The following is a 115,343-nucleotide window of genomic DNA, read 5'->3' on the forward strand; positions in this document are numbered from 1 at the left end:
ACAGAACCCCTGATCCGCGTGATGGCGGAAGGTCAAGACCCGGCCTTGGTCGAGGAAGTCGTGGATGATATCGTGGCTGCGGTGGTCGAGGTCTCATGAACGGGCGCGTCTTAATTATTGCCGGTTCGGACAGTGGCGGCGGGGCTGGCATTCAGGCAGATTTAAAAACGGTGACGTGTCTTGGCGGGTATGCCATGACAGCTATTACGGCCCTTACAGCGCAAAATACCGAAGGTGTAACAGCCATCCATGATGTCCCTGTTGATTTTATCAAAGAACAAATCCGTGTGGTTTTAAGCGATATCGGGGCAGACTGCCTGAAAACGGGGATGTTGAGCCAACCGGGCGCAATCCATGCGATTTGTGATGTGCTGGATGAGTTGGCGCTGGATCTTCCGATGATCGTGGATCCGGTCATGGTGGCAAAGGGTGGGGCATCATTATTGGCGGATCAGGCGCTTGAAGCTCTGACAACCCGACTTATCCCACGCGCAACGGTTTTGACCCCCAATGTGTCGGAGGCTGAAAAACTAAGCGGGCTGTCTATCCAGACCCCGGATGATATGAAAGCAGCGGCAGATATTTTATTTACGCTGGGACCAAAGGCCGTTTTGATGAAAGGCGGTCATCTTGATGAAACAAGCGAGATGGTGACGGATTATCTTTATCTGAATGATGGTCAATGCCATGTTTACGAAGGCGAACGTTTGTTAACCCGTCATACGCATGGCACAGGCTGTACAACCGCCTCCGCCATTGCTTGCGGACTTGCGCAGGGCATGACGTTGCAACAGGCTGTGAAGCGTGCGAAATCATATGTTTTTGAAGCCATTCGCACCGCGCCGCGCTATGGTCGCGGGCATGGACCGCTTAATCATGGGCATACTGTAAAACAGGATGAATATCCGTAATTTATTGCGGGTTTTTGATCATCGTCATTTGGGCTATTCTGTTATGGGTATAAGCATGTCCGCACCAACAGAGAAAAAGAGCCCTCACCCATGAAGGATGCCTTCGGTCGAACGATTACTTATCTACGCGTTTCCGTCACGGACCGCTGCGATTTTCGTTGTACCTATTGTATGTCGGAAGATATGTCGTTTTTACCACGACAGGAGATTCTATCCTTTGAAGAAATGGATCGGATCTGTACGGCCTTTATTCGACGCGGCGTGACCAAAATCCGTTTGACGGGCGGGGAACCGCTGGTTCGTCACGGCATTATCAATCTGATTGAAAAACTTTCACGTCATTTAAAAACAGGTGATTTGAAAGAACTGACCTTGACCACCAACGGGTCGCAGTTGACGAAATATGCCGATAAACTGGTGGAACTTGGTGTGCGCCGGATCAATGTCTCGCTGGATACCTTAGACAGTGATCGTTTTACAGAAATTACGCGGTTCGGTAAATTGGACAAGGTGCTTGCCGGATTGCAGGCTGCAAAAAATGCGGGCCTTAAGGTCAAGCTGAATACAGTTGCCTTGAAAGGGCAAACAGATCAGGAATTGGACGATCTGTTGACGTTTGTGGCTGATAACGGGTTTGACCTGACCTTTATTGAAACCATGCCGTTGGGGGAAATTGGCGGATCACGTGTGGATCATTACTTGCCGTTGAGCGAGGTGCGCGACCGGATTTCCCAACGTTGGACCCTTTCTGATACCGATTATGCCACAGGTGGCCCGGCGCGTTATGTCGATGTTAAAGAAACGGGCAACCGGATTGGTTTTATTACGCCCATGAGCCACGGTTTTTGTGAAAGCTGCAATCGCATGCGCCTGACCTGCAAAGGGGTGCTGTATATGTGTTTGGGTCAGGATAATAATCTGGACCTGCGCGAAGTGGTGCGTGCGAGTGAAAGTAACGAGCCATTGCAACATGCCATTGATACGGCCCTTAACCTGAAACCCAAGGGCCATGAGTTTATTATTGATGAAAGTGAAGACGGTCCTGCGCTTAATCGTCATATGAGCGTGACAGGCGGTTGATCCTGAGTCTATAGTGTGCGCAAAGCTGAATGGGGTTTTGCAAATGTCCGATCCGAAAATAGCCTTCGTTGCCGGTAAATCCGATAGCGCACAGGATGCCATGTCCCGCCTGTGTGGGAAATATGACCATGTGCGCCCGGACAAGGCCGATGTTATCGTCGCCTTGGGCGGGGACGGGTTTATGTTGCGCACCCTTCATAAATATCTGCATTTGAACAAACCTGTTTTTGGGATGAACCGGGGATCGGTCGGTTTTTTGATGAATGAATATCGTGAAAACGACCTGATGGGACGCATTCGACGCATGGAAGCCTTTGAACTGCACCCTTTGCGTATGGAAGCGGTTTGCAAAGGCGGCAAAGTCAAAGAAGCGATTGCGTTTAACGAAGTCTCCCTGTTTCGTGAAACAGGGCAGGCTGCGCATATCCGTGTCAGTGTGGATGGTGTTGTCCGTCTGGATGAAATGGTCTGTGATGGATTGTTGATTTCCACACCTGCCGGATCGACAGCTTATAACATGTCGGCATATGGTCCGATCCTGCCGTTGGGGGCGGGGGTATTGGCTTTAACGGCTATTTCCGCCTATCGCCCAAGACGTTGGCGCGGGGCAATCCTGCCGCAAAGTGCAACGGTTGATTTCGAAATTCTAAGCGAGGACAAACGTCCGGTCGGCGCGTCTGCCGATTTTAATGAATTTCGTGATGTGGTGAAGGTCAAGGTCTATGAAGATCGCAGCCACTTTTCCAATGTCCTTTATGATCCCGAGCATAATCTGGAAGAACGGATTTTGCAGGAACAGTTCATTGGATAATTTTTAGTATTCCAAGGAATGCAATGTACTGATAACAGTGATTTTTTCTTCGCTGAACTGGGCCTTGATAGCTTCCCAATCGGGTTTGCCATTTTCAACTGTTCGCCGGATCATGCGGTTGACAGCATCCCCCAGCGGGCTGGAAGAGGCAAGCGCGACAACCCTGTAATCTATAGACCGTTTCAGGTTTTTCGGCAAAATTAAACGCCAGCCGATCAGGCCTTTCTGTAATTCAGGTTGCAGCAGGCTTTCGCGGTCAGCCATCAGAAGGTGCCCGTCTTCAATGCGCTGGGCATAGGCCCACATATAAGCCGGGGCACCGACATTATTGATGGTGATTTCAAGGGCGCATAGACCGTCCAGGGGGCTGGCGGGAAAAGCATTCCCATCTCGCGATAACGGGATGATATTTGGTTCTGTGCAGCCTTTGTCATCGTTTGCACGTAATTCGGATATACCGATTTTTAAACTGCCGGAACGCAAGGCGATGATATTGTCCTCAAATTGCAGATAAAGCCCGGTGAATAAAGCGATGATACAGACAACAAGGGCGATGATCTTCGCCATGCGATGATCTTTGATCGGTTCCGGTGCATTCAGGTCTGGCTTGTAAAGGTCGATTTCTTCACCCTCGTCAACATCATCCCCCGCATCTTCAGCCGCAGCGGCTTTTTCTTCTTCGAGTTTGGTATAGACATCTTCCAGATCGAAACGATTAAGAATCCGTTTCACGGTGATGATAGATTCAAGGCGCAACATATCGCCATCGATGTTCATACGTTCCAGAAAATCATCATCGGGAACAAGCCCGGCCCCACCGGGAATGAAGCAAAAAACGCGCACGTCCTCTGCGCGCAGGCGTTCAAATAAATCTTTGGAGGCCAGTAGCTTTTCCTCGATATGATCGACGGGGCGGACATTTAAATCCCGGTCGACTTCGCCGCTGAGCCAAATGGCATTGAGCACTTTATCCTCAGACGAGGCCAGTTGGTTTTCCTGAAACAGGGCATGGGCGACAAAGGCACCAAGTTGCCAGCTGTTGCCGTCTGTAATCGGTTTGTCCACATCCATGCGAAAGGCGCAATGTAGGTAGGAACGTTGAATAATGCCGGTGGGTTCTTTGACAAAACTGTCATAGGCGCGCGAAATCGGCAAGGCCTTGGCTGTACCATCCAGACAGATAACGCTGCGCACGTTCGGGTCCTCACGCGTGATGCGTTGAACTTCAACCGGGCCTTCCGTTGTGGCTATGTAAATTCTAATCGACATTACCGCAGAATGACGTCAACTTTCGGTTTACGCAAGGCTTTGACGATATCATCTTGCACAGACAATAAAATCTGCGCTTCCCCGTCATAAAAATCCTCAATAACAAGGCGATGGAAGGGGCCGTTTTCTTCCTCAACAAACAAAAGAGAGGGAGAATCGTCACGGTCTTCGCTGTGAATTAACAGATAAATTTGATTTTTGTCAGCCTGTGAAGGGCGCAATGTAATGACGAAACCATCGCCCTCGCGGCGCTCAATTTGACCAGAGCTTGCCGCAGCCGCGCGCATCATTGTTGCAATGGATTGTTTGTTAAGCAGTCGTTTCAGATCCCGGCGCATTTTCAGGCTTGAAGACAAAGCTTCCTTTAGCGCGGGGGTGGGAACATGATCGCCCTGCGTGGCATAGGCATATAGTTCGCTGAACCCGATGATGTTATGGGATGTATCGGTTTTTTGCATCAGACTATCGAAATGATCAAGCATGTGAAAAATGGTTTCGGCATGTTTGGGGATGGTGTCTGTCATGGTCAGCCTCTCGCATAGATTTTGTCGAACTGTCCGCAAAAAACGGCGAGATCGTGTGAAAATTGTTTCTGCCAATTGCCTTCGCTTAGATTGGTCTGATCAAGACGTTCGAGAAAGGCCTCGATATCGCGCGCGACATCCAGCAGAAGAGCGGCCCCCAAGGAGAAGGCCTGAACCAGATCGGGAGATTGAGACACATCATCCTTAAAGCCTTTGCGCGATAATCCGCTATAGGCTTTTTGTGCATTTTGCATAAGCTGGGCGATATCCTGGCCAACATTTTCGCTTTTTTGTACCAGTTCGATGAAATGATCGGCAATCCGTCTGGAATGGAGTTGCACGACATTGTCCTGATCCGGGGTTGTATCCAGTCCCAAATGTTCAGATAAGGGGGAAAAATCGATGCGGGGGTCCAGTTTCAGCATGACGGAAATCGTTTCGTGCGAGCGTGCCAGAGCCAGGGCATGCAGGCTGGCATAGATGCTGCGTTCAATATGATGACTTAGGTTTTGGTAAGTGATTTGACGATCCTGATAGGTTTCTTCCGGTCCTTGCGCGATGATCTCTTTTAATTGCAGGGAGCCTTGTTGTTTGCGCAAGGCTTGTGTCAATCTGGCTTGAGTTTTGGTAAAAATGTTGGCGCGTAAAATCGATAAAGGTAAGCGTAATGCCAATTCACCTGCCCCTAAAAGGTTTTCAAGGTGGGATGTTTCCTGTTTGTTGAGGAATTTGACCTGATCGACCGGGGGGGAGCTTAATTGCATCAACGGCGATATGGTTTCTGAAACACTGTCCAATGTTTCAGACAGAATATCCGGGTCGATTTCGCCTGCCTCACGATTAGATCCGATGGTGCAGGCATAGTTCAGTGCCATAAGACTGCGGGCACTTTCCACTGCCTGAATGGCACGGATGAAGGTGGATAAAACACTATCAAATGTCTTGAAATCGACGCCTTTATCCTCATCGACGGAGGCCTCTTGCCAGAATTCTAAAATCATAGGGTCGTCAATCGCATCCACATCATCGGCGCAAAAGGCGAGAATTTTACGAAATTTGCGTTGTGATTGGGCGGTGGGCAGATGTTCGCGCAAATAGGCATAGACAAGACGCGATAGGGCATTGGCGGCTTCGGACACGGATTTGCGACTTAAATCACCGACGAGCATGGTTTGAAAAATATCATCAATATCGCAATATCCCAACGCGGTGAGTAAAAATTCCATCATGGCCGACAAGACAGGCATGCGGCTGAACTGAATGGCAAAACCACCGTCACTATATTGAATTTGCAGACCATTGGTGTCGATGGTCAGCCGACCCCCGTCATAGCTTTGCAGGGCGCAATGGCAATACTGGCGGAAATTGGTGCTATGGGCGGCTCCGCTATCCCAAAACAGGAATTCATAACGACCTTTTTGCGGGGAAAGATCATGGGCGCAGACAATCAGGTGGCACAATTCCATGATCGGTGTGGCGTAGGTGCGACAGACCACCATCTTGCCCAACTCGCGGCATACATTGGGGGGGAACTTGGGCTCGCCGTTGATTTCACTTTCCGATATTGTATGTAAAACAGCACTCAGTTCACTGCTTTTGCCTGATTCCAGCAATAATTCTTCTGATCCCATAACGGTCCGTTCCTTGAATGTCTTTTCGCTATTGTAGTGAAAAACATGCCTTGGTCTAGGTCTGGTCGTATTTTTAAGAATACTATGAAAGGATTAGGGCGATTTTTTATTCGCACTCAACAGATTGCGTCCATTTCCCTTGACATGGTAAAGCGCGCACCCCGCACAGTGAAGAAGATTCATCCATGTTTTTACCAGCTTTGACCATTGCGGGGTCCAAAATCATCAAGGGATCGGTCTGCGGGATTGCCGCGTAGATCATCGGATAAATTTTCCCACTTGCCTTGTCCTTGTCTGCGACCACGTTCGATCGGTTGTCTCGGCCAGTCAGGTTGCAGGTCGGAATCAAAATCGGGTTGACGGTCCCAGCGGTTAGAGATCAGATACCAAGGGATGTTGCGTTCACGACAGGCAATTGCGGTTCCATTGTACCAGTCTGAATTGACCATGACACTGTGACGAAACCGCCGACAATCGCGGTCCCGGCGATCACGGACATCACCGGTGGGGCGAATGCGGGCACTGACACCTGCGTACCACCTTGTCGTTAAACCGTTTTCAGAAAAGAACAGGGCTTTTTCTATTTCGCTATTCATTTTTACTTCGTCACGGACATCAAGATCCAGACCGGCCTCAGAAGACAGAATAGATCCGATATCGCTGCCCATAACTTCGCCGGGACGTAAAGGGCCGGTCGTTTGACAGGCGCTGAGAAAAGCGACTGCTAAAAAGGGGAGAACAAGTTTTTTAATCATCTTACAGACCTCGTCTTTGATATAGGCTTTTCGCATAGCTACGCATCCCAGCTTGCGAAGGTTTTGGTGTCTTTGCTGACGCGACTTAAATAGGTTTTGGTTTCTGCATAGGGCAGATTTTCTTGCAGGTATTGATAAATTTGTTGGGCGTTCATTGTGTTTATTTTTTGAATGGCCGGTTTTAATTTCATTTTTCCGGTAAAGGCCTTTGCCACATTGCCGGGTCCGGTGTTGTAGGCGGAAATCACAAGATATTGCCGGGCGAGGTCGTCTTTGACTTTGCCGAAATAACGGGTGTTGAGTAAATGCAGATAGGTGGCCCCCAACATAATATTTTTGTCCGGGTCATAAAGAACCTCCACGCTGGGAATGACCTGCTTGCCTTTTAAGTAGCTATAGGCCTCTTTCCCGCCACTGGTGGCGACCAGTTGCATCAAACCAAAGGCATTGGCAGGCGAACGTGCGCGCGGGTTAAAAGCACTTTCATTTTTGATGACGGATAAAATCAACGAACGGGGCAATCCATATTTGGTTGCGACCTCTTCCACAGGATCCTGCAAGGCTTGCGCACTTAAACGATCTCTGTCTGTGCGTAGGGGAAGGGTCAGTCGGGCGAGACTTGCCCGTTTTCCTTGGGGTAGGGCCAGTTCACGCGTCATAAATTTGGGTTGCGTGCGCGGTGCAATTATTTTGGATAGTTCGTAGCTGCGCTTACGCTCAGACTGTTGGGTCTGTGAAGGTTTATCCGCCTGCCATTGACGTTCAGGTCTATGTCGTGGGCGTTCTATGCGTTTGCGTGGTGTTTGTGTTGGCCAGTCGTCGCGAAAGGCAGATGTTTTTTCAATCAACTTGCGGCGAAGGGCAGCGCGTTCATTCAGTTGCTCGCTATCTTCCAATAAAAGATCCTGAAAGTCCCGCATCAGATCATTTTGAGTACGTTCAAACCCCTCAATCGACATTTCGCCTTTATCATAGTCAACGATAATGCGGGTTTTTCGGTCTTGACTATAGCCGACCCAAACTTTTGCATCGGGGAGTTGACGACTTTCCCCCCAGATATCAGCAAGTTCCTGATCGAGTTCTGCGACACCTTCGCGTACAGCCCGGTCAAAGGCTTGATCTGTCTTTTCAAATATTTCTTCGTATTGGTTATCGATTTTATCCAGCCAGTCGTCTTGTGCACACAGTTGCTGGGACATCAGGAAACTTGCGGCACAACCGATAAACAACAGGCGATATGAAACAGACTGAACCATCGGCTTAATCCAGTGCAACGATCAGGTGGCCTTGTTTCAAAGCGTCCAAGGCGTTGATTTTTTGACCATCGGCTTCAGAAAGAACAATTCGATTATCAGGGGAGACACCAACGGCTTTGATGATTAACGGGTTTGACCCGCTGACGGACATTTTTTTTGCTTTGGCAATATCTTTGGCATAATGGATCAAACCGGTATGGGCGGTAATCTCAGCATCAACACTGTCTTGCGAATAGATCGTTTTGTCTTTTTCGTCGATAATTTCCGGGGCAAGGGCGGGAAGATAAAGCGCCTGTTCCAAATCAATGATGACGGAGGTGGTTTCATTGTTGGAAGAAACCGGTTTTGAAGACGGATTTGTTTTTTGGGGTAAGTTGAGAGTAGCACCCGTCAGGTTTTGCGTGGTGGCCTGACAGGTTGGTGTGATGCAAACACGTAAAGTGACTTCGGCCAGAACGGTTTCACCCCGGCGGGATGTTTTGTCTTCATGCCACGAGACCTGTTCGGCAATTTGACGCGCACCGCGCAAGGTACCTTTAATCCGGGTGGCTGCCCGTGTATCGCCCCGGCCCAAGGTGGCGATGGTGGTCAGTCCCGTCAGGCGAATCCCCTTGATGATTTCCAGCAGGCGGGCTTGTGCGGTTGTTCGCGCTGCCTGTTTGGCCATCAGTTCTTCCTGCACACGGTTTCCCATGTAACGTGATGTGCCTTGCCCGGTGGCTTCGACATAACCGTTTGTCCAATCCGTCAGGCCGTCAGGTGTCGCTTCTTGCCAACCGTCCTGCGCATGGGCAGTCGTATAAATTCCCAAGCAGAGGATTGCTGTAATTAGAAAAGATACTTTCAAGATCTCGCCCTCATTTTTATATGTATGTTCGGTCTATGAAAGGGGGTGAACGGTTTTGTGAAGACGGTCATAAATTATAAAAAATGACCGCCTTGCTAAAGAACGCTACCACTTATCGCCATCGTTGTAGTAACGGCTGCGGCGTTTGTTCACTTTGGAAATGGTGAACTCTTTCCCCTGATAGGTCACACGGCCCGGCATGCCGAGATACTCAAGCGCACGCACGAGATTGCGTTTGAGTTTTCCGGTATGAAGACGGGTTTTATAGACATATTCGTGGGTTCGACCGAACGTAGCCGCCGGGCGGTGGTCGATATAACAGGAGAACTTGGCAAGAATGACATCTTCCATATCCAGCATTTCCTGTTCGGTGAAATTGCGGAAATTCATAAAGACATCCTGTGCGCGCCCCCGGCAACCATCATTGCCTGCACGGCGGGCAACCGGTGTGCCACCATTTTGTGAGGCCTTATCGTCTGTGGCAAAATCATCATCTTGGTCGTTGTAACCGTAATCAACTTCGTCCCCGAGTTTTTGAACCAGAACATCAGCGACATCACGGGCCAGCAGGCGGGCATTATTGCCGACGGTTTCCAGAATGCATTCCCGGTTACAGTTGACCGGTGCGCGAAAATTGCGGGGAGACGCAATTTCAAAATTTCCGAGGCGGCGACCGGAATGAACATCTAGAAGGCGACCAGACAGACGGGTGCGGACCTTGGTGGTGTAATCCAGCCGTTCTGCGCTGGCGTAAATTTCAAATAAGACGACAATATCAATGGGCGGGCGTTTTACAGCGCGCGCGATATCAATCAGTTCCGCGTCACTGCGCCGGGAGCGGCCTTGTGCAAAATCATCCAATGTAATGGCTGTTTCGTCATAGACGTCGAAACCGTCCATATTCATGGTTTCACTGAGTTCATTTAAAACACGACGAAAGACGCGGCTGTCGCGTGGCACAGCGTCCATATCGCCATCTTCACCCATAATCATCAAGTAGGGAAGTTCGGCGGCTTGTGCAGCAGGTAAGCGCATGCCAAAAAGAGTGAAGATAGCCAATGCCATCATTAAAAGTGGTTGTGTGAAACGTGTCATGTTTATCCCCTGAACATACAGATAAATTATTCAAACATCGGGTCGTTAAAACGATAGGTCAGTTGCCGGTTTCGGACTTTGAAATCGAAAGGGATATCGCGATTATGTAAAAGGGCGGATATCTCTGTATTCAAGGCACCGGGTTTTAATAAAGACCAATAGGAAAGGCTGAGAGCATTTTTTTTCTGATAAGTGACTTTATGGCGAACATAACCGTTTAAATTGGTTAAATCGGTTGCCAGAAATTCTATGAGTTTGGGATCGAAGCGTTGAAAACTGATCCGGTAATCCTGACCATCGTCATAGACTTCTTTTTGAAGGACATCGACAAGGGTGGCCCCGATTTGGGCGCTGGGGCCGTAAATATGTTCTCTGGCCTGCAAAATAATGGCATTTCGATCGTTTTGGGTGTCTCTGGTCCAATCGGTCATTGCAAAGTCGGTTTCGCGTTTGTCGATGGAACGACCATTGGCAACATCCACGCTTTCAAGGCGCAGGGTATAAGGCGCCTTTTGCCCTTTTAGCAATTCTACGAAAATAATAAAATCGGCACCGGATTTTTTGGCCCGTTTGAGATTGTTTTTACGATCTGTAAAACGATAGGTGTTGCGATCTTGAAGGCGGATGGCTTCACTGTCGAGAATCTGGAAACGGAAATCATCGCGTAATGTGGTTTCCACCGCTTCGCTTAAAATACGAAACTCATCGCTCAGGCTTGAAATCGCATCAAAATCATCATCTTGGGCTGCCACCAAAACACGCGGATGAGATGCCATTTTCATTAAGGTTGCAAGGGCTGTTGCGCTGTCTTCAATGTTCTGCTCATCGATTGTCGCATCAATTGTGATGTTGAACATCCCTTGTGCGGTGCTGTCTTCTTTTAGAATTTTGTAGCTGCTTACAAAACCACGCGTATGTGTCAGGATTTGCTGGCGCACGATCTGGAAATTTTCAACCAGCGTATTGCTTTGCAGATTTGTTCCCAAACTCATCTCAACAGCTTGGCGCAAAGCGTTGTTTAACGCTTGTCGCTTGTTAATCCCTTGGGCACTGACTTCAACGCCGTGTGCAATCTGAGGGGATAGAAAAAGTAAAAAGCTGATGAGGGAGAGAGAAAAAAGAAAATCACGCATTGTATAGAAACCTGTCTTCATTGTGCTGTCTTACATCGCGTGTTGTTTTATGGAAAGGCTAGAAAGAAAAAATACTTACGGACATTATCATTTATATATACACGTTTAAAGCTATCTTTACTGTCTTTTGATTGTTTTGTTGCGCCTCAATTCGGAATAATAAAAAAAGCCGTAAAGGTAAATCCCTTTACGGCTTTTTGATCAAAAAAACGCAAATAAGGCGTTTGATGGCTTACATGTTTGCTTTCAAGTAAGCGATCACGTCTTTGCGGTCTTGTTCTTTTTTCAGTTTGAAAGTCATTTTGGATTTAACTTTCTCACCGGCTTTGTCAGACAGGTATTTGGACGGGTCCAAGAGGTATTCCATCAGGGCCGCATCGTCCCAAGACAGTTGGCCAGCCGCAGCCAAGTAACCTTTGGAGTATTTGTAACCTTCAGCAGCGCCGCCGGCACGGCCGAATGCACCAAACAGGTTTGGACCTACTTTATGTTTGCCGCCTTGTTCGATGGTGTGGCAAGACTTGCATTTTTTAAATACTTGCTCGCCTTTTTCTGCGTCGCCGTCTGCCAGTGCAGAACCGCTTGCAAAAGCCACCATGCCGGCAACGGCCAGAGCCAGAACTTTACGCATACTTAATTCTCCTAAGCTTAGAATTCTGTGAATCGATCGGCGATATATTATCAATCCGTTCGGGTTTGGCAATAGTTTAAAAACGTCCAACTTGAAGTTTTTATAAAAATAACAAAGAGGATGTGGAGATCTCTAACTGATTGTTTATAAAAGATTCCAGTGAACCGTTTCTGCTCTCTTCAGGGTTATGGAGAGAGCAGAGCATCATTTTGAATGAAAAAATGCAAAAAAACGGTTTTTTTGCACTTACTGCAAAAAGAAGATATTGGATTCGTTTCCTTTCCTTTATCGCGGTCTTGGCGGTGTTTAAAAATCAGAGGGATCATCTTTTAGCTGGCTCATTTCCTGCCATGTCTTCCTGTTTTTCAAAAAGATATTCAGGCTTTCCCAGACTTCCAGAACGCTTTGATCTTTTCTGACTTCTTCTGCCAGAACCTGTTCCCATGCTTGTTTAAGCGGGTCCAATATATAGCTGGGCATACGTTTGAGTCTGACGTCTTGTTTGATAAGGTCGCTTAAGCCTTTGAATTGTTCTTGCGGGGCTTTTGCCAGTTCAATCGCGCTCCGTTGATCACAAGATGTTTTCAAAAGGGATTGACGTTCCTGATCCAATTGTTTCCAGGCACGGGTATTGATCAACAATAAGAGGGGTTGCCCCTGATTTTGCCAACCGGGGAAATAATAGTTTTTGGCGTAGCGGCTGTAGCCCGATTTCGCATCTTGTGACGGGGCGGAAAAAATGGCCCCGTCCAGTTGCCCCTGATCGAAAGCGTTCGGGACTTCTTCGGCCGAGATTGCGTTTACTTTTGCACCGGCCTTTGCCCAGACTTTTGCGCCCAAACCTGTGACACGGATGCGTAGCTCTTTGATTTGTTCTGCATTGTGCAATTCGTTGACAAACCAGCCTGAGGCCTCAGGCGGAAGGTACCCGCAGACGAGAGCTGTCACATTGTGCTTGGCGAAAATGTTTTTAAGCTTGAGGGTGCCGTTTCCGACCTGCAACCAGGCCATCATATCGGCAGCATTCGGGCCGAAGGGAAGTGCTGAAAACAGTGAAAGGGCGGGTTCTTTATCGGCGGCAATCTCTGCGGTGGAAAACAGGGCGTCAATCCGGCCTGATGCAATGGCGTTAAACAACCGGTCTGCGCCAATGACATCTTTGGCGGGCAGGATCGGTAAAATCATCTTATCACCGGACAGCAGGGCCAGTTGTTTAGAGAACTTTTGTGCCTGTGCACTTACATTGGGATGATCAGATGGAAACGGCGGGGCAGAGCGCCAGTGGATTGCATCCCCGTCTTGCAAGGCGGATAAGACAACGGGAGCTTCTTTGTTATCCCCGGTCAGTTCACGGTCTTTCAAAACGGCCTTGGAGGCCGTGTGGCTTTTAATTTGGGGTGTCAGAACCGTTACGCCGAGAATGACGCCAACGACCAGACCGATAACAAGACCGATGACTATGTGACGCATTTCCCTCATCCACTTTATGCGTTGGTGAAACCCGTATCGGGAATCTAGGGTTAAGAAACTAGTTCAAACAATAAAAAACAGCAAGCACTTGCAATTTTCATCACTTGTACCAAACTGCTGTTAGAGTGGTTCTAATTTATTAAATAGCTTTTATATTTTATGGAGAATGCCATGTTTCGTTTCGCACTTTCCTTGATCTTGGGCATGTTTGCCTTGTCAACAGCACAGGCAAAAGTCATTGGTCAGGATGTTAAATATTGGGTCGATGGTCAGGAAATGACCGGCTATCTTGCTTACGATGATTCTGTAACCGGTGCACGCCCCGGCGTTTTGGTGGTGCATGAATGGTGGGGACATAATCCATATGCCCGCAAACGTGCAGAGATGCTGGCAAGTTTGGGTTATACCGCACTCGCACTGGATATGTATGGGACAGGTAAACTGGCAGACCATCCCAAAGATGCTAAAACGTTTATGATGGAAACCATGTCCAACATTGCCGTGGCTGAAAAACGCTTTGATGCCGCCCATGCCCTGTTGAAAAGTCAGCCGGAAGTGGACGGGGGGAAAACGGCGGCGATTGGGTATTGTTTTGGCGGTGGTGTTGTCCTGCATGCAGCCCGCACGGGGCGTGATCTGGATGGCGTAATCAGTTATCACGGTTCGTTAAAACCGATGACAAAGGCCGAGAAAGGCGTGATCAAGGCACAGGTGCGTGCCTTTAACGGTGCGGATGATCCGTTTGTTAAGCCGGAAGAAATTGCAGCTATTAAACAGGAAATGCAGGATGCAGATGTCGATTTTCGCTTTGTCAATTATCCCGGGGCAGTTCATAGCTTCACCAACCCGGATGCCGATGATTTTGCGAAACGTTTTAAAATGCCGGTGGGATATAATGCCGCCGCCGATGCCGATAGCTGGGCACAAACACGTGCGTTCCTGCGTGATATTTTTGCGCGTTAGTGTATCCTGAAACCTTCGTACAATTATCTCTCCCTTGCCGGATTTCGATTGCCCGCCTATCTTTGAAGCCACTTATAATATAAGGATAAAAATAAAGTGGCTTCTTCACCGCGCCTCATGGATCGTCCTAAAAGTAAAAATTTTCATGTCCTGATCCGGCTTTTTTCCTTTCTTGCGCCCTATAAACCCCGCGTGTTGCTGGCTTTTGTTGCCCTGATTACAACCGTGGGGGCGACACTGGGGCTGGGGCAGGGGCTTAAGCAACTGATTGATGCCGGCTTTACGGCGCAAAACCCGCAGGCACTTGATAATGCGCTTGTGTTTTTGTTGATCTTGGCGGTTGTGATGGCGGCTGGGACGTTCTTGCGATTTTTCATGGTTTCCTGGATTGGGGAACGGGTTGTCGCCGATATTCGCCAAGCGGTCTTTCAACGTATTCTTTCCTTACATAGTGCGTTTTTTGAAGTCACCCGCACGGGGGAGATACTGTCGCGTCTGACAACAGATACCACGTTGTTGCAGTCGGTCATTGGTTCCAGTGCCTCAATGGCCTTGCGCAATTTCCTGAATTTGCTGGGTGGTGTGGCCATGTTGTTTATTACCAACGCCAAATTGACAGGGATTGTTTTATTGGTTGTGCCGTTGGTAGTGGCCCCGATTGTCATTTACGGGCGCAAGGTACGTACGCTTTCCAAGGAAAGTCAGGACCGTGTAGCCGATGTCGGGGCCTTTGCTGAAGAAACCATCAACGCCATCCATACGGTGCAGGCCTTTACCCATGAACGCGAAGATGAACGTCGTTTTCTGGGGGAAGTCTCCGGTGCCTTTCAGGCGGCGGTGAAACGGATACAGGCGCGCAGTATTTTAAGTGCAAGCGTGATTTTGCTCGTGTTTGGGGCGATTGCGGTTGTCATGTGGATTGGTGGGCGTGATGTTATGAACGGGGCGATTACAGGGGGCGAACTTGCCGCCTTTTTGTTTTATGCCACAATGGTTGCCTTTAATGTCGGTATCATCAGTGAAGTGATGGGCGAATTGCAACGCGCCGCCGGTGCAACCGAACGATTGGTCGAGCTGCTGGATAGCGAAAGCGAGATCAAGGCCCCGCTTAACCCGCTTATCTTGCCGGAAAAACCGGTCGGTCATGTACGGTTCGATCAGGTTGATTTTCGTTATCCATCCCGCCCGGATGAATTGGCGCTCAAAGATATTTCACTGGATATTGCTGCCGGGGAAACGGTTGCGTTGGTTGGCCCCAGCGGGGCGGGGAAAACGACCATGATGCAAATCCTGTTGCGTTTCTTTGATGTGGAACGTGGTTCGGTTTCTATTGACGGGGTTGATATTGCGTTGGCGGACCCGGAAGAAGTGCGCAAACGTATGGCATTGGTGCCGCAAGATCCGGTTATCTTTTCCGCAAATGCATGGGAAAATATCCGTTATGGACGACCGGATGCCACCAATGACGAGGTCCGAAAGGCAGCCGATGCCGCACAGGCAACGGAATTTCTGGAAAAACTGCCTGATGGTTTTGATAGTTTTCTGGGGGAAAAGGGCATGCGTTTGTCCGGTGGACAGCGTCAACGTCTGTCGATTGCCCGCGCGTTGTTGCGCGACCCGAGTATTCTTTTACTGGATGAAGCGACAAGTGCGCTGGATGCGGAAAATGAACGTGTCGTGCAAGCCGCCCTTGAACGTTTGATGGTTGGACGCACGACTTTGATCATTGCCCATCGACTGGCAACGGTGGTGAATGCAGATCGAATTTGTGTCATTGATCAAGGGCGCATCCAAGCAATAGGTACGCACCATCAGTTGATGGAATCTAGTAAGTTATACAACCATTTGGCAAAGTTGCAGTTTTCTGCCGATGTGCCACAATAGGAAAGGATAAAAAAAGAAAGGCCGACCCATGAGATTGTTGTTGATACTGTTCGTTTTGCTGTGGTCGTACAATGCACAGGCGGAAACGCAACGTTTAACCCTGAACGGTTTGGTGGATCATTTCATGGCGGTGGTGTTTGTACATGAACATGGCAAGACGGGGCGCGAGGCCAAACCCTTGATCAAATGGAGCGGACCGATCATTTATTCGCCGTCCGGTACCTTAACCCGCGAACAGGTGACCAATTTTTTTAATTTAATGCAACAAATTCAGCGATTGACCAAGCTGGATATGCGTATGGCGCAAAAAAGTGATAAGCCGAATTTAATTATCAATTTTATGCCGCAAAAAGTTCTCGCCAAACAGGTGGCAAAGGGGATCAATTGTTATGGCAAGATATCGGCCAAGAAAACCTATGAAATAACAAGGGGTAGGGCCTATATCCCGTCTGATCGACCGGATAAGACCGATCACTGCCTGATTGAAGAAACGGTGCAGTTGTTTGGTTTGACCAACGACAGCCCGATTATTGCGGATTCTATGTTCAACGAAGAGTCAAAAAGAACAACCCTGTCGATTTCAGATCAAATTTTGTTAAAGGCGCTCTATGATCCACGCCTGAAAGTGGGCATGACGAAGGCTGAGGCCGAACCGATTGTGCGTCAGGTCATCAGCGATATTGTTAAAAAAGCGCAAAGCCGAAAGAAGTAACCCGACATGAAAGATATGCTGAAGCAGGCATTTGAGGCGGCGGTTGCTGCGGCTGATCCCGATGTTGTGCTGGAACGATATTTACCAAATGATCGTCAGGCCAAAGTGACGGTTATCGGCGCCGGTAAAAGTGCGGCAAAAATGGCGGCGGCCTTTGAACGTGCGTGGCAAGGTCCGGTGCAGGGGTTGGTTATGACCCGCTATGGTCATAAAGTGCCCACCCGGTTTATCGAGGTTGTCGAAGCGTCCCACCCTGTCCCGGATGACGCCGGATTGCAGGCGGCGCAGCGCATATTGGATATGGTGTCGGAACTGGGCGAAGACGATTTGGTTGTGGTCTTGATTTCCGGTGGCGGCTCAGCCCTGTTGTCGTTACCTGCCAAGGGTGTCAGTATCGCGCAAAAACAGGCAGTGAATAAAGCTTTGTTGCACAGTGGCGCGACGATTGATCAGATGAACTGTGTTCGTAAACACTTATCAGCCATTAAAGGCGGGCGGCTGGCAAAAGCCTGTTTCCCGGCCCAGCTTTTAAGTCTTGCGATTTCCGATGTACCGGGGGATGACCCATCTGTTATTGCGTCTGGTCCAACGGTGGGGGATGTGACGACATGCACGGATGCCCGTGAAATTTTAGACCGTTATGGGATAAATGGATACGATGATCTGTTGGTTGAAAGTGTCAAGCCGGATGATCCTTGTTTTGCCAGAAGTACTTATAAATTGATTGCGACCCCGCAAAGATCATTGCAGGCCGCATGTGATTTTTTGGCAAATAAGGGGATTGCTTCTCTGATACTAAGTGATCGTATCGAGGGCGAGGCACGTGAAATTGCCAAAATGCATGGGGCGATTGCACAGCAGATTGTGACCTATGGGCAGCCGGTTTCCGCACCTTGTGTATTACTGAGTGGTGGGGAAACAACGGTGAGTATTCGCAACCCGGAAGGGGCAGGTGGGCCGAATGCGGAATTTTTACTCAGTCTTTTAGATCATATGGACGGGATCGAAATGGTCTATGCCTTGGCGGCAGATACCGACGGGATCGACGGGTCCGAAGATAACGCCGGGGCGTGGATTGATCCGACATCGCGCCAACGGGCCAAGGACAAGGGATTGAAAATAAGAGACTATCTGGACAGCAATCAATCCTATCGTTTCTTTTTCGAAATGGGTGATCTTTTCGCACCCGGTCCGACTTTGACGAATGTGAACGATTTTCGGGCCATTTATATTGAATGACATAAACGTGACATCAACTTGTAGGCACATTTTTCCTATTGCCAGAATCTGCAACTGCATATAGAGTTAAGGCATAAAAACGGTTCAGAATGAACCTGCGATTTTGAGGGATTTATTACAACTGACGGACAGAATGTCGAAGGAGTTGTCACATGCCTGTTACCCAACAAATACCCCCGTATTATGGGGATAATCCCGGTGTTATGATCGGTCTTGATGAAATGCCCAAGTACATGGAATTTCTGATGAAATTGCATGTTAAAAGCTCAGGCTCAGATCGTGTGAAGCCTGTTTCCAAGGCTCCGTAAAAAACGCCTCCCCAAGGGATATACACTTCAGGATTTGTTTTCTTATCAACCTGTGGCTTGCATTTCTTGAGCGGTGGTCTGGGAAAAAGCACAAGACATAACAAGGTATAGGGAATCCTGAACCTGATTGTGATTGGATAAACTTCTGTTAAGCGACCGTGTTTTCTTGTAGGTATAACGTGATATCCTGACGGGAAAATGAGTGGTCTATGAAGCGTCTTTGGAATTGGCTCTGGCACGTGGCGCCCCGCCCTCTGTTGGTTGGCCTTATTGTTGGTTTGTGCGTGGTGGTCGTCGGCGGTTACCACGGTTTTATGGATTATACCAACCGGACCGAATTTTGTATTTCCTGCCATGAAATGAAGGATAATTCTTATGCCGAATATAAGGATTCCATCCATTTCCATAATAGTTCCGGTGTGCGTGCGGGTTGTGCCGATTGTCATGTTCCCAAAAAATTTGTGCCAAAGGTTATTCGCAAAATTTTTGCAGCAAAGGATGTTTGGCATACTCTGCTAGGAACCATTGATACGCCGGAAAAGTTTGAAAATCATCGTCTTGTGATGGCGCAAGACGTGTGGGCCTATATGCGCGAAAGTGGGTCGCGTGAATGTAAGACCTGTCATTCCTATGATGCCATGCATGCGGTGAAACAAGGCCCACGGGCGCAACGGGTTATGGGGGTGGCGGCAAAGACCGATCAGTCCTGTATTGATTGTCACAAAGGCATAGCCCATAAGTTGCCGCGATTTGATAAAATCTATGCGGGTTGGATGCAGGCGTTCCATGAGGGGCTAAATAAGGATATCAAGCCTTCGCAAACCGTTTATAGTGCCGGTGTGGTTGTGGCGCATGCGGCGGCGAATAGCGATAGTGCGGTATTGGCAAACCTGCCTCCTTTGATGAAACTGGATATCAAAGCGCAAGAAAAAGACTGGGTACAGGTTGATTTGCCGGATCAAAAAACAGGATGGATTTCCTTGGGGGAACCCTTGAGTGTGGAAAAACAACCGATTGAGGAGATGGCCCGTAAATTATGGCAAACCGATTGCCAAATTTGCCATGCGCGGCCCAAGATTGAGGATTATAACGCAACCCAATGGGAAGAACATCTTAAGGCGATGGCAAAGTTTACTTATTTGAACGTAGAGCAACAGAAACTTGTTTTGAGGTTTTTGCAAAGTCAGGTGACACCGTAAGAGAAATCCTTTGCCTTTGTTGTAACTGATTGCTTAAATGCTGCAAGGCAAGAGGTCGGGAATAGGGTGCGTCATATGAAATATATTTTTATCTTTCTTATCAGTCTCTTGGTTAGTGCGCCTGTTTATGCGCAGGCTGTTCATGTTGCGGTGGCTGCAAATTTCAGTGTGCCGTTAAAGGAAATTGCACAGGCCTTTCAGGTGAAAACCGGGCATGAAGCGCTGGTCAGTGTCGGATCAACAGGAAAGCTTTATACCCAAATCGCCAATGGGGCACCGTTTGATGTATTTTTGGCCGCAGACCAGAAACGCCCCCGTCTGGCAGAAGAAAAGGGACTGGCCGTAATGGGCAGCCGTTTCACCTATGCAATGGGAAAACTGGCGCTTTATCCGGCCTCTTCCCCCGATGTGCTCACACAGGGGGATTTGGTGCGTCTGGCTGTTGCAAACCCCAAAACAGCGCCTTACGGGCAAGCGGCGGTGGAAACATTGCAAAGCTTGAAACTGTATGTCCCTTTAAAAGACAAGCTGGTTTATGGTGAAAATATCGCGCAGACCTATCAATTTGTTGCCACACAGAATGTTGATGTCGGGTTCGTCGCACTGTCGCAGGTGGTTGATAAGCCGGACAAATGGATTGTTCCGGCGCATTATTATCAACCGATTGCACAGGATTGTGTTTTGGTGAAAGATAGCCCCGCAGCGCGTGCCTTTGTTGATTTTCTGAAAGGCGAAACCGCACGTGCCATAATAACACGGTATGGATATGGGGGATGATTGAACCGATCCTTCTGACCTTGAAACTGGCGGGCCTGACCACCTTGATCCTGATGGTTTTGGGGACGCCGCTTGCATGGTGGCTGGCACGTTCACAGGCATGGTGGAAGGAAGCAATCGGGGCCATTGTTGCCTTGCCGCTGGTTTTGCCGCCAACGGTTTTGGGGTTTTATCTGTTGATTGCACTGGGACCGAACAGCCCGTTGGGACAATTGGCGATATCAATCTTCGGTCATAGCTTACCTTTTAGTTTTACCGGATTGGTAATCGGTTCTGTTATTTATTCGCTGCCCTTTGTTGTTCAGCCTGTGCGCAATGCGTTTGAGGCAATGGGCCATAAACCGTTGGAGGCTGCGGCAACGCTGCGGGCTTCTCCCTTGGACAGCTTTTTCAATGTGGCCTTACCTTTGGCGCGTCCCGGTTTGTTGACGGGGGCGGTTTTGGGTTTTGCCCATACGGTCGGGGAATTTGGCGTTGTCCTGATGATTGGTGGCAATATTCCCGGTAAAACCAAGGTTTTGTCCATTGCGATTTATGACCATGTGGAAAGTCTGGAATGGACGCAGGCCCATATTTTATCTGCCGGGATGCTGGTGTTTAGCTTTTGCGTGATCCTGATTATGATGGTCAGTGAGAAACGTATGAGAAAGAGGCGGTAGGTAAATGAGCAATATTTCCGTTCGTTTTTCCGGTAAACTGGATAAATTTGACCTGGATGTCGCCTTCGATATTCCGGGGCAAGGGGTAACAGCACTTTTTGGGCAGTCCGGCTGCGGTAAAACCACGGTTTTGCGCTGCCTTGCGGGTCTTGAGCGTGTCCAAAACGGCTATTTATGCGTAGGGCGGCATATTTGGCAGGATAAACACACATTTGTACCTGCCCATAAACGTGCGGTTGGCTACGTCTTTCAGGAGGCAAATCTGTTTGATCATTTGTCGGTAAAAGGCAATTTGCAGTTTGCCTTGAAACGCCGCAACAAAGGCACAGGGGCAAATTTTGATGATGTGGTGAATTTGCTGGGCTTATCCGGTTTGCTGGATCGGTATCCTGAAAATCTTTCGGGCGGGGAGCGTCAGCGCGTTGCGATTGCGCGCGCCTTGCTGAGTGCCCCGGAAATTTTGTTGATGGATGAACCGTTAAGTGCACTGGACCGTTTCAGTAAAGACGAAATTATACCTTATTTAGAAAGGCTTAGTGATGTTTTGTCCATACCTGTTGTGTTTATCAGCCATGACACGGATGAGGTCGAACGTCTTGCTGATCATATGGTTTTGATGGAACAAGGGCGTATCCGGGCCAATGGTCCATTGCTGGACGTTTTATCTGATCCGACCTTGTTTATTGCCAAAAGTGCCAAAACCGCAAGCGTTCTGGAAGGTCGTATATCCGCCTTTGATCAGGAGGATCAGTTGAGTACGCTGGATATGGGCGGGGCGGATTTGTTTGTGCCGGGATATGTCGGTCAGATAGGTGATGTTCGCCGTTTGCGCATTGCCGCCACCGATGTCAGTCTGGCAGTGGATGAACCGTCCAAAACAACGATTCTGAACGTGTTGGCGACCCGGATTACGGACATTCATGTGATTGACGGGGCACGGGTTAACATTGTGTTGTCGATTGGGGATCGTAGTCAAAGCCGTCTGATTGCCCGTATCACCATGCGGTCGTTAAAATCGTTTGATTTTCAGATCGGGCAATTGGTCTATGCGCAGGTTAAAGGGGTGTCGATGGTGGAACGGCGAAAAGGGAAACGGCGATGAAGATCGGATGTGTCGTGCTGGCCGGTGGATTGGCGCGCCGCATGGGCGGCGGGGATAAAGGTTTGCGTGAAGTCCAAGGAAAACCGATGATTAAACGCGTGCTGGAAACGGTCGCGCCGCAAGTGGATCATCTGGTGATTAATGCCAATGGCGACCCGGCGCGTTTTGCTTCCCTTGGGTATGAAATCATCGGCGATAGTATCGAAGGTTTTGTTGGCCCCTTGGCAGGTGTTTTGGCAGGGATGGATGCGTTACAAGGATATGATTATATTTTAAGCGTGCCAACGGATACGCCGTTTCTACCAAATGATCTGGTGGAAAAATTGATAAAACCGATCATGTCGGACGGGATGGAAATCGTTATGGCCCGTTCAGGCGGCTATGATCATCCCGTGGTCGCGCTTTGGTCGATGGCCTTAAAGGAAGACCTGCGCCATGCGTTGATTGAGGAAGACGTGCGCAAACTTAAAATGTGGGTATCGCGCTATCGTTACACCTGTGTGGAATGGGCGTGTGATCCGCAGGACCCGTTCTTTAATGCCAATCGACCCGAAGACCTTGTTGGTCTGTAGCAAATTTATTTCACCGCTTTTCTTTGGCGTTTTTCATCTTTTTTTAGATAGCGTTCGAGGCGTTGTTGCGAAACATTTTGGCGCATTTCTTCGCGTTCCAGATCGCGCATGACATCTTGAACATAGGCCAAATGCGCCTTCGCGGCTTTGCGGGCTTCGTCTGGATCCCCGGACATGACGGGTTCATAAATCGCACGGTGTTGTTTAAGCAAAAGATCACGTGCACCACGCCGGGTGTAAAGCTGCATCCGGTTATAAAAAACACCTTCGCGCAAGACATTGACCATTGCCCGCATGATGTGCAGCAGGACAACGTTGTGAGATGCCTCGGCAATGGCAAGGTGGAAGTCCGCATCAATGTCGGCTTCTTCATGCGGGTCGTCTTCCTGATGGGCGCGTTCCATTGCCTCAAAACAATTTTTCAGGATTGCACGATCAGCATCGGTGGAGCGTAGCGCCGCAAAATAAGCCGCGTTACCTTCAATGATGGATCGAAATTCGACAAAATCGCTGGCGGTGTCGGGATGCGTTTGAAACATTTGCATTAAAGGGTCGGTCAAGGAAGGCCCCAAGAAATTTTTCACAAAAGTGCCGCCGCCTTGCCGGGTTTCCACGAGTCCCTGCTTTTCCAATTGACCAATTGCGTTGCGCAGACTCGGTCTGGAAACGGCCATTTGGACGGCAAGATCACGTTCTGCCGGTAAACGGTCACCGGGGATCCACAAACCCTGAAGGATATTATTCTCCAGTTGTTTGGCAACAACATCAGCGATTTTTTCTTGTTTGACTTTTTCGTAAGGCATTGATCTTTCGTCGCTTTCATAAGGAACGCAGGAGGAACGTGGCCACTAGCATAAGCCTTATAGCAGAAAAAAGCACTATACCTAAAATTACTTACGCAAGCTCTAAGTGATAATTGGTAAAATAAATTTACCTGTTTACATAATTGGTAAAAAAATGTAACCAATTAATCAGATCAAGCTTTCGACCCAGTGGTGCGAAACGCCAATAATAAATAAAAACCAGCCTTTTAAATTGTTCTAATCGGTCATTCTTTTTGACCAAAGCATAACCGTGGGAGGTTATATTTTATGCGTAAATTTATGTTTGCAACCGCTGCTGCTGCAGCTTTGACATTGAGTGCTGCGACACCTGCATTGGCGGGCAAAGTTCTATTGAAAACGCCGGTCGCGTTTGGGACGCATCTGCCGGGTCTGGGGTCTCCGATTGTCCGTGTGGCCGAGGAACTGAACAAGGTTTCCGGCGGCACGATTAAAATGAAAGTCTATGAGCCGGGTAAACTGGTTGCGCCGTTTGAAATTCTGGATTCCGTTGCAACGGGTAAAGTGAATTCCGGTTATGCGACAGCTGGTTACTGGACAGGTAAAATGGCGGCTGCACCGTTGTTTTCAGCCGTCCCGTTTGGTCCGGAAGCCGGTGAATATATGGCGTGGCTGTATTATGGCAACGGTATGAAGTTGTATCAGGAAATGTATGATAACGGCGGCTATAATGTCAAAGTTCTGCCGTGCGCGATCATTGCGCCTGAAACATCCGGCTGGTTCTCCAAGCCGATTGAAAAGCCGGAAGATCTGCAAGGTTTGAAGATGCGTTTCTTTGGTCTGGGTGGTAAAGTGATGCAGAAACTGGGTGTGTCGACATCCCTGTTGCCCGGTGGTGAGATTTTCCCGGCACTTGAGAAAAAAGCCATTGATGCGACAGAATTTTCCATGCCGGCGATTGATAAGAAACTCGGTTTCCACAAGCTTGTGAAATACAACTACTTCCCGGGCTGGCACCAGCAGGCAACCGTATTTGAATTGCTGGTAAATGGCGATACATGGAAGAAAATGGATGAAACCCAGCAAGCTGCTGTTGAAAACGTCTGTAAGGCTTCTATGGCGCATTCCTTTGCCGAAGGGGAAGCTCTTCAGTTTGAAGCCATGAAAGAAAATATTGAGAAAAACGGCGTACAAATCATGCGTTGGAACGACACCATGCTGACAACATTCAAGAAAACATGGGATGACGTGGCGGCTGAAGAGGCTGCTAACGATGCCGGTTTCAAGAAAGTTTATGATGATCTGAGCACCTTCCGTGCGGGCTACGCGATCTGGAAAGAGAACGCGTTCTTGCCTCGTAAGTAAGATACACCTCCCTAACGTATCGAGCTTATTGACTGGGGCGCGTGGACTTAACCCGTACATCGCGCCCCCTTTTTTTTAAGAATTTCGCCCCGATCCGCGTTTTACCCTTATCGCGTTTGATTAAGTCCGGGGCATTAAGTTGGAGGACCCCGTATTATGGGCACGCCGAGTGATCTTCCCCCGCATCCTCATGTCGCCGAGAAGGTGGACGAGATCAAGATGCACGAGGACGAAAAACACGTTCTCATCCCCGATCTAATCGATAAATTTGTCCGTGGCGTCGGTCATGCCGTATGTGGTGTGAATGCCTTGTTGATTGCTGCCATTATCGGCAACGTTGCCTTGCGTTACGGGTTTTCCAATGGCCAAATCTGGCTGGAAGAACTGCAATGGCATCTTTACGCCATCGGCGTGATGATGGGCTTGTCCTACGCACAGGTCAACGATAGTCATATTCGGGTGGATATTTTGCATGCCCGTTTTTCCGACCGGACCAAACGTATTATCGAAATTATTGGTATTTTGCTATTTGTCCTGCCCTTTATCTGGGTGATCTTCTCTCATTCCCTTGATTTTGTTGCTGACTCTTTCCGTACCGATGAACGTTCCGATGCACCGCTTGGTTTGCCTTATCGTTGGGCGATCAAGGCGGTTATTCCGCTGTCGTTCGGGCTTCTCGGCCTCTCCATTTTCTCGCGCTTGTTCCGCGATGCCTATTTGATCGTGAAAGGACGCTAAGATGTTGGAAAATGAAATCATGGTCGCGGCGATGTTCGTCACCTTTATTGTCTTTTTGTTTACGGGTATTCCGGTTGCCTATGTTTTGGGTGGTGTCGGTGTTCTGTTTGCCGGTGTCGGTTATTTGGCCGATATGTATTTTGACACCATGACCGGGCTGGATTTTCTGACCCTTGGTCTTGTCGTCAACCGTGTCTTCAAAATCATGGACAACTGGGTTCTTGTCGCATTGCCTATGTTTATCTTTATGGGCTTGATGCTGGATGAGTCCGGGATTGCCGAACGCCTGATGAAATCCATGCAGGAACTATTTGGCAAGGTCCGTGGCGGTTTGGCCATTACGGTGACTTGTATCGGGATTATTCTGGCGGCTTCCACCGGGATTATCGGGGCCTCTGTTGTTCTGTTGGGGCTGTTGTCCCTGCAACCGATGTTGCAGCAAGGTTATAACAAACAATTGGCGGTCGGCACGGTTGCGGCATCCGGTTGTTTGGGGATTTTGATCCCGCCCAGTATTATGCTGGTGATTATGGCGGACCAACTGGCCCTGTCTGTGGGTGACCTGTTTATGGGGGCGGTGTTCCCCGGGTTGCTGCTGGGTGCGCTTTATATTATCTACATTCTGATTTACGGTTTGATCAATCCGAAGGCAACGCCTTTGTCTGATGATCGTCGCGAACTGGAATGGCACGTGATCTGGGATGTTGCCAAGGCGGTCATGCCCGCAATCTTCCTGATCTTTGCCGTGCTCGGATCAATCTTTGCCGGTATGGCAACTCCGACCGAAGCTTCCGGTGTTGGGGCATTGGGTGCAACCTTGTTGGCGGCCTTTTATCGCAACCTGAATTTCAAGGTTTTCTTCGAAGTTCTTAAGGCAACATTCAATACCACGGCCTACATCTTTGCCATTTTCCTGGGCGCAACCTGCTTTGCCTTGGTTCTGCGGGAATTGGGCGGGGATCAAATTATCGAAAGTTTGCTGACAGGACTGCCGTTTGGCCCTTATGGGATTATTCTGGTGATCCTTGGTTTTGTCTTCTTGTTGGGCTTCATTCTGGACTGGATCGAAATCACTTTGATTATGTTGCCGTTGCTGGCCCCGGTTGTATCTGCCTTGGGGTTGGGTGTTCCGGGCTTTGGTGTGATCGATAATCCTGATCTGGTCTGGTTCGTTATGTTGGTGGCAATGACCTTGCAAACCAGCTTTTTGACCCCGCCTGTCGGATTTGCCCTGTTCTACCTGAAAGGGGTCTGCCCGCCGGAAATTAAGTTGATGGATATTTATAAAGGCGTTGTGCCTTTCATCATCCTGCAACTGATCGGTCTGACGATTGTTGCCCTGTGGCCCAATATCGTCACATGGTTACCATCGGTGGCATATAATTAAGGAGTGTGTCGCATGAGCCGTACGCCTATTGAAAAGCCAAAAAGCGTCTATTTCTTTGGCACCTGTCTTGTGGATTTATTCTATCCAGAGGCCGGTGTCGCCGGGATCGAATTGATCAAACGCGAAGGGGTGGAAGTGATCTTCCCTCAAGCACAAAGCTGTTGCGGACAACCGGCCTTTAATTCCGGTCAACGTGACAAGGCACGCGATGTGGCGCGTGCTCAGCTTGATCTGTTCACCAAGGATATTCCTGTTGTTTTGCCTTCTGGATCCTGTGCAGGGATGATGTTTAAACATTACCCTGAACTGTTTGAAGGGGACGTGGATTATAACAAGGCGTGTGCTTTGGCAAACCGGGTGTACGAGCTTAGCGACTTTCTTCTGAATGTTTTGAAAATAAAACTGACGGACAAAGGGGAACCGATGCGGGTGACATGGCATGGATCGTGTCATTCCCAACGCGAGATGGGCGTGCGTTCCCAGCCCAAAGACCTGATCAATCAGCTTGAAAATGTTGAACTGGTGGAATTGAAACGCGAAACGGAATGTTGCGGATTTGGGGGCACTTTTGCCGTTCGCCAACCTGAAATTTCTGCGGCGATGGTATCGGATAAAGCCGATGATGTTGAAGCCACACAGGCGCAAAAACTGGTATCGGGTGATTGCGGATGCATGATGAATATCACCGGGCATCTTGATTATCGAAAATCGGATGTCCAAGGGCTGCATTTGGCTGAATTCCTGTGGGAGCGTACAAATGACCCTCGTTAACGGCAAAGATTTTAAAGGTCGGGTTCACAAGGCCTTAAAAGATGAGGAACTGCGCGCCAACTTCCGCCGGGCAATGGATGGGTTGATGGGGAAACGCGCCATGCAGTTTACGGATGGGGATGAATGGACACGTTTGCGCAATCTGGGGGAAAGTATCAAAAAACGTGCCCTGTCCAAATTGCCGGAATTGCTGGAACGTCTGGAAGAAAATTGTACAAAAAACGGAATTAAAGTGCATTGGGCGCGTACGGTTGACGAGGCCAATTCGATCATTCTGGAAATCCTGAAATCCCATGACGTGAAAACCGTGGTCAAGGGCAAGTCGATGGTGTCAGAGGAAATGGAGTTGAACCATTTTCTCGGTGATCATGGCATTCGGGCGCTTGAAGCTGATCTGGGGGAATATATTGTGCAGATGGCAGGACAAATGCCGTCTCATATCGTCATGCCCGCCATTCATATGAACAAAGGGCAAATTGCCAAACTGTTTCAGGATAACTTGCCCGATACTCCCTACAGCGAAGACGCTGCCGAATTGACGGCGATTGCGCGTAAAGAACTCCGTCGTGAATTTATGGAGGCAGGCGCAGGCCTGTCCGGCGTAAATTTTGCGGTGGCCGAGACCGGAACGCTTTGTCTTGTTGAAAACGAAGGCAACGGGCGGATGGTGACGACAGTTCCCCCTGTCCATATCGCCGTCACCGGGATCGAGAAAGTGGTGGAAAACTTAAGTGATGTCCCCGCACTCTTAAGCCTGTTGACCCGATCAGCGACGGGTCAACCCATCACGACTTATTTCAATATGATCTCCAGCCCGCGCAAAGAAGGGGAAAAAGACGGCCCGAAAGAGGTTCATCTTGTCTTGCTGGATAATGGACGATCAAAGGTGTACCGCGATACTGAGACACGCGACACCTTGCAATGCATTCGATGCGGGGCCTGCATGAACCATTGCCCGGTTTATACCCGTATTGGCGGTCATGCTTATGGTGGGGTTTATCCCGGTCCGATCGGTAAAATCCTGACACCGCAGCTGGAAGGGCTGGATGAATATCCAGAACATGCCAGTGCCTCGACCTTGTGCAATGCCTGTGTGGAAGTCTGTCCGGTTAAAATCCCGATTGCCAAGATGTTGGTCCGTCTGCGCGATGAAAATTCAGGGAACTGTCCGCATGGGGAACACCCGCTAAAAGGGCGGGGAGCCAAGTCATCCACGATAGAAAATGCAGGGTGGTCGGGATGGGCCGCCATGAATGCCAGCCCGGCGACTTATAAGGTTGCAACCACGGCCATGAGTAGAATCGGTAACTTGTTACCGCAGTCCGCCCCGATGTTGAAGGAATGGACAAGCGTGCGGGTGAAGCCGAAATTTGCCAAAAAAACACTTCATCAGATGGCAAAAGAAATGGGTTTGAAAGATGAATAAGATTGCAAAACAGGAAATTTTAGACAATTTGCGCAATGCATCCCCTTCAAAAGGTGATTTTGTCACAGATAATTCAGTTATCTACGATAAAAAGTGGACGCAAGAACAAAAGATTGAGCGTTTCTGCCAAGTCACCTCGGCAGTAAACACCCAGATTAAACAAACGACATTGCATGATGCCCAACGCGATTTAATTGATTTGTTGACAGAAAAAGGGGTGCGCCACCTTATGCAGGGGTCACCTTCACCGATTGCGAAAGAAATAACGGACAATTGGACGGCGATGGATACGGGAGTGAAACTGCGCAGCTTTGATCAAAAAATCGAAGCCTGCAAAGAAGAGTTATTCAGCGTGGATGCAAGTCTGACCACAACCCTGGGCGCGATTGCAGAAACGGGAAGCCTTATTTTATGGCCAACGCGCGAAGAACCGCGTCTGTTGTCGCTTGTTCCCCCTATTCATGTCGCCCTTGTCTATGAAGACCGTTTTTTCAATACGTTTCTGGAGGCGATTGAACAGGAACAATGGACAACCCACATGCCAACTAATGCATTACTCATCTCTGGCCCCAGTAAGACTTCGGATATCGAACAGGAACTTTGTTACGGTGTTCACGGTCCCAAAGAACTGGTCGTGATGATTATCAGAAATAACTAACCAGCATAAAAATAACGTGGGTTTCCTTTAAGCAAATTAAAGTAAGGCAAATTTAATTATGATCACACGTCCGAACAAAATTCGTCGTCTCTTGGCCGCTAACCGTGGTGAAATTGCCATTCGTATTTGTCGCGCGGCAAGCGAATTGGGAATTGAAACGGTTGCCATTTATTCAAACGAAGATCGTTTTGCATTGCACCGTTTTAAGGCCGATGAATCTTACTTGATCGGGGAAGGCAAAGGCCCGGTTGAGGCTTATCTCGATATTGAAACCATTATTCGTGTTGCCAAGGATGCCAATGTGGATGCGGTCCACCCCGGATATGGTTTTTTGTCGGAGAACCCAGCCTTCGCAAGACGATGTGAAGAAGAAGGCATTATCTTTATCGGCCCGCGTCCCGAGGTGATGGAAGGATTGGGCAACAAGGTATCTGCGCGTGAATTGGCGGTTCGTGCCGGTGCACCGGTGGTGCCGGCCACCAATGCCTTACCTGATGATGCGGATGTGATTAAGGCCGAAGCCGCAAAAGTCGGCTATCCCATGATTACCAAGGCATCGTGGGGCGGCGGTGGTCGCGGGATGCGTGAAATTGAAACCGAAGCTGATTTGCTGCGCGAAGTTGATGCGGCAAAACGCGAGGCCAAAGCCGCCTTTGGCAATGATGAACTTTATCTGGAAAAACTGGTGCGTCGTGCCCGCCACGTCGAAGTTCAAATTATGGGCGATACGCATGGTAATGTGGTCCATTTGTTTGAACGCGATTGTTCGGTTCAACGGCGCAATCAAAAAGTGGTGGAACGCGCCCCGGCCCCTTATTTAACAGAGGCAAAACGCGCAGAACTTTGTGAAGCCGCCTTAAAAATTGCCCGTACCGCAAACTATAGTTGCGCGGGTACGGTTGAGTTTTTGATGGATGTGGACACAGAAGAATTTTACTTCATCGAGGTAAACCCCCGTGTTCAGGTCGAACATACGGTCACCGAAGTGGTCACCGGGATTGATATCGTTCAGGCACAAATCCGTATTTGTGAAGGGGCCATGATTGGGCGTGATGATAGCGGTGTACCCAATCAAGAGGACATTTTCCTGAACGGTCATGCCATTCAGTGCCGGGTAACAACCGAAGACCCTGATAATAATTTTATTCCGGATTATGGTAAAATTCTGGCCTATCGTGGGGCAACCGGGTTTGGCATTCGTCTGGATGGCGGAACGGCCTTTAGTGGTGCGCTGGTGACGCGTTATTATGATAGCTTGCTGGAAAAAGTTACGGCATGGGGTAAAAGCCCGAACGAAGCGGTTGCGCGCATGGACCGGGCATTACGTGAATTTCGTATTCGTGGGGTGGCAACCAACCTTGTCTTCCTTGAAAATGTGCTCTCCCATGAAAAGTTCCTCAGCGGGGCTTATACCACCAAGTTTATCGATACAACCCCAGAACTGTTTGCCATGCCCAAACGTCAGGACCGGGCCAGCAAACTGTTGAAGTTTATGGGCGAGGTCATGGTCAATGGGAATCCAGAGGTCGCAGGACGTAAAAAACCAAACCATATTCATCACCCATTGGCCCCGAACCTTGCGGTGCCAATCGGGGGCGGTTTAAAACAAAAATTGGCAAAGGACGGGGCGAAGGCAGTTGCCGACTGGATGCTGGCTCAAGACCGTCTGTTGTTAACCGATACCACCATGCGCGATGCCCATCAGTCTTTGCTGGCAACCCGTGTGCGCACTGACGATCTGGTGAAAATTGCACCAACCTATGCCGCGCGTTTACCGGAACTGTTTTCGGTTGAATGCTGGGGCGGGGCGACATTTGATGTGGCGATGCGGTTTTTAAAAGAATGTCCGTGGGACCGTCTGGAACGTTTGTCTGCTGCCATGCCGAACCATTTGACTCAAATGTTGCTACGGGCTTCAAACGGGGTGGGCTATACCAACTATCCCGATAATGCGGTGAAATATCTGGTGGATCGATCTGCGGCGGCCGGAATGGATGTCTTTCGTGTATTTGACAGCCTGAACTGGGTTGAAAATATGCGTGTGGCGATGGATGCCGTTTTGGATACGGGCAAAATCTGCGAAGCTGCGGTTTGTTATACGGGTGATATTCTGGACCCGAACCGATCCAAATATGATTTGAAATATTATGTGAATATGGCGAAAGAACTGGAAAAATCCGGTGCGCATATTCTGGGCCTGAAAGACATGGCGGGCTTATTGAAGCCGGCTGCTGCGACGGCTTTGGTTAAGGCATTGAAAGACGAAATTTCCATTCCGATCCATTTCCATACCCATGATACAAGCGGAATTGCCGCAGCCTCGATCCTCGCGGCAAGTGAGGCCGGTGTCGATGCGGTGGATGGGGCGCTGGATGCCATGAGTGGTTTGACTTCACAAGCAAACCTCGGTTCCATTGTGGCGGCTTTGCGCAACACCCCGCGCGACACCGGACTGGACCAAATTGCCTTGCGCAAAGTGTCTGATTATTGGGAACAGGTGCGTGCCAACTATGTCGGCTTTGAAAGTGATATCCGATGCGGAACCAGCGATGTCTATAATCACGAAATGCCGGGTGGTCAATATACCAACCTGCGCCAACAGGCCCGCAGTCTGGGCATTGAAGATCGTTGGAGCGAGGTTTCGGACGCTTATGCCGATGTCAACCAGATGTTTGGTGATATCGTCAAGGTGACACCGTCTTCCAAGGTGGTTGGTGATATGGCCTTGATGATGATTACATCGGGGTTAAATCGCGATGATGTGGAAAATCCGGAAAAAGAAATCGCCTTTCCTGAATCCGTTGTTTCGTTCTTCCGTGGGGAATTGGGGCAACCGACAGGGGGCTTCCCGAAAGATTTGCAAAAGAAAGTCCTGAAAGGGGAAACACCGATTACGGTGCGCCCCGGGTCTGTTATGGACCCGTTGGATCTGGATGGTGAACGTAAAAAGGCCGATGAACTGGCAGGCCGTGCGGTCACAGATAATGAATTGGCCTCTTACATCATGTATCCGCAGGTCTTTCGTGATTATGTCGCGCATTTGAAAGAATACGGAAATGTCAGTGTTTTACCGACAGGTGCGTTTTTCTATGGCATGACACCGGGGGAAGAGATCAAGGTGGATATGGAAAAGGGAAAAACCCTGTTTATCCGGTTCCGTGCCTTGTCCGATGCCGATGATGAAGGCAAACGCACGGTCTTTTTCGAACTGAACGGTCAGCCGCGTAACGTAAAAATTGCCGATAAATCACAGGCCCCGAAAAAGGCCGCTGCCCCCAAGGCCGAAGAAGGCAACGAAGATCATATCGGCGCCCCGATGCCGGGTCTGGTTGTCTCGGTTGCCGTAAAAGAAGGCGATGTGGTGGAACGCGGTGATGTTTTATTATCGATCGAAGCCATGAAGATGGAAACTTCCGTCTTGGCGGAAAAATCGGGTACCGTTACCCGCATTGTTACCCGTGCAGGGACGCAGGTCGATACAAAAGATCTGATGGTGGTTATCGAATAAAACCGCTTATAAAAAGGGAGATTGGTAATGGATCATAAGACGTTAGACGATATTCAGGACAACAGTGCGCTTGTTGAACTGGATGTGGCTTATGCCCAAAGTGTCTGTGATATGATTGCTGATCAAACCGATTGCGTCATTTCGTTTATGGGGGAGGGGGGTGTGATTGTCGCGTCCTCCATCCATGAACGCATAGGCCATATCCATGACATTGCCGTACGTATTATGCAGGGTGAAATGGATGTCTATGATGTCAGCAAGGAAGAAGCCGCAAAGTCCAGCGGGATGCGCGAAGGCCGTAATATGGCTTTGGATGTGGAAGGCAAACGTGTTTGCAATATCGGGGTTGGCGGACCGTTGGAACGTGCACGTGCTTACGCCGCTATTGTGCATTTATCCATTAGCACCATGCTGGAGGCTCAATCGCTTGAACGTCGTCATAAGGACGAACTGGCGAAAATGCTGGAAGAACGCATGTATAGCAGTCTGGATGCGATGCGGGGCTCGGTACGGCGTCTGGATCAATTGTGTCGTGAAATGGGTGAACGTATGACCCATACGGTTTCCACGGGGCAAAATGTTGCCAAATCCAGTCTGGATACGCAGCATAATGTAGAGATGGTATCAGCCGCTACCACCGAGTTGAGCGCATCTGTCAGCGAAGTAACGCGACAGCTGGAAGAGGTGGCGAGTGCCGTCAGTGCCATGCATGGTTTGTCCAGCGATACCCGTACGGACATCAACGAATTGGAAACGGCCGCCGGGCAAATTGGTCAGTTTGTGCAGGTGATTGCCGGTATTTCCAATCAAACCAACCTGCTGGCTTTAAACGCAACCATTGAAGCCGCGCGCGCAGGGGATGCGGGCAAAGGATTTGCTGTGGTGGCAAGCGAGGTTAAAAGTCTGGCCAATGAAACCCGCAAAGCCACCATAGAAATTGCCGAACAGGTCAGTCGTATCCAACAACAGACCGGACGGTCGGTACATTCCATTGCCCGGATTGTGCGCTCTATTGATGATATACGTGAAATTGTTGGCGCTGTGGGGGAGGCGGCTGGCCAGCAGGCACAAGCCACCAATGAAATTGCGCAGAATGCCACGCAGGCCGCCGGGGCAACGGCCGACATTTCAAAAGATATCGAAGATGTTATCGGACTGGCGCAGGCAACCGAGGAACGCGTGCAAACCGTAGCCCAGACCGTGCACTCCCTGCGCGGCGATACGCGCACATTGGGTGAAGATATGAAACAGGTCATTCTGTCGTTGCGCACGGCTTAGGATTTGTCAAAACTTAAAAAATATACGAAACATTTTGCCTGAGATAAAAGAAAGCCAAGAACATGTTGCAGTCTCCTTACCGTGATCTTCATGCAAGTTTGAAACAAACATTTCCTGCAAGCCAATTGATAACGGACCCGTTGCGCACATTGGCCTATGGCACGGATGCGAGCTTTTACCGCCTTGTCCCGAAAATCGTTGTCGTGGTGGAAAGTGAAGATCAGGTACAGGAGTTGCTGGCACAATGTAAGGCCTTTAATACGCCGGTGACGTTTCGTGCCGCCGGGACCAGCCTGTCGGGTCAAGCGGTCAGTGACAGTGTTCTGGGCCTGTTGGGGGACAATTGGGACGGATTTAAATTATCCGATGATCAAAGCCGTGTCAGCCTGCAACCCGGTGTGATCGGGGGGCAGGCCAATGCCAAGCTGGCCCCGTTTGGTAAAAAAATCGGCCCCGATCCCGCCTCGATCAATGCCGCGAAAATCGGGGGGATTGCGGCGAACAATGCGTCTGGCATGTGTTGCGGAACGGCGCAAAACAGCTATCGTACCTTGTCGTCCATGCGGGTGATTTTGCATGATGGCACTTTATTGGATACGGGGGATCAAACCTCGGTCAATCTGTTTCGCCAAAGCCATAGTGCCCTGTTAAATGGATTGCGCCAACTGCGCGATGATGTGCAGGCCGACCCGGTGTTGGCAGAACGGATTGCCAAGAAATTCAAGATTAAAAATACAACGGGTTACAGCCTGAATGCCTTGGTCGATTATGACGATCCGATTGATATCTTACAGCATTTGATGATTGGATCAGAAGGCACCTTGGGCTTTATAGCTGAAATTACTTATGAAACCTGTGTGGAACATGCCCATAAAGCATCCGCAATGGTTTATTTTGAAACCTGTGAAATTGCCGCGAAGGCCGTTCAACTGTTGAAAAATGCCCCGGTTGCGGCCGTGGAACTGGTGGACCGACCGGGCTTGCGATCTGTGCAGGATAAAGAAGGCATGCCCGCTTTCCTAAAAGACTTGCCCGATGATGCCACCGCCTTGTTGATTGAGGTTCGCGGCGAAGATGAAACGGAACTGCAAGACAAGATCGTTCAGGCGACACAATCGTTTGCTCATATTGAAACGGTCCATCCGGTTGAATTTTCCGATGACCCCAATGTGTGTGCGCGTTATTGGGGGATCCGCAAAGGATTGTTCCCCTTGGTCGGGGCCATGCGTGAAACCGGCACCACGGTCATTATTGAAGATGTCGCCTTTCCGATTGAACATCTGGCCGCCGGTGTGGTTGATCTGCATAAATTGTTCAAGCAATACCATTATGACGAAGCCATTATTTTCGGTCATGCCTTAGAAGGCAATTTGCATTTTGTTTTTACACAGGATTTCAATACGGAAAGTGAAGTCGAACGGTATGGCAAATTCATGGATGCCGTCTGTGAAATGGTGGTCCATAAATATGATGGTTCCCTAAAGGCTGAACATGGCACCGGGCGCAATATGGCCCCGTTTGTGGAAATGGAATGGGGCGTTGATGCCTTTGCCTTGATGCGCCGGATCAAGAACTTGTTTGACCCGGAAGAATTGCTCAATCCCGGTGTGATTATCAATGACGATAAAGATGTTCATCTGAAAAATCTGAAGCCGCTGCCCGCATCGGAAGAAATTGTCGATAAATGTATCGAATGCGGGTTTTGTGAACCAAAATGTCCGTCGCGCCATTTAACCTTAACGCCGCGTCAACGCATTGTCGGTTGGCGAGAAATTTCCAGACGGGATGCGGCGGGCGAAGACAGTACGGCTTTACGTGATCTGTATGTTTATCAGGGGATGGATACCTGTGCGGCCTGTGGGTTATGTGCAACGGCCTGTCCGGTCGGTATTGAAACGGGCAGTTTGATCAAGATGCTGCGTGGGCGCGAAGCGGGTAAGGGGTCCACCCGACTGGGACAATGGTTCGCCGATCATTATGGTGTTGCGATGAACGCGACTGCAATGGGATTAAAAGCTGCCGACCTTGCTCACGGGATTTTAGGGTCCAAGGTCATGCAGGGGATGACGGACGGGATGCGTAAAATCAGTGGGGATCGAATGCCACGCTGGACCCCATCCATGCCAAGCGGTATTTCATTTAAACCGGAACCGTCTGTGGAACAAGACGGTGATGTCGTGATCTATCTGCCCAGTTGTGCATCGCGCACCATGGGACCGGCGCGCAATGATGTTCAAAAAACACCTTTGCCCGTGGTGACGGAACGTTTGTTAAAACGTGCAGGTTTTCAGGTGCGTTATCCGGACGGTCTGAATGATCTATGTTGTGGGCAACCCTTTGACAGCAAGGGGTTGACTGATGTGGCAACCGGGAAGTCCAATGAACTGAGCGAGGCGTTATTTAAGGCGTCTGAGGGTGGGAAATATCCGATCGTGTTTGATACATCCCCTTGCAGCTTCCGCATGAAAGGCATGAATGGGGACAGTTTGAACTGTCTGGATATGACCGAATTTATGCACGATCAGGTATTGCCACGCCTTCATATCCAAAAACAAAATCGCAAAGTTGCCATTCATCCGACCTGTTCCACGCAAAAAATGGCACTGGATGTGAAAATGAAGGCGGTTGTCGAGGCATGCGTCAGCGAGGTTGTTATCCCGGAAGGGGTCGGCTGCTGTGGTTGGGCAGGCGACAAGGGGTTTACGACACCGGAATTGAACGCGCATGCTTTGCGTAAGCTCAACCGATCTTTGGACGGGATCAGTGAAGGCTATTCGACCAGTCGGACCTGTGAAATCGGCTTGTCTGAAAAAGCAGGTTTTCCTTATCGCTCCATCGTTTATTTGTTGGATGAATGTAGCCGTTAATCATCAAAGATGATGCGCTCTGTTGCGCACAGGGCGATAAATCGTTTGCCTTTGGCGCGACTGATCAGGCTTAAACCCGCCTTTTGGGCCAGTTCCAAGGCCCAATGGGTTGCCCCAGAACGCGAGATAAGAATAGGAATGCCCATTGAAACGGCCTTTATGACCATCTCGCTGGTCATGCGCCCCGTGGTGTAAATAACATAATCACCCCCGACCATATTGTGTTGGTACATATAGCCCGCGATCTTGTCCAACGCGTTGTGACGTCCCACATCTTCCATGTAAATCAAGGGAGTGGCGTTTTTACACAGAACGCAGGCGTGAATGGACCCGGCCTTTTGATAAAGGCTGGGTGTGGCCTTGATGGTGGCGAGTAAGGCGGCGATATCGCTTGTTTTTAAGTTGGCGTTTTGAGGAAGGTGAACATCATCCAGATTGTCCATGATGTCGCCAAAAACGGTTCCTTGGCCGCAACCGGATGTCAGGATTTTACGTTTCAGTTTTTCTTCATAATCGGTTGTGCGTTCGGTTCGCACAACGACGGTTTCTATTTCTGCATCATATTCGATCATTTCAATGATATCGTCATCATTGATCATATGTTGATTGACCAGATAACCAAGGCCCAAAAGTTCAGGATAATCACCAACCGTCATCAGGGTGACGATCTCCCGGTTATTGAGGAAAACACTTAAAGGTCGCTCATTCACTGTGAAAAGATCAATGGCGTTGCCTTGGGCATCGACACCTTTAATTTTTGTGGTCGTCAGGCCGTTTTCCGGGTCTGGTTTGATCAGGTACGGATCGTTCATGAAGATTGCGACTTCCCTTTAAATGCCCTTATTTGATAGGGTGATATTTTGTATTGGGCACTGCATAAGCGTAAAATATTTTCGGTATAAAATATCAAAGCGCCCCATAAGAAATAACAGAAAACCGACTGTTCGCATTGCAATAAATATCAAGGGGTGAAAAAAGGCTTTGACAACTCCTTCATAAGTCACCTACCGTAAGAGGGAAAGCGGGGTTTGGATTCCGTTTTCATACATATTCATTTCTCTTGAAATTCCTGTGGGAGAGACAGCGGTAGAAGCTGTCGCCGAAGGAGCAACCGCCCCGGAAACTCTCAGGCAAACGTACTGCAGGAAGATGAGACTCTGGAGAGAGACCGGACACGATCCGGTCCACCGAAGGTCAACCCGATATCAGCCAAGTCTGGGCGGGGACTATCTCAGGTATCAAAGACAGAGGGGGCATCGTTCAATGAAACCGTATTTTACGGTTTGTTTTGGAGGTGCCTTTGTCGGACTCTATACAACAAAAAAAGACGGATGCGGAAGTTATCGCGGTGCGCACGCCCAAAGGGGCCATGCAGCATCTCAGCGCGATGGACTTGTTTACCATTGGGATCGGTCCCTCCAGTTCCCATACGGTTGGCCCCATGCGGGCAGGTTTTCGATTTTGTACGGAATTGAAAAACCGTGGTCTGATTGAAAAAATCAGCCGCGTTAAAATTGATCTCTTTGGCTCCCTCGCCCTTACTGGAAAAGGACACGGCACCGATACGGCCGTGTTGCTTGGTTTGTCCGGCGAACGCCCGCGCAGTATTGCTCCTGATCGTGTGCCCGATATTGTTTCAGCTATTCGTGACGAAAAAACCATGATGCTGGGGGGCAGTCAGTCTATTTCATTTGATGAAGAAAATGATCTGCTTTTTCATTTCAATGTATTCAAACCTGAACACCCCAATGCGATGGAAATCAAGGCATGGGATGAAACGGGAAAGGAACGTTACACACAGGAGTTCTTTTCTGTTGGGGGTGGATTTGTTCTGGACCGTGATGAATTTGAACACGCCGGGGAAAAAATAGAGGGACCGGACATTCCTTACCCGTTTTCCTCGGCCAAAGAATTGTTGGAGCACGGACAAAAACATAATCTGAGCATTGCGGACGTTATGTTTGCCAATGAAGTTGCCGCCCACGGGGAAGAGGCCATTAAAACGTTCTTAAAACGTGTACGCGATGCGATGATGGCCTGTATTGACCGGGGGTGCCAGACACAAGGGATTTTACCCGGTGGATTGAACGTTAAACGCCGCGCCTATAAACTTCATCAGGAATTATCAACACGTCCCGAAGCCGGGATGAAAGACCCGCTTACCGTTTTGGACTGGGTCAATTTATTTGCCTTGGCGGTGAATGAAGAAAATGCAGCCGGCGGGCGTGTTGTGACGGCCCCGACCAATGGGGCGGCTGGTGTCATCCCTGCGGTACTGGCGTATTACGAACGTTTCTGTCCCAGTGCCTGTGAAAAAGGCAGTCTGGATTTTCTCCTCACCGCAGCAGCGATTGGTTCGATTTATAAAAAACGGGCGTCGATCTCGGCCGCCGAAGTCGGCTGTCAGGGCGAAGTCGGTGTGGCTTGTTCGATGGCGGCCGGTGCCTTGTGCGCGGTGTTGGGTGGAACGAACGAACAAGTGGAAAATGCCGCCGAAATCGGTATGGAACACAATCTCGGCCTGACGTGCGACCCCATTGGCGGATTGGTTCAGGTACCCTGTATCGAACGCAATACAATGGGGGCGACCAAGGCGATCAATGCTTCACGCCTCGCGCTGCGCGGGGATGGGTCGCACATGGTGTCGCTGGACAAAGTGATTGAGACCATGCGCCAGACGGGCATGGATATGCAAAGCAAATATAAAGAGACCTCTCAGGGCGGTTTAGCCGTCAATCTGGTTGAGTGCTAAAGATTTAACAGGATTTTAAAACATGACGAACACAACTGAAAACTTCTTCCATCAAGACCTTGGCGAAACAGACCCGGCCTTGATGAGCGGCATTCAAAACGAGATGAAACGCCAAGCCGAAGGGATTGAACTGATTGCTTCTGAAAACATTGTGTCCAAGGCAGTGTTGCAGGCGCAAGGCTCGGTTCTGACCAATAAATATGCCGAAGGATATGCGGGACGGCGTTATTACGGTGGCTGCGAATTTATGGATGTGGCGGAAACGCTGGCAATTGAGCGGGCAAAAGACCTGTTTAACGTTGGCTTCGTCAACGTGCAGCCCCATTCCGGTGCACAAGCCAACGGGGCCGTGTTGCTGGCATTGTTACAACCCGGTGATACGATCTTGGGCATGTCATTGGATGCGGGTGGGCATTTAACGCATGGCGCACGTCCGACCTTGTCGGGGAAATGGTTTAATGCCGTGCAATATGGCGTGGACCGGGAAACGTCCCAAATTGATTATGAAGCGTTGGAAGCTCAAGCCATTGAATGCCAACCCAAACTTATTATTGCAGGCGGGTCGGCTTATCCACGCTTTATCGATTTTGCCCGTTTTCGTGACATTGCCGATAAGGTCGGGGCTTACCTGATGGTGGATATGGCCCATATCGCCGGACTGGTCGCGGGTGGTGTACATCCATCCCCGATTGAACATGCCCATGTGGTGACAACAACAACGCATAAAACCCTGCGTGGTCCGCGCGGTGGCATGATTTTGACCAACGACGAAGCCTTGGCAAAGAAATTTAATTCTGCTGTCTTTCCGGGGATGCAGGGCGGACCATTGATGCATGTGATCGCGGCTAAAGCTGCGGCCTTTGGTGAAGCCTTGCAACCGAGCTTCAAAGAATATGCGCAAAATGTTGTGGATAACGCCAAGGCATTGGCGGCTGTACTGATGGAACGCGGGGTGGATATCGTTTCCGGTGGGACAGATACCCATCTGATGCTGGTTGACCTGCGCCCCAAAAACGTGACGGGCAAGGTGGTTGATGCGGCACTGGAACGCGCGGGCATCACCTGTAATAAAAATGGTATCCCGTTTGACCCTCAACCGCCTGCAATTTCATCGGGTATTCGATTGGGTACACCGGCGGGTACCACACGCGGGTTCGGGATCGAAGAATTCAAAAAAATCGGTCATCTGATTTGTGATGTCATTGACGGCATTGCTGAACATGGTGAAGACAACACCGAAATCGAAGCGGCAGTGCGTGAACAAGTCGTCGATCTTTGTCGTCGTTTTCCGTTGTATTAAGGCAGGGCGCAAACCATGACGACATTCTACAAGGTCGTCGTTCCGGCGGTTCATGCCTGAACAGATTTTAAAATAAGGAAGAAACACTCCATGTCTGCATCTAACATAAAAAAGACTCCCCTTTATGACCTGCATATGGAACTCGGTGCCAAAATGGTCGAGTTTGCCGGCTGGTCCATGCCGATTAATTATCCAATGGGGATTATGGGGGAACATCATCATTGCCGAAACAAAGCGGCGTTGTTTGATGTTTCCCATATGGCACAAGTCATCGTGCGCGGTGAAAACCGGGCCAAGGCGTTTGAGGCACTGGTGCCCAGCAATATTGACGGTTTGCCGGTGGGGAAAGCGCGTTATACCTTCTTCACCAACGATGAAGGCGGCATCATGGATGATCTGATCGTTTCCAATGCGGGCGATTATTTATTCGTGGTGGTGAATGCGGCGATGCGGGACCAAGATATTCCCCATATGAAAAACAATCTGACGGGATGTGAGGTCATTGAAATTACCGATCATGCCTTGCTTGCCATTCAAGGGCCTGCGGCTGAAAGTGTCGTTGCCAAACATGCACCCGCAGCGGCTGATTTGAAATTCATGGAAACGATGGAAGTCGATTTCCTTGGGACGACATGCCGTATTTCCCGATTGGGTTATACGGGCGAAGATGGATATGAAATTTCCATCCCGCAAGGTGAGGCTACGCGAATTGCGAAGATTTTGCTGGAAGATGAAAACCTCGCCCCGGTTGGTTTGGGCGCACGGGATTCTCTGCGGTTGGAAGCCGGGCTTTGTCTGTACGGCAACGATATTGATGCCACCACATCCCCTGTGGAAGCGCAATTGAATTGGGCCATGCAGAAACGTCGCCGTGAAGAAGGTGGCTTCCCCGGTGCAGACCGTATTTTGAAAGAACTGGCAGAAGGTCCCACCCGTAAACTGGTCGGCATTCAACCCTTGGGCCGCGCGCCCGCCCGTCAGGGTGTCGAGGTTGTTTCTATGGATGGAACGTCGATCGGGCAGGTCACCAGTGGTGGGTTTGGTCCGACCTTTGAAGGCCCGGTTGCGCTTGGTTATGTCGCATCAGAATTTGCGGCCCCTGATACCGATGTTCAACTTTCTGTTCGCGGCAAACTTTTGCCTGCAAAAATCGTTAAAACCCCATTTGTTCAACAGAACTACAAACGCTAAGTAAAAGGAACGCGTAATGTCCAAATATTTTTCCGAAGACCATGAATGGATTGTCGTTGACGGCGATGTCGCCACTGTCGGTATCACCGAACATGCCGCCCAGCAACTTGGTGATATTGTGTTCGTTGAACTGAAAGAAGTCGGCGATACCTTTGATCAAAATGATGAAATCGGTGTGATTGAAAGTGTCAAAGCCGCCAGTGAAATTTATGCCCCTGTGGGCGGAGAAGTTGTTGAAGCCAACGACGATTTGACCGATAACCCAAGTCTGCTGAATGCAAACCCGGAAGGCGATGCGTGGCTTTATAAAATCAAGATTGCGGATGCATCACAGTTGGATGCATTGATGGATCAAGATGCTTATCAGGCGTTGATTGCCTAATTTTTTGGATTGGAAAGGATCTATAGATGACCTTTAAACCGACAACATACCAACCGTATGATTTTGCCAATCGCCGTCATATCGGCCCGTCTCCCAAAGAGATGGAAAAAATGCTGGAGGTGATCGGGACAGATAGCCTCGATAGCCTGATTGATGAAACGGTCCCGAGTGATATTCGCCAACAGGACGCACTTGATTGGGGGGATGCGTTGTCTGAGCGCGATACCCTGTTCCACCTGCGCCGTGTTGCCAAAAAGAACAAGGTTCTGACTTCACTAATCGGACAGGGCTATTACGGCACCATGACACCGCCAGTGATTTTGCGCAATATTCTGGAAAACCCGGCATGGTACACCGCCTATACACCTTATCAGCCGGAAATCAGCCAAGGCCGTCTGGAAGCCTTGTTGAACTATCAGACAATGGTGGCGGACCTGACCGGGTTGGATATTGCCAATGCCTCTTTACTGGACGAAGCAACGGCTGCGGCTGAAGCCATGACAATGGCGCAGCGGGCCTCTAAATCCAAGGCCACAAAGTTTTTTATTGATGAAAACTGCCATCCGCAAAATATTGCCGTGATGAAAACACGGGCCGAGCCTATCGGGATTGAAATTGTTGTCGGTAACCCTGATACGGACCTGAAAGCTGATGACGTTTTTGGTGCGGTCTTCCAGTATCCGGGGACTTATGGCGATGTGCGGGATTTCACAGCGATTATCGAAAACCTGCATGAATTTAAGGCGTTGGCCGTTATGATTGCGGACCCGCTGGCCTTGGCTGTTTTGAAAGCACCGGGCGAGATGGGGGCAGATATTGCTGTCGGATCCACACAGCGTTTCGGCGTACCGATGGGTTTTGGTGGCCCGCACGCGGCTTATATGGCGACACGTGATGCCTATAAACGGTCCATGCCGGGCCGTATTATCGGTGTGTCCATCGACAGTCGCGGCAATAAGGCCTATCGTCTTGCCCTGCAAACACGCGAACAACATATCCGCCGTGAAAAGGCAACGTCCAACGTCTGTACGGCGCAAGCCTTGTTGGCGGTTATGGCGTCCATGTATGCCGTGTTCCACGGTCCGGACGGGATCAAGGCTATTGCCCAGATCATTCATCAACATGCGGTTCGTTTGGCGGTCGGTCTTGAAAAACTCGGCTTCAAAGTCTCCCCGGATGTGTTCTTTGACACCATCACGGTTGAAGTCGGTTCCATGCAGGGTGTGATCCTGAATGCTGGCGTTGCCAACGGGATCAACCTGCGCAAAATCGGCAATGACCGTATCGGGATCAGTGTGGATGAACAAACCCGCCCTGAAACGATCGAGGCGATCTGGACCTCGTTCGGTGGTAACGATATGAAGGATGATCCGACGATTGCCCTTGATTATCGTCTGCCCAGCGATGTTGCGCGTACATCAGAATATCTGACCCACCCGATTTTCCACATGAACCGGGCAGAGTCTGAAATGACACGTTATATCCGCAAGCTGGCGGACCGTGATTTGGCGCTGGATCGGGCCATGATCCCGCTTGGGTCCTGTACCATGAAGCTGAACGCCACAATGGAAATGATTCCGATTACATGGCCTGAATTTGGTGATATCCACCCGTTCGCCCCGCGCGATCAGGTTGATGGTTATTATGAAATGATCGATGATTTATCGGATAAATTATGCCAGATCACCGGTTATGATGCGATTTCCATGCAGCCGAACTCCGGTGCGCAAGGGGAATATGCGGGTCTGATTACCATTCGTAATTATCACAATGCACAAGGCAATAGTCATCGCAATGTGTGTTTGATCCCAACATCAGCGCATGGGACGAACCCGGCAACGGCGCAAATGGTCGGTTATAAGGTCGTTGTGGTGAAATCGGCAGAAAACGGCGATATTGATGTTGCCGATTTCCGTGAAAAGGCGGAAAAACATGCTGAAAATCTGGCGGCCTGCATGATTACCTATCCGTCCACACATGGTGTGTTTGAAGAAACCGTGCGTGAAGTGTGCGACATTACGCATCAACACGGTGGTCAGGTCTATATCGACGGGGCCAATATGAATGCGATGGTCGGTCTGGTCCAGCCGGGTAAAATCGGTGGGGACGTGTCGCACCTGAACCTGCATAAAACATTCTGCATCCCCCACGGTGGTGGCGGTCCCGGCATGGGGCCGATCGGGGTACGCGAACACCTTAAAGCTTACCTGCCGGGACATCCTGAATTGAACGAGGCTGTCGGTCCGGTATCGGCGGCCCCGTTTGGGTCGCCTTCTATCCTGCCGATTTCCTGGGCTTATTGTCTGGCAATGGGCGGGGAAGGACTGACACAGGCCACAAAGGTTGCCATCCTGAACGCCAACTATATCGCCAAACGTCTGGAAGGCGCGTTTGAGGTTCTTTATACCTCCAAATCCGGTCGTGTGGCCCATGAATGTATCCTTGATACCCGCCCGTTGAAAGACAGTGCAGGGGTAACGGTGGACGATGTTGCCAAACGTTTGATCGATTGTGGCTTCCATGCCCCGACGATGAGCTGGCCGGTTGCCGGAACCCTGATGGTCGAACCCACAGAAAGTGAAACCAAGGCAGAATTGGATCGTTTCTGTGATGCCATGTTAGCCATCCGGGCCGAAGCACAGGATATCGAAGACGGCAAGATCGACGGTGAAAACAACCCGCTGAAGAATGCACCACATACGGTGGAGGATCTTGTTGGTGAATGGGATCGTCCGTATAGCCGCGAACAGGCCTGTTATCCGCCGGGGGCGTTCCGTGTCGATAAATATTGGGCACCGGTAAACCGGGTGGATAATTCCTACGGGGATCGCAATCTGGTTTGTTCCTGCCCGCCGTTGGAAGATTATGCCGATGCGGCTGAATAATAAATAAAAATCACGAAAGAGATGACCGCCTGAACGAAAATTCCCCTACAGCCGTTCAGGTGGGCGTGGTCGAAGAAAAGCAAGTGCCGTAACCTTTGTTTTTCAAGACCTTTGGGGATCCTCTCTCCCTTGCCTTTTTTTCGGTGTCGGGAGAGAGGCGCCTTTTAAAAATATAATAAAATTACAATTTTTTTCCGGGCGAACAAAATCTAGTCATAAAGCCCCAATAAAAACAAAAACGTTTCATATACAGAGAGAGGACTTTTAATAATGGAAACAATAACTTCCATAATAAGTGATGTTAATGGAATTGTTTGGGGTTGGCCGATGCTGATCCTGATTTTAGGTGTTGGCCTGTTTATGAGTATCGGTTTGAAATTGATGCCGATCTTGAAGTTGGGAACAGGTTTTAAGTTGTTGGCTGGCGGTGTGCGTGCACGCAGCGGCGAAGAACAGGACGGCGAAGTACCACCCTATCAGGCATTGATGACAGCCTTGGCGGCGACCGTTGGGACCGGGAATATTGCCGGTGTGGCAACGGCTGTCTTTCTTGGTGGGCCGGGTGCTTTGTTCTGGATGTGGATGACCGCCCTTGTCGGCATGGCAACCAAATATTCAGAAGCCGTTCTGGCGGTGAATTTTCGTGAAGTTGACGAAGACGGCAACCATGTCGGTGGCCCGATGTACTACATCAAAAACGGTATGGGCAAAAAATGGGCGTGGTTAGGCACCCTGTTTGCCTTGTTTGGTGCCGTGGCAGGTTTTGGCATCGGTAACGGTGTGCAATCCAATTCAATTGCACAAGTGATTGAAACGAATTTCTCCATTCCGCCGCTGATCTCCGGCTTTATCGTGATGATTTTGGTGGGGGCTGTTCTGATCGGTGGGATCAAACGGATCGGTTCCGTTGCGGGGGCCTTGGTTCCATTTATGGCGCTAGCCTATATTCTGGTAGGATTGGTTGTGCTGTTTATCAATGCCGATCAATTGGGACATGCGTTTGGCCTGATCTTTGAAAGTGCCTTTACAGGACATGCGGCTGAAGGTGGATTTGCCGGTGCGGCTGTTTGGGCGGCGGTCCGTTTTGGTGTGGCACGCGGTGTCTTTTCCAACGAAGCTGGCCTGGGGTCCGCCCCGATTGCACATGCATCTGCACAAACAAAAGACCCGGTTCGCCAAGGTTTGATTGCCATGCTCGGTACCTTCATTGATACGATCATTGTTTGTACGATTACCGGTCTGGTGATTGTGACGTCCGGTCTGTGGACATCGGGTGAATCCGGTGCGGCCCTGACATCGGCGGCCTTTGCCGCTGCATTGCCGGGGGCAGGGAACTATATCGTTGCCGTGTCATTGGCGGTCTTTGCCTTTACCACCATTTTGGGCTGGTCTTTGTATGGTGAACGTTGCGTGGAATATTTGTTTGGTGTGAAGTCCATTGTCCCTTACCGTATTGTTTGGGTTTTGGCTGTCCCCTTGGGGGCAACCGTCAGCCTTGATTTCATCTGGTTACTGGCAGATACACTGAATGCCATGATGGCCTTGCCGAACTTGATTGCGATTGCGGTTTTAAGTCCGGTTGTTTTCAAAATGACGCAAGCCTATTTTGAGCGTCACAAAAACGATTAAATAGCAGTGACTTGAAAATCCTTTTGGTTAGGGATTGAGAAAAAAGGCCCACTGACTATGATGTCGGTGGGTCTTTTGGGTTTAAGGAAACAGGAACATGTATCGTATTGCAATAAATGGCTATGGCCGGATTGGACAGGCTGTTTTGCGTGCCCTTTACGAAAGTAAAGACAAATGGGGCATGCAGGTTGTCGCCATTAATAGTCTGAGTGATATTGAGACCCTGACCTATATGACGCGTTACGATACGACCCACGGGCGTTTTCCGGTTTGTGTGGAACATCGCGATAGCAACTTGATCGTAGATGGCGATGTTATTCGTGTTTCAAATACCGAGGACCCGGCAGACCTGGATTGGCAGGATTTGGAAATCGACCTGATTTTGGAATGCAGTGGTACATTTGGTGATCTTGCACAGGCGCAACGCTATCTTGATGCTGGGGCGAAACGATTGCTGTTTTCCCAACCGGCCTTGCCCGAAGTCGAAGCCACGGTTGTTTACGGGGTGAATGATGAGGTTCTGAATAACACACAACGTATCGTTTCTGCCGCCTCCTGCACAACAAACTGTATCGTTCCGGTTTTGAAGGCGCTGGATCAAAAATGGGGGGTTGAAAATGGGATGACGACCACCATTCATTCCGCGATGAATGACCAACCGATTATTGATAGTTCTAACGCGCGTAACTTGCGCCTCAGCCGGGGCGGGTTGCAATCCATTATTCCAATCGATACCTCACTTGCGCGCGGTATTGAAAGAATGCTCCCGCATTTGCAAGGGAAATTCGATTGCCTGCATATCCGTGTGCCGACACAGAACGTTTCCGTTCTGGATGTGTCCTTGAACATGAAAAATGACGTGAGTGTCGAAGAGGTGAATGACTTGTTCGCGGACTTAAGCCGGGGAACTTTATCGCATATTCTGGGGTATACGGAAGAACCGCATGCATCGGTCGATTTCAATCATTCGCCTTTGTCATGTGTGGTGGACGGTTCACAGACCAAAGTAAATTCCAAGCGGATGCTCAAGCTGTTTTGCTGGTTTGACAATGAGTGGGGATTTGCAAACAGGATGCTTGATGTGTCCCGCCATTGGTTGAACCTTTGAGGTTGGAAAATAGGTAGATATTTCCGCATAAGGGCGGTGATTTTTTCCGCTGTTTTAATCTGTATGCAAGAACACTTTACAAGTTTTGTTTATTAACAAAGAGTTAATATTTTTTACTGCGTTGGTATGGTTCTTGAATTGTCATAATCAGGAAAGTTACGACAGGGAACCTTGCCATGACGGATAAGACGATGACAGAGGGGGCTTCCTCTATGCCACAAGCGGAGACAACAAAACGAATTGTGATTTGTGACAAGCGATCGTTGATTGCACAAAATTGGGAAAAGCATATCTTCCCCAAACCGGATTATTTCAAAACATCGCGTCATACGCAGAAGGGGAATAACCGATCCATTACGATGAATTTGGCTGAGTGACTTTCGCCTCGGTTGACCAGCCTCAAGTACACGGAAAAAGAAAACGGCGAAAATGACCATATGAGCATTAATAAATACCTTCTTGCCTTTATGGCCCTTATCGCCGCAACAGAATTAATCTACGTTGGGTATCTTGCTATTCGGGCTTTTTTCTTTTAGTCGGTTCGACGTATGTTGCGCCGATATTTTTGAAACAGTTGGCAATGGTATCGAAGTTATATTGCATCATTTCTTGATACAAATTCGGACCGGCCTTAAAGCTTAAGCCATAGGATTTCAAGGTTGCGACTTTTGTATCGGACCCATCCAGTGCAAATGATAGATTTTTGTCGGTCAATCCTTCTTCTGTGAAGAAACAAACCGGTCCCATATCGTTTAATTTTGTGCGCAAAGTCAACATGTTGGCCATGTCTGCTTCGTGACCGGCCTTTGGGGCAAGAATGTCACGGACTTTAAACGCATAGGATTGTTCGAAATATTGCTGGGTATCATGGTAAAGCCACGATTGCCCGGCGGCAATGGCGCGAAAACCAAATTCAAATTGACGATCCAGGGCGGCAATCTCACGTTTTACAGTTGTGCGGTTTTCGCCATATTGCTTTTCATGTGCAGGGTCGACCTTCACCAGATTTTCATAGAGGGCATCAATCATTACCTCTGCATTTCGGACATCCAGCCATATATAAGGATCGCGTTGCGTATCATCGTTTCGAAGGGGCAAAACCTTGAAGTCGGAATAAGACAGCATTTCAAAGGTATTTTTGCTGTTGCTTAACGTTGAGCTGAGAGATGCTTCCAGTTCCGGTCCCATCCAGACGACAAGATCGGCTTTTTTTAATTTTTGCAGGTCGGCTTCACTTGGCGTGTAATTTAAAGGTACTTTATCTTCGATCAACAAGATGGGTGTGCCAACGTCTTTCATCAGGCTAGAAAGCAACGAATGAATGGGTTTGATGGTTGCGATAACGTCTGTTTTTTGAGCAGCATATACCGTGGAGGTGGAGAGAGCACCGACAAGTGCGGTTGCGATAACGAGAGACTTGCGCCAGAACATCTTAATTTTCCTTCATGTAAACGTTGCCTCACCTTGCAGCAGTCTTATGCGTATGGCATTGACTTACATCAGTCTGGAATATTTTTTCACGGCCAAATATATGACCATGGGTTTGCCACATTTTGCGATTAGACAAACCTAAACGCGTCTGAATATAGGATGAAATGATGAAGAAACAGGTCTTTTGCCTTGCTGCGGCAGGTTGTCTTTTAGCGACAGTTGCCCATGCTGATCCGGCTTATGATAAAAAACTTGGTGAATATATGGTCCATCTTCAGGAAATGCAGGCCGAAGCCATTCGTATGGAAGGGATGGTTGCGCAGTTCGATAAGACTTCACAAGCTTGTCTGGATGAATTGCAAGCGGGAAAACCGGCAAAAATCTGTGTTGTCATGCAAAAAGACAAAATGGATTTTGAATATGAACATAAAAAGTTTCGCAGCTATAACCGTATCCGCAAAGTCCCGAAATTTGAGAGGGCGTTACAAGATATGATGCAGATGGAAATGTTCAGGTTACCGAAAGAAGATGCCACCTATCTGTTCAAAACCCATATGGACGCGAAAGATAATCGTCAGCAACGTATTAGCGCCATTGGTGAACAGATTTACGGCGCGATTGACCGTTTCAATGCGATTTCGGATGAACGCCTAGATAAGATTAAAGAACTGAAGAAAAAGAAATAATTTATAAACGCGTTATGAACTATCAATCTTTCGGAAAAATTGCCATTCAGCCCGATAAAATAGAGGCCTTTGTAAAAGAGGCTGAAGCAAAGGGGCTGTGTGTACGCCATGTCAAAGGCAATATCTATGATTTTGGTATGCGTATGCCCAGCTTGCTGGACCCCGCTCAGTTGCGCAAATCCGCAGGGGTGATCGGGTTGAAATACAGCGTTTAAAAGGGCAAATCTTTTATGGCACCAAGGGCGCTGTTGACATCATTGTGTTGCGACAGGTCTACGCTAAAGACGATATCCGGCAACGGGCCAAGGTTTGAAAGAAAATCCTGCGTATCCAAATCGTGTTCTTGCAGATATTCAAACTGTGCCTGTGACATCTTAAAGGGCCGACAGCATAGTGTGAACATCGGTTCGCTTTGAAACATATAGGTTGTCGTTATCAACGTTTGAAATGTTTTTTGGGCCGGGGCAACGTTTAATCCGTAGTCGCCTGTGTTACCTGTATTGTCAAACCAGCCGAACAAATATAAATCCACGATTTCACCATCTTGACTGGGCAAATTGTTGAATTTGTCTATATGAGTCATCATCTTGCTTCCGCCTAAGAGTTAGGCACCTGTTTGATGCCCCATGACTTTTTAAGCGTTCCAGTATGCTTATGCAATAATTGAGTTGTCTTCTTGAGCGTGCGAGTCGTTGGACCTATTTAGAAATTCCCTAAAAGCGTGGATTTGATGTCGGGAATATAGTTTTTATATATCAATGAGTTAATCATAATGCGCATGGTTTTTATTTTTTCGTTTCTGATCGACTGCAATCCAGATTACGATGTGGGACAAAGTCGAAACGAGATTGGAAAAAGACATATTCGGGGTATGGTTTTTAAATCATGCGGTGATTAAAAAATAATCAATAGGCTAAATTTTAAGCTTAATAATTGTTCAAAAATAAGGCACCCGATGTGAGGAGAGGACGTAAAAGTGCGAAATCTCTGGTTTTTCTCCGGTTTTTAAAGTTGGCATGATCTATGCTTTATATGTTTGCGACAGAAGTGCAGGTGTGACACCGCAAATGCATTTCATTTGGGAAGTTAGAGTTTACTGTAAGACATAAAAGAGGCGTCTGCTGATGAAAAAAATCGAAGCCATTATCAAGCCGTTTAAACTGGATGAAGTGAAAGAAGCACTCCATGAAGTCGGACTGCAAGGCATCACGGTAATCGAGGCAAAAGGCTTCGGTCGTCAGAAAGGTCACACAGAACTGTATCGTGGCGCAGAATATGTCGTTGACTTTTTGCCGAAGGTAAAAATCGAACTCGTCATTGACGATGCTATGGTGGAGGGCGCCGTTGAAGCCATCCAGCAGGCCGCACACACCGGTCGCATCGGGGATGGCAAAATCTTTATTTCCACTGTTGAAGAAGCTATCCGTATCCGTACCGGGGAAACCGGGCCGGAAGCCGTTTAAGCCTTCGTTTGGAATATCTAAATCTTTTTTTTCACAACCAAGTAAGTAAGGGAAGGGAAGCATTATGCCCTTGGATTGCAAAACTCCTGAAGATATCTTCAAAGTCTGTAAAGAAAACGAAATCGACTATATCGACCTGCGTTTCACAGACCCGCGCGGCAAATGGCAGCACTTGACCATGTGTGCGGACGTACTGTCTGAAAGCGATTTCGAAGATGGTATCATGTTCGACGGTTCTTCCATCGAAGGCTGGAAGGAAATCAACGAGTCAGACATGTCTTTGATCCCTGACCCGACCTCTGCCATTATCGACCCGTTCTCTGCACAGCCGTGCCTGATCGTAAACTGCGACATTTACGAGCCGTCTACAGGTACGCCTTACAACCGTGACCCGCGTTCTATCGCGAAAAAAGCCGTTGCTTACATGGAATCTGCTGGGATCGGTGATACGGCTTATTTCGGTGCAGAGCCGGAATTCTTCGTATTTGATGATGTGCGTTATTCCAACGAAATGCACGACACTGGCTTCAAAATCGACTCTGATGAAGGGCCGTGGGTAACGGGTAAAGAATTCGACGAAGGCAATACAGGCCACCGTCCGGGCGTTAAAGGCGGTTATTTCCCGGTACCGCCGGTTGACTCTGCACAAGACCTGCGTGCAGAAATGGTCACAATCGCGAAGGAAATGGGCCTTCCGATGGACAAGCACCACCACGAAGTTGCACCGTCTCAGCACGAATTGGGCATGATGTTCGGTAAACTGATCGAAACAGCCGACAACGTACAAACTTACAAATACGTTGTTCACATGGTTGCGCACAGCTTCGGTAAAACGGCAACATTCATGCCGAAACCGATCGCGGGTGACAACGGTTCCGGTATGCACACACACCAGTCTATCTGGAAAGATGGCAAGCCGTTGTTTGCGGGTAATGGTTATGCAGACCTGTCCGACATGTGCCTGTACTACATCGGTGGTATCATCAAACATGCGAAATCTTTGAACGCCTTCACCAACCCGTCTACAAACTCTTACAAGCGTTTGATCCCGGGTTTCGAAGCACCGGTTCTGTTGGCATACTCTGCCCGTAACCGTTCTGCATCTTGCCGTATCCCGTTCGCACCGAGCCCGAAAGGCAAGCGTGTTGAAATCCGTTTCCCGGATGCGACTGCGAACCCGTATCTGGCCTTCACTGCCATGATGATGGCTGGCCTTGACGGTATCCAGAACAAAATCCACCCGGGTGAAGCAATGGATAAAAACCTCTATGATCTGCCGGCTGAAGAATTGGCTGAAGTGCCGACAGTTGCAGGTTCCTTGCGCGAAGCACTGGAAGCTCTGGATGCAGACCGCGAATACCTGAAAAAAGGCGGCGTCATGGACGACGACATGATCGACGGCTACCTCGATCTCAAGTGGGAAGAAGTCTATAACTTCGAACACGCCCCGCACCCGATCGAATTCAAAATGTATTATTCTTCTTAAGATTACGTACATTCGATTAGAAAAACCCGTCAGCTTTTGGTTGGCGGGTTTTTTCATGTTAGGCAAGAATTAAATCTATTAAATATAATATAGTTAGAAAATTTTTCTAACTATATTATATTTAATAGAAATAAAGCAAAGTTTTACCCGGTTGATCGCGCTATCTTTGAAAGAGATCAAATGACGACTTTTCAAGAAAGCATGCTCCATGAAATCCAGTGATAGTCTTTACCTTCAATATTTGCAAATCTTGCAAGAAGAACTGATCCCGGCGATGGGATGTACAGAACCGATTGCCATTGCGTTTGGTGCAGCCAAAGCATGCGCGGTTTTGGGGGAGTTCGCACAAAAGGTTGATCTGCAGGTCACGGCGAACTTGATCAAAAATTCCAAGAGCGTGGTTGTGCCGAATACGGGCGGGCTTAAGGGGATTGTGGCTGCAACGGCTGCCGGGATTGTCGCCGGGGATGCGGATGAAGGGTTACAGGTTTTAAGTTGTGTGGACTCCAGTCGATACAACGATATTCAGGACTATCTGGACAGTGGCAAGATTAATGTCATGCTCTTGGACAGTGAACATACCTTCGACATGATTGTTACGGTTTACGGGGTGAAGTCCAAGGCAACGGTGCAGATTTCGCGTTATCATACCAACATCGTTTTGATTACCAAAGATGACGAAATCTTATTTAAACAAGATTTATCCGATGTATCTGCTGATGCAAACCATACAGATCGTGGCTGCTTAAGTATTCAATCCATTCTTGATTTTGCACAAGCTGTTGAGATTGCGGATATTCAAGACCTGCTGGAACAGCAAATCACCTATAACAGTCAAATCGCTGATGAAGGTTTAAAAGGGGAGTGGGGAGCCAATATCGGTGCCACCTTGATGCAGGTCTGGGGGGAGGATGTTAAAACACGGGCAAAAGCGCGGGCTTCTGCCGGATCTGATGCCCGCATGAGCGGATGCGAGTTACCGGTGATGATTGTGACAGGCAGTGGCAATCAAGGCATAACAGTCTCGGTTCCGGTGATTGAATATGCCAAAGAATTAGGCGTGAGCCATGACACATTATTACGGGCCTTGGTCGTTTCCAATCTGGTTGCCGTCCATTTGAAATCGGGAATTGGCTGGCTGTCGGCTTATTGCGGTGTGGTGAGTGCCGGGGCGGCAGCCGCAGCCGGAATCGCCTGGTTGCATGAGGCAGATCACGAGGTGATCAATCAGACATTGATCAACAGCTTGGGGTCTGTGTCAGGGATTATATGTGACGGTGCGAAACCGGCTTGCGCGTCTAAAATTGCAGCATCGGTCGAGGCTGGGATCCTTGGTTTTCATATGGCGAAACAAGGCCGCCATTTTAAGGACGGCGAAGGCATTGTGAAGGGCGACATAGAAAGCACAATCGCCAACGTTGCCAAACTGGGGCGTGACGGTATGCGTGAAACGGATAAAGTTATTATTGATATGATGCTGGATTAAAAAAAGAAAAGCCCTGCCGTTTGATCTGGCAGGGCTTAAAACGTACTTAGTATGGACGAGGCGGGTAGATCCCTTTCATTTTGATGCAATATTGCGCCGAAGTTTGCGGGTCAATCACGCTGATAGGGGTGGGAGGTGCTGATCCCGCATTGGCAATTTGCACAACACTGCCTGTCGATGGGGGGACTGTTGCCCCACCTAACATAACCGGTGAGCCCTGTTGTCCGTTAGAGATATATCCGTTGACAGGGGGCGTTGCCAACATATCACCGTTGGACGGAATTTCTTTTAGGGCTGCATTTTTCGAGGCCTTTACGCTAAATCCGCCGGATGTATCCGGTGTGAATGTTGCGCCGTGATTATGTTCGGCAAGTTGACTGACTGTAAGTGTAACGGTTTCCTGACCGTAAAGCTGACCTTGTTGGATGTCTAAGCTACCGCCGATACCAACCGGGGTTCTGCTGCGCAAATCCGGTAAGGCAAAGGTTGCCGGTGCACTGCCGCCATACATATTGCCGAGTAAGGAATACAGGGCCTGATTACTGGAGATGGCCAAGACTTTCCCATCGGCAGGTACGAAATCTTTCGGGCAAAAATTGCCAGACGTTACGCATACGCTGCCCAGATAGGCATCATCACTGCAGGCCAGTGCCGTTTCACTGCCCAATGTCAAGGTGAGGATGCTGCCGCCCAAAAAAGCAGCCGTTTGAATGGATTTATATAAGTTCAGTTTTTTCATAATCTTCTTCCAAATCTTTGAGCGGTTAAGTGCGTGGCGGATATATACCATCGTAAGCGATGCAGTAGCGCATGCCGAGTTGCGGCGGCGAAATGGGGATGGCACCATCACCACCCGTGTCAGATATCTCAATCGGTTGTTCTGGCGGGAGGTCTGAAATATAGCCACCGCTGATGTTGACGGTGGGATCCGCATTTCCTGCGGCGATAAAGCTTTTGCTTTGTGTGCCATTAAGGTTGGAAACCGCCATGTAATCCCCAGGGGCAGGGATTTTTTTGGTTCCATCTTCGGTGGAGACCTGTAACCCGGGACCACTTGCACCAAACGGTGCATAGGTGGCTGTATGCGTATGTGTGGGCATGGAGGATTCTGTCATATAGACATGGGTTGAGCCGAATATCATGCCTTGATCGACGGCTACTAATCCGGGAGGGGAGCCTTCGGAACGCAAGACGCGGCCTTCGGTGGCAGGCAGGCCAAAGTTTGTACGCAAGTCGCCGCCATACGTATCGCCAAGCAAAGAAAAAAGTGCTTGTTGTTGAGAGATCTGTACGTATTGGACAGGGCCAAGGGTGAAATATTGAGTCGGGCAGAAGGAAGCCGCCGTCATGCAGATGCTGCCGATATAGGGATCGGGTTCACAATCGGCGTAGGCTGCGGTGGTCAGATGTGTACTTGCGAGCAGGCCTGCCACAGCAAGACCAAAAGGTTTTATGATATTTTTGGAAAACATTGAAGTGATCCTTTTAAAAAAATGATCAGATGGGAAAAGCGCAGGAATGCGTTTACGTACGTGGGGGATAGAGACCCTCGGTCACAACGCAGTAACGTATGACAATACTGGGCGTATTAACCCCTATTCGCATACCGTCACCCGCGTTATCAAGAGTGACAGTCCCGCCAGTTGATGACGTGGTATTGGATGCGACAACTTTGACCGTTGTGCCCTTGTCGGCCGGTGCAATGTATGAACTTTGCTGTATAAGACCTTGTTTTCTTATGGCAATCCAGTCATGGGTCGCAGGGGTTGCATGGCTTGCGTTGTTGGCAGAGACCGCAAAGGCTGTTTGAGGTGCCGCATCGAATGTACTTGTATGGGTGTGGGACGGCAGATTTGCGGAGGTCAGGGTAATGAATTGTTGTCCGTTTTTCAGCCCCCGTGGGGTTGGGGTTAAGCCGGGGCCGGTCCCAACGCCGACAATGGTGCGCGCACGTAAATCCGGCAAGCCGAAAGAGGTGCGTCCATCCCCGCCATAGGCGATACCGACAACTGAATATAGGGCCTCAAAGTCAGAAATCGCCAACAGTTGTCCGTTTGCTTCCACCGTATTGCGCGGGCAAAACTGCGCCCCGGTGGCAAAAATGGTGCCGATATAAGAGTTGGGTGAAGCCGCATGAACTGGGGCGGTGCTTATCAATCCCGACATGAACGAAATTGTGATCGCGGCGATAGAGGCCGCCTTCTTGAATTTCATCTTACCCTCCTAAGTGGTGTAATATTAAAGAAGTTTTTAAAATAAACTTATCCTAAAATGGTATTTCTTTTTAAGAAACAATCAAACATATTTTTTATCTAATCCCATTTATTCTAAAAAATGTATAATACACCTGAATTTATTGTGAAAATATAAATTTCACTTTTCTCAAGATCGATTGACAATCGCGGGATAATGATCTTATACATAAAGTTGTACGTCTTCCGCTTTGTCGGATCATTCAGGCGTGTCGTAAAACAATCCGGCGGAGGCAGCGAAGAATATGTCAAAATATAAGGGTACCATGACGATGGGGAAAAAGCCTTTGGCCGTGGCGCTGGAACAGCGTTTTATGTTTGACGCAGCCGGTGTGGCCACTGGCGCGGAAGTTGCCGAACAAAATGCGATAGATACAGAGGCCAAGGCGGTTCAAACCTCGCACGATAGTGACGCATCAGCTGCGACAGAAATATACTTTATCGATTCGAATGTTGCGGATTATGACCAGTTGATCGCCGGTTTGGGTGGCGATGCGGAATATGTTGTTTTAAATGGCGATGGAAACGGTTTGGACCAAATGGCTGCGGTCTTGTCCGCTCGTTCCAACATTTCGGCTGTTCATGTACTCTCCCACGGGGGGCAAGGCGAAGTCCTTCTGGGGACGAGTTCTTTGAGCAGCGCGACGATTGAACAAAATCGCGATGCACTGGAAATTATCGGGCAATCCCTAAGCGATGATGGCGATATTTTACTTTATGGCTGTAACATTGGAACCGGGTCTGTCGGTGCGACGTTTATCGGTAATTTAGCCGATGTGACAGGCGCAGATATCGCAGCATCCGATGATGCAACCGGGGCAAGTGGCGATTGGGCATTGGAAGCCAAAACAGGTCAGATTGAAGCTGCACTGGGTATTTCGTTAAACGCTCAAGGAAATTACCAACATGACCTGGCCACATTTGATTTTACAACATCATCGGATAACGTGTCGAATGTTACCTCAACGGTCAGTGGGATAACTGTTACGATAACGTCTAGTGAAGGGGCGGAAGTCGGTGTATTGCCTGGTGGCGGTTTGGGCGGAACCAGCGGTAATTTGGCAGTTGCAAGCGTTAATGGGGTTAACGCGACCAGCATGACCTTTTCCTTTAGTTCAGCGGTAAATTTGACGAGCCTGCGGGCGATTGATATCATTGCAACAACAACGGCCAACTGGACTTTTACCCCCAACACGGGCAGTGCAGTGACGGAGAGTGTGGACCATAACACGGGTACGCTGGTTGATTTAAGTTCATTGACGGGGATTACTTCTTTTACCATTACCAGTGCTTCACCGGTTTCATATGGTGTAGATACGATTATATTTGAGGCGGCGCCTACGGGGCCGTCGATAGATTCTGCGACCTATGATGCGGCAACGGGGACGTTGGTTGTGACGGGCACAAACCTTCAGGCTAATGCGGGTGGTGCAGATATAGACGCTTCCAAATTTACAATCACGGGCGAGGGTGAGGAAATCCACGTATTGAATAACGGAACGGCGAATGTTGAGCTCGGCGGTTCAACAACACAATTCACCTTGACCTTATCGGCTGCCGACAAAGCGGCACTGAACCAGATTATGAATAAAAACGGTACAGAGTCGACCAATGCGACACCTTACAATGTGGCGGTTGCGGACGGGTGGAACACCAATGTGTCCGGTGCAAATGACTTAACAGGGAATGGGATAACCGTTTCTAACGTGGCGGTGCCTCAAATTACATCTGCGACCTACGATATTGCAACCAACCAGTTGGTGGTGACGGGAACGAATTTCTTAAAACGTGACGGGGCGACCAATGATATTGATGTCAGCAAACTGACTTTCAAAGGCGAAGGTGATGGCGAGCATGCGCTTACCTCAACATCCAGTGTTGAAATTACCGATGGGACGACCTTTACCGTGACTTTGTCGGCAACGGATGCGGCCGGGGTCGAGGCTCTGATGTCGAAAAATGGCACGGAATCTGCGGATGGGAAAACCTATAATCTGGCGGCAGCTGAAGATTGGGCGGCCGGGGCCGACAGTGCGGTGACAACGGTTGATGGGACCAGCGGGGTCACCGTTTCCAACTATAATCCGCCGGTTATTACGGCTGTGACCTACAATTACAATACCAATCAACTGGTCGTGACAGGAACGAACTTTGTCGCAAAAACAGGGGCAAGTAATGACATTGATGTGGGTAAACTGAGTCTTACAGGCGAAGGGGGCACAGTTTATCCTTTAACATCTGTCTCTGACGTGGAAATTGATTCAGCGACCCAATTTACCATCACACTCAGTGGTGCTGATTTGGTGAATGTGGAAAGCATCTTGAATCAGGATGGCACGACATCTGCGTTGTCGGGAGATACTTTTAACCTGGCGGCGGCAGAGAACTGGATGCCAGGTGCATTTTCAAGCGTGGATATTGTATCTGCGACAAACGTTGTGACGGTATCCAATTACGCTGTGCCGGAAATTACCTCTGCGACTTATGACTGGTCTACAGGTGTGGTCACATTGACCGGGACGAATTTTGTCGGTGTAAGCGGTGCGACAAACGATATTACTGTGGCAAATAAATTCACTTTTACAGGTGAAGATGGGACGACCTATACCTTAAGCGATACGGCAAATGTGGATGTGTCTTCTGCGACTACAGCAAGTTTCACGTTAAGTGCAACGGATAAGGCAGCGCTTGCCAGTCTTATGACGAAAAATGGCACATCCGCCGATAGCGGTCAGTCTTATAATCTGGCGGCAGCAGAAGACTGGATGGCGGGCGCACCGGTGGCGAATAATGTGGTCGATGCGACAACCGGCATCACGGTTTCAAACTATGTTGCTCCGGCGATTACTTCTGCGACCTATGATGCGGCGGCGGGGACGTTGGTTGTGACGGGCACGAACCTTCAGGCGAAGGCGGGTGCGACAAATGATATTGATGCCTCGAAAATTACAATCACGGGTGAAGGTGGGGAAACCCACGTATTGAATAACGGAACGGCGAATGTCGAGATCGATTCAGCCACACAATTCACCTTGACCTTATCGGCTGCCGATAAGGCGGCACTGAACCAGATTATGAATAAAAACGGCACAGAGTCGACCAATGCGACACTTTACAAGGTGGCGGCTGCGGATGGCTGGAATGCCAATGTGTCCGGTGCAAATGACTTAACAGGGAATGGGGTAACCGTTTCCAATGTGGCGGTGCCTCAAATTACATCTGCGGCCTATGATTATTCGACGAATGTGTTGACGGTAACAGGGACAAGTTTCCTGAAACGTGACGGGGCGGCCAACGATATTGATGTCAGCAAGTTGACCATTACAGGCGAAGGCGGGGCAACATACACTTTATCCACGTCTTCCAATGTGGAAATCACCAACGGGACTACATTCTCTGTGACCCTTTCCGGCACAGATATTCACAAGGTTGAAGAGTTGTTGAATAAGAATGGAACAACATCGGCAACGCCCGGCACAACGTTTAATCTAGCAGGGCAGGACACTGTATCAGGACAATGGGCCGTTGGTGCAGATACGTCAGTCAACACGGCGGATATGACGGGAAATGTTATTACTGTTTCGAATTATGAGGTTCCGCAAATCGCATCTGCGACTTATGACTGGTCTACAGGTCAATTGGTTCTGACGGGAACGAATTTTGTGGGAGTAACGGGGGCCAATAATGATATTGATGTGACCAAACTGACGATCACCGGGGAAGACGGCGCGACTTATGAATTGACCAGTTCCAATGTGGATATTACATCATCAACGACAGCAACCGTGACGTTAAACGCGGCAGATAAGCTGGCTGTTCATGGCTTGTTGAACAAAAATGGTACGTCTTCGGATGGGGCGACACTTTATAATATCTCCGCCGCTGAAGATTGGATAATAGGAGCACCCGCAGACAATAATGTGGTCGATGCGACAACCGGCATTACGGTTTCGAATTATGCGGCTCCGACAATTACGGCGGCGACTTATGATTCCGATACAGGTGTTTTGACGGTGACAGGAACGAACTTCGTTTCAAAAACCGGTGCCAATAACGACATTGATATTTCCACACTGACCTTTACCGGGGGAACGGGGAATGCGACTTATGATTTGAGCAGTGCGTCCGATGTTGAAATTACATCGGCAACATCCTTTACGGTCACGCTTACGGGGGTGGATAAGACAAATGTAGATGCCTTATTGGATCAAACCGGAACATCTTCATCAGCAGGATCGACCTATAACATTGCAGCAGCAGACAATTGGCTAGCCGGTGGTCCGGGATCCAGTGATATTGCGGATACAGACGGTACGGTAACTGTTAGCGTTGCTCCGGCGATTACTTCTGCGACCTATGATGCGGCAGCGGGGACGTTAGTCGTAACAGGCACAAACCTTCAGGCGAAGGCAGGTGCGACAAATGATATTGATGCCTCGAAAATTACAATCACGGGCGAGGGTGGGGAAACCCACGTATTGAATAACGGAACGGCGAATGTCGAGATCGATTCAGCCACACAATTCACCTTGACCTTATCGGCTGCTGATAAGGCGGCACTGAACCAGATTATGAATAAAAACGGTACAGAGTCCACCAATGCGACATCTTACAATGTGGCGGTTGCGGACGGGTGGAACACCAATGTGTCCGGTGCAAATGACTTAACAGGGAACACGATAACCGTTTCCAATGTGGCGGTGCCTCAAATTACATCTGCGACCTACGATATTGCAACCAATCAGTTGGTGGTGACGGGAACGAACTTCTTAAAACGTGACGGGGCAACCAATGATATTGACGTCAGCAAACTGACTTTCAAAGGCGAAGGTGACGGCGAGCATGCGCTTACCTCAACATCCAGTGTTGAAATTACTGATGGGACGACCTTTACCGTGACTTTGTCGGCAACGGATGCGGCCGGGGTCGAGGCTTTGATGTCGAAAAATGGCACGGAATCTGCGGATGGGAAAACCTATAATCTGGCGGCAGCTGAAGATTGGGCCGCCGGGGCCGACAGTGCGGTGACAACGGTTGATGGGACCAGCGCGGTCACCGTTTCCAACTATAATCCGCCGGTTATTACGGCTGTGACTTACAATTACAATACCAATCAACTGGTCGTGACAGGAACGAACTTTGTCGCAAAAACAGGGGCAAGTAATGACATTGATGTGGGTAAACTGAGTCTTACAGGCGAAGGAGGGACCGTTTATCCTTTAACATCTGTCTCTGACGTGGAAATTGATTCAGCGACCCAATTTACCATCACACTCAGTGGTGCTGATCTGGTGAATGTGGAAAGCATCTTGAATAAAGATGGCACCACATCTGCGTTGTCGGGTGATACCTTTAACCTGGCGGCGGCAGAGGACTGGATGCCAGGTGCGTTTGCAAGCGTGGATATTGTGGATGCGACAAATGTTGTGACGGTATCCAATTATGCTGTGCCGGAAATTACCGGGGCAACCTACGATATGGCGACAGGTGTGGTCACATTGACCGGGACGAATTTTGTCGGTGTAAGCGGTGCGACAAACGATATTACTGTGGCAAATAAATTCACTTTTACAGGTGAAGATGGGACGACCTATACCTTAAACGATACAGCAAATGTGGATGTGTCTTCTGCGACTACAGCAAGTTTCACGTTAAGTGCAACGGATAAAGCCGCGCTTGCCAGTCTTATGACGAAAAATGGCACATCCGCCGATAGCGGTCAGTCTTATAATCTGGCGGCAGCAGAAGACTGGATGGCGGGCGCACCGGCGGCGAATAATGTGGTCGATGCGACAACCGGCATCACGGTTTCAAACTATGTTGCTCCGGCGATTACTTCTGCGACCTATGATGCGGCGGCGGGGACGTTGGTTGTGACGGGCACGAACCTTCAGGCGAAGGCGGGTGCGACAAATGATATTGATGCCTCGAAAATTACAATCACGGGTGAAGGTGGGGAAACCCACGTATTGAATAACGGAACGGCGAATGTCGAGATCGATTCAGCCACACAATTCACCTTGACCTTATCGGCTGCCGATAAGGCGGCACTGAACCAGATTATGAATAAAAACGGCACAGAGTCGACCAATGCGACACTTTACAAGGTGGCGGCTGCGGATGGCTGGAACACCAATGTCTCCGGTGCAAATGACTTAACAGGGAATGGGATAACCGTTTCCAATGTGGCGGTGCCGGAAATTACATCTGCGGCCTATGATTATTCGACGAATGTGTTGACGGTAACAGGGACAAGTTTCCTGAAACGTGACGGGGCGGCCAACGATATTGATGTCAGCAAGTTGACTTTCAAAGGCGAAGGTGGGGCGACTTATACCCTGACCTCGGCCTCTGATGTGGAAATCACCAACGGGACGACCTTTACCATTACCTTGTCGGCAACGGATGCGGCTGGGGTCGAGGCTTTGACATCCAAGAACGGTACCTCGGCTGCAAATGGTACGACCTATAACCTTGCGGCAGCTGAAGATTGGGCGGTCGGGGCTGACAGTGCGGTGACAACGGTTGATGGGACCAGCGGGGTCACCGTTTCCAACTATAATGCACCGGCAATCACGTCTGTGGCCTATGATTATACCACGGGTACATTGGCCTTGACGGGAACGAACTTCGTTTCAAAAACAGGGGCGGCAAATGATATTGATGTGTCTCTGCTGAGCCTGACAGGGCAGGGTAACACGGCTTATACGTTGACGGATAGTGCGGATGTGGAAATTACATCCGCGACCAGTGCGGTAATCACTTTGAGTGCAACCGATAAACTGGTCGTCAATGGTTTGCTGAATAAAGATGGCACCACATCGGCAACCGGGGCGACAACGTTTAATCTTGGCGCGGCGGACAATTGGATGACGGGCGCGTTTGCAAGCGTGGATATTGTCGATGCGACAAACGCTGTGACCGTATCCAATTATGCGGCGCCTGAAATTACATCGGCAACGTATGACATCACAACAAAAACATTGGTGGTGAGCGGGACCAATTTTGTGAATAAGACCGGTGCTGCAAATGATGTCGATGTTTCGCAGTTAACCTTGACGGGTAAGGGTGCGGCTGGCAGTGCCTATACCTTGACCTCAGCCACAGATGTTGAAATTACCTCCGCCACTGAATTCACCCTTGTTTTGAACGAGACGGATGCTGCTGGTGTTGCTGCGTTACTGGATGCAAATGGTACATCGGCAACGGATGGTCAAACATATAATTTAGCGGCTGCGGGCAGTTGGCTTGCACAGGTTCCCGTTGATATTTCGGATAATACAGGCAATGGCATCACGGTTTCCAATGTGCCAATATCTCCGACTTCTTCCGGGCTGAATGTCAGTCAAATTGGTGGCGATGAAGGATCATCTGAAAATACCGCTGGTAACGAGGGGAACCCAAGTGGCAATGACGGTAATGGACCCGTTGATAATGGGGCCGGGAATGTGAATGTACCTGCCGGTGAAGTGAATTTCGGGAATAGCGGTGACCGGACAACATGGAATGAGGTTGTTAGTCGTGGCGGATCAAGTTCGTCTGTGATTGGTGATCCCAGTGCCGGTGTCGAAGGGATGACCATTGTACGCAACGCGGTCACCGGAAATGATGCGGCTTTAAATAGCTTCTACGGCACGGGTCGTGTTTCTTCCTCCAATAGCGGCGGTGCGACAGTTGGTCGTGCTGGTGGAGGAACAAGTGGTCTTGGTGCGGCGAACCCCGGCTTATCCGGTCTGGCCGGAGTTGGCGGGGGCTTGAACGGCCTCGCCAATGGAGGCGGACTTGGGGGCGGTTTCGGCGGTGGCCTCGGCGGCGGCTTTGGCGGTTTGGGTGCGGGTGACACCGGCTTTGGCGGCTTTGGCGCGCCAGAGAATGGTGTCGGTCAACCCGACGGGTTCGGCAATAGTGCGCCGGCCGGGGAATCTCAATCTTTAGGGGATGAGGCTGCACCCGGTGGGGAGCAGGCATTCCGGGTACCACAAGGGGGACGGATGAATTTCTCGGCTCAGTTGGTAAATGCTTCTGGCGCAAAAGATCTTAAAGTTGTAAAAGCACTTCTAGAAGCAGTTTAACCTGATGACGATTGTGTAAAATAAATTGGTTGAAGGAACGGTCTTGTGAATGGCGTTCAAATGGGATCTCTTGAGGGGAAACAGAAAGTGAAAAAGTTTAAAAAGGTATTTTCCAGCACATTGTTGATGTCCAGTGCGTTGGTCTTGGCGGGATGTTCTGTGACGCCGGAACCGTTGACGATGGAAGATCATCTTCAACGGATTGAACGGGATTCAAAAGCCCTGTTTGCCAATCAGGAAAAGATCGATGCACCGATTACGCTTTATGATGCGATGGCGCGGGCGCTGAAATACAATCTGGACCAACGCTTAAAACTGATGGAAACAGTCTTAAGTCGCAAAAACCTGACGATGGCCAATTTCAGCCTCCTGCCTCAGATGACGGTCGAAGCGGGTTATACCGGGCGTGATAACCATATGGGGTCCAACAGCCAGTCTTTAACATCGGGGCAGGAATCGCTTGAAAGTTCCACGTCTTCTGATCGTGAATTAAAATCGGCGAGCTTGGGCTTTACCTGGAATGTTCTTGATTTTGGACTGAGTTATGTTCGGGCACAACAATTGTCAGATCGTGTTTTAATTTCTGAAGAACGGCGCCGCAAAGTCGTTCACAATATCATTCAGGATGTTCGGGCGGCCTTTTGGGATGCGGCATCTGCCCAACGTTTGCTGGACCGGATTGCGCCCTTAACACAAACGGTCCAAAAAGCATTACAAGATGCGAAAAAAGCCGAACGGAGCGGCCAGGAAACGCCATTAGCCGCCTTGCGCTATCAGCGTGAATTACTGGATAGTTTACGTCAGCTAAAAATTATGCGCAGGGAACTGCATACGGCGAAAACCCGCCTGAGCACCTTGATGAACCTGAAGCCGGGAACGGATTTCAAACTGGATACGGGTAATGTCGGTTTTGATGTTCCCGACCTTCAGCTTCAAGATGTTGAACGTCTTGAAAAAATTGCCTTGTTACATCGCCCGGAATTGCGTGAAGAGGCTTATCAAGCACGGATCAGTCATAACGATGTCCGTAAAGCTTATCTGCGCATGCTGCCGGGGCTGGAATTGAACACAGCCTGGAATTTTGACAGCAATTCCTATGCGTGGGAACAGACATGGTGGTCGTGGGGTGCGTCCATTAATAAAAACCTGTTTGAAGTCTTTACAGGGCCAGAAGCCATTGAACAGGCCGAAGGTCAGGTTGATGTTGTCGATTATCGTCGTTATGCCCTCAGCATGGCGGTGATGAGTCAGGTTCACGTTGCCTTGGCAGGATATGTACAGTCGGTTGATGAATTTAAAACGGTCTCTGAGCTATATCGCGTTGAAGATAGTATCAAAGGTAAAATTCAGGCGAACGTTCGTGCCGGTAGTGCAGGTAATCGCGATGCCATTCGGGCCGAACTACAGGCGGTTTTATCCGAACTGCGCCGGGATTTGGCCTTTACCGACATGCGCAATTCCGTTGGGCGTTTGTATTTGACCTTGGGGGCTGATCCTTTGCCGGATACCATTGAAAATACGGATGTTCGCACGTTGGCTGGGGCACTTAAAAAGATCAATGAAGATTGGTATAGCGGCCGTATCGCCATTAGTGATGGGTCCGAGGTTAAAAAGGCAAAAGAAGCCGCTGATAATGAAGCCAAAAAGCAGGTCGAACAGGTGAAAAAAACTGAACAGGATGAGGACGGTTTTTTTAGTACGCTGGCTTCCTGGTTTGCCGGATAAACAGGCATGAATTTGACGAAGTCTTTAAGTCTGTATGTCTTTTGGGCGGGGGTAGTGTTTTTCAGCGCTGCCCCCGTTTATGCGCAGGATTTTTTACAGGCCCGTGCCCTTTTACAGGCCGTTCATCAGGTTAAAATTTCCAGTGAAATTCAGGCGAAAATTAATCATTTGGGTTTGCTGGAAGGAGATCGTTTTAAAAAAGGCGATGTCTTGGTCGGTTTTGAATGTAGTTTGCTCAAGGCACACGTCAGGGTAAAACAGGCGATTCTAAAGGGTGAACAAAAGACCTTAGCGAATAAAAAACAACTGATGACATTGCAATCGGTTGGTGAACTGGAAGTCGCCCTTGCCAGTGCCGCAGTGGAAAAAGCACAAGGTGAGCTGGATATCGTGCGATATGCGACACGACAATGTGAAATCACAGCACCGTTTAATGGCCGCGTTGTCAAAAAAAATGTGAACCCGTTTGAAACCGTTGCGCCCGGTGATATTTTATTGGAGATACTGGACGATCAGACGTTGGAAGTTGCTTTGGTCGTGCCGTCCAATTGGCTTTCCTGGTTAAAGCCGGGAACACCGTTTGAATTGACAATAGATGAAACGGGGGAACAGATTGCGGCAAAAATCGTTCGAACAGGGGCGTGGATTGATCCGGTAAGCCAATCCATCAGTGTTTTTGGTGAAATTAATAATGTTGAGACGACCAAAAATTTACTTGCGGGTATGAGCGGAAGCGCCGTCTTTGAAAATACAGGCACAACGACACAATGACGGATACGAAGGGTAATTTTCAAAATACCTTAATGTCCTTGTTTCAGTTGGAACGGGAATTACGACAGGCAAAACAAACATCCGAACTATTTTATATTTTGGTCAATCGGGTCCGTAGCTTAAGCCCGTTTGATAGTGGCGTTGTCTTTTCAATTGAGGGTGGGAAAGCGCGTGCAGAAATGGTTTCCGATGTGGCGGTTCTGGATCGCAACGCGCCCTTCATCCATTGGATGGAACGTATTGCCACGATGTGTGCCCAAAAAGACGATGCGGCGACCCCTCATGTACTGGACCTGAATGCCTTGGGGGTTGCGCAGGATGAGGATATGCAGGAATGGGGGCATCCCCAAAACGTTTGGTTTCCCTTGCGCACCGGTGAGGGACGTTTGATCGGTGCTTTGTGGTATATGCGCGCACAGCCGTTTGTGGAAAACGAATTGGCTTTGCTGGAAAAACTCTCAGATGTTGCCGCTCATGCCTGGAATGCGTTGATCCCCAAATCGGCGTTTTCATGGCACCACCTGAAAAATAAAAAGATTATGACGGCAATTGCGGTTCTTTTAATTGCGGCCCAATTCATTCCGGTTTCCCAATCTGTCTTGGCCCCTGCGGAAGTGGTGGCGCGTAGCCCGTCTGTTGTGAGTGCACCGATCAACGGTGTCTTGAAAGACGTTTTGGTCAACCCGAATGCGCAAGTGAGTGAAAATCAGCTTTTGATCCGTTATGAAGCGACCGAATTTCAAGGGCGTCTGGATATTGCACAAGAAGAATTGCTGGTGGCGCAAAGCGAGTTATTAAGTGCGCAGCAAGCCGCTTTTGGCGATAGACGGATCAAAGGGGAACTTGCCGTTTTGCGATCTCGTTTGCAATTGCGCGAAGCCGAACGCGATTATGCCCGCACACAATTGGAAAAAATTGAAATTCGCAGCCCGCGTAAGGGTGTTGTTGTTTTTCGTGATGTCGCTGATTTAGAAGGCATTCCTGTAAAAACAGGAGAGCGTTTGATGCAGATTGCCGATGCGCGCGATACGCAGTTGCGCATTGAATTGCCGGTTGGGGATGCGCTTTACTTTGACAGTGGGGCACGTGTTCGCTTGTTTCTGGATAAAGCCCCGCTCCATCCTGTTGATGCCACGTTGCTGCGTTCCAGTTATGAAGCGGCCCCGACACCGTCTGGTGTCTTGAGCTATCGTTTGGTGGCGGCTTTTGAAGAAACGGATAAACCGAGATTGGGATTGCGCGGTACAGCCAAGATCATGGGTGATGATGTCCCGCTTTTTGTCTATTTATTCCGTCGACCGATGGCAAAACTGCGCCAATATTTTGGTTTGTAGGGGGCAGACATGCTGGAGCAGGCATTAGACAAATTGCCGCCATTGCGTGAAGACTTAAGCCTTTTCCCCGGACCCGTGATGGGCAACGGTGCCCCCAGTTGGACCATCCATGATCCTGTGCGCAACCGTTATCATCGGATCGGACAGGAAGCGTTTGATATGCTCAGTTATTGGCATCTGGGTAGTGCAAAACAACTCATTGGGAACCTGTCGCACATGAAGGGTGTTTATTCACCAACACAGGAAGATGTTCAATGGATGGCGCACTTTCTTCACAGCAATCTGTTGGTGCAACGTGAAAGCCCGGAAGACATTGCGGGACTGCGCCGTATTGCACAAATGAGCAAATCCAGTTGGTATCGCCAGCTTTTGCATAATTATCTGTTTTTCCGTATTCCTTTGGTGCGCCCGCAACGTTTTTTGAAAGCGACACGACCATTTGCAGATAAAATATTTTCAAAAACTTTTTTGATTATCTTGTTGGTGCTGGGTGTCATTGGTGGATATTTGGTAACTCGCCAATGGGACGGGTTCTTAACGACTTTCATGCATTTCTTCACTTGGGAAGGAATGTTCTTTTATGGCCTTGCCCTTTTGTTTGCCAAAGTCTTGCACGAATTGGGGCACGCTTATACGGCGCAACGTGCGGGCTGTCGGGTGCCCAGTATGGGGGTTGCTTTTTTGGTCATGTGGCCGGTGCTTTATACCGATACGACGGATGCATGGCGTTTGACGGACAAGAAAAAACGCCTGCAAATCGGGGCGGCGGGGATGTTGGCCGAACTGGGATTGGCATTGGTGGCGACTTTCGTGTGGAATTTTCTTCCCGAAGGATCGTTGAAAAGTGCGGCCTTTTTAATCGCCACCGTGACATGGCTGATGACTTTGGCGATCAATTTAAACCCTTTTATGCGCTTTGACGGTTATTATTTATTATCGGATTGGCTGGAGGTTGAAAACCTGCAAGATCGGGCATTTGCACGGGGAAAGTGGTGGTTGCGGGAGAAATTGTTCGGCCTTGGTGATCCGCAACCTGAACCTTTTGGCGAGCCGCTGGGAAAAATTTTGCTGGTTTATGCCTTCGGCACATGGATTTACCGCTTCTTCCTGTTTTTGGGGATTGCGGTTTTGGTCTATGCTTATTTTTTCAAGGTCTTGGGCATATTCCTGTTTCTGGTTGAAATTATCTGGTTTGTCGGCCTGCCCATTTGGCGCGAACTTCAGGCATGGTGGAAAAGAAAAAATGATATGAAATGGAATGTGCAAAGTTTGCGTACGATGGGTGTTTTAGGTGTTGTTGCAATTGCCCTGTTTTTTCCGTGGCAAGGATCGGTGCACCTGCCAGCCATTGTGGATGCGCAACATTCGGTTCGCGTTTTTGCCCCATTTAGTGCGCGTCTGGAAACAATCCGGGTTAAACCGGGCGACATGGTCAAACAAGGTGATGTGTTGTTTACCCTGACATCGGATGAGTTGGATTTTCAAATTGCACAGGTGCAACGCAAAATAGATCTGCGCAAAGAACTGGTGAAACGCGAGGCTGCAGGTGGTGCGGAACGTCAACGGATCCGTATTTTACGACAAGATCTGGAAAGTGAACAAACACGCCTGCAAAGTCTGATAAAAGGACGCGATCTGTTGACCATCCGCAGCGAAATAGACGGACGAGTAACCGATTTTGACGAATTGCTATCGGTCGGAATGTGGATCAATCAGGATCATGTGCTGGCGCGTGTTGTGTCATTGAAACAGGCGCGTATGATTGCTTATGTGGATGAAGTGCAGGTCGATCGTTTGATCAAAGGGGAAAACGCAACCTTTTTCCCCGATAATCTGCAAGGAGACAAGATCAAAGGCGTTTTACAATCGGTTGCGAACGTGAATACGGCTTTTATGGATCAAGCTTATCTGGCATCGGTTTTTGGCGGGGATATTGCGGTTGAACCGGATCGTCAGAAAAGACTGGTGCCAACACAAGGGATATATCGTGTAACGTTTGATGTGGCCGGAGATATGCCTGCACCGTCACATGTGATGCGCGGGTCGATCAAGGTTCCGTCCCATCGTGAAAGTCTGTTTGGCGCGATTGTCCGTTCTGTTTGGGCGGTCCTTATTCGGGAAAGTGCTTTTTAATAAATCCTCTTAACCCGTGAAGATGCATTTGCGTTAAGTCACGAAGTCATTGCACAATTTTGCCGAAATCCATTTTTACCACACGATCAGCACAATCGAAATATCGGTCATCGTGGCTGATGATAATCAAAGTTTTACCTTGGGCCTTTAATTGCGGCAGCAACGTTTTATAGAAATAGTCTTTAAAATGCGGGTCTTGGTCGGCGGCCCATTCATCAAAAATGAAAATGGGTTTGTCTTCCAGTAACGTGACGATCAGGCCGAGGCGTTTTCGTTGGCCCTGCGATAATTTAACGGCACTGAAACGTCCATCAATACAGCTTGTTTTTTCGCTGAGTTCCATTTGATCAATCAAGGCGTTGACCTGTTCATCGTCTATTGCGTCAATCCCGTAAAGGCGATCAAATAAATGATAATCGGCAAAAACACCGCTGAATAATTGTCGATAAGATGAAATCCTGTTCGTGCCAATCAATCGACCATCGACAAGAATTTTCCCGGCGCTGCGTTTGTACAACCCGGTTAAGACTTTTAACAGTGTGGTTTTCCCACTGCCGTTTCCGCCCACGATAAATAAGGTTTCTCCGCGATACAGGCTCAGGTCAATTTCACCGATTTGAAATGGTTTTTCTTCATATGGGGTTTGTGGAAATCGGAAAAGCAGGTTCTGGAATTCGATTTTTTCAAATGTTGAATAATCGATCTGCACTTGATTGGCGTTTTTTTCACGCATCATACCTTCCAGTTCCGTTTCCATGCGGTACAGGTTTGAAATGGCCATATTGGCGCGTGAGAGTTCAGGAAAGGCAGACAGGCACATCAACAACGGGGCCACCATAAAAAGGGTGGCGATTGTGACGCTCATCGCTGTTTCTTTTTGGAGGTCGGCATAACCGGGCAAGATGAAAACGATAACACCGATCAGAAGATAGAAATAGGTCTGCGTATAAACCATGTGACCGGAAAACAGCTTTCCAGCCTGTAAATTCAACAGTTTTAGTTGCCGTACGACACTGCTGTAGGTACGAAAGACAGCTTTGTTTTTACGCGCGTGTAGTTTTATTTCTTTGAAGCCGTTCAATATATGACCAAGGGTGCGAAAGAAGGCTGCATCTTCACGCATCAAACGATGGAGCAACGCATCAGTATCTTTGCGGATTGTCATATAAGTGACAGCCCCTAGGGCAAAGGCGACAAGCATGATCAAAAGGGCAGGAAGTGAATTTAACCCCACATAGATCATGCAGAAAAATACAATGACACTGGATTGAAAGGCGTTGACCAAGGCATTAACGGATTGGGAAAGGGTGGAAACCTCTTGTGTCAACAAGCTGTAAATATTGGCGCGTTCAACTTGTTCAAAGGCGACAAGGTCGGCGCGGCGTAATTTGGTGATGACGCGTTTGCGTATGGAATTAATCATTTCTTCCATCGTGGTCATCGACGTCAGTAAGGTGTATTTTTTAGTGTAATAATAAAGCGCCATTGTGGTCAGGATCAGCAAAATGGCATGTAAATCGGGACCGTCTTTACCGGCAGAAGAGATATTGCTGAACGCGCTGAGTAAAATGGCGTTGATCAATCCCCCTAACGTTGCCATGACAAGCAAGGGAACGGGCGATTTTCGCATCTCTTTGGTTAAAAAGGCGAACAGGTTCATGGCTGGCTATCCTCTACAATGCGGCCCTGTTCCAGCTTGACAATATGGTCGCAGCAGGAAAAGTATCGATCGTCATGGGTGACCACCACAATGGTTTTGCCCTGTGCGCGCAATTCAGGCAGAAATTCTTCATAAAAATATTGTCGAAAGACGGGATCAAAACCGGCGGCGGGCTCGTCTAACAGATAGAGGGGGCGATCTTCCAAAAGGGCTGCAATAATCGCCAGACGTTTGCGTTGGCCAAAGGATAATCGGGTTGTGCTGAAACTGTTTTGGGTAAAGGTTGTTTTATCCTGTAGGGCGAGTTTTATGAGCAGCTCATTGACCTTTGTTGTTTTGATGTCTTGCAAACCGTAAAGTTTATCAAAAAGATGATAATCGGCGAAAACAGCGCTGAAGGTTTCGCGAAAGGCCGTTCGTTCCGCCAAAGTGATTTCGATATCATCAAGAATGAGTTTGCCCGCACTTTGTGGATAAAGGCTGCAAATCACCTTCATCAATGTGGTTTTCCCGCTGCCATTGCCCCCGCAAATAAAAATAATTTGTCCGCAGTTTAGTCGCAAATCTAAGGGACCGATGGAAAAGACAGGCGTGCCATCTTCCTCGCGGTGGCTATATTCCACTTGTTCCAGTCGAAGCTGGTCTGTTGCGCTCAAGGTGAGGTGGGCTGGGGTGGGGCGTGGGGCGGTATCTTCAATTTCTGCCAAGCGGGTTTCCAGCATGCGGATATGGTTGGTGGCGGCGACGACTTTAAAATAGTCCGGGATCGCCGCAACCACATTTTCCAATGATGTCCAGAAAAAGAGAATGGCAACAATTAATTGTGGAACCGTTTCTTGCGGGGTGAGCTTGAAATAAGGAAAGACAATGACCAAAAGCGCAATCAAGCCATACATATAGGCTTGAGAGAACATGACCGTATCGGTCAATTTGGAACTGGTTGCGACTTTCAGGGCGGTTGTATCGTCCGAGAGACGGTCAAAGTCGCTGAAAATATGCTGGCTTTTGCGACGACACAGGACCAGTTCCTTAAACCCATCCAGAATATGATTCAGGAGTGCGAAAAACTGATTTTCTTTTTGAGCCGCTTCATAAAGGTCGGGTTGAAGCTCGCTATCCTTAAATTGATAAACGCCAACGCCAAAGACAATAAAAACTAAAATCGCCAGAAGGGAGGGAAGGGAGAGCCAACCGATATAACCAATGCAGGCGATAATAATAACGACGGATTGTGAGGCATTGATCAAGGAAAGACTGGCATTTGAAATCATTGTGGTTTGCTGTGTCAGCGCCACATAAAAGTTTTCTTTACCCATTGCCTCGAATGCAATGAGACTGGATTTGCGAATTTTATCGGCAATGCGGATGCGAACACCGCGCAGGATGTTTTGGACAATAGATTGTGTGCGATCAACCGATATTTTTTTGCTGTAAGAAGATACCAGCAAGGCAATGGAAAAAAGCAGAAAACCGCGCACGTTCATCTCGCCGGATTGTACCTCGCCTGCCGCTTTATTTAAAATGGCGAGCATGGCCGAACTGGAAAGCCCGGAAATAATACCCAGAATGGCAATACGTTTAAAAGAGGCACGGGTTTCTTGACGCAGGAGATTGAATATCATCGCTTATGAATCGATTGGTTTTAGTGTGATGTTGATTGTCTTACTCGTATAGGTGTATTGACACCTTCGCGAAAACCACTCTAAAATGCAACTAATAAAAATTTAATAGACTAAAATTCACCAATAAATAGTAATAAGAGCTTTATTCATGTCCATGACATCGACGAACGGCCTGCGACCTTTTGTGCGCAAACATGACAATAAATCCAGTACGAACAAATGGATTATGGAATTTCAAGCCCATCATGCCACAGCGCAAAAGGTGATTTGTTTACCCCATGCCGGGTGTGGGGCTGCGGCATTTAAAACGTTGACGGGGGATTTTTTCCACAATCGGGATATGGTCGTGGTGCAGTATCCGGGGCGTGAAACCCGCATGAAAGACTCTTTCGTGTCTGATATGCACGATTTGGTCGATGATATCGTACAGGCTTTGATCCCGCATATGACTGATCCTTATATCCTGTTTGGTCATAGCATGGGGTCCAAGGTTGCTTATGAAGTGGTGCAACGTCTTCAGGTCCAAAAAGAACGTATGCCTGATAAAATGGTGGTCTCCTGTAGTCCGGCCCCGCACCGTCCGTCCGGCTTGAATAATGCCTTTCAGGAAAGTGATGATTTGTTTTTGCGCTATCTTAAACGTCTTGGTGGTGTGCCGGATGAATTGTTGGCAATCCCGGACTTATTGAATATGGTGCTGCCTATTTTACGGGCGGATTTTGAATTACTGTACCGTTATCAGGCCCCGGCCAATGCCGAAAAGATTAAGTGTGCGCTTTCTGCCATTGGTAGCGCACAAGATGTTTCGGTAAAGGTGCAGGATGTGGCCCACTGGCAGGACCTTTGTGCAGAAAAGTTTGACTTGATCCCGGTCGAAGGCGGGCATTTCTATTTTTCGAATTTGAACGTCGGGATGGATGATCTTATCCCATGATGACACCGGGTGACGTGCATGTTTGGACTTTCCCCTTAATGCAAGGTTCAAGACAGATTCGTGAGCTTACCTTGTGCTTGGATCCATCGGAACGAAGCCGTGGTGAGCGATTCTATTTTGATCATTTGAAACGGCGCTTTATCGTGCGGCATGCTTTCTTGCGCCATATTCTTGCAAGATATCTGTCTTTATCGGCGCCGGATTTGCAATTTGATCAAAATGCGTATGGTAAGCCCCGGTTATCTGCACGATGCAATCATGCTGATTTGCGGTTTAACCTGTCTTCCAGCGGGGAATGGGGCGTACTTGCCTGTATGTATGGCCATGACCTTGGCGTCGATATCGAAGAACAGCGTTTGATGGTGGAACGGGACCAGCTTGTTGGTGATTTTTTTTCTGAACAAGAAATTATACAATGGGAAAAACTGTCTGATTACGACAAAGATAATGCATTTTTTATCGGTTGGACGCGTAAGGAGGCTTATATCAAAGCCCTTGGGCTTGGTCTTTCCCTTGATCTCAAAAGTTTCAGTGTTTCGTTTGATGAAAATGAGGATCACCTGTTATCCGGCGATAATGATAAGTGGCGGTTGGTTCCTTTTTTAACCGCCCCTAATTATCGGGCATGTGTCGCCTGTCCACAACAAGCAAAAACGTTATCCTTTTTCCATATCCCTGAGTTGGGCAGTAATGACTTGTTCAAGAATGTCCAATCCCCGAACAAGGTCGTCGTCTTCGATCGTTAAAGGCGGCATAATTTTTATAATCTGGTTTTTGGGGCCACAAGTTTCCAAAATGACACCTTGGGCGAACATGTCATTCTGGATGCGCCGGGCCAACAGGGGATCATGGACATCGACCCCTTTCATCAGGCCCAGTCCTTTGACCAAAAGGCCGTGTTGGGCGTGAGTGCGAGCGATATGATCCAGCTTATCTTTCAATATCTGGATATTGTTTTCCAGATGATTGACAAATGCTGCATCATTCCAGAAATCAAGGGCGTGACGTGCGCAAATAAAAGCAAGGTTATTGCCGCGAAATGTTCCGCTGTGCTCCCCCGGGTTTTGTGTATCGAGATCGGATTTAATCAGCACTATGGCCATCGGCAGGCCAAATCCGCCGATGGATTTAGAAAGGCAGACCAGATCAGGTTCAAGACTGGCCCGTTCGAAGCTGAAGAATGAACCTGTACGACCACAACCTGTTTGAACTTCGTCCACGATCAGCAGGATATTTTCCCGTTTGGCAAAATTGGATAAATCGCGCAACCATCGGCGGGATGCGACATTCAGGCCGCCTTCGCCTTGTACGGTTTCCAAAACAATGGCGGCCGGTTTGTCGATACCGCCTGCCGGGTCACTGATGATTTTGTCCAGATAGGTAACGGTGTCGACCCCTTCACCGAAATAATCGTAATAAGGCATGCGGACCGTATCAGACAGGCCTGTACCGCCCGATTTACGATCCTCCCCATTGGCGGTTAGGGCGAGGGAACCAAGGGTCATGCCGTGAAAGCCGTTGGTAAAGGCCACAACATTGGATCGTCCGGTGGCTTTGCGTGCGACTTTTAAGGCCGCCTCAATGGCATTGGTCCCAGTCGGTCCGGTGAATTGAATTTTATATTTCAATCCCCGTGGGCGGAGAATTTGCCGATTGAACGTTTCCAAAAAATCAGCTTTGGCCGATGTGTGCATATCCAGCGAGGTGGTTACGCCATCACTTTGTAAATAATCAATTAAAACAGATTTTAAAACCGGGTGGTTATGACCATAATTGAGTGCCCCGGCGCAGGATAGAAAATCAAGATAGGATTTGCCTGTATCGTCCCAAAGCGTTGCGTTACGGGCTTTGGTGAATTTTACCGGAAACTTGCGACAATAGGTGCGCACCGAAGATTCCAATTCCTCAAACACATTCAGGAAAGACAGGTCGCAAGGGTCCGTTATTGTCTTGTTGGTCATATATGTCATGTCATCCACCACAGGCTGATTGTTACCATGTGTAGGGATTTACTCATACATATTTAAAGTTGTCAAATATATAAAATACACCTTAAAATAATATACTTTAATGCACTTATCAGTGTATAAAACAATATATTCGTCTAAAAGATGTTGTTTGTTTTATGGTATCGGATCGGTAAATGAGAATTAAATCATTGAAATTTATGGCCTTTGTTTCCAGTTGCGCGCTCTTGTCCGCCTGTGGTTCGCTTGATCAGTTCTCTCATCAGGGGGAGGAGGAAGCGTCTTCCCTACAGTTATCCGGGGACCGGCTGAGAGATCCTTTTGTGCGCGCAGGGGTGCAAGCTCTGGAACAAAAGGATTATGTTCAGGCCTTAAAATCGTTTAACCGGGCCTTGAAGTTTGAACCCAGTAATTCCCGTCTGCATTTCTTGGCGGCCTTAAGTTATCATTTGCAGGCAGCGCAAGGTGACAGCAGTCAGCTTGCGCTGGCAAAGGTGGGCTATGATCTGGCTTTGCGACATGATCCTGCAAATTTCTGGGCGGCCTCTCAACTGGGATATATTGCTTTTTCAGAAGGGGATTATGAAAGGGCGCAAAATGCTTTTGCCTATGCTTTGATTTATGCACCGGATCAAGCCGATTTCTGGCATGGATTGGCTGTTTCATCTTATGGGGCGCGTGATATAGAAACGGCCTTGCATGCGGTTCACTATCTTGAAACAAACACAAGTCCCGACCTGAACCAGCTTGACGATCTGGCTATCATCGAAGCTGCGGCGGGTCGCTTTGGGGCGGCTGATAAATATTATGCGACTTATATGGCGCAAGCTGCCAATAGATCAAGTTTTCGAACAAGTTTGCTGACAAATCGTTTGGCGGCGTGGAAGAACCTCCACCAAACAGGGTTTGAGTTTGCGCAATACGAAATTATCCCGAATACCGAAGAAGAAATCTCCACCACGACCACACAGAATAAAACAGCCCCTCAGGCGACTGGCGTGTCAACGCAGGCGGGAAAAGATATGACCTTGGTTGATGTGGTGATTATCCGTTCCGAAGAAAGCCATAGCACATCCAAAGGCGTGAATTTGTTGAATGGGTTGTCGTCAACCTTATCAGGGACGTTATGGAGTATGAGCGATACCCGCACCGTCAATAAATATGGGGCCAACAGCGGTGCAACGACTTATACTATTAGTCCATCCTTTTCTTTATCGGCGACTTATTCGTTAAATATCTTCAATGATAATTATGATCGTAACGAAGTCTTGGCCCGTCCCACTTTGGTTGCCCTTGATAACACCACGTCCGAATTTTTTACGGGATCGGTTTTTCATGTGGAATTGCCCGGTGCCGCAGGCAGTGTCGGTGCGGTTGAAAAAGTGCCGGTTGGTGTTCGTTTGGAAGTCACGCCTAAATTCTTAAGCACGCAAGAAGTCCAACTGAAAGTCGCTGCGGGTCGTGCCTTTATCGAAGGGCAATCCGCCAATGCAGGCTTTAATAATTTCACGCAAGTGACGCAAAATTCGGTTTCTGCAAATGTGGTGATGAAGTTTGGCGATACTCTGGTTTTAAGTGGGTTAAGCGAGAAAGAAACCCAGAATTTGCGAGACGGTGTTCCGTTGTTGCAAGATATTCCGCTGGTGCAATATCTGTTCTCAAATGAAAATACGCTGGACTATACCAAGTCTGTCATTGTGTTAATTACACCGCGCAAACCCCATTTTACTCAACAGGGGGCGAACGCGCATGCCGGGCAAAAGAACGACCCGGAACTGGCACTGGAACAGAATTTTCTGGAGAGTTTAAAAGAAAACACGGATTGGATCCGACCAGAAGATAATCTGGCGGCGGTGTTTCATCATCTTAAATCCAGTAAGCTGTTTAACGCGTTTCGGCGCGGTGATGTCACGTTGGAAGACTGGTATAGCCCGCAACGTCTGGATCGTATGATGAAAGAAACCCTTGGTTTTCTGTATTTCTAAGGAATATCATTATTGTTTTTTACAGGAGGGGACACAACATAAAGAATCGCAAACATGAGAGGGCGTTTCGACTTTGCTCAGCCTTGAATCTGTTGTGTTTTTATTTGCAAAGTCATTTTATCTATAAAAGATATAAAAATAAGAAAGAATGACTTTTTAATCTAAAAAATATAGTAAAAATATAATAATTTTGAAAAATATTAGTCAGATTTACTTTTCGTGTTTTGCTAGATTTCAAGTGTGAAATAAATAGTTGAAAACAAGGAATTTGATATGACCGCAAATAAAAGCACGCAACTGCGCAGCACGATCCAGTCGGCCTATCTTGGCGACGAAACAGACGTTGTTCAACGTTTGATCAAGGAACTGGCATTGGATGAACAGACGCGTGCGCGTATTTGTGGCGAGGCCGTTAAAATTGTTGAACAACTGCGCACGAGCGCAACGCCGGGCATGATGGAAGTCTTTCTGGCGGAATACGGTTTGACCACACAAGAAGGCGTGGCCTTGATGTGTATGGCCGAGGCTTTGTTGCGTGTGCCTGATGACATCACCATTGACGCCCTTATTCAGGACAAGATTGCTCCGGCGGATTGGAGCAGCCATCTGGGTCATTCCAGTTCGCCGCTTGTGAACAGTTCCACCTGGGCCTTGTTGTTGACCGGGAAGATCATTCAGGATCAAGAATCTGATAAATGGGATGTTACAGGCACCATTCGTGGTTTGATCAAACGTGCAGGCGAGCCCGTTATCCGCAAGGCCGTTGCCCAATCGATGAAAATCTTGGGTCACCAATTCGTTTTGGGCCGCAACATTGATGATGCGATGGAACGTGCCGAAGGTATGGAAAAGAAAGGTTATACCTATTCTTATGACATGCTGGGCGAAGCGGCGCGCACCGCAGAAGATGCCAAACGTTATTTCATGGCCTATTCCAAGGCGATTTCAAATATATCGGACAAATGCAACGCTGATGACATCCGCGATAACCCGGGCATTTCAGTAAAATTGTCGGCCCTGCATCCGCGTTATGAATTTGCCAAACATGATCGGGTGATGAACGAACTGGTTCCGCGCCTGTCCAGTCTGGTCCATCAGGCGAAAAACGCCAATATGGGCTTCAACATCGATGCGGAAGAAGCTGATCGTCTGGATATTTCCCTTGATGTCATTGAAGCGGTCTTGTCCAACCCGGATTTAAAAGGTTGGGATGGTTTTGGTGTGGTTGTGCAGGCCTATGGTCCACGCGCCGGATATACGATTGACTGGCTTTACGACCTTGCCAGCCGACTGGATCGTAAAATTATGGTTCGTCTGGTGAAAGGGGCTTATTGGGATGCGGAAGTCAAGCTGTCTCAGGTCAATGGTCTGGATGCTTATCCCGTCTTCACCCGTAAATCTTCCACCGATATCAGCTATATGGCGAATGCCAAAAAACTGTTGGGGATGACAGACCGGATTTATCCGCAATTTGCCACACACAACGCCCATAGCGTTGCGACTATTCTGGAACTGGCAGGCACCGAAGATAATTATGAATTCCAACGCCTGCATGGTATGGGCGAGGCCCTGCACCGCGTGGTCAAGGAAGCTCATAAGGGGCGTTGTCGTATTTATGCACCGGTCGGTATCCACGAAGATTTGCTGGCCTATCTTGTGCGTCGCCTTCTGGAAAACGGGGCAAACAGTTCGTTTGTGAATCAGGTGCTGGATGAAAAAGTTCCGGCGGCTGAAGTTGTAAAAGATCCGGTGGCCTATGTTCTGGCACAAGATACAATTCCAAACCCGAAAATCCCCAACCCGTTAAAAATTTACGCAGAAGGTCGCACCAATTCCAAAGGGATCAATATTGCAAACCCGCCTGTTTTGGCGGAATTGGAAGAAAAACGCAGTATTTATCGCACGACCAAATGGCAAGCTGGCCCGATTGTGGGTGGTGTTCTGTTGGAAGGAACGAAAATTCCGGTCTTCAACCCATCCAACCGCGAAGATATGGTCGGTGAAGTGATTGAAGCAAACGCCGAACAGGTCGAAATAGCTATTGCAAAAGCGCAGGCAGCCCAAATCGCATGGGCGAATACCCCGGCAAAAGAACGTGCGGCTTGTTTGAACCGGATTGCCGATTTATACGAAGACAATACCGCAGAACTGATGGCAATGGTGTCGCGCGAAGCCGGGAAATCCATTCTGGATGGGATTGCGGAAATTCGTGAGGCCGTTGATTTTTGTCGTTTCTACGCATTGCGGGCGATGGAGTTGGATGCAAATACCGACTTGAAAGCCCGTGGTCTGTTTACCTGTATTTCCCCGTGGAACTTCCCGCTGGCGATTTTCACAGGTCAGATTGTGGCCGCCTTGGCAACCGGGAATGCGGTTTTGGCAAAACCTGCTGAACAAACACCGCTGGTCGCCAGCAAGGCCGTTGAACTGATGCATAAAGCGGGCATTCCGGTTGATGTACTGGCCTTGTTACCGGGCCAGGGCCACAGTGTCGGTGCGAAACTGACATCGGATAGCCGTATCAGCGGGGTCTGTTTTACAGGTTCTACACAAACCGCCCAGTTGATCCATAAAGCAATGGCGCAAAATATGGATCCGCAAGCTCCGTTAATCGCCGAAACAGGCGGTATGAACGCGATGATCGTCGATTCAACCGCGCTGCCGGAACAAGCCATTCGCGATATTCTGGCCTCTTCCTTCCAAAGTGCGGGGCAGCGTTGTTCAGCCCTTCGCATGTTGTATGTGCAGGAAGATGTGGCAGATAAAGTGATCCATATGCTGAAAGGCGCAATGGATGAACTGGAAATCAACGATCCGTGGTCCATACAAACAGATGTTGGCCCGGTCATTGATGAGGAAGCGCGCAAAACCATCGAAGACCACTGTCAGAAGATGGAAGCCGAAGGCCGCCTGATCAAAAAGCTGGATATCACAGCTGTGAAAGACAAGGGCACATATGTTGCCCCGGCGGTTTATCGTGTGAACGGTATTGAAGATCTGGAACAGGAAATCTTTGGCCCCATTCTGCATGTGGCGACCTTTAAGGCAGCGGATTTGCTGAAAGTGGTCGATAACGTCAATGCGATGAAATATGGCCTGACCTTTGGGATCCATACCCGTGTGAACCGTCGTGTACAAAAGGTCTGTGAACGTGCCCGCGTTGGTAACTTGTATGTCAACCGCAACCAGATCGGTGCGGTCGTCGGTGTGCAGCCTTTTGGTGGGGAAGGATTATCCGGGACGGGACCAAAAGCGGGTGGGCCCCTTTATCTGCGTCGTTTTGTTGCTCCCCAACCCCTTGTCAATAATACCCCGGTTAGATTGACTGAGGGCAGCAAGGCAACAGCTGATGTCGCAGCCATTAACGCGGTCTTGCCGGAATTGGCGGACAAGCAGGTTACATGGGATAGCCGCGATGACCGTTTGCTACAATTAAACAAACTGGCAGATGTGGATGGGAACATCTTGTGCGAAGTTGCCCAACAGGTGCGCAAGAACCTGATCGGGTATCATTTCGATACCGAAGAATTGATGGGGCCGACCGGGGAAAGCAACAAACTGGCCAATCACGGGCGTGGTGCGATGATCTGTTGCGGTCAGGATGCAGCTTACTATGCCCTTATGGCATTGGCTTGTGGCAATACGGTCTTGTTGGTGGATGCGCCAGTCGATCAGGCCAATGCACTGGTGAAAGCTTTTGGGGATGTCGTCAAAATCATCAATGGTTCCTTAAACGGACTTGATTTATCCGGGCTTGGCTGGTTTGCCGGTGTTGCCTTTAATCCTTCTGAATATGACGTGCGGGCCATTCGCAAACAACTGGCGGCACGCGAGGGGGCAATCTTGTCCGTTTTATGTGACAAACAGGACTGGCCGGGCTTTGTAACCGAACGGACCTTGTGTGTCGACACAACAGCATCCGGCGGGAATGCGGCCCTGCTGGCTTCCGCTTAAGTATTAAATTTTTCTCCCCGACTGTAGGCCCTGTTTTCCATTTGGCGAACAGGGCCTTTTTTTGTTAGCTGGCGAGTGTCTGTTCCAGCAAGTTGGCGAGCTCTTCCAGACTTTGCTCATTTTCATCACTCATCGTTTCATCACTGAAACGATCGGCCAATAAATCATCTAGTAAATAATCGGCCAGTTTTTCAATGGTGGGATAGAGAAAAATCAACGTTGCGGGCAAACTACAATCATATGTTTTTTGCAATCGGTTGCGAAATTCAACGGACAACATGGAATCCATCCCCAGATCGGCAAACCCTTGATGAAGGCCGGGCCATTTTGATTTTGCCAGTCCAAGGATGGTGGCGACTTGTTTGGTCAGTTGGTCTTGCAAAACGGTTTTACGGCTGTCTGGGGTTGCATCGACCAATATTGTCAGCAAGGAAGACCGTGCTTTATCTTCAGGATTGTTTGTTGCGGATTTGGTTGGAAGGACAGGTTCAAAGAGCAAGGCGGTACGGGATGGGATTTTATCCGCCCAACGGGCCCAATCCACATCGGCCAATGTGATTTCACAGATATCTTTATCCAGCAAAGCGCCCATTGCATTTAAGGCGGCCTCTGGATCAATGGGGGAAATCCCGGTTTGTTTGAGCTGATCTTCCACAGCTTCATTTTGTGCAAGATAACCTACATCGGCAATGGCCCCCCAGTTGATGCACAGGCTGTTTAACCCTTGGGCGTGACGGTTGGAAGATAATCGGCGCAGATAATTGTTGCCTGCCACATAGTTGGCTTGACCGGGATTACCGATCACGGCGGAGATGGACGAAAACAGGACAAACAGGTCAAGGTCGATATCTTGCGTACAATCGTGCAGATTTTTTGCCCCAATCGCCTTTGTCTTGAAGACTTTTTCAAAATCAACAGGTGTCAGTTGATTAAGATATCCATCGGCATAGATATTGGCGGCATGGATGATACCTGCCAAGGGAATGTCAGCCTCGCCTTTGTAAGGGGTGATTATATCGCGCAACGCGGCGGCATCGGTTACATCACAGGCTTTGATTTCGACTGTTACGCCCTGATCGTGCAAGTCCTGAATATCTGTTTCTGAAGCTTTTGGGATCGTTTGACTACGCCCCAGCAAGATCAAATGCCCGGCCCCGTTTGCGGCCATCCATTTGGCGACACTCAAACCAAAACCGCGCACACCACCGGTGATTAAATAGGCGGCGTCTTTTTTGAAACGCGTCAATTTAGTATCGGATTGTGTTGTAAAATGAGATGGATTTACAGGGATATAGGTTAAAGAACGTTCTCTTATTTTATCGAAGTAAGAGGCGGGCATCCCCATCAAATCAATAAAGCGGCCCGCAGGTTTGATCAGATTGATTTGACGTTGGTAATCATGTGCGGGCGTTGTGTAAACCATCAGATCTACGCCGTTGCTGCCTGTGATTTCCATAATGTGACGTTCAAGGTCGGGGGATGTTGCGCAGAGGGCAAGATCAGCCTGTTCAAACGTCTTTGGGTCGTAGGTTATGACGATCACTTGTGCACCGGATTTCTGGACGTGCTGACATAATAAGGGCGTGAGGGCACTTTGATCATGCAAAATAACCCAATCGCCTTTTTGAAACGGGGGAACCTGTGTCAGGATATGCTGGACGGTCTCTTTGACGTTGATGTCATGGTGGATCGTTTGGTGTGATTTATCCGGTAAGGTCCTCGGGTCAAGGTGATGGAGCCTTTTGGCGAAAACAGCCGTGCCGTTCAGGGCGATTTCGGGACCAAGGGTGTCTTCTTCCAGAATGTCCAGTAACGTTGGAATATCGTTTTGATCCTGAAGGTCAACTTGTTGGCAGTTGATATTGGGATATTCATTGGCGATGACACGTCCCATTCCCCATAGCCCGGCACTTTCTAAGTTACCGCCACGATAACCTTGGGTGACAAGGCAAATGTGACGGGGGATTTTTTGTTGGCTTCCCAGTGATTGCAGGATACGGAGCAATTCAAGCTCCGCTTTATCTTGACCACAGAAGATTACCCCCCATTTTTCAGACGTAAAGTCAGGCAGATGATCCCCATCAAATAAAACGGCTTGTGCGCCTTTTTCAACGAAACCCGTTTGAATAGCCTGTGCAAAATTATGATTGCCACAGATCAACCAGTTTTGTGTCTGAAATTGGTCTGATCGCTTGGCGGGGAGAGACGTTTCGTCCCATTGGAAATTATAAAAATCACCTTCAAAATGTTGCAAAGGGTCTTCTTGGAAGGTGCTTAAAGCCTGACAAGTGAAACCGGATAGATGAGCGAGAATAAGGCCCTGTTCATCGCATAAGGTGATATTGCCTTTAACAAAGCTGTTATCAAACAGGACCAGTTCCGTACAAGCAAACAGACGATGGGGTATTTTACCCGTCAGGATTAGGCGATCGAGATGAACGGGTAAATAAAGACCATCCAGCCCGTTTTCATCCAATAAGGACAGAAACGTTTGGAAAGCGCTATCCAGTAAACTGGGATGCAAGTGATAATCTGCATTGTCCAATTCATCAGGAAGGACCAGTTCCGCCAAGGCACGGGTGGGGTTGAGGTGCAGGTTATCAATCGCCTGAAAAGCCGGGCCGTAGGTCAATCCCCGGTGCTGAAAGGATTGGTAAAGGTCGTCACGCCCGATTGTTTTTGTGGCTTGGGTACGCCAGTTTTGCAAGTCGATGGGGGCAATGTCGGGGTGGAAGGTGTCTGTCAACAGGTACCCACTGGCATGGTTCTGCCAGTGATCTGCGATTTGGGAATGAATATCAAACTGACCTGTTTTTGGGGCGTAGCTGAATTGTATAGGTGTTGCTTCATCCTTGTTTAGGTATAAGGCTTTTTTAAACGATATATCACTAATCTGGATCGGAAAATCTGTTGTAGGGGACGCTGCCAATGCCATTTCAAGATAGGCGGCACCGGGGTAGACGATATCTGCGCCCACCTTGTGATCTTGTAAGTAAGTATGGGTTTTCAAATCGATATCCATATCCCATAAGGGGGATGCACTGGGCAGGCGGCTGCCCAACAGAGGATGGACGGTTGGGGCATTGAAATGTTTGGTGCGCATCCCGCCTTTGCGGTAATTTTCCGACTGGTCACTTTCCAGCCAATAACGTTCGCTTTGCCAAGGATAAAGCGGCAGATCAAGTGGGCGGGGCTTATCAGGATAAAGCGTGATCCAATCCTCGAACATGCCCTGTTCAAACAGACGGGCGAGAACGTTCATCACGCTTTCGACCTCGTCTTGTTTGCGTCGCAGGCAACTGACGACAAAACAATCAGGCAGGGTCTCACTGATAGATGTCGCCAAAACCGGATGTGGGGCAAGTTCCACAAATGCATTACATCCAAAATCATTTAGGGACTGAATGGCATCGGCAAACAGGACGGGTCTGCGAATGTTGTCAAACCAGTATTCTGCGTTGATGGTGTGTCCGTCCCTTAAGGCCCCGCTAACGGTGGAAAAAAGCGGTGTATGTGTGGTTTGTGGGGTTAGAGACTGCAAAGCACTGACAAGTTCGTCTTTTAATGGGTCCATTTTGGGGCTGTGGTAGGGGACCTTGCCATTGATCATTTTGCAAAAAATATTGTTGTTCTTTAGCTCGCTCACAATGTCGTTCAAGGTTTTTTCGTCCCCTGCCAAGGCTGTTGCAAAGGGGCTGTTGACGGCCCCAAGCGAGACTTCACTTTCTCGCCCTTTCAGGTAAAATGCCGTGTCTTCCTGCGATAATGCGGTGGCAAGAATGCGCCCCTGTCCTTCGGTTTGATGTTGCAGGCGACTGCGGTGATAAATCACAAGGCAGGCATCTTCAAGGCTGAGGGCACCGCTGACATGGGCGGCGGCAACTTCACCTGCGCTGTGTCCGACAATGGCATCGGGGGTAACGCCTTTGGACTTCAACAGCTCTGCCAAGGCGACTTGCAAGGCGAAAATACCGGGCTGGGCAATCTGGGTTTCTTCAATCCGGCTGTTGTCTTCGGCTCGGTTCAGTTCTTCCCATAGGGACCAGTCGGCATGATGGGATAAAAGCTGATCAATCTCTTTAATCTTATGGGCAAAGAGCGGTTCTTCTTCCATAAGTTGACGTCCCATTGCCCACCATTGCGGTCCCATACCGGAAAAGACAAAAGCGATTTTTCCGGTATTTGTTGCAACGGATGCCGGTTCCCCATCTTGTTCCAGATATAAATCCAGTTTTTCCTTCAAATCAAAGCGGTCTTTGGCGACAAAGCCTGCGCGGAAATCATGGTGTTGACGCAGCCGGGCCAAGTTGGTCGCGATGTCACAAAGATCAACGTCTTTTTGATCCAGAAAATCCTTCAGGGAATGAACGGTTGCTTTCAGTGCCTCATTACTTTGGGCGGACAAAGCGATAAGGTGCGCGGGGTGCGTGTCATGTTCTGTCGTGCGGGGTTGTGTTTGATAATGGTCGGCACCTTCCAGGGCGACATGCACATTGGTCCCGCCGAAACCAAAGGAATTTACCCCGATGTAACGGGCCTGCTCACTTGCTTTAAAAGGTGTGTTTTCTGTGACGACACGCAGGTTCCAGTCCTCAAACGGGATGTTTTCATTTGGGGTGTTGAAATGAATGTTGGGTGGAATTTGTTCATAATGCAGGCTGAGGGCGGCTTTCATCAATCCGGCCATGCCCGATGCAGCCTCCAGATGGCCGATGTTGGATTTGACTGATCCGATTTTACAGGGGGTATCTGTGGGGCGATCTTTGGCGAAAACATCGCTGATTGCGCCTGTTTCGATGGGATCTCCCGTCGGGGTGCCTGTGCCGTGGGCTTCCACATAAGTGACCTGTAGCGGGTCGATTTGCGCACGTTGATAGACCGCGCGCATCAACTCGGACTGGGATTGTCGACTGGGGACGGTGACGCTTTTTGTATGTCCATCCTGATTGGACCCGGTGGCGTGAATAACGGCGTAGATACGGTTGTTATCGGCGAGAGCTTGGGAAAGCGGTTTTAACAAAACAGCACCAACCCCTTCGCTACGGACATAGCCGTTTGCGCTGGCATCAAAAACCTTGCAGCGTCCGTCCGGGGATAGAAAACCGCCTTTTGAAGTCGAAATCGTCCATTCCGGCTTAAAGATCATATTCACCCCACCGACAACGGCGCGGGTAATCTCGCCGTTTTTAAGGGCGGTGCAGGCAAGATGCAGGGCAACCATAGAGGATGAACAAGCCGTATCGACGCTTAAACTCGGCCCCTTGAAATCATAATAGTGTGAAATTCGATTGGATAGTAACGTTGCGCTGGCACCAATAGAGGTATGCGCCCCCAATAAGTCGCGTTGCATGGTGTCGTGGGATAAAAGATTATAATCTACGGCAAAACATCCGACATAAACCCCGGTTGAGCTGCCTTTTAAGTGCGCGGGGATTTCACCGGCATCTTCAAACATTTCCCATGTGACTTGCAAAAGTTGACGTTGCTGGGGGTCCATTGCGTTGGCTTCGCGCGGGGAAATACCGAAAAAGGCAGCATCGAATTTATCGAAATCGTCTATGAAACCGGCACACCGTGTACGAATGGTGCCGGGTTTGCTCATATCGTCGTTATAAAAATGATCAAGGTTCCAGCGATCTTCGGGAACTTCGGTAATGGCATCATATTTGTTGCAAATCAGGTCCCAGAACTGGCGCGGGCTGTTGGCACCGTGGGGGAAACGGCAGCCAAGGCCGATGATGGCAATCGGATCGTTTTTCATAGGATTTTTCTCTTTCTTAATCTTATCCGTTTATTGGGCGACCATGCGGTATTGATCGGGGATGTAACCGTTGTTCAGCGCATATTGGATCAGGCGTTTACCGGGATAGATCACATCAATGGGGGATCGGGCGAGGTCGCAATCTTCAAAATGGGTGCAACCCAGAACGAAAGCTTCGGCCTTTAGATGCGCGCTGGTTTCAATCAACTGATGCAGGATATCTTCGACAAAGGGTTCATTGTTTTCGACCGCCTCGACCAGCGAAACCATTGCATAGGACAAGGTTTTGGTCGTGCGGTTGTTTTGGTCACAGAACAACCGGATATTGTTGATGGTATCTTCAAAACAGGCCACCACACCGACAGAGGAATATTGCGCGAGGAAATCGTTGTACACGAGGCTGAGACTTAAAATGGGTGTCTGGATTTTGTTGGCGAGACGATCCCAGTCCACCGCAAAGGAAAGCGTGTTGCAAAAGACAAGAAAGACATCGGCCTGTATGGGGCGCAGTTTTTCCAGAATATAATCATCGATTAAGGGAACACGTGCCAGAATGTCACGATAATCACTGGGGGAATTGGAAATGGGTAGTCCTCGGGCCGCAATGCCCATGCGTGCCAGCAGGTCCACGCCGATTTGCGCATCACATCCATCACCGCCGATAACGTAAATCATATTGTTTCCTCCTTCTGGAAAAGGCCGAGTTCTTTTAATGTGTCGAAGACCAACTTGCTTTTGTCACCCAAGGCGCCGTTTTGAACGGCAAGGCGGTTTTCGTCTTGTGCCTCTTGCCAGCTGATCAAGGGGCTTATGGTCTGATTAATTTCTTGTGCGCGTTCAACAAGGTTGACAAAAACCTGATAGATTTTGCGTAGTTCCATCATGTTTTGCGGGGTGCCGATATGTCGGAGTTCCACATATAACTTGTCTGATTTTTCAATTGCGCGGGTGATTTTGCCCACATCGCCATCAATGGTTCCGACCCCGGCATCAAAGACCAGTCGGCAATGCCAGAACGGCAGGGACAAGGCATAAAAATTGGCAAGACTGCCGTTTACATAGGTTTTGTCATAACCGATTTTATCCGTGCGCATCTGCGAGGTTGTCGGAATATGATGAACGCGAAAAGCCGTGGCCCCGTTAAAAACCACATCGGACACACGGGGGCGCCCATTTTGTGTATCAAAAAAAGCAAGTTCACCATTTTTTACCGAATTGGACACGATAAAGGCGGGCAGGTCCAACAGGTTCGCAACATAATCGTCAAGGCTGTTAATTTCGCGCGTTGGCAAGCCTGTGCGTTGTGCGCTGTAAGGGATGGCGTGCAGCCAGTTTTGCAGGCGTGGTGTGTTTTTGATATCGTGCCCGCCGTAAAGGTGCACAAACAGGGGGGCGGTTAGATAAAGGGTGCGTAAAACAGCCGGAATTTCGGGCGTGGAAATATCAATCGCGGGCTGAAAGGCCAGTGAATTCATTAAATGCCAATGCCCCCAGTTTTGGTGACGTACGATGCTGTAAAGGCCGGTGGAAACGGTGCGGTTCCAGTATTCGTCCTCGTTGGGTGGGGCATATTGGGATACCCAATGCAGGCGATATTCCGGCGTTATGGATTCAAAAAAGGCAAGCAGATTTTCCAGATTATCAATGGTCGCATCCAGATCGCAGAAGGGCAGGCTGACCAGTTCGACAATGGCGCAATTGTTATCCAGAATAAACCAGCCGTTTTTGCCCGAAGCACCAAGGGCCAGCCCGTTGTAGGGTTCTGTAATGGCGCTGTATCCGGCAGAAACGGCGCGATTAACGATAATGGCCCAGTCTTTTGGGGTGGCGGGTATGTCGTCTTTGGTCAGGAACAATTCCAGTTCCGCCCCTAACTTTCGCGATTTCATGCGAGGTGTCCTTCTTCCTGAACATTATGCGCTGTTGCGGGCAGGCTCAGTCCGTCAATAAACCGGTCCAGTTCGTCCTGATTGAAACCGTCATAATCAATGTCGGACGGGGTGAGTTCCCGTTCGGGTTTTTGGTCAATTTCGATGATCAGATGTTGTAGCTCATCCTTGAAACGATGCAGGAAACCTTCGCTGGTCTGAGAACGATAATGGCGGGTGCTGTAACCAATTTTGATGTTTAGTTTGCCCTTTGTGATCAGGGCGATCACTTCAATAAGAAAGGGTTGCGGGGCGTTGGGGGAAATATTGGGGGCAACGTCACGGTCTGACAGGCTGAAAAGGCCATTTTCTTCAAATTCATCAAATTGACCGAGATAGTTAAAACTGATTTTCGGTGCAGCCGTTAAGGGGTGTTTGGCGAGATAACGTAACAGCCCATAACCCATCCCTTTATGTGGAATGTTGCGCAAAACTTCTTTCACTTGTTTTACATTTGTACCCCTGTCCGGGCTGGGTGTTGGCAGCAACACGGGGTACATGCTGGTTAGCCATCCGACATTCGCGCCGATGTTCAGGCCGTTATCCAGCGCTTCGCGACCATGACTTTCCAGCATAAGGGCGGGTGGGGTTGTATCGGCAAGGGGGCCGAAGGCACGTGATAGGGCACATAGCAGGAAATCATCTATTCGACTGTTAAACGTTTCGTGGATATCGCCAAGCAGGCGGGCGGTTTGTGTTTCAGACAATGATGTTTCAACGATTTGGCAATCCGCGTGGGTGCAGTCATCCTGTTCGAAGTCAGGGATTAACGGGCGATTATGGGCTTGTTGGTCGATTGTTTGCCAATAGGGTAATTGGTCGATTGCTGCCTTGCTTGCATAGGTATTGACGGCTTTTGCCCAATGGGAAAAGGAAATTAGGGATGGAGAGAGAGAGGTCGTCAAGTCGTGATAGACCGCTTCCAATTCTTCAAACAAGGTGCGCCAGGATACGGCATCAATAATCAGGTGATGGGCCGTGATAAACAGATAATCCTTTTCTTCAGCGCGAAACCAACCAACCTGAACGCTTGGCCCCATCAGATCGACTTTTTCTTGTAAGGCCTGTGTCGTTGGGTGGTCGGGCGCAGAATCAAAGGATGTAAAACCGAAATCGACAGTCCCGATATATTGAATGAATTGGTCGCTCTCGCGGCGAAATTTCAGCCGGAAGGCATCGTGATTTCCAAAGACGGTTTGTAAGGATTGCGTAAGGTGTTTTTCATCTAATCGGGATTTTGAAGTTAATAAAACGGATTGGTTGAAATGGTGCTGCGGGTCTGGATAGGTTTCAAAAAACCAGTGTTGAATGGCGGTCAGCGGGACCGTATCCCCTGTTTTTAAGGCAGCTAAGGTCTGTTGTTGTTCTTCAATTTTGCACAGTTTTTGAGCAAGTTCTGCAATAATAGGATGATTAAACAGGTCGCGTACATCCAGTTTATAGTGTCTTTGATGTAAATGTGCGACAATTTGCAAGGCTTTGATGGAATCACCACCCAGATAAAAGAAATTATCGGTGATGGAAACCTGATCACGGCCCAAAATATCGCATAACATATCGCAAAGAAGGCGCTGTTCTTCTGTTTGTGGGGCGCTAAACGCAGTTGTTGTATGGACCGCCTCTGCATCCATATGGGCCAAGGCTTTGCGATCAACCTTGCCGCTTTTGTTGACGGGTAACTCTTTTAAATGAAAGAATTGTGCCGGGATCATATAATCGGTAATGCGGGTCTTTAAGTGACCATGAAGTTCTGCAATATCGGGTGTGTGATCCATTTCAACAAAGGCATGAAGTTCCTGCCCGTTTGCGCCCATGTCTTTGGCAATGACGCAGGCTTTTTTAACACCGTCACAGGTCGCCAAATTGGCTTCGATATCGCCCAGTTCAATGCGGTAGCCACGAATTTTAACCTGATCGTCATTACGTCGAACAAAAACAATATTGCCGTCTTTTAAGCGATGGCAGATATCGCCGGTCCGATACATAAACTGATGGACGGACGCATCGTCAGGATGGGCAAACGGGTTGGGGATACGAACTGCGCGCGTGCGTGTATCCAGATTGACATAACCGCGAAACAAGGCACTGCCACTGATATGTAGTTCCCCATCGACCCCGCAAGGAACAGGGTTACCCCCGGGATCAAGGATATAGGCACGACAATCCCCAAGAACAGTGCCGATGGGGACTGAGGCGGTGCGATTATTGATGATATAATCTTGCGATTGCGTGAAGGCCAGAACATCGACACAACATTCCGTTGGACCATAAATATTGGTGATATCGATGGATGTACCTTTCAGGCGTTGGGCCTGATGTTGGGGCAATGCCTCCCCGCCGATCAACAGGTGGTGCAGGGCTAAATCGTCAGCTTCGCCAAGGCCCGCATCCAGCATGATATTGAGCAACGTTGGTGTGCCATCGCTGAACTGGATCTGATGATCTTTCAGGAACGTCAGAAGGCGGTGACCATCCTGTTTGTTTTCCCTATCACACAGATGCAGGCTATGACCTTGCAGCAAGGCACCAAAGACCTGTTGAACGGAGGCATCAAAGACCAAAGCCGCCATCAAGGCCACATTCATATGCTCAGGCAAGTCGTGATAAATGCGTTCCTGTAACCCTTGTACAAGGTCGATGACGCTTTGATGTTCAATCATCACCCCTTTTGGGGTTCCGGTCGACCCGGACGTATAGATGATATAGGCCAATTGATCGGACTGAAGGGCACGTTTTGGGTTTGTTTCAGCCTGCTGGTCGATTTGGGGCTGTGCCTCTGTTAAGGAAATCCAGTGCAGGTCCTCGCCCAAATCGCTTTCACTGTCTGCGCTTAAAACAAAACGGGCGTTGGCATCGGTGAGGATATAGCGCAATCGATCAACGGGTTGGGTGGTATCCAGCGGTAAATAACAGCCGCCCGCCTTTAAAATGGCGAGGATGGAGATAATCGCCTCCGCGCTATTGTCCATATAAAGGGCAACGACATCTTCTTTTTGCAATCCATGAGCCAGCAGGAAATGGGCAAGCTTGTTGGCTTTTATGTTCAGTTCACGGTAACTCATCGCCTTGTCGTTATGGACAAGGGCGGTATGGATGGGGAAGGCCGCAACCTGTTTTTCGAAAACCTCAACGATCGTTGTTTTTATGATCGGTTTCTTACTCGGCGGTGTGATGTTTTGATCCTGTAAGCCGATTTCTGTTATGGCCTTGTCCGGTGTTGCCAGCATCTTTTCTAACAATGTGAAGAAATGATCGGCCATGTTCTGAATCGTTTTTTCGTCAAACAGATCGGCGTTATATTCAAATTCGCAATGAAGGGTGCTGTCAGCTTGTTCTTCGGCCAAGAGGCTGAGATCGAATTTAGCCGTATCACGGGCAAGGGTAACGCCTTCGATTTCAATACCTTGGAAACTGTCATTGGAAATAGGCATGTTTTGCAATACACACATGACTTGCACAAGGGGGGCATAGCTCATATCGCGTTTGGGCTGAACCAGATCGACCAGTTTTTCAAACGGGACATCTTGGTGGCTGAAAACCCCGCGTGCGCTTTGGGCGGTGCGTTTTAAGATTTCACGAAAACCCGGATTGCCCGACAGGTTGGTGCGTAACGGCAATGTATTGATGAAAAAGCCGATCAAAGCTTCCTGTTCGTGCCGGGTCCGTCCTGCGGTATGGGTACCGATAACAAGATCGTCATGGCCCATATATTTGTGGATTAAACTGTTCAGGGTTGCGCATAATCCCATGTAGAGACTGGCATTTTCCTGTTTGCAAAAGGCTTCCAAACGATCTTTTAAATCGGCCTTCATATAGGCATTGACCAGTCCCCCGCGATAGCTTTGTTGTTTGGGGCGGGCCCGGTCATAGGGCAGTTCCAGCAATGGCGGTATGTTGGCAAGGGCCTGTTTCCAATAATCAAGCTGGTGGTCCAGTCCGCCTTGTTCCGCCCAAAGACGTTGCCACAAGGCAAAGTCAGCGTATTGGATATCCAGTGCGGGTAAATCAGGGGCGCAATTGTTCAAATACGCATCGTAAAGCTGACTGAGTTCGCGAATAAGGATTTCCAGTGACCAGCCATCCCCGATGATATGATGCAACACAAGGCAAAGCAGATAGGCATTGTCGTCTGTTTGAACGAAGCTGAGACGCAGCAGTGGATCCTTTTCCAATTCAAAGGCATATCCGGTTTCTGTCTGGATATGATGATCAAGGAAGCTTTGTTGTGCGGTCTTATCCAAATGACGAATGTCATGTCTGTCTATGGTGAATACACGGTTCGGGACGATGATCTGTTCCCCACGTTCTTTGACTGTGATGAAATTGGTGCGCAGAATTTCATGGCGCGTTGCCAAGCTATTCAGGGCACGTTCCAGACAACCCATGTCCAGATGTCCGGTAAGACGGCGGCAGGCGGGAATGTTATAGGCCGCGCTTTTTCCTTCCAGATTGTACAGAAACCAAAGCCGTTGTTGGGCAAAAGATAAGGGGATACCATCGCGGCGATCCATCGGTGTCAGTGCAAGATCGGTTTTGTTTCTGCTGTGTTGATTTTTCTTTAAAAATGCAATGAGTTCGGCCTTGTTCGCTTTGATTTCATCGCGCAAAGCAGGCGTGACGGCCCCTTTTGGGGCTTCGAATTTTAATTGGTCATCAGGTCCATCAACCCGCAGGCGAATGGCTGATTTTTTGAGTTTAAGAAGCAGGGTTTCCATCGACATATCAGAGAACCCCCTCTTCCATCTCGTCACAGTCGGAGGCATCTTCGTCTTGTGCCCAGTTTATGACCTCCAGACGTTCACATAACTGTTTGACCGTGGGGCGCTCAAACAGGTCGTTGACGCTGAGTTCGACCTGAAAGAAATCACGCAGACGCGACAGAACCTTAATGGCGATGAGGGAGTCGCCGCCAAGGTCGTAGAAATTATCCTCAATCCCGATTTGGGGAATGGCGAGAACCTCTTGCCAGACGGCGATCATTTGTTTTTGATTGTCTGTTTGCGCGGCGATGTAGTCCCCAAGCAAGGCAGACCGGCTGTGTACGTTATCAGATATTTCTGCGGAACCTGCTTCTTGTGTGTTCTGGTGCAAAATATCTTTATGGGCGGTGCGTTCATTAAAGTCACAGGTCGAAATCACAATCTGTGACGGCAGAGTTTGCAGCGATAAAATACGTTTGAAGGTCTCGCAACCCTGTGCGGTACTCATGCCGCCAACGGGGATATGACCGAGGCGTTTTTTCATCATGGCTTCGTATGCTTGTGCCATGCCGACACCACGCCAGCGATCCCAATTGACGGCAATCACAGGTGTCTTGCCTGTACGGGCCTGCTGGGCGGCGAAATGATCGACAAAGGCGTTGGAACTGCAATATTCCACATCCCCGGCCCCCACGTCATAGGCACTGTGGGAGGAAGAAAGCAGGATAAAATCCAGCCCCTTGTCCCCTAAAAGGTCCATGACATTGCGGCTGCCCTGTACCTTGGGCAAAAATTCGTTTGCGTGGGGGGATTTGGTTTTGGACAGGATCGGACCGCGATTTTCAAAGGCGGCGGTCTGGATAAACCCATGCAAGGGACCGAAGGTTTCTTCGGTTTGCTCAATGGCGGCTTTCATGGACGTTTTGTCAGAAATATCAGCACAGAGAGGCAAGACATGAGCCCCGAAACTTTCCAGTTCCCGAATGCTGTGGATTTTTTGGGCAATGGGATCCGTGTGGGCACCAGATGTGATTTTTTCCCCGACAATCAGGCCGCTGTCGGCATGATCTCGACGGGTTCCTGATTGTGGATAGGTTGCGACTTTAAAACCGCAATCCTGAAACAGGTTTTCCCATTTTTCCAATGTCAGAAGCGGGGAGTCCTGGCGTAAGTCTTCGTCCTGAAAATACCACCAGCCTTCCAATAGTCCCAACGGCAGGTTCATCCAGCGTTGCGTGACAACTGATTCAACAAATAAAACCATGCCGTTCGGGGCCAGTATTTTTTTGACCTGTGCCATTGTTTCGCGCATTTGATGGGTGGCATGGACGCAATCAAGTTCTAAAATAATATCGTAGCTGTTGGCCTCAAACCCTTGGGCAATCGGGTCTTGGGAAATATCCAGCAACCCGAATTTCATAAAATCCAGCCCGTTTTCACGTGCGTTGCGTTCTGCCTTCAAAACAAAGGATTTACCGATATCGGTGAAGGTATATTCGACGTTTTTACCTGTCAGGGCGGGCAAAACCACATCGCTAAAGACACCTGCCCCGGCCCCGAGTTCCAGAATACGAAGGGTCTTGTTTGGATTTTTGGCGATTTTTTCCAGCATAAGATCACGCGCCATTTCGGTATAGACACGGTGGCGTGTATGTTCGGGAATGGCCTTGGTTGCTTTATCCCAAATGCTTTCTCCACCGCCGGGGAACAGAACGCCGACGGCTTCGATCTCGCCACTCAGGGCCTTGGCGTAATCTTTCATGCAATGTTCAAACACATCAAAGATCGGTTTGAAATCGGGGAATTGCCTGATCAGTTCGTTATGTAAAGGTCGTGGATCATCCGCATCTATCGGATTTTTCAGGAAGGTGATCTGATCATCATGTCGGGCAATCATATCGTCCTGAACCAGTACTTTCAGGATATAATTGAACAGTTTGACGAATTTATCCTGAATGGCAAAATGATGGATCAAATCGGTGTGGCTGTAACTTCGCCCCTTTGTCATATCAAGGCCGCTTTCGCCAAAGAAACGGCAGATATAGAGGGAACATAACCGATCAACTTTTTCAACAAAACCGTCATAGGTTTCAATGCCTTGAATGCCAAGGGACTGATCAATCCGATGTTCGATTTCAACAGGATCAAGCCCACCAAGGTGAAGCAAATTTTCAGACGTTGTTTGTTGGTTGCTCAGGTACGCATCCCAATCCGCGCGGTCCGGGATACTTGCGGTACCGCACAGGGCGAGATTGGCATGATGGGTCTGGGCGAGATGACGCGCGAGTTCCAACCCGATCCCGTTTAATCCACCGGCAATCATATAGGTGCCACCCTCACGTAAATGGGTGGTGTCGTTATCGTCGATCAGGATTTGTTCAAAACAAGGTGACCAACGGTGTGAGCCGCGCAGGGCAATTAATTGGCCGTTGGCATAGTGGGCGCTGGGTTGGTTAATTTCTGCTATGATTTGGGCGATGGGCGTTTGATCACACAGATCAATGGCTTTACATTGAATATGGGGATGTTCCACCGGAATGACCCGTAGCGGTCCCAAAATAAGGGCCTGTTCGGCACAAAGCGGTTCTTGCCCGTTCACATCGTTCAGGTTTTTGCACAGGATATGCAGACTTAGGGCATCTTCGCGCAAGCCAAGAGCCTGAACGAGGCTGATCAGACTGTAAAAGCCGTGATCAAGCGTGTGTTCAAGGGATTGGTCGTTGGTCATATCCAGTGACCAGCCGTGAATGATGGTGTCCGGCAGTTTTTCCAGATCATTCAGTAAGGCGAGATAGTCGTCCTTCTCTGCTGGGCGGATTTCATAAGAACGGGCCGTCAGCTTGCGATACTCAAGGCCCGCATAAACGCAAATGGTATTTTCAGACTGTTGGGCGATTTGCGTCCCGATCCCTGTTTGATCCATGAAAACAAGCGTTAAGTCGTCTGTTGCAGATGTTGTGCAAAGCGGGGCTTCACGTTTCCATGACGGGACATAAAACCAATCTTGAACATGGGGGCTATGGGTGTTTTTTGGGTTTTGATCCGTTGCAGAAATCCAGTAGGGTTTATGTTGAAACGGATAGGGGGGCAGGCCAATGCGCTGCGCATTTGGGGCAATGATTTCAGACCAATCAGCCGGGCATCCCTTTTCCCAACATGCCGTGATTGCGTTTAAAAAAGCATGACTGTCGGGTTTGTCATCACGGATATGGCGCATCGTGGAAAGGGGGGTGGCTTGTAAGGTAAGTTTGGCAAAACTTGCAAGTGCGGTTCCTGGTCCAACTTCGATAAACAGGTGTTGGCCCTGTTCCTGCAATGTCTGTAATCCATTGGCAAACTGTACGGTGTGGCGCAAATGATCAACCCAGTAGTTAACCGATTGCGCCTGTTCATTCGTTATCAATTTCCCGGTTAAATTGGCGATAAACGGTAGGGTGGGGGCGTGACGTTCAAGACGTGAAACGGCCTTGGCAAATTCATCCAGCATCGGGTCCATCGCGGCACTGTGGAAGGCGTGACTGGTGTGCAGGTGGGTGTGTTCAATGCCTTTTGCGCTCAGTTTGTTGGCCAATTCTGTGATGTCTTGACTTGTTCCTGAAATGACGCAACGATCCGGTGCATTATGGGCGGCAAGGCTGAGATTATCGCCCAGATCATCAACGATTTTTTCGAAGGGAATGGCAACGCCGAGCATGTCGCCTTTTGCCATCTTTTGCATCAATTCCCCACGAATGGCGACCAGTTCAAGCGCATCTTTTAAGGAGAAAACACCGGATAAGGCGGCGCAGACATATTCGCCCAGACTATGCCCGATCATCTTATCCGGCGTGATACCGAAGCTTCTGAGCAATTGTGCCAAGGCATATTCGATAGAAAACAGCAATGGTTGGGCAATATCGGTGCGTTTTATATCGCCTTTCGCACTTCCGTTTATATAGTCGCGAATGTCCCATAATATTTTTGGCAACAAAATATCGGCGCATTTATCAATGCTCTGACGGAAAACAGGGAAATCGGCATAAAGGCCTTTTCCCATTTCCAGATATTGCGCACCTTGCCCGGGAAACATGAAAACGGTTTGAACAGGGCGGGCAGCTTGTGCAGGATGGTTCAAGACCTTTTGCAAGGCATCAATGGCACTGGGAATATCGTGGCAGACAACGCCTTTGCGATAATCAAATGTTTTGCGCCCCTGTTGCAGGGTAAAGGCCACATCGTTGAGATTTGTATCGGGGTTATTTTTTAAATAGCTGGCGAGATTGTCGCAGGCTTGGTGCAAGGCGTTTTCGTTTTTTGCCGATAGGGGCAGAATGACCGGGTGGTCGGTTGATGCTTTTTCGCGTTGCAGGGTTGGGGCTTCTTCCACAATGACATGGGCATTTGTGCCGCCAATCCCAAAGGAACTGACCCCGGCGCGTCGTGGCGTGTTGTCTGGGGTGGGCCAGTCACACAGGGTGATGTTGACGTGGAAGGGGCTGCTTTCAAAATCTATTTCCGGGTTTGGGCGTTCAAAATGCAGGCTTGGCGGAATTTGACGGTGGTGGAGGGATAAAACCGTTTTAATCAAACCCGCAATTCCGGCCGCACTGTCCAGATGGCCCATATTGCTTTTAACCGATCCAATTTTGCAAAAACCTGTTTTGTCGGTCTTGGCGCGAAAGGCTTTACTTAACGCCTTGATCTCGATCGGGTCGCCCAGTCTGGTTCCGGTGCCGTGAGCTTCGATATACTGGATGGTTTCAGGGTGAACGTCTGCATTGGCCTGTGCTTCGGCGACGACTTCTGCCTGACCTTCTACGCTGGGGGATGTATATCCGGCCTTTAGCGCGCCATCGTTATTGGTTGCACTGCCTTTGATAATGGCGAGAATGCGGTCTTGGTCGCGCATGGCATCGTCCAGTCGTTTTAAGACGATCAACCCAACCCCACTGCCACCGACCAAACCGCTGGAATTGGCATCAAAGGCGCGACAATGTCCGTCCTTGGATTGTGTGCCGCCTTCTTCATACAGATATCCGCTGATATGGGGGACTTGCAGGGTGACACCACCGGCCAGCACCATATCGTTTTGATAAGACAGCAGGCTTTGACACGCCAGATCCACAGCGACGAGGGAGGTTGAACAAGCCGTTGACACACTTAAACTTGTGCCCTTCAAATTCATTTTATAGGATACCCGCGTACACATATAATCTTTGTCGCTGGAAGCCAGAACCAGATAGGGTCCTTTGTCCATGACGGCTTGCGGGTTTTCCATCATGGCGCGCAGCAGGTAACTGTTCAGGCCCGATCCCCCATAAATCCCAATGCGCCCGTCAAATTGATCGGGGTCGTATCCGGCATCTTCCAGTGCCGCCCAGGATTGTTCTAGGAACAGACGGTGTTGCGGATCAATAATCTCGGCCTCGGTTGGGGAAATGCCGAAAAATTCCGCATCAAACCCTTTGATATCATCCAGCACCCCTTGTGCTTTGACATAATCGGGATGATTTAACAGGTCCGGCTCAACGCCTGCGGCCAAAAGTTCCTCGTCACTGAAATGACGAATGGTTTCGGTACCTGAAATCAGGTTTTGCCAATATTCATGATAATTTTGTGCGCCGGGGAAACGGCATGACAGCCCGATAACGGCAATGTCGTTTGTGTCGTCTGCAAACGATGTGTCCATGTTGTTCATGTGTTTTATACCTTCTGTTCAGTTTGCATGGTACGGCCCCGGCGAACGCGTCCTTGACGGCGTTTGGTGGCGCGTTGTTCCAGTTGATCGGTGTTGATTTCGCGTTCAGTTTGATCTGTGTCGATAAAATCAGCGATGGCACGGATGGTGGGATATTGGAAAAGATCGACCACATTGATGTCGCGTTGGAATGCGGCACGCAGACGGTTACAGACCTTGACCAGCAAGAAGGAATAACCGCCGACATCAAAGAAATTGTCATCAATGCCAACCTGTTTCAGTCCGAGTTCCTCACACCAGATTTGATGAATGGCTTGTTCATCGGCGTTCAAGGTTTGTGTGGAAGGGGCCGTTTGAATTAGGCGTTGGTTTTTTTCCGGTTTGGGCAGGTTTTTGCGATCAATCTTGCCATTGGGCGTCAGGGGCAGTTGGTCCAGTTCAACAAAGATTAAAGGCACCATATAGGCGGGTAGACGGGCCTTTAAAAATTCGCGAATTTCATGGATGGGGGGCAGATTTCCAACCAGATAGGCACAGAGGCGTTGATCGCCCGGTTGATCTTCGCGCACAATCACGACGTTATGATCAAGCCCGTTCATTTTGGATAAGGTTTGTTCGATTTCACCCAGTTCAATGCGATAACCGCGCATTTTAACCTGTGTGTCCATCCGTGCGATATAGTCAAAATCGCCATTGGGTAGACGGCGCACCAGATCCCCTGTTTTATATAATCTGCCAAAGGGACTGTTGATAAAACGCTCGTGGCTGAGGTCTGGTCGTTTGAAATAACCAACTGCCAGACCTTGACCGCCCAAATGCAATTCCCCTACTGCACCGATCGGCACAGGGTTTAAATCACTGTCCAGTATCAAGGCCGTTGTGTTGGCAATGGGTTGACCAATGGCGACATTCCCGCTGGGACTAGAGGCCGAATGAACCTGTTTAATCAAGGACCAGACGGTGGCCTCAGTCGGGCCATAGAAATTCCAGAGATCAATATTCAGTTTCAGTAATTGTTCGCCTAGTTCCTGTGGCAGAGCTTCGCCGCCGCAGATGATGACGCGCAAGGTTTGGGCCGCGCCTTCTTTAAAATCAGGCAGGCTTAATAATTGACGCATGAAAGACGGGGTCTGGTTTAAAACAGTGACTTTTTCATCAAGAAGCAATTGATGAAAATTGTGAGCGTCCTGTGTCAGGGTATTGGAAACGATGACCAGTTTGCCACCGCTGTAAAGCGGGCTCCAAATCTCCCACACAGACAAATCAAAGGCGTAGGAATGAAAGACGGTCCAGACATCTTTGGCTGAGGCCTTTAATCGGGGATGTACACCGTGTAATAGATTGATGACACTGTGATGCTGAATTTGCACGCCCTTTGGTTTTCCCGTGGATCCGGATGTGTAGATGACATAGGCGAGATCACGAGATGAAACACTTATTGATATATTTTTTAAGCTTTCCTGCTTGATTAAGTTGTGTTCATGGTCAAGCAAATAACAGGGGGCGTTGAGGGTGATTTCCTCCAGTTTGATATCTTGGGCAACTTTACTTTCGCACAGCAACAGGGTTGCGTCTGAATCTTCCATCAAAAACTTTAGGCGTTCGCGCGGGTAAATCGGGTCAATCGGCACATATGCCGCCCCGGTTTTTAAAATCGCCAGAAGCGAGACGATTAAATCAAGGCCGCGATCCAGGCAAACGCCGACACGGTCTCCTTTGCAGACACCTCTGGCGCTCAACCAATAGGCCAGTTGATTGGCGCGTTCGTTTAATTCTTTGTAAGATAAAGAGTGTCCATCATAAACAAGGGCTGGTGTGTCGGGTGTGTTTTGGGCATGTTGGGCAATGACATCATGCAGGCAGAGATCGTCTGGATAAGGTTGACTTGTTGCGTTTGCGTCTGTCACCAGTTGTTTAAATTCCGTATCCGACAGGGTATGGATGTGACATAAGGGCGTATCGTGTTTGGCGCAAACTGACAATAAGACGGCTTCAAAATTTGCAGCCATTCGGGCAATGGTTTCCGGGGCGAACAGATCGGTATTATAGATATATTCGACTTTCAGACCGCTTCTTTCTTCCCAGACGTGGACTTCCAAATCTAAACGCACCGTTCCGCTTTCAAACGCGATGGGTTCCAGTGTCAGCCCGTCCAATGCGGCGGTTGTACTGCCGGAGGCATGCAAAGGCGCGTTTTGTAAAACAAAGACCACTTGGGCCAAGGGACTGCGGCTGAGGTCGCGTTCAATATTCAGGTTTTCAACAATTTTTTCAAATGGAACATCCTGATTTTCATAAGCCTTCAGGGTTTCGCGTTGAACCTGCTTTAACAAATCGGTAAATGTTTCCGTTGTGTTGATTTGAAGGCGCAAGGGCAGGGTATTGGCAAAAAAACCGATCAGGTCTTCGACTTCGGGGCGGTTGCGGTTTGCAATCGGACTGCCAATGATTAAATCGTTTTGTGCGCTGTAGCTTCTGATATGCAAGGCAAAGGCCGCCAGCAAGGGCATAAACAGGGTGCCGCCAGCCTCGCGGGCGATTTGATGCAGCGTTTTTTGCACATTGCCCGACAGATAGGTCGTATGGGTTTTACCGTGATAGGTTTGCAAGGCGGGACGTGCATAATCGGTGGGCAGGTCCAGAATGTGCGGGGCATCTTTCAGATGTGTTGTCCAATAGTCAAGTTGTTGGCGGTAATCTGTCCCTTCCATCCAGCTTTTCTGCCATTGTGAAAAATCGCCATATTGGATATCCAGTTCCGGCAAGTCGGCGGATTTATTATTGGAAAACGCTTTGTAAAGGACAGAAAGTTCCCGTCCGATGATCCCGATAGACCAACCGTCTGAAACGATGTGGTGCATGCTCAGTAACAAGATATGTTCCTCACCACTGACCTTTAAGAGTTGTCCCCGAATTAACGGTGCGGTTTGTAGGTCAAAGGGGTTTAGACATTCAGTTTCAATGGTTTGCTGAATATGAGCCTCGCGCGTGTCTATATCCATTGCGCTTAGATCGGATTTTTCCAGAACAAGGGATAGATCAGCATGAATTTTTTGAACGGGGTTTGCGTCTTTCAAGGGGAAACTGGTGCGTAAAATTTCATGGCGACGCACGATTTCGTTTAAGCTGCGTTCCAATGCGTTTATGTTAAGCGCCCCCTTTAGACGCAGGGCAGCGGGCATGTTATAGGCGGGACTGTCTTTTTCCAGTTGATCGACAAACCACAGACGTTGTTGGGCAAAAGACAGGGGCAGGTCTTGATCCCGTGGTGTTGTGGTGATCGTTTGATGGTTCAGAAAATGCGCAAGCAATTCTTCTTTGCGTTGGGAAAGTTGGGCACTGAGTTCCTGTGTCATTACGCCTTTGGGGGCGTTGATGCGCAGTTTGTCATTTTCGCAGGAAAGGCGGATATCTTGATTTTCCAGCTCTTTCAACCAGTTTATCAGGTTTGTCACAGTACAAATTCCTCTCTTTCCTCTTGCATGGCTTCTTGCCGGGCGGCGAGTTCCCGTATGGTGGGGTTTTCAAACAGGGTGGTAATGTTCATTTCCCCGCCAAAGGTCTGGCGCAGGCGGGTAATCATTTGCGTGCCCAGCAGGGAATGCCCACCCAGTTCAAAGAAATTGTCGTCAATTCCGATATCACGCAGACCCAGTAAATTTTGCCAAATCACCACAATCTTTTGTTCGATTTGCGTAGCCGCCCCGATGTAATCCGTTTCCAGATCGGGACGTTCATAAAGGGTGTCGGGTGTTTCGTTTTCATCCTTGTTTATCGACCAGAACGGGGTGACCCATTTTTCAATGCGGGTCGGCAGATCGGTCACAGAAATAATGGATTGATCGGGCCAAGCGGTGGATTGCATCAGGTGATCAAAGGCAGCAAGGCCTTCTGTTTCCAAAATCGTGTTTTCATCGCGTGCTTTCAGGTTTAGGACCGGATCGTCATCGCCTTTCCAGCCATCCCAGCAAATGCTCAACCACGGTGTGTGATTGTCGCGGTTTTTAAGCTGGCAAAAGCTGTCCATAAAAGCATTGACCACTGCATAAGGACCAAAGCGCAATCCACCAAGGACGGAAGACAGGGACGAAAATAAACAGACGAAATCCAGTTTATGATCTTTGAGGACTTGTTCCAGAACAAGGGTGCCCCGGACTTTGGGTTCTAAATGTTGACGATAGATATCCGGTGTGAGTTCTTCCAACGGATAATCCTGATCGGTGATACCTGCGGTATGGATTACACCGTCCAGGGTGCCAAAATGTTCCACCGTCTGGGCAATTGCCGTTTGCATCTCATCAAGGTTGGCAACATTGGCGGGGATGGCCAGAACTTCTGCCCCCAACTTTTTCAGTTCAGTGACTTTTTCCAACTTATCCTGTGTCATCTTGCGGGTGACAAGGGCGAGCTTGGCCTTGAAATTGAGCGCCAAATGTTTGGCGAAGATAAACCCAAGATGCCCCAAGCCCCCGGTAATTAGAAGGGTGGCGCCTTCTTTTAAAGGCTTGTTCCCTGTTGGTGGGGCGGGTTCAAATGTTTGCACCCAACGATAACGCCCGCGATAGGAAACAAGCGGGTCGGATGTACAGGTTAAAATTTCTGCCCTTAATTGATCAACCATGCGCGGCGTGATGTTTTGGGTGGTGGCGAAGTCGACGCATTGGCACAGAATACCGGGAAATTCCTGTGCGATAACTTTCAACAGGGCACTCGCGCTGTAGATGGTCGGGTTTAAGGCTTCTTCACCGTTGATGTCTTGGGTCTGGTTCAAGATGGTTTTTAAAACGGTGGTTTCTGCATTGTAATGCCGTCCGATGTTTTGGGCGATATGCAACAGGCTGATAAATCCGTGATCCAGATCGGTTTCAAGGTTGTCTTGCCATTGGGCAGCCGGGCATTGAAAAGACCAGAAATGCAGGATGCCTTTTGGTGTCAGGTTGTTGCGTTCCAGTTGGTCGAACAATTGATTATAATCTGTGACTTCAACCGGATTCAGGGTGAAACCTGTGTCGATATTTCCACTGAAGGCATCTCCCTTATGAACGGTGATACCTTTCAGGCCCAGTTGGTCGGCAAATCCCAGATCATCGGCAAAGATCAGCCACGGTCCAAACGTATCGTCCAGATTAGGGCCTTTTATGGGTGCGCGCTGCCATGTAGAGACATTGAACCAGTCGTCCAGATTACGAAGCTTGCCTTGCGGGCGTTTCTTATGGGATTTGGTTTGGTTGGGGGCAATCCAGTAACGTTTACGTTCAAACGGGTAAGTGGGCAGCGCGATACGGCGAGCTTGTTTTTTGTGCCAGAATGCCGTCCAGTCGATGTTGACACCATTGGTCCAAAGCCGTGCGAGGCTATGCAGGAGATAATCATGCCCATCCTGTTTGCCATAAACCCCTTGATGACATGCCAAGATGAGATGATCGGCTTGTTTGGCGTTATGTTGCTGGGCAAAGGTCGCAAGCGTATTGCCGGGGCCAAGTTCCAGCAAGATCGCCTTGTTGTTCTCCAACAAAACGCCAAGACCGTCGCTGAATTGAACGGATTGTCGTAAATGTTGATACCAGTAAACCGGATTACAGGCCTGATCATCGCTTATCCACGTCCCGCTAAGATTAGAAAGAAACGGGCGTGTCGGGGCGTTTAGTTTAATCTGGTTAAAGGCCATTAGAAAATCATGTTCCAACGCTTCCATCGATGCGGAATGAAACGCGTGGGAGGTATAAAGGCGACGATAAGAAATTCCGTCTTTTTCAAGTTTTTGTTCCAGATCATCAATGGCGTCAAACGGACCGGATAAAACACTGAGGTTCGAACTGTTGCTTGCTGCCAAATCCAGACCATTGGTGAGATATCCTTGGGCCTGGTCGGGCGGAACATGCAGGGCGCACATGGCACCTGATGGCATGGATTGCATCAATTTGGCACGTGTGGCGACCAGAAGGCAGGCATCTTGCAGGCTGAACACACCGGACAGGCAAGCCGCCCCATATTCCCCGATGCTGTGCCCGATCAGATAATCGGGATGAATACCCCAACTTTCCAGCAACTTGGCACTGGCATATTCAAAGGCAAACAGCAATGGCTGGGTATAAACAGTCTGATTGATCCGTTCCTTATCCCCCCATATGGCATGCAGGTCTGTCTTGAGATGTGTGTTGAAATAGCCAAGCGTTTCATCAAAGGTGTCTTTAAAAACAGGTTCTTGGGGATAAAGGTCTTTGCCCATATCTGCAAATTGTGCCCCTTGACCGGAAAACATAAATGTCAGGGGGCGTTGTTCGCTTTCCGCCTTGCCTGTTATCGTTTTGACGATTTCTTGGCTGTCATGGACAAGTACGCAACGATGGGCAAAGGTTTTGCGTCCCACATTTAATGTGTAGGCGACATTGGTGATGTTTATATCTGCGTGGGTGTTGAGATAATTTTCCAAATCTTTTTGTTGCGCTGCCAATGCCTGTTTCGTTTGGGCGGACAGGGTCAGAAGATGCGTTGTTTTTTCTATTTGTTGAGGGGTGGAAATATGCGGCGCTTCTTCCACAATGACATGGGCGTTTGTACCGCCAATGCCCAAGGAACTGATCCCGGCGCGGCGTGGTTGTCCATTGTTGTCCCAATTCTGCGCTTTGGTCGGGATAAAGAACGGCGATTGGGTTAAATCCATTGCCGGGTTCAGGGTGTTAAAATGTAATTGTGGAGGGATGGTTTTATGTTTCATGGCCATCACCGCGCAAATCAAGCTGGCCACCCCGGCGGCTGTATCGGTATGGCCGATATTGGCCTTGACGGACCCGATGGCACAGGTCGATGGTTTCCCGGGTCCAAAGGCAGTGCTGAGGGCGGCAATTTCAATGGGGTCCCCCATCGGGGTGCCGGTGCCGTGGGCGCAGATATAACCAATGGATTGTGGATCAATACCTGCATTGTCATAGGCTTTTTTGATGACGCCAACCTGACCGTCCACAGATGGGGCGGTATATCCGGCCTTTAGGGCCCCATCATTGTTAATGGCGGACCCTTTGATAAGGCCATGGATGATATCATTATCATTTATGGCCTTATCCAGCGGTTTTAACAGGACAATGCCCATGCCACTTCCCGGGATGGTGCCTTTGGCGGTTTCATCAAAGGGACGGCAATGACCATCGGGGGACAGGATCATACCATCCTGATAAAGATAGCCCGCCTGATGCAGCACATTGGCCGATATGCTGCCTGCCAATGCCATATCACATTCCCCGGATTGCAGGCTTTGACATGCCATATGAACGGCAACCAAGGATGTTGAACACGCCGTTTGTACCGACACACAAGGCCCTTGCAGGTTCAGCTTATAGCCCGCAGACGTGGCAATATAATCTTTATCGTTGCTGATCTCGACCTGATAGAGTTGGGCGGTGCCGTCTTCGTCCAATGTGGGTTCGACGTGATGGCTTAAATAAGTCGTTGCGCCTTGTCCGGCAAAACATCCGATGACCGGGCGATTGGTTTGATCGTTCGCATATCCGGCTTGTTCCAGTGTTTCCCAAGCGCCTTCTAAGAACAGGCGTTGTTGCGGGTCCATCACTTCGGCTTCGCGTGCGTTAAACCCGAAAAACGGGGCATCAAATTGATCGAGACCGTCCAGAACAGCACAGCCGGGGACATAGTCGGGATGATGAATTTGTTCCCCATCGGCCCCGCGTTTTAAAAGGGTGTCTGTATCAAAAAATGTGACGGATTCTACCTTGTTGCGCAGGTTGTCCCAATATTCGTCCACCGTGCGGGCACCGGGGAAACGACACGTCATGGCGATAATGGCAATATCCTGATTTTGCGGTTTGTCCTGTTTTACAACGCGTTGAGCCGTTTGTTCAGTGACCTCTTTCGGGTTTAAAAATTGGGCAAGTGAAGCAATGGTGGGATATTGAAACATGGTCACAAGCGGGAAGTCGCGCGCAAACCTGTCTTGAACACGACGATGCAGGCGCGCCATTAACAGGGAATGCCCGCCCAATTCAAAGAAATTGTCATGCACGCCAATGGCGTCATGCCCCAACAGGTCTTTCCATAGGGCGATGAGTTTTTGTTGCGTGGCGGTTTGTCCTGCCTGATTGACAGGGGTAGATGGTTTGACCTGCGGAGCGGCTAAGGATTTTTTATCGACCTTGCCGTTGGGCAGTTGCGGAAAGCTGTCCACAAAAACAAAGGCTGCGGGCACCATGTGGGGCGGCAGGCTTTCCCCAAGGAAAGTGCGCAGATGGGTTATATCGGGTTGTGTGTTTTCACATCTCAAATAAGCCGCAAGGTTTTTGCCGGTTTGCGGATCCTCAAACGTGATGACAAGGGCTTGGCGAATAGCCGGGTGGGCCATAAGACGGGCTTCGATCTCACCCAGTTCAATGCGATAACCGCGAATTTTGACCTGATCATCAAAACGTCCCAGATATTCCAGATTACCGCACGCCAACCAGCGTCCCGTATCCCCGGTGCGATAAAGCACTTGATGATGTTTGTCTGTGCTGTGTGGGTTTGCGACAAAAGCTTGGGTGGTTTTTTGTGGATTTTGCCAATATCCTTCGCCAACCCCGATACCGGACACGCAAATTTCGCCGGGTAATCCGATGGGAACCGGGTTTAAGGCATCGTCCAACACATACATGCGCATATTGCCGATGGGGGACCCAATGGGCACATTGTGGGTTGTTTCTGGTAGTTTTTCACGTAAGACATATTGGCAGACATCGTCTGCGGCCTCACTTGGGCCATAGGCATTGATCAAAGGCACATGGGGCAACACATCCAGCCAGCGATTAACCAACGCGACCGAGGCCGCCTCCCCCGTCACCATTCCCCATTCCAGCTTGTTTGTTGACGCTGTATCTGTTTCTTCAATCAAGGCGATGAGTTCATCCAGCACAACGGGCACCAGTTCAATGACCGTGACGTTTTCATCACAAATCAGTTGATAAAGGGCTTTTGGCGTACAAACGGTGTGGAAATCGGCGACCACACACGTTCCGCCAATTAACACAGGGCCGAGGAATTGCCAGATGGAAATATCGGATGAGGACGGCGCACTTTGTAAAAAGACACTGTCTTCGTGAAAGGACATGGCCTCAAATTCAGCAAAGATATGATTAAGCGCCCCGTTATGACGCACAATCGCACCTTTGGGTTGCCCGGTTGACCCGGATGTATAGATCATATAGGCGCGATCGGTTGGCGTGTTGACAAGATCAATATCGTCTGCGCTTTGGCCTTCTAAAACAGTACTGTCCAGTCGTAGGGCCTGTACACCGTTTGCCAGCATACCTTCAAATTCTTGGCGGGTGATCACAGTAGCGGCCTGTGCATTTTCCAGCATGTAGGAAATGCGCTCTTGCGGGTATTCCGGGTCAATCGACACATAAGCCGCCCCCGCCTTCATAATGCCAAGGATAGCGGCCAGAAAATCTGCGCTGCGATGATCAAGGATTGCAACGAAATCATTTGGTTGGATACCGGATTGACGCAACCAATGGGCGATGCGGTTTGCCTGTTCATTCAGTTGTTGGTACGTCCAGCGTTGTGTGCCGGATACCACGGCGATTTTTTCCGGTGTGCGCGCGACTTGCTGCATAAAATGATGCGCAACCGTACTGTCGGTGGGATAGACCGCATCGGTTTGATTAAATTCGATCAGGACTTGGTGACGCTCTGTCCCATCCATCATATCCATGTGGGATAAGGGGGCCGATAGATCGTTCAGGGCGCAGCGGGCAAGGTTTTTAAAATGTTTGCCCATACGTTCCATTGTGGTGGCATCGAACAGATCGGTGCTGTATTTCAAAGAACAATGGAATTGCCCATTGCTTTCGATAATTTCAAAGGAAATATCAAATTGACCTTCCTGTTGGTTGATCTCATGCGGCAGAACATCCAACGTCCCCCAATGTAAGGGCTGATCGCCGCCTTCGATTAATTTGGCAACTAGATCTTTGGCCTTTTGCGGTTGCTGGAAGGTGAAATCAGTCTGGAAAATCGGTGTAACCCCAGCCTCCCGACTAGGATGCAGTTTTTCCACCAAACGGGCAAAAGGATAATCTTGATGGGTCAGGGCGGATAGCACGATGGTCTTTGTCTGTTGGAGAAAATCCGCCCATGACAGATCGTGAGACAGGTTTTGGCGCATGACGACTGGATTGACGAAATGCCCAACGACCCCGTCATAATCTGATTTATTGCGCCCGGTTGTCGGGCAACCGATCAGGATATCATCCTGTTGGCTATAACGATGTAATAACAGGGAATAAAGCGATAACAAGGTCACATAGTCGCTCACCCCGGATTGTTGGGATAGATGTTTAAGCCCGTGTGTTATGTCTTTATCCAGCACGAAGGTATGGGTTGCCCCGTTATAGGATTGTACAGATGGTCGCGGTCGGTCTGTCGGCAGGGTCAAAACGGGTAAGGGGCCGCTAAGCGTATCCTGCCAGAAATTCCAGTCTTGCGTGGCCCGCTCACTGTTCAGGTATGCGGTCTGCGCCTGCGCGTAATCCTGATAACAAATGGGCAAGTCGGGCAGGACATTGCCGTTATTGAGTTGCGCAAATTCATCCAGTAACACCCAAAGGGACCAGCCATCACAGACGATATGATGGGTGACCAGTAATAATACAGTGTCGTGATCTGTTGTACGGATCAGATGGGTCCGAAAGAGAGGGCCGGTTTTCAGGTCGAACGGTTGGCGGTAGGCACGATCAAGGGCCGTTTGCAGGTCGTCAACATTTTGCACATCTATTTCAAAGGGAATATCGGCTTGTACATGTTGAAGAATTTCATCACCCGATACAGATAGGCATGTGTTCAAAGTGGGATGGCGCGCAACAATGGTTTGCCAATTCTGCGTCATTTTCTCAAAGTCGATGTCCCCCTTCAGGTCCAAGGCAAAGGCCACGTTATAGGCAGGTGTTTCACCATCCATTTCATGGATCAGCCATAAGGATTGCTGACCGGGGGTCAGGGGAAAGGCCTTTTGCTGTTTCTGTTTGGCAGGTCCAGACGTGGTGTCTATATGTTGATTGTTTGTGAGTTGTTGGGCAAGTTCCGTAATATTCATCCCGCCCATCAAATCGACGATTTGCAGGGTTGCGTTTGTGCGCCCTTCCACCACATTTTTGATTTCCAACGCCATTAGGGAGTCCATACCCAGCAGGCTGAGCGGTTCATCCTGTGGGAAATTTGTGGCCTCCAGCTTGAAAATTGGGGCTAGGGTGGTGCATAGGAAATCTGAAATTTTTTGAACGTCCAGATCCGCCAGATTAAGTTTGGAAGTTTCTTTTGAGGCAATGAGTTCCTGACAGATGGGCATGGTGCCAAGGGCCGCACGACGTTCCCCGAAAGGAAGAATGGCGAGGTAGTCTTGTGAGCTGCCTAAAAGACGGTCCATTAAAGCAATAGCGTCCTGCGAACCAACAGGATGAAGCAATTGTGTCGCCGGATCAAAATGGTCTGCGGCCATGCCCGCTTCTTTCCACGGCCCCCAGGCAAGGCTTAGTCCTTTTTTACCGTGTCTGCGACGATATGCCATGAAGGCATCCATTGTGGCATTTGCACTTGCATATGCCCCCAACTCAGGTGAATTCAGTACAGCAGAAGCCGAGGACAAAGCGATAAAGAAATCAAGATCATCCTCGTTCAACACCTGATCCAAGGTCTGAAGGCCTTGGATTTTCGGGCTGAATTGTCGGGCGAAGGCTTCAAAATCCAATTGACAAGCCGGGGCACGTGTCGCGACACCGGCAGCGTGAATGACCCCTTTGATCGGTTGTGGGGCCTGATTTTGATACCAGTCTCCAAAAGCTTCCGTGTTTGAAATATCAAGGGCAACAGGGATGATATTGATATCTGTTTTTTCAAATTCCCCTAGGTCGGAAGGCACATTGCGGCCCATCAGGATGATGTTCTTCGCCCCTTTACGAGCCAGCATTTTGGCGCATTCGCGGCCAATGACCCCAAAACCGCCCGTAATTAGATAGCTTGCATCTTCATCCAAATCGATGGTTGTGGGGGATATGTCCGCAGGTGTTAATCTGGGAACCTCAACCCCGTTTTCTGTCAGGCGGAACTGATCTTCCTTATGGATTGTATCAATCAGATGACACAGGGTTTGAGGAACCGTATGTGCGCCCAGATCAATCAATCCCCCCCAATGGTGGCTTTCTTCGACGGCCAAGGTTCGCCCCAGTCCCCAGAAAGCAGCTTGATGGGGGGCTTCTGTCCATGCGTTTTGGGTCATCAGCCATAAATCGACCGTGTGGCCTTTAATGTCCTTCACGGTAGAAATGATTTGTGCACTGAGTGGCGCGATACGGTCTGCATCTGCATGCAACAGTGAAAAATCAAGGAGATGAACGGGTAAGCCCTCTCCATCCAGACGGGGGAGGAGTTGATCACGTGTTATTTTTTCAGCTCGTTCCCCGGTTTCTAATAAATGAACCAAATAAGGGTCGGCCTGATTTCTTTCGTCATCCAGCAGAAGCCACAGGGCATCCGGTTTGTGAGAAGCCTTTGACAGATCAAAGTCGCGCCATGTGATGTGATAGAGGTCGTCCTCTAATCGGTGCAGAGATTGTTTGTTGTCAACAAAGGTGAAGGTGCAGTCTTCCACAGAAACAAGCAGTTCTTTCATATCGTTGAAAATATGCAAGGAACCACTGAGGTGACGGTCATTTTGGGTGGTCAGGGTTGCGTGGCTCCAAAACCGTTTACCGATAAACGGGCGATGGAAAACAACGCCTTTAATGGATTGCGCAACAAAACGCCCTTGTTGGTCAAACTGTTCGGCAAAATCAGCCAGCAGATGTCCACAAGCATCCAGTATGGCAGGATGGGCAAAATAACCGTCAGTTTGCAGGTTGGGATGTTGGATTTGGGCAAGCAAGGTGTGATCGTGGCGTTGGTAATTTGCAATGCCTTGAAAAGCCCCTTGCCAATCGTTTCCGCGTGCTTGCCATGTTTGATAAAAAGACGAACCGGAACAAGTCGGCCCTTCTATTAAATCAGGAAAGGTGATGTTGATATTATCTGTGGTCGCAACGATCACTCCTTCGGCATGTTCTGTCCACGAGCTGGAACCAACCTGCGCCGTGATGATGAAACGATAGCCACGTTCATGGGGGCTAAATTCAGTTTTAAGGGTGTAAGCCTTCTTTTCGTCCAGCAATAAGGGACGTTTTAAATCCATCCGTTCAATCGAGGCACGTGTGTCAGGCATAAGGTGCTGAAAGGCGGCATGTGCCATTTCAAGATAGGCAACGCCGGGAAAGACGCTTTGATCCCCGATTTTATGATCCAGCAACCAGTTATATGCGGGGAACAAGTTGGGGTTTATCCAGACAAGTGTGTCATCGTCGCGCTGGCCTAAAATATGCGTGTTTTTTTTCGTTTCCAGCTTGTATCTGCTACGTTGAAAAGGATATGGGGGTAAAGCGACCAAGG

The 115,343-nt window shown here is 49.1% G+C and carries 72 protein-coding genes and 1 riboswitch (2 of these 73 running past the window's edge); of the genes, 45 read left to right on the forward strand and 27 right to left on the reverse strand.

The features are described 5' to 3' along the window. The 4 genes from glmM to IEW74_RS02645 form a co-directional block, all read left to right on the forward strand. Positions 1–99, forward strand: the end of a protein-coding gene (gene glmM / locus IEW74_RS02630) for a phosphoglucosamine mutase (protein WP_188661156.1). It extends 1,245 nt beyond the left edge of the window; only the last 99 of its 1,344 coding nucleotides appear in the window; its start codon lies beyond the left edge, outside the window; the stop codon is at positions 97–99. Next, a complete protein-coding gene (gene thiD, locus IEW74_RS02635; protein WP_188661158.1) occupies positions 96–911 on the forward strand; it encodes a bifunctional hydroxymethylpyrimidine kinase/phosphomethylpyrimidine kinase in 816 nt (271 codons plus the stop codon). The genes glmM and thiD overlap by 4 nt, the downstream gene beginning before the upstream one ends. A gap of 90 nt (positions 912–1,001) precedes the next feature. Further along, positions 1,002–1,991: a GTP 3',8-cyclase MoaA gene (gene moaA / locus IEW74_RS02640; protein WP_188661160.1), complete on the forward strand. Its 990-nt coding sequence runs from the start codon at positions 1,002–1,004 to the stop codon at positions 1,989–1,991. 43 nt (positions 1,992–2,034) lie between these two features. Then, positions 2,035–2,802: an NAD kinase gene (locus tag IEW74_RS02645; protein ID WP_188661162.1), complete on the forward strand. Its 768-nt coding sequence runs from the start codon at positions 2,035–2,037 to the stop codon at positions 2,800–2,802. Between the two features lie 3 nt (positions 2,803–2,805). Here the strand turns inward: IEW74_RS02645 and IEW74_RS02650 are convergent, their stop codons facing one another. From IEW74_RS02650 to IEW74_RS02695, 10 genes are all read right to left on the reverse strand, one after another. Beyond that, on the reverse strand, positions 2,806–4,071 hold the full coding sequence (locus tag IEW74_RS02650) for a hypothetical protein (RefSeq protein ID WP_188661164.1): 1,266 nt from the start codon (positions 4,069–4,071) through the stop codon (positions 2,806–2,808). Then, on the reverse strand, positions 4,071–4,595 hold the full coding sequence (locus IEW74_RS02655; protein ID WP_188661166.1) for a hypothetical protein: 525 nt from the start codon (positions 4,593–4,595) through the stop codon (positions 4,071–4,073). Before IEW74_RS02655 ends, IEW74_RS02650 begins: the two co-directional genes overlap by 1 nt. 2 nt (positions 4,596–4,597) lie before the next feature. After that, positions 4,598–6,226, reverse strand: a complete 1,629-nt coding sequence (locus IEW74_RS02660; protein WP_188661168.1) for a hypothetical protein — start codon at positions 6,224–6,226, stop codon at positions 4,598–4,600. Between the two features lie 191 nt (positions 6,227–6,417). Then, on the reverse strand, positions 6,418–7,017 hold the full coding sequence (locus IEW74_RS02665) for a hypothetical protein (protein ID WP_188661171.1): 600 nt from the start codon (positions 7,015–7,017) through the stop codon (positions 6,418–6,420). 2 nt (positions 7,018–7,019) lie between these two features. Continuing rightward, positions 7,020–8,237 carry a transglycosylase SLT domain-containing protein gene (locus tag IEW74_RS02670; RefSeq protein ID WP_188661173.1) on the reverse strand — a complete coding sequence of 406 codons (1,218 nt, stop codon included), beginning with the start codon at positions 8,235–8,237 and terminating at the stop codon, positions 7,020–7,022. 4 nt (positions 8,238–8,241) lie between these two features. Continuing rightward, complete coding sequence (locus tag IEW74_RS02675) at positions 8,242–9,084, reverse strand: TP0624 family protein (protein WP_188661177.1); 843 nt, start codon at positions 9,082–9,084, stop codon at positions 8,242–8,244. Between the two features lie 105 nt (positions 9,085–9,189). Next, on the reverse strand, positions 9,190–10,179 hold the full coding sequence (locus IEW74_RS02680) for a hypothetical protein (protein WP_188661180.1): 990 nt from the start codon (positions 10,177–10,179) through the stop codon (positions 9,190–9,192). Between the two features lie 26 nt (positions 10,180–10,205). After that, positions 10,206–11,312: a hypothetical protein gene (locus IEW74_RS02685; RefSeq protein WP_188661182.1), complete on the reverse strand. Its 1,107-nt coding sequence runs from the start codon at positions 11,310–11,312 to the stop codon at positions 10,206–10,208. A gap of 232 nt (positions 11,313–11,544) precedes the next feature. After that, positions 11,545–11,943, reverse strand: coding sequence for a c-type cytochrome (locus tag IEW74_RS02690; protein WP_188661185.1), 399 nt, complete (start codon positions 11,941–11,943; stop codon positions 11,545–11,547). A 306-nt stretch (positions 11,944–12,249) separates the two neighbouring features. Then, a complete protein-coding gene (locus IEW74_RS02695) occupies positions 12,250–13,413 on the reverse strand; it encodes a type 2 periplasmic-binding domain-containing protein (protein ID WP_188661188.1) in 1,164 nt (387 codons plus the stop codon). A 171-nt stretch (positions 13,414–13,584) separates the two neighbouring features. On the opposite strand from IEW74_RS02695, the gene IEW74_RS02700 reads away from it, so the two are divergent. The 10 genes from IEW74_RS02700 to mobA all read left to right on the forward strand — a co-directional run bounded on the left by IEW74_RS02700 (position 13,585) and on the right by mobA (position 22,828). Then, complete coding sequence (locus IEW74_RS02700) at positions 13,585–14,376, forward strand: dienelactone hydrolase family protein (protein WP_188661191.1); 792 nt, start codon at positions 13,585–13,587, stop codon at positions 14,374–14,376. A 96-nt stretch (positions 14,377–14,472) separates the two neighbouring features. After that, positions 14,473–16,260, forward strand: a complete 1,788-nt coding sequence (locus IEW74_RS02705; protein ID WP_308419082.1) for an ABC transporter transmembrane domain-containing protein — start codon at positions 14,473–14,475, stop codon at positions 16,258–16,260. A 28-nt stretch (positions 16,261–16,288) separates the two neighbouring features. Next, positions 16,289–16,972: a DUF2927 domain-containing protein gene (locus IEW74_RS02710; protein WP_188661194.1), complete on the forward strand. Its 684-nt coding sequence runs from the start codon at positions 16,289–16,291 to the stop codon at positions 16,970–16,972. A 6-nt stretch (positions 16,973–16,978) separates the two neighbouring features. After that, on the forward strand, positions 16,979–18,211 hold the full coding sequence (locus IEW74_RS02715) for a glycerate kinase type-2 family protein (RefSeq protein ID WP_188661197.1): 1,233 nt from the start codon (positions 16,979–16,981) through the stop codon (positions 18,209–18,211). 152 nt (positions 18,212–18,363) lie between these two features. Beyond that, a complete protein-coding gene (locus tag IEW74_RS02720) occupies positions 18,364–18,519 on the forward strand; it encodes a hypothetical protein (protein ID WP_188661200.1) in 156 nt (51 codons plus the stop codon). A 209-nt stretch (positions 18,520–18,728) separates the two neighbouring features. Next, complete coding sequence (locus IEW74_RS02725) at positions 18,729–19,718, forward strand: NapC/NirT family cytochrome c (protein WP_188661203.1); 990 nt, start codon at positions 18,729–18,731, stop codon at positions 19,716–19,718. Positions 19,719–19,793: 75 nt separating this feature from the next. Further along, a complete protein-coding gene (modA, locus tag IEW74_RS02730; RefSeq protein WP_188661206.1) occupies positions 19,794–20,495 on the forward strand; it encodes a molybdate ABC transporter substrate-binding protein in 702 nt (233 codons plus the stop codon). Continuing rightward, positions 20,492–21,154, forward strand: a complete 663-nt coding sequence (gene modB, locus IEW74_RS02735; RefSeq protein ID WP_188661217.1) for a molybdate ABC transporter permease subunit — start codon at positions 20,492–20,494, stop codon at positions 21,152–21,154. Before modA ends, modB begins: the two co-directional genes overlap by 4 nt. Before the next feature lie 4 nt (positions 21,155–21,158). Next, entirely contained in the window at positions 21,159–22,256 is a 1,098-nt protein-coding gene (modC, locus tag IEW74_RS02740) for a molybdenum ABC transporter ATP-binding protein (protein WP_188661220.1), read from the forward strand. Further along, positions 22,253–22,828, forward strand: coding sequence for a molybdenum cofactor guanylyltransferase MobA (mobA, locus tag IEW74_RS02745; RefSeq protein ID WP_188661223.1), 576 nt, complete (start codon positions 22,253–22,255; stop codon positions 22,826–22,828). The genes modC and mobA overlap by 4 nt, the downstream gene beginning before the upstream one ends. 5 nt (positions 22,829–22,833) lie before the next feature. On the opposite strand, the gene IEW74_RS02750 is transcribed toward mobA, so the two are convergent. Beyond that, positions 22,834–23,631: an FCD domain-containing protein gene (locus IEW74_RS02750; RefSeq protein ID WP_188661226.1), complete on the reverse strand. Its 798-nt coding sequence runs from the start codon at positions 23,629–23,631 to the stop codon at positions 22,834–22,836. Between the two features lie 288 nt (positions 23,632–23,919). Here IEW74_RS02750 and IEW74_RS02755 point away from each other — a divergent pair, with 288 nt between their 5' ends. The 9 genes from IEW74_RS02755 (at position 23,920) to IEW74_RS02795 (ending at position 37,608) form a co-directional block, all read left to right on the forward strand. After that, positions 23,920–24,975 (forward strand): TRAP transporter substrate-binding protein, encoded by a 1,056-nt coding sequence (locus IEW74_RS02755; protein WP_188661229.1) that lies wholly within the window; start codon positions 23,920–23,922, stop codon positions 24,973–24,975. A 156-nt stretch (positions 24,976–25,131) separates the two neighbouring features. Next, the gene (locus tag IEW74_RS02760; RefSeq protein ID WP_229734214.1) at positions 25,132–25,713 is read left to right on the forward strand and encodes a TRAP transporter small permease subunit; all 582 of its coding nucleotides are present in this window, start codon (positions 25,132–25,134) and stop codon (positions 25,711–25,713) included. 1 nt (position 25,714) lies between these two features. Continuing rightward, a complete protein-coding gene (locus IEW74_RS02765) occupies positions 25,715–27,100 on the forward strand; it encodes a TRAP transporter large permease (RefSeq protein WP_188661232.1) in 1,386 nt (461 codons plus the stop codon). Between the two features lie 12 nt (positions 27,101–27,112). Continuing rightward, positions 27,113–27,871, forward strand: a complete 759-nt coding sequence (locus IEW74_RS02770; protein WP_188661235.1) for a (Fe-S)-binding protein — start codon at positions 27,113–27,115, stop codon at positions 27,869–27,871. Further along, positions 27,858–29,297 carry a LutB/LldF family L-lactate oxidation iron-sulfur protein gene (locus IEW74_RS02775; RefSeq protein ID WP_188661238.1) on the forward strand — a complete coding sequence of 480 codons (1,440 nt, stop codon included), beginning with the start codon at positions 27,858–27,860 and terminating at the stop codon, positions 29,295–29,297. The genes IEW74_RS02770 and IEW74_RS02775 overlap by 14 nt, the downstream gene beginning before the upstream one ends. Further along, positions 29,290–29,955 (forward strand): LutC/YkgG family protein, encoded by a 666-nt coding sequence (locus IEW74_RS02780; protein WP_188661241.1) that lies wholly within the window; start codon positions 29,290–29,292, stop codon positions 29,953–29,955. Before IEW74_RS02775 ends, IEW74_RS02780 begins: the two co-directional genes overlap by 8 nt. A 58-nt stretch (positions 29,956–30,013) precedes the next feature. Beyond that, the gene (locus IEW74_RS02785) at positions 30,014–33,463 is read left to right on the forward strand and encodes a pyruvate carboxylase (RefSeq protein ID WP_188661244.1); all 3,450 of its coding nucleotides are present in this window, start codon (positions 30,014–30,016) and stop codon (positions 33,461–33,463) included. Positions 33,464–33,490: 27 nt separating this feature from the next. After that, complete coding sequence (locus IEW74_RS02790; protein WP_188661247.1) at positions 33,491–34,741, forward strand: methyl-accepting chemotaxis protein; 1,251 nt, start codon at positions 33,491–33,493, stop codon at positions 34,739–34,741. Positions 34,742–34,803: 62 nt separating this feature from the next. Then, on the forward strand, positions 34,804–37,608 hold the full coding sequence (locus tag IEW74_RS02795; RefSeq protein ID WP_188661250.1) for an FAD-binding and (Fe-S)-binding domain-containing protein: 2,805 nt from the start codon (positions 34,804–34,806) through the stop codon (positions 37,606–37,608). Here the strand turns inward: IEW74_RS02795 and fdhD are convergent. Next, entirely contained in the window at positions 37,605–38,420 is an 816-nt protein-coding gene (fdhD, locus tag IEW74_RS02800; RefSeq protein ID WP_188661253.1) for a formate dehydrogenase accessory sulfurtransferase FdhD, read from the reverse strand. The genes IEW74_RS02795 and fdhD overlap by 4 nt on opposite strands. Positions 38,421–38,670: 250 nt before the next feature. Further along, positions 38,671–38,760, forward strand: a riboswitch (glycine riboswitch). A 148-nt stretch (positions 38,761–38,908) separates the two neighbouring features. Here fdhD and IEW74_RS02805 point away from each other — a divergent pair. From IEW74_RS02805 to IEW74_RS02840, 8 genes are all read left to right on the forward strand, one after another. After that, positions 38,909–40,360 carry an L-serine ammonia-lyase gene (locus tag IEW74_RS02805; RefSeq protein ID WP_444545761.1) on the forward strand — a complete coding sequence of 484 codons (1,452 nt, stop codon included), beginning with the start codon at positions 38,909–38,911 and terminating at the stop codon, positions 40,358–40,360. Between the two features lie 22 nt (positions 40,361–40,382). Continuing rightward, positions 40,383–41,660, forward strand: a complete 1,278-nt coding sequence (gene glyA, locus IEW74_RS02810; RefSeq protein ID WP_188661256.1) for a serine hydroxymethyltransferase — start codon at positions 40,383–40,385, stop codon at positions 41,658–41,660. A gap of 90 nt (positions 41,661–41,750) precedes the next feature. Beyond that, the gene (gcvT, locus tag IEW74_RS02815) at positions 41,751–42,851 is read left to right on the forward strand and encodes a glycine cleavage system aminomethyltransferase GcvT (RefSeq protein ID WP_188661259.1); all 1,101 of its coding nucleotides are present in this window, start codon (positions 41,751–41,753) and stop codon (positions 42,849–42,851) included. Between the two features lie 16 nt (positions 42,852–42,867). Further along, a complete protein-coding gene (gene gcvH / locus IEW74_RS02820; protein ID WP_188661262.1) occupies positions 42,868–43,233 on the forward strand; it encodes a glycine cleavage system protein GcvH in 366 nt (121 codons plus the stop codon). A 26-nt stretch (positions 43,234–43,259) separates the two neighbouring features. Continuing rightward, positions 43,260–46,118 (forward strand): aminomethyl-transferring glycine dehydrogenase, encoded by a 2,859-nt coding sequence (gcvP, locus tag IEW74_RS02825; protein ID WP_188661275.1) that lies wholly within the window; start codon positions 43,260–43,262, stop codon positions 46,116–46,118. 270 nt (positions 46,119–46,388) lie between these two features. Further along, on the forward strand, positions 46,389–47,747 hold the full coding sequence (locus IEW74_RS02830) for an alanine/glycine:cation symporter family protein (protein WP_188661278.1): 1,359 nt from the start codon (positions 46,389–46,391) through the stop codon (positions 47,745–47,747). Between the two features lie 97 nt (positions 47,748–47,844). Next, a complete protein-coding gene (locus IEW74_RS02835) occupies positions 47,845–48,855 on the forward strand; it encodes a type I glyceraldehyde-3-phosphate dehydrogenase (protein WP_188661281.1) in 1,011 nt (336 codons plus the stop codon). 176 nt (positions 48,856–49,031) lie between these two features. Then, entirely contained in the window at positions 49,032–49,232 is a 201-nt protein-coding gene (locus tag IEW74_RS02840) for a hypothetical protein (RefSeq protein WP_188661284.1), read from the forward strand. A gap of 136 nt (positions 49,233–49,368) precedes the next feature. On the opposite strand, the gene IEW74_RS02845 is transcribed toward IEW74_RS02840, so the two are convergent. Then, a complete protein-coding gene (locus tag IEW74_RS02845) occupies positions 49,369–50,286 on the reverse strand; it encodes a metal ABC transporter solute-binding protein, Zn/Mn family (RefSeq protein ID WP_188661298.1) in 918 nt (305 codons plus the stop codon). A 164-nt stretch (positions 50,287–50,450) separates the two neighbouring features. Between IEW74_RS02845 and IEW74_RS02850 the strand changes: the two genes are divergently transcribed. Then, the gene (locus tag IEW74_RS02850; protein ID WP_188661300.1) at positions 50,451–50,972 is read left to right on the forward strand and encodes a hypothetical protein; all 522 of its coding nucleotides are present in this window, start codon (positions 50,451–50,453) and stop codon (positions 50,970–50,972) included. A gap of 14 nt (positions 50,973–50,986) precedes the next feature. Continuing rightward, positions 50,987–51,187 carry a hypothetical protein gene (locus tag IEW74_RS02855; protein ID WP_188661304.1) on the forward strand — a complete coding sequence of 67 codons (201 nt, stop codon included), beginning with the start codon at positions 50,987–50,989 and terminating at the stop codon, positions 51,185–51,187. On the opposite strand, the gene IEW74_RS02860 is transcribed toward IEW74_RS02855, so the two are convergent. Further along, entirely contained in the window at positions 51,184–51,558 is a 375-nt protein-coding gene (locus tag IEW74_RS02860; protein ID WP_188661307.1) for a hypothetical protein, read from the reverse strand. The two genes, IEW74_RS02855 and IEW74_RS02860, sit on opposite strands and share 4 nt — an antisense overlap. 538 nt (positions 51,559–52,096) lie before the next feature. On the opposite strand from IEW74_RS02860, the gene IEW74_RS02865 reads away from it, so the two are divergent. From IEW74_RS02865 to IEW74_RS02875, 3 genes are all read left to right on the forward strand, one after another. After that, positions 52,097–52,435 (forward strand): P-II family nitrogen regulator, encoded by a 339-nt coding sequence (locus IEW74_RS02865; RefSeq protein ID WP_188661310.1) that lies wholly within the window; start codon positions 52,097–52,099, stop codon positions 52,433–52,435. Positions 52,436–52,499: 64 nt separating this feature from the next. Continuing rightward, positions 52,500–53,921, forward strand: a complete 1,422-nt coding sequence (glnA, locus tag IEW74_RS02870; protein ID WP_188661313.1) for a type I glutamate--ammonia ligase — start codon at positions 52,500–52,502, stop codon at positions 53,919–53,921. Positions 53,922–54,129: 208 nt separating this feature from the next. Beyond that, the gene (locus IEW74_RS02875; protein ID WP_188661316.1) at positions 54,130–55,407 is read left to right on the forward strand and encodes an L-cysteine desulfidase family protein; all 1,278 of its coding nucleotides are present in this window, start codon (positions 54,130–54,132) and stop codon (positions 55,405–55,407) included. 46 nt (positions 55,408–55,453) lie between these two features. On the opposite strand, the gene IEW74_RS02880 is transcribed toward IEW74_RS02875, so the two are convergent. Genes IEW74_RS02880 through IEW74_RS02890 form a run of 3 tightly spaced genes read right to left on the reverse strand, consistent with a single transcriptional unit; the run spans position 55,454 to position 57,621 of the window. Beyond that, entirely contained in the window at positions 55,454–56,146 is a 693-nt protein-coding gene (locus IEW74_RS02880) for a phage tail protein (protein ID WP_188661320.1), read from the reverse strand. Positions 56,147–56,171: 25 nt separating this feature from the next. After that, entirely contained in the window at positions 56,172–56,879 is a 708-nt protein-coding gene (locus IEW74_RS02885; protein WP_188661323.1) for a phage tail protein, read from the reverse strand. A 52-nt stretch (positions 56,880–56,931) separates the two neighbouring features. After that, a complete protein-coding gene (locus IEW74_RS02890; RefSeq protein ID WP_188661326.1) occupies positions 56,932–57,621 on the reverse strand; it encodes a phage tail protein in 690 nt (229 codons plus the stop codon). 283 nt (positions 57,622–57,904) lie between these two features. On the opposite strand from IEW74_RS02890, the gene IEW74_RS02895 reads away from it, so the two are divergent. From IEW74_RS02895 to IEW74_RS02915, 5 genes are all read left to right on the forward strand, one after another. Continuing rightward, positions 57,905–65,731, forward strand: coding sequence for a DUF4347 domain-containing protein (locus IEW74_RS02895; protein WP_188661328.1), 7,827 nt, complete (start codon positions 57,905–57,907; stop codon positions 65,729–65,731). Positions 65,732–65,818: 87 nt separating this feature from the next. Then, positions 65,819–67,456, forward strand: a complete 1,638-nt coding sequence (locus IEW74_RS02900) for a TolC family protein (protein WP_188661331.1) — start codon at positions 65,819–65,821, stop codon at positions 67,454–67,456. A gap of 6 nt (positions 67,457–67,462) precedes the next feature. Beyond that, positions 67,463–68,227 (forward strand): efflux RND transporter periplasmic adaptor subunit, encoded by a 765-nt coding sequence (locus IEW74_RS02905; protein WP_188661334.1) that lies wholly within the window; start codon positions 67,463–67,465, stop codon positions 68,225–68,227. Further along, positions 68,224–69,561 carry an efflux RND transporter periplasmic adaptor subunit gene (locus IEW74_RS02910; protein WP_188661337.1) on the forward strand — a complete coding sequence of 446 codons (1,338 nt, stop codon included), beginning with the start codon at positions 68,224–68,226 and terminating at the stop codon, positions 69,559–69,561. Before IEW74_RS02905 ends, IEW74_RS02910 begins: the two co-directional genes overlap by 4 nt. 9 nt (positions 69,562–69,570) lie before the next feature. Next, positions 69,571–71,694, forward strand: a complete 2,124-nt coding sequence (locus IEW74_RS02915; RefSeq protein WP_188661340.1) for a site-2 protease family protein — start codon at positions 69,571–69,573, stop codon at positions 71,692–71,694. A gap of 46 nt (positions 71,695–71,740) precedes the next feature. On the opposite strand, the gene IEW74_RS02920 is transcribed toward IEW74_RS02915, so the two are convergent. Both IEW74_RS02920 and IEW74_RS02925 read right to left on the reverse strand, forming a co-directional pair. Continuing rightward, positions 71,741–73,354, reverse strand: coding sequence for a cyclic peptide export ABC transporter (locus tag IEW74_RS02920; RefSeq protein ID WP_188661344.1), 1,614 nt, complete (start codon positions 73,352–73,354; stop codon positions 71,741–71,743). Then, positions 73,351–74,976: a cyclic peptide export ABC transporter gene (locus IEW74_RS02925; RefSeq protein ID WP_188661347.1), complete on the reverse strand. Its 1,626-nt coding sequence runs from the start codon at positions 74,974–74,976 to the stop codon at positions 73,351–73,353. Before IEW74_RS02925 ends, IEW74_RS02920 begins: the two co-directional genes overlap by 4 nt. Positions 74,977–75,124: 148 nt before the next feature. On the opposite strand from IEW74_RS02925, the gene IEW74_RS02930 reads away from it, so the two are divergent. Beyond that, positions 75,125–75,910, forward strand: coding sequence for a thioesterase II family protein (locus IEW74_RS02930; protein ID WP_188661352.1), 786 nt, complete (start codon positions 75,125–75,127; stop codon positions 75,908–75,910). Then, on the forward strand, positions 75,907–76,656 hold the full coding sequence (locus IEW74_RS02935) for a 4'-phosphopantetheinyl transferase family protein (protein WP_188661355.1): 750 nt from the start codon (positions 75,907–75,909) through the stop codon (positions 76,654–76,656). Before IEW74_RS02930 ends, IEW74_RS02935 begins: the two co-directional genes overlap by 4 nt. On the opposite strand, the gene ectB is transcribed toward IEW74_RS02935, so the two are convergent. Beyond that, positions 76,567–77,880: a diaminobutyrate--2-oxoglutarate transaminase gene (gene ectB, locus IEW74_RS02940; RefSeq protein ID WP_229734215.1), complete on the reverse strand. Its 1,314-nt coding sequence runs from the start codon at positions 77,878–77,880 to the stop codon at positions 76,567–76,569. The genes IEW74_RS02935 and ectB overlap by 90 nt on opposite strands. Before the next feature lie 173 nt (positions 77,881–78,053). Here ectB and IEW74_RS02945 point away from each other — a divergent pair, with 173 nt between their 5' ends. After that, complete coding sequence (locus IEW74_RS02945; RefSeq protein ID WP_188661358.1) at positions 78,054–79,862, forward strand: secretin GspD/PilQ domain-containing protein; 1,809 nt, start codon at positions 78,054–78,056, stop codon at positions 79,860–79,862. Between the two features lie 273 nt (positions 79,863–80,135). Then, a complete protein-coding gene (putA, locus tag IEW74_RS02950) occupies positions 80,136–83,816 on the forward strand; it encodes a bifunctional proline dehydrogenase/L-glutamate gamma-semialdehyde dehydrogenase PutA (RefSeq protein WP_188661360.1) in 3,681 nt (1,226 codons plus the stop codon). 64 nt (positions 83,817–83,880) lie between these two features. Here putA and IEW74_RS02955 read toward each other — a convergent pair whose 3' ends face one another. The 7 genes in view from IEW74_RS02955 to IEW74_RS02985 are tightly spaced (at most 30 nt apart) and all read right to left on the reverse strand, a layout consistent with a single transcriptional unit that may run on beyond the window. Next, positions 83,881–89,577 (reverse strand): type I polyketide synthase, encoded by a 5,697-nt coding sequence (locus IEW74_RS02955; RefSeq protein WP_188661363.1) that lies wholly within the window; start codon positions 89,575–89,577, stop codon positions 83,881–83,883. A 30-nt stretch (positions 89,578–89,607) separates the two neighbouring features. Beyond that, positions 89,608–90,252, reverse strand: a complete 645-nt coding sequence (locus IEW74_RS02960; RefSeq protein ID WP_188661367.1) for a hypothetical protein — start codon at positions 90,250–90,252, stop codon at positions 89,608–89,610. Beyond that, positions 90,249–91,466, reverse strand: a complete 1,218-nt coding sequence (locus tag IEW74_RS02965; protein ID WP_188661370.1) for a hypothetical protein — start codon at positions 91,464–91,466, stop codon at positions 90,249–90,251. Before IEW74_RS02965 ends, IEW74_RS02960 begins: the two co-directional genes overlap by 4 nt. Next, the gene (locus IEW74_RS02970) at positions 91,463–96,226 is read right to left on the reverse strand and encodes a non-ribosomal peptide synthetase (protein ID WP_188661373.1); all 4,764 of its coding nucleotides are present in this window, start codon (positions 96,224–96,226) and stop codon (positions 91,463–91,465) included. The genes IEW74_RS02965 and IEW74_RS02970 overlap by 4 nt, the downstream gene beginning before the upstream one ends. A gap of 1 nt (position 96,227) precedes the next feature. Continuing rightward, positions 96,228–101,882: a type I polyketide synthase gene (locus IEW74_RS02975; protein WP_188661377.1), complete on the reverse strand. Its 5,655-nt coding sequence runs from the start codon at positions 101,880–101,882 to the stop codon at positions 96,228–96,230. Positions 101,883–101,887: 5 nt separating this feature from the next. Beyond that, positions 101,888–105,337, reverse strand: a complete 3,450-nt coding sequence (locus IEW74_RS02980) for a non-ribosomal peptide synthetase (protein ID WP_188661379.1) — start codon at positions 105,335–105,337, stop codon at positions 101,888–101,890. Continuing rightward, positions 105,334–115,343, reverse strand: the 3' portion of a protein-coding gene (locus IEW74_RS02985; RefSeq protein ID WP_188661382.1) for a non-ribosomal peptide synthetase/type I polyketide synthase. The gene runs 1,747 nt beyond the window's last position; 10,010 of the gene's 11,757 nt are visible here — the last part of the coding sequence; its start codon lies off the right edge, out of view — the gene reads right to left on this strand; its stop codon occupies positions 105,334–105,336. The genes IEW74_RS02980 and IEW74_RS02985 overlap by 4 nt, the downstream gene beginning before the upstream one ends.

It is taken from the genome of Terasakiella brassicae (genome assembly GCF_014641495.1).
GTDB classification, from domain to species: domain Bacteria; phylum Pseudomonadota; class Alphaproteobacteria; order Rhodospirillales; family Terasakiellaceae; genus Terasakiella; species Terasakiella brassicae.

Bases quoted from the DNA above. Each gene is read 5' to 3' on its own strand.
- IEW74_RS02670 (WP_188661173.1), bottom strand. From the start codon at position 8,237: ATGGTTCAGTCTGTTTCATATCGCCTGTTGTTTATCGGTTGTGCCGCA.
- IEW74_RS02770 (WP_188661235.1), top strand. From the start codon at position 27,113: ATGAGCCGTACGCCTATTGAAAAGCCAAAAAGCGTCTATTTCTTTGGC.
- thiD (WP_188661158.1), top strand. From the start codon at position 96: ATGAACGGGCGCGTCTTAATTATTGCCGGTTCGGACAGTGGCGGCGGG.
- IEW74_RS02955 (WP_188661363.1), bottom strand. From the start codon at position 89,577: ATGAAAAACGATCCGATTGCCATCATCGGCCTTGGCTGCCGTTTCCCC.
- moaA (WP_188661160.1), top strand. From the start codon at position 1,002: ATGAAGGATGCCTTCGGTCGAACGATTACTTATCTACGCGTTTCCGTC.
- IEW74_RS02970 (WP_188661373.1), bottom strand. From the start codon at position 96,226: ATGTCGATGGAAACCCTGCTTCTTAAACTCAAAAAATCAGCCATTCGC.
- IEW74_RS02715 (WP_188661197.1), top strand. From the start codon at position 16,979: ATGAAAGATATGCTGAAGCAGGCATTTGAGGCGGCGGTTGCTGCGGCT.
- glyA (WP_188661256.1), top strand. From the start codon at position 40,383: ATGACGAACACAACTGAAAACTTCTTCCATCAAGACCTTGGCGAAACA.
- IEW74_RS02835 (WP_188661281.1), top strand. From the start codon at position 47,845: ATGTATCGTATTGCAATAAATGGCTATGGCCGGATTGGACAGGCTGTT.
- IEW74_RS02895 (WP_188661328.1), top strand. From the start codon at position 57,905: ATGTCAAAATATAAGGGTACCATGACGATGGGGAAAAAGCCTTTGGCC.
- IEW74_RS02925 (WP_188661347.1), bottom strand. From the start codon at position 74,976: ATGATATTCAATCTCCTGCGTCAAGAAACCCGTGCCTCTTTTAAACGT.
- IEW74_RS02855 (WP_188661304.1), top strand. From the start codon at position 50,987: ATGAACTATCAATCTTTCGGAAAAATTGCCATTCAGCCCGATAAAATA.
- modC (WP_188661220.1), top strand. From the start codon at position 21,159: ATGAGCAATATTTCCGTTCGTTTTTCCGGTAAACTGGATAAATTTGAC.
- IEW74_RS02860 (WP_188661307.1), bottom strand. From the start codon at position 51,558: ATGATGACTCATATAGACAAATTCAACAATTTGCCCAGTCAAGATGGT.
- IEW74_RS02795 (WP_188661250.1), top strand. From the start codon at position 34,804: ATGTTGCAGTCTCCTTACCGTGATCTTCATGCAAGTTTGAAACAAACA.
- IEW74_RS02700 (WP_188661191.1), top strand. From the start codon at position 13,585: ATGTTTCGTTTCGCACTTTCCTTGATCTTGGGCATGTTTGCCTTGTCA.
- IEW74_RS02720 (WP_188661200.1), top strand. From the start codon at position 18,364: ATGCCTGTTACCCAACAAATACCCCCGTATTATGGGGATAATCCCGGT.
- IEW74_RS02695 (WP_188661188.1), bottom strand. From the start codon at position 13,413: ATGCGTCACATAGTCATCGGTCTTGTTATCGGTCTGGTCGTTGGCGTC.
- IEW74_RS02645 (WP_188661162.1), top strand. From the start codon at position 2,035: ATGTCCGATCCGAAAATAGCCTTCGTTGCCGGTAAATCCGATAGCGCA.
- IEW74_RS02755 (WP_188661229.1), top strand. From the start codon at position 23,920: ATGCGTAAATTTATGTTTGCAACCGCTGCTGCTGCAGCTTTGACATTG.
- gcvH (WP_188661262.1), top strand. From the start codon at position 42,868: ATGTCCAAATATTTTTCCGAAGACCATGAATGGATTGTCGTTGACGGC.
- IEW74_RS02885 (WP_188661323.1), bottom strand. From the start codon at position 56,879: ATGTTTTCCAAAAATATCATAAAACCTTTTGGTCTTGCTGTGGCAGGC.
- gcvT (WP_188661259.1), top strand. From the start codon at position 41,751: ATGTCTGCATCTAACATAAAAAAGACTCCCCTTTATGACCTGCATATG.
- ectB (WP_229734215.1), bottom strand. From the start codon at position 77,880: ATGACATATATGACCAACAAGACAATAACGGACCCTTGCGACCTGTCT.
- IEW74_RS02665 (WP_188661171.1), bottom strand. From the start codon at position 7,017: ATGCGAAAAGCCTATATCAAAGACGAGGTCTGTAAGATGATTAAAAAA.
- IEW74_RS02930 (WP_188661352.1), top strand. From the start codon at position 75,125: ATGTCCATGACATCGACGAACGGCCTGCGACCTTTTGTGCGCAAACAT.
- modA (WP_188661206.1), top strand. From the start codon at position 19,794: ATGAAATATATTTTTATCTTTCTTATCAGTCTCTTGGTTAGTGCGCCT.
- IEW74_RS02655 (WP_188661166.1), bottom strand. From the start codon at position 4,595: ATGACAGACACCATCCCCAAACATGCCGAAACCATTTTTCACATGCTT.
- IEW74_RS02960 (WP_188661367.1), bottom strand. From the start codon at position 90,252: ATGATTTACGTTATCGGCGGTGATGGATGTGATGCGCAAATCGGCGTG.
- IEW74_RS02890 (WP_188661326.1), bottom strand. From the start codon at position 57,621: ATGAAATTCAAGAAGGCGGCCTCTATCGCCGCGATCACAATTTCGTTC.
- IEW74_RS02935 (WP_188661355.1), top strand. From the start codon at position 75,907: ATGATGACACCGGGTGACGTGCATGTTTGGACTTTCCCCTTAATGCAA.
- gcvP (WP_188661275.1), top strand. From the start codon at position 43,260: ATGACCTTTAAACCGACAACATACCAACCGTATGATTTTGCCAATCGC.
- IEW74_RS02845 (WP_188661298.1), bottom strand. From the start codon at position 50,286: ATGTTCTGGCGCAAGTCTCTCGTTATCGCAACCGCACTTGTCGGTGCT.
- mobA (WP_188661223.1), top strand. From the start codon at position 22,253: ATGAAGATCGGATGTGTCGTGCTGGCCGGTGGATTGGCGCGCCGCATG.
- IEW74_RS02775 (WP_188661238.1), top strand. From the start codon at position 27,858: ATGACCCTCGTTAACGGCAAAGATTTTAAAGGTCGGGTTCACAAGGCC.
- modB (WP_188661217.1), top strand. From the start codon at position 20,492: ATGATTGAACCGATCCTTCTGACCTTGAAACTGGCGGGCCTGACCACC.
- IEW74_RS02660 (WP_188661168.1), bottom strand. From the start codon at position 6,226: ATGGGATCAGAAGAATTATTGCTGGAATCAGGCAAAAGCAGTGAACTG.
- IEW74_RS02905 (WP_188661334.1), top strand. From the start codon at position 67,463: ATGAATTTGACGAAGTCTTTAAGTCTGTATGTCTTTTGGGCGGGGGTA.
- IEW74_RS02780 (WP_188661241.1), top strand. From the start codon at position 29,290: ATGAATAAGATTGCAAAACAGGAAATTTTAGACAATTTGCGCAATGCA.
- IEW74_RS02725 (WP_188661203.1), top strand. From the start codon at position 18,729: ATGAAGCGTCTTTGGAATTGGCTCTGGCACGTGGCGCCCCGCCCTCTG.
- fdhD (WP_188661253.1), bottom strand. From the start codon at position 38,420: ATGAACGATCCGTACCTGATCAAACCAGACCCGGAAAACGGCCTGACG.
- glnA (WP_188661313.1), top strand. From the start codon at position 52,500: ATGCCCTTGGATTGCAAAACTCCTGAAGATATCTTCAAAGTCTGTAAA.
- IEW74_RS02915 (WP_188661340.1), top strand. From the start codon at position 69,571: ATGCTGGAGCAGGCATTAGACAAATTGCCGCCATTGCGTGAAGACTTA.
- IEW74_RS02910 (WP_188661337.1), top strand. From the start codon at position 68,224: ATGACGGATACGAAGGGTAATTTTCAAAATACCTTAATGTCCTTGTTT.
- IEW74_RS02965 (WP_188661370.1), bottom strand. From the start codon at position 91,466: ATGAAATCGCGAAAGTTAGGGGCGGAACTGGAATTGTTCCTGACCAAA.
- IEW74_RS02920 (WP_188661344.1), bottom strand. From the start codon at position 73,354: ATGAACCTGTTCGCCTTTTTAACCAAAGAGATGCGAAAATCGCCCGTT.
- IEW74_RS02865 (WP_188661310.1), top strand. From the start codon at position 52,097: ATGAAAAAAATCGAAGCCATTATCAAGCCGTTTAAACTGGATGAAGTG.
- IEW74_RS02765 (WP_188661232.1), top strand. From the start codon at position 25,715: ATGTTGGAAAATGAAATCATGGTCGCGGCGATGTTCGTCACCTTTATT.
- IEW74_RS02875 (WP_188661316.1), top strand. From the start codon at position 54,130: ATGAAATCCAGTGATAGTCTTTACCTTCAATATTTGCAAATCTTGCAA.
- IEW74_RS02785 (WP_188661244.1), top strand. From the start codon at position 30,014: ATGATCACACGTCCGAACAAAATTCGTCGTCTCTTGGCCGCTAACCGT.
- IEW74_RS02830 (WP_188661278.1), top strand. From the start codon at position 46,389: ATGGAAACAATAACTTCCATAATAAGTGATGTTAATGGAATTGTTTGG.
- IEW74_RS02840 (WP_188661284.1), top strand. From the start codon at position 49,032: ATGACGGATAAGACGATGACAGAGGGGGCTTCCTCTATGCCACAAGCG.
- IEW74_RS02760 (WP_229734214.1), top strand. From the start codon at position 25,132: ATGGGCACGCCGAGTGATCTTCCCCCGCATCCTCATGTCGCCGAGAAG.
- IEW74_RS02680 (WP_188661180.1), bottom strand. From the start codon at position 10,179: ATGACACGTTTCACACAACCACTTTTAATGATGGCATTGGCTATCTTC.
- IEW74_RS02685 (WP_188661182.1), bottom strand. From the start codon at position 11,312: ATGCGTGATTTTCTTTTTTCTCTCTCCCTCATCAGCTTTTTACTTTTT.
- IEW74_RS02790 (WP_188661247.1), top strand. From the start codon at position 33,491: ATGGATCATAAGACGTTAGACGATATTCAGGACAACAGTGCGCTTGTT.
- IEW74_RS02710 (WP_188661194.1), top strand. From the start codon at position 16,289: ATGAGATTGTTGTTGATACTGTTCGTTTTGCTGTGGTCGTACAATGCA.
- IEW74_RS02850 (WP_188661300.1), top strand. From the start codon at position 50,451: ATGATGAAGAAACAGGTCTTTTGCCTTGCTGCGGCAGGTTGTCTTTTA.
- IEW74_RS02880 (WP_188661320.1), bottom strand. From the start codon at position 56,146: ATGAAAAAACTGAACTTATATAAATCCATTCAAACGGCTGCTTTTTTG.
- IEW74_RS02650 (WP_188661164.1), bottom strand. From the start codon at position 4,071: ATGTCGATTAGAATTTACATAGCCACAACGGAAGGCCCGGTTGAAGTT.
- IEW74_RS02945 (WP_188661358.1), top strand. From the start codon at position 78,054: ATGAGAATTAAATCATTGAAATTTATGGCCTTTGTTTCCAGTTGCGCG.
- IEW74_RS02975 (WP_188661377.1), bottom strand. From the start codon at position 101,882: ATGAACAACATGGACACATCGTTTGCAGACGACACAAACGACATTGCC.
- IEW74_RS02690 (WP_188661185.1), bottom strand. From the start codon at position 11,943: ATGCGTAAAGTTCTGGCTCTGGCCGTTGCCGGCATGGTGGCTTTTGCA.
- putA (WP_188661360.1), top strand. From the start codon at position 80,136: ATGACCGCAAATAAAAGCACGCAACTGCGCAGCACGATCCAGTCGGCC.
- IEW74_RS02750 (WP_188661226.1), bottom strand. From the start codon at position 23,631: ATGCCTTACGAAAAAGTCAAACAAGAAAAAATCGCTGATGTTGTTGCC.